Annotated in this window: 108 protein-coding genes, 1 tRNA gene, 3 pseudogenes and 1 riboswitch (1 of these 113 cut by a window edge); of the genes and pseudogenes, 24 read left to right on the plus strand and 88 right to left on the minus strand. The window is 57.6% G+C overall.

Features of this window, described 5'->3' with window-relative positions; translation table 11 throughout:
- Window positions 1–225, plus strand: partial view of a hypothetical protein gene (locus PM3016_RS36145; RefSeq protein WP_014372725.1) — the 3' portion only. It extends 75 nt beyond the left edge of the window; only the last 225 of its 300 coding nucleotides appear in the window; its start codon lies off the left edge, out of view; the stop codon is at window positions 223–225.
- A 16-nt stretch (window positions 226–241) separates the two neighbouring features.
- On the opposite strand, the gene PM3016_RS36150 is transcribed toward PM3016_RS36145, so the two are convergent.
- The 7 genes from PM3016_RS36150 to PM3016_RS36180 all read right to left on the minus strand — a co-directional run bounded on the left by PM3016_RS36150 (window position 242) and on the right by PM3016_RS36180 (window position 7,054).
- The gene (locus PM3016_RS36150; protein ID WP_014372726.1) at window positions 242–1,000 is read right to left on the minus strand and encodes a uracil-DNA glycosylase family protein; all 759 of its coding nucleotides are present in this window, start codon (window positions 998–1,000) and stop codon (window positions 242–244) included.
- Window positions 1,001–1,037: 37 nt separating this feature from the next.
- On the minus strand, window positions 1,038–2,018 hold the full coding sequence (locus PM3016_RS36155; protein WP_013921491.1) for an ABC transporter permease: 981 nt from the start codon (window positions 2,016–2,018) through the stop codon (window positions 1,038–1,040).
- Window positions 2,011–2,922, minus strand: a complete 912-nt coding sequence (locus PM3016_RS36160) for an ABC transporter ATP-binding protein (protein WP_014372727.1) — start codon at window positions 2,920–2,922, stop codon at window positions 2,011–2,013. The genes PM3016_RS36155 and PM3016_RS36160 overlap by 8 nt, the downstream gene beginning before the upstream one ends.
- Before the next feature lie 14 nt (window positions 2,923–2,936).
- Window positions 2,937–3,731, minus strand: coding sequence for an SGNH/GDSL hydrolase family protein (locus PM3016_RS36165; protein WP_014372728.1), 795 nt, complete (start codon window positions 3,729–3,731; stop codon window positions 2,937–2,939).
- Window positions 3,732–4,229: 498 nt separating this feature from the next.
- The gene (locus PM3016_RS36170; RefSeq protein WP_014372729.1) at window positions 4,230–4,862 is read right to left on the minus strand and encodes a hypothetical protein; all 633 of its coding nucleotides are present in this window, start codon (window positions 4,860–4,862) and stop codon (window positions 4,230–4,232) included.
- 276 nt (window positions 4,863–5,138) lie between these two features.
- A complete protein-coding gene (locus PM3016_RS36175) occupies window positions 5,139–6,119 on the minus strand; it encodes a DMT family transporter (RefSeq protein ID WP_014372730.1) in 981 nt (326 codons plus the stop codon).
- Window positions 6,120–6,244: 125 nt separating this feature from the next.
- Window positions 6,245–7,054, minus strand: coding sequence for an AraC family transcriptional regulator (locus PM3016_RS36180; RefSeq protein WP_014372731.1), 810 nt, complete (start codon window positions 7,052–7,054; stop codon window positions 6,245–6,247).
- A gap of 125 nt (window positions 7,055–7,179) precedes the next feature.
- Here PM3016_RS36180 and PM3016_RS36185 point away from each other — a divergent pair, with 125 nt between their 5' ends.
- The gene (locus tag PM3016_RS36185; RefSeq protein WP_014372732.1) at window positions 7,180–7,860 is read left to right on the plus strand and encodes a futalosine hydrolase; all 681 of its coding nucleotides are present in this window, start codon (window positions 7,180–7,182) and stop codon (window positions 7,858–7,860) included.
- A gap of 1 nt (window position 7,861) precedes the next feature.
- On the plus strand, window positions 7,862–8,704 hold the full coding sequence (locus PM3016_RS36190; RefSeq protein ID WP_013921498.1) for a 1,4-dihydroxy-6-naphtoate synthase: 843 nt from the start codon (window positions 7,862–7,864) through the stop codon (window positions 8,702–8,704).
- A 136-nt stretch (window positions 8,705–8,840) separates the two neighbouring features.
- On the opposite strand, the gene PM3016_RS36195 is transcribed toward PM3016_RS36190, so the two are convergent.
- From PM3016_RS36195 to PM3016_RS36230, 9 genes are all read right to left on the minus strand, one after another.
- Window positions 8,841–9,839, minus strand: a complete 999-nt coding sequence (locus tag PM3016_RS36195) for a glycosyltransferase (RefSeq protein ID WP_014372733.1) — start codon at window positions 9,837–9,839, stop codon at window positions 8,841–8,843.
- A gap of 42 nt (window positions 9,840–9,881) precedes the next feature.
- Window positions 9,882–10,826, minus strand: a complete 945-nt coding sequence (locus tag PM3016_RS36200) for a phosphotransferase family protein (protein WP_013921500.1) — start codon at window positions 10,824–10,826, stop codon at window positions 9,882–9,884.
- A gap of 258 nt (window positions 10,827–11,084) precedes the next feature.
- On the minus strand, window positions 11,085–12,527 hold the full coding sequence (locus PM3016_RS36205; protein WP_014372734.1) for an S-layer homology domain-containing protein: 1,443 nt from the start codon (window positions 12,525–12,527) through the stop codon (window positions 11,085–11,087).
- Window positions 12,528–12,666: 139 nt separating this feature from the next.
- A complete protein-coding gene (locus PM3016_RS36210; RefSeq protein WP_014372735.1) occupies window positions 12,667–13,011 on the minus strand; it encodes a FlxA-like family protein in 345 nt (114 codons plus the stop codon).
- A 165-nt stretch (window positions 13,012–13,176) separates the two neighbouring features.
- Entirely contained in the window at window positions 13,177–13,560 is a 384-nt protein-coding gene (locus tag PM3016_RS36215; protein WP_013921504.1) for an ArsR/SmtB family transcription factor, read from the minus strand.
- Between the two features lie 3 nt (window positions 13,561–13,563).
- Window positions 13,564–13,995 carry an SRPBCC family protein gene (locus PM3016_RS36220; RefSeq protein WP_014372736.1) on the minus strand — a complete coding sequence of 144 codons (432 nt, stop codon included), beginning with the start codon at window positions 13,993–13,995 and terminating at the stop codon, window positions 13,564–13,566.
- Window positions 13,996–14,024: 29 nt separating this feature from the next.
- Complete coding sequence (locus PM3016_RS36225; RefSeq protein ID WP_014372737.1) at window positions 14,025–14,399, minus strand: hypothetical protein; 375 nt, start codon at window positions 14,397–14,399, stop codon at window positions 14,025–14,027.
- A 311-nt stretch (window positions 14,400–14,710) separates the two neighbouring features.
- Window positions 14,711–14,878 carry a hypothetical protein gene (locus PM3016_RS39060; protein ID WP_013921507.1) on the minus strand — a complete coding sequence of 56 codons (168 nt, stop codon included), beginning with the start codon at window positions 14,876–14,878 and terminating at the stop codon, window positions 14,711–14,713.
- A gap of 210 nt (window positions 14,879–15,088) precedes the next feature.
- Window positions 15,089–15,535, minus strand: coding sequence for an RrF2 family transcriptional regulator (locus PM3016_RS36230; RefSeq protein ID WP_014372738.1), 447 nt, complete (start codon window positions 15,533–15,535; stop codon window positions 15,089–15,091).
- Between the two features lie 164 nt (window positions 15,536–15,699).
- On the opposite strand from PM3016_RS36230, the gene PM3016_RS36235 reads away from it, so the two are divergent.
- Window positions 15,700–17,940 carry an MMPL family transporter gene (locus tag PM3016_RS36235; protein ID WP_014372739.1) on the plus strand — a complete coding sequence of 747 codons (2,241 nt, stop codon included), beginning with the start codon at window positions 15,700–15,702 and terminating at the stop codon, window positions 17,938–17,940.
- Window positions 17,941–18,070: 130 nt separating this feature from the next.
- Here PM3016_RS36235 and PM3016_RS39065 read toward each other — a convergent pair whose 3' ends face one another.
- The 3 genes from PM3016_RS39065 to PM3016_RS36245 all read right to left on the minus strand — a co-directional run bounded on the left by PM3016_RS39065 (window position 18,071) and on the right by PM3016_RS36245 (window position 23,696).
- Window positions 18,071–18,211, minus strand: a complete 141-nt coding sequence (locus PM3016_RS39065) for a hypothetical protein (RefSeq protein ID WP_013921510.1) — start codon at window positions 18,209–18,211, stop codon at window positions 18,071–18,073.
- 141 nt (window positions 18,212–18,352) lie between these two features.
- Window positions 18,353–23,260 (minus strand): DUF4132 domain-containing protein, encoded by a 4,908-nt coding sequence (locus tag PM3016_RS36240; protein WP_014372740.1) that lies wholly within the window; start codon window positions 23,258–23,260, stop codon window positions 18,353–18,355.
- A gap of 16 nt (window positions 23,261–23,276) precedes the next feature.
- Window positions 23,277–23,696, minus strand: coding sequence for a hypothetical protein (locus PM3016_RS36245; protein ID WP_014372741.1), 420 nt, complete (start codon window positions 23,694–23,696; stop codon window positions 23,277–23,279).
- 181 nt (window positions 23,697–23,877) lie between these two features.
- Between PM3016_RS36245 and PM3016_RS36250 the strand changes: the two genes are divergently transcribed.
- The gene (locus tag PM3016_RS36250; protein WP_014372742.1) at window positions 23,878–24,636 is read left to right on the plus strand and encodes a hypothetical protein; all 759 of its coding nucleotides are present in this window, start codon (window positions 23,878–23,880) and stop codon (window positions 24,634–24,636) included.
- 93 nt (window positions 24,637–24,729) lie between these two features.
- Here the strand turns inward: PM3016_RS36250 and PM3016_RS36255 are convergent, their stop codons facing one another.
- The 5 genes from PM3016_RS36255 to PM3016_RS36275 all read right to left on the minus strand — a co-directional run bounded on the left by PM3016_RS36255 (window position 24,730) and on the right by PM3016_RS36275 (window position 28,724).
- Complete coding sequence (locus PM3016_RS36255; protein ID WP_014372743.1) at window positions 24,730–25,716, minus strand: Gfo/Idh/MocA family protein; 987 nt, start codon at window positions 25,714–25,716, stop codon at window positions 24,730–24,732.
- A 16-nt stretch (window positions 25,717–25,732) separates the two neighbouring features.
- On the minus strand, window positions 25,733–26,695 hold the full coding sequence (locus tag PM3016_RS36260; protein WP_014372744.1) for a Gfo/Idh/MocA family protein: 963 nt from the start codon (window positions 26,693–26,695) through the stop codon (window positions 25,733–25,735).
- A 254-nt stretch (window positions 26,696–26,949) separates the two neighbouring features.
- The gene (gene hxlB / locus PM3016_RS36265; protein ID WP_014372745.1) at window positions 26,950–27,519 is read right to left on the minus strand and encodes a 6-phospho-3-hexuloisomerase; all 570 of its coding nucleotides are present in this window, start codon (window positions 27,517–27,519) and stop codon (window positions 26,950–26,952) included.
- Between the two features lies 1 nt (window position 27,520).
- Complete coding sequence (gene hxlA, locus PM3016_RS36270) at window positions 27,521–28,153, minus strand: 3-hexulose-6-phosphate synthase (protein ID WP_014372746.1); 633 nt, start codon at window positions 28,151–28,153, stop codon at window positions 27,521–27,523.
- Between the two features lie 193 nt (window positions 28,154–28,346).
- Window positions 28,347–28,724, minus strand: coding sequence for a winged helix-turn-helix transcriptional regulator (locus tag PM3016_RS36275; RefSeq protein ID WP_014372747.1), 378 nt, complete (start codon window positions 28,722–28,724; stop codon window positions 28,347–28,349).
- A gap of 218 nt (window positions 28,725–28,942) precedes the next feature.
- On the opposite strand from PM3016_RS36275, the gene PM3016_RS36280 reads away from it, so the two are divergent.
- From PM3016_RS36280 to PM3016_RS36295, 4 genes and pseudogenes are all read left to right on the plus strand, one after another.
- Window positions 28,943–29,662 carry a 3-ketoacyl-ACP reductase gene (locus PM3016_RS36280; protein ID WP_013921519.1) on the plus strand — a complete coding sequence of 240 codons (720 nt, stop codon included), beginning with the start codon at window positions 28,943–28,945 and terminating at the stop codon, window positions 29,660–29,662.
- 236 nt (window positions 29,663–29,898) lie between these two features.
- Window positions 29,899–31,485 (plus strand): catalase, encoded by a 1,587-nt coding sequence (locus PM3016_RS36285; protein WP_014372748.1) that lies wholly within the window; start codon window positions 29,899–29,901, stop codon window positions 31,483–31,485.
- A 299-nt stretch (window positions 31,486–31,784) separates the two neighbouring features.
- Window positions 31,785–32,577, plus strand: a pseudogene (locus PM3016_RS36290) (Cof-type HAD-IIB family hydrolase).
- Window positions 32,578–32,788: 211 nt separating this feature from the next.
- A complete protein-coding gene (locus tag PM3016_RS36295) occupies window positions 32,789–33,556 on the plus strand; it encodes a class I SAM-dependent methyltransferase (protein ID WP_014372751.1) in 768 nt (255 codons plus the stop codon).
- A 74-nt stretch (window positions 33,557–33,630) separates the two neighbouring features.
- Here PM3016_RS36295 and PM3016_RS36300 read toward each other — a convergent pair whose 3' ends face one another.
- The 4 genes from PM3016_RS36300 to PM3016_RS36315 all read right to left on the minus strand — a co-directional run bounded on the left by PM3016_RS36300 (window position 33,631) and on the right by PM3016_RS36315 (window position 37,006).
- Window positions 33,631–34,545 carry a copper amine oxidase N-terminal domain-containing protein gene (locus PM3016_RS36300; RefSeq protein ID WP_014372752.1) on the minus strand — a complete coding sequence of 305 codons (915 nt, stop codon included), beginning with the start codon at window positions 34,543–34,545 and terminating at the stop codon, window positions 33,631–33,633.
- A gap of 225 nt (window positions 34,546–34,770) precedes the next feature.
- Window positions 34,771–35,505: an amino acid ABC transporter ATP-binding protein gene (locus PM3016_RS36305; protein ID WP_014372753.1), complete on the minus strand. Its 735-nt coding sequence runs from the start codon at window positions 35,503–35,505 to the stop codon at window positions 34,771–34,773.
- Complete coding sequence (locus PM3016_RS36310; protein ID WP_013921525.1) at window positions 35,502–36,158, minus strand: amino acid ABC transporter permease; 657 nt, start codon at window positions 36,156–36,158, stop codon at window positions 35,502–35,504. The genes PM3016_RS36305 and PM3016_RS36310 overlap by 4 nt, the downstream gene beginning before the upstream one ends.
- A gap of 44 nt (window positions 36,159–36,202) precedes the next feature.
- Complete coding sequence (locus PM3016_RS36315; protein ID WP_014372754.1) at window positions 36,203–37,006, minus strand: transporter substrate-binding domain-containing protein; 804 nt, start codon at window positions 37,004–37,006, stop codon at window positions 36,203–36,205.
- A 420-nt stretch (window positions 37,007–37,426) separates the two neighbouring features.
- Here PM3016_RS36315 and PM3016_RS36320 point away from each other — a divergent pair, with 420 nt between their 5' ends.
- Window positions 37,427–38,050, plus strand: a complete 624-nt coding sequence (locus PM3016_RS36320; RefSeq protein WP_014372755.1) for a TVP38/TMEM64 family protein — start codon at window positions 37,427–37,429, stop codon at window positions 38,048–38,050.
- A gap of 396 nt (window positions 38,051–38,446) precedes the next feature.
- Here the strand turns inward: PM3016_RS36320 and PM3016_RS36325 are convergent, their stop codons facing one another.
- The 4 genes from PM3016_RS36325 to PM3016_RS36340 all read right to left on the minus strand — a co-directional run bounded on the left by PM3016_RS36325 (window position 38,447) and on the right by PM3016_RS36340 (window position 41,749).
- Window positions 38,447–39,061 carry a TVP38/TMEM64 family protein gene (locus tag PM3016_RS36325; protein ID WP_014372756.1) on the minus strand — a complete coding sequence of 205 codons (615 nt, stop codon included), beginning with the start codon at window positions 39,059–39,061 and terminating at the stop codon, window positions 38,447–38,449.
- A gap of 18 nt (window positions 39,062–39,079) precedes the next feature.
- Window positions 39,080–39,511 carry a threonine/serine exporter family protein gene (locus tag PM3016_RS36330; RefSeq protein ID WP_013921530.1) on the minus strand — a complete coding sequence of 144 codons (432 nt, stop codon included), beginning with the start codon at window positions 39,509–39,511 and terminating at the stop codon, window positions 39,080–39,082.
- On the minus strand, window positions 39,511–40,290 hold the full coding sequence (locus PM3016_RS36335; RefSeq protein WP_014372757.1) for a threonine/serine exporter family protein: 780 nt from the start codon (window positions 40,288–40,290) through the stop codon (window positions 39,511–39,513). The genes PM3016_RS36330 and PM3016_RS36335 overlap by 1 nt, the downstream gene beginning before the upstream one ends.
- Before the next feature lie 115 nt (window positions 40,291–40,405).
- A complete protein-coding gene (locus PM3016_RS36340; RefSeq protein ID WP_014372758.1) occupies window positions 40,406–41,749 on the minus strand; it encodes an FAD-dependent oxidoreductase in 1,344 nt (447 codons plus the stop codon).
- A 266-nt stretch (window positions 41,750–42,015) separates the two neighbouring features.
- Between PM3016_RS36340 and PM3016_RS36345 the strand changes: the two genes are divergently transcribed.
- Window positions 42,016–43,578 carry a S1C family serine protease gene (locus PM3016_RS36345; protein WP_014372759.1) on the plus strand — a complete coding sequence of 521 codons (1,563 nt, stop codon included), beginning with the start codon at window positions 42,016–42,018 and terminating at the stop codon, window positions 43,576–43,578.
- A 156-nt stretch (window positions 43,579–43,734) separates the two neighbouring features.
- On the opposite strand, the gene PM3016_RS36350 is transcribed toward PM3016_RS36345, so the two are convergent.
- Complete coding sequence (locus PM3016_RS36350) at window positions 43,735–44,280, minus strand: AAA family ATPase (RefSeq protein ID WP_014372760.1); 546 nt, start codon at window positions 44,278–44,280, stop codon at window positions 43,735–43,737.
- Between the two features lie 79 nt (window positions 44,281–44,359).
- The gene (locus PM3016_RS36355) at window positions 44,360–44,707 is read right to left on the minus strand and encodes an MGMT family protein (RefSeq protein WP_187297992.1); all 348 of its coding nucleotides are present in this window, start codon (window positions 44,705–44,707) and stop codon (window positions 44,360–44,362) included.
- 275 nt (window positions 44,708–44,982) lie between these two features.
- Between PM3016_RS36355 and PM3016_RS37790 the strand changes: the two genes are divergently transcribed.
- Both PM3016_RS37790 and PM3016_RS36360 read left to right on the plus strand, forming a co-directional pair.
- Entirely contained in the window at window positions 44,983–45,156 is a 174-nt protein-coding gene (locus PM3016_RS37790) for a CsbD family protein (protein ID WP_014372762.1), read from the plus strand.
- 273 nt (window positions 45,157–45,429) lie between these two features.
- Complete coding sequence (locus tag PM3016_RS36360; protein WP_013921538.1) at window positions 45,430–46,491, plus strand: copper amine oxidase N-terminal domain-containing protein; 1,062 nt, start codon at window positions 45,430–45,432, stop codon at window positions 46,489–46,491.
- A gap of 235 nt (window positions 46,492–46,726) precedes the next feature.
- Here the strand turns inward: PM3016_RS36360 and PM3016_RS36365 are convergent, their stop codons facing one another.
- From PM3016_RS36365 to PM3016_RS36375, 3 genes and pseudogenes are all read right to left on the minus strand, one after another.
- On the minus strand, window positions 46,727–47,230 hold the full coding sequence (locus PM3016_RS36365) for a class I SAM-dependent methyltransferase (RefSeq protein WP_014372763.1): 504 nt from the start codon (window positions 47,228–47,230) through the stop codon (window positions 46,727–46,729).
- A 48-nt stretch (window positions 47,231–47,278) separates the two neighbouring features.
- Window positions 47,279–48,726, minus strand: a pseudogene (locus tag PM3016_RS36370) (DEAD/DEAH box helicase).
- Window positions 48,723–49,154: a winged helix-turn-helix transcriptional regulator gene (locus tag PM3016_RS36375; protein WP_013921541.1), complete on the minus strand. Its 432-nt coding sequence runs from the start codon at window positions 49,152–49,154 to the stop codon at window positions 48,723–48,725. Before PM3016_RS36375 ends, PM3016_RS36370 begins: the two are co-directional and overlap by 4 nt.
- A gap of 151 nt (window positions 49,155–49,305) precedes the next feature.
- Here PM3016_RS36375 and PM3016_RS36380 point away from each other — a divergent pair, with 151 nt between their 5' ends.
- A complete protein-coding gene (locus tag PM3016_RS36380) occupies window positions 49,306–50,529 on the plus strand; it encodes an MFS transporter (RefSeq protein WP_014372764.1) in 1,224 nt (407 codons plus the stop codon).
- Window positions 50,530–50,649: 120 nt separating this feature from the next.
- Window positions 50,650–51,491, plus strand: a pseudogene (locus PM3016_RS36385) (aldo/keto reductase).
- A 118-nt stretch (window positions 51,492–51,609) separates the two neighbouring features.
- On the opposite strand, the gene PM3016_RS36390 reads toward PM3016_RS36385, so the two are convergent.
- Window positions 51,610–52,923 carry a nucleobase:cation symporter-2 family protein gene (locus PM3016_RS36390; protein WP_013921544.1) on the minus strand — a complete coding sequence of 438 codons (1,314 nt, stop codon included), beginning with the start codon at window positions 52,921–52,923 and terminating at the stop codon, window positions 51,610–51,612.
- A gap of 12 nt (window positions 52,924–52,935) precedes the next feature.
- Window positions 52,936–53,532, minus strand: a complete 597-nt coding sequence (locus tag PM3016_RS36395) for a xanthine phosphoribosyltransferase (protein ID WP_013921545.1) — start codon at window positions 53,530–53,532, stop codon at window positions 52,936–52,938.
- 168 nt (window positions 53,533–53,700) lie between these two features.
- Window positions 53,701–53,804: riboswitch (purine riboswitch) on the minus strand.
- Window positions 53,805–54,029: 225 nt separating this feature from the next.
- On the opposite strand from PM3016_RS36395, the gene PM3016_RS36400 reads away from it, so the two are divergent.
- A complete protein-coding gene (locus PM3016_RS36400; RefSeq protein WP_013921547.1) occupies window positions 54,030–55,523 on the plus strand; it encodes a peptide MFS transporter in 1,494 nt (497 codons plus the stop codon).
- An 88-nt stretch (window positions 55,524–55,611) separates the two neighbouring features.
- Here PM3016_RS36400 and rlmN read toward each other — a convergent pair whose 3' ends face one another.
- On the minus strand, window positions 55,612–56,697 hold the full coding sequence (gene rlmN, locus PM3016_RS36405) for a dual-specificity RNA methyltransferase RlmN (RefSeq protein WP_013921548.1): 1,086 nt from the start codon (window positions 56,695–56,697) through the stop codon (window positions 55,612–55,614).
- A 245-nt stretch (window positions 56,698–56,942) separates the two neighbouring features.
- Here rlmN and PM3016_RS36410 point away from each other — a divergent pair, with 245 nt between their 5' ends.
- Window positions 56,943–58,136, plus strand: coding sequence for an MFS transporter (locus PM3016_RS36410; protein WP_014372767.1), 1,194 nt, complete (start codon window positions 56,943–56,945; stop codon window positions 58,134–58,136).
- Between the two features lie 83 nt (window positions 58,137–58,219).
- Here PM3016_RS36410 and PM3016_RS36415 read toward each other — a convergent pair whose 3' ends face one another.
- From PM3016_RS36415 to PM3016_RS36425, 3 genes are all read right to left on the minus strand, one after another.
- On the minus strand, window positions 58,220–58,585 hold the full coding sequence (locus PM3016_RS36415) for a nucleotide excision repair endonuclease (protein ID WP_014372768.1): 366 nt from the start codon (window positions 58,583–58,585) through the stop codon (window positions 58,220–58,222).
- Window positions 58,586–58,651: 66 nt separating this feature from the next.
- Complete coding sequence (locus PM3016_RS36420) at window positions 58,652–58,993, minus strand: zinc ribbon domain-containing protein YjdM (protein ID WP_013921551.1); 342 nt, start codon at window positions 58,991–58,993, stop codon at window positions 58,652–58,654.
- A 16-nt stretch (window positions 58,994–59,009) separates the two neighbouring features.
- Complete coding sequence (locus PM3016_RS36425) at window positions 59,010–59,621, minus strand: TetR/AcrR family transcriptional regulator (RefSeq protein ID WP_014372769.1); 612 nt, start codon at window positions 59,619–59,621, stop codon at window positions 59,010–59,012.
- Between the two features lie 248 nt (window positions 59,622–59,869).
- On the opposite strand from PM3016_RS36425, the gene PM3016_RS36430 reads away from it, so the two are divergent.
- Together PM3016_RS36430 and PM3016_RS36435 are read left to right on the plus strand one after the other, a co-directional pair.
- Window positions 59,870–60,628 carry an MBL fold metallo-hydrolase gene (locus tag PM3016_RS36430; protein WP_014372770.1) on the plus strand — a complete coding sequence of 253 codons (759 nt, stop codon included), beginning with the start codon at window positions 59,870–59,872 and terminating at the stop codon, window positions 60,626–60,628.
- 103 nt (window positions 60,629–60,731) lie between these two features.
- Window positions 60,732–61,472: a glycosyltransferase family 2 protein gene (locus PM3016_RS36435; protein ID WP_014372771.1), complete on the plus strand. Its 741-nt coding sequence runs from the start codon at window positions 60,732–60,734 to the stop codon at window positions 61,470–61,472.
- A 236-nt stretch (window positions 61,473–61,708) separates the two neighbouring features.
- On the opposite strand, the gene PM3016_RS41035 is transcribed toward PM3016_RS36435, so the two are convergent.
- The 12 genes from PM3016_RS41035 to PM3016_RS36490 form a co-directional block, all read right to left on the minus strand.
- Window positions 61,709–67,150 carry a pectinesterase family protein gene (locus PM3016_RS41035; RefSeq protein WP_014372772.1) on the minus strand — a complete coding sequence of 1,814 codons (5,442 nt, stop codon included), beginning with the start codon at window positions 67,148–67,150 and terminating at the stop codon, window positions 61,709–61,711.
- A gap of 239 nt (window positions 67,151–67,389) precedes the next feature.
- Window positions 67,390–67,872, minus strand: a complete 483-nt coding sequence (locus tag PM3016_RS36445; RefSeq protein WP_013921557.1) for a GyrI-like domain-containing protein — start codon at window positions 67,870–67,872, stop codon at window positions 67,390–67,392.
- A gap of 54 nt (window positions 67,873–67,926) precedes the next feature.
- Entirely contained in the window at window positions 67,927–68,874 is a 948-nt protein-coding gene (locus PM3016_RS36450) for a helix-turn-helix transcriptional regulator (protein WP_014372773.1), read from the minus strand.
- Window positions 68,875–68,928: 54 nt separating this feature from the next.
- A complete protein-coding gene (locus tag PM3016_RS36455) occupies window positions 68,929–69,393 on the minus strand; it encodes an EVE domain-containing protein (protein ID WP_014372774.1) in 465 nt (154 codons plus the stop codon).
- Between the two features lie 132 nt (window positions 69,394–69,525).
- Complete coding sequence (locus PM3016_RS36460) at window positions 69,526–70,794, minus strand: DEAD/DEAH box helicase (protein WP_014372775.1); 1,269 nt, start codon at window positions 70,792–70,794, stop codon at window positions 69,526–69,528.
- A 173-nt stretch (window positions 70,795–70,967) separates the two neighbouring features.
- A complete protein-coding gene (locus tag PM3016_RS36465; RefSeq protein WP_014372776.1) occupies window positions 70,968–71,414 on the minus strand; it encodes a Dps family protein in 447 nt (148 codons plus the stop codon).
- A 94-nt stretch (window positions 71,415–71,508) separates the two neighbouring features.
- Window positions 71,509–72,345 carry an alpha/beta fold hydrolase gene (locus PM3016_RS36470; protein WP_014372777.1) on the minus strand — a complete coding sequence of 279 codons (837 nt, stop codon included), beginning with the start codon at window positions 72,343–72,345 and terminating at the stop codon, window positions 71,509–71,511.
- 247 nt (window positions 72,346–72,592) lie between these two features.
- Window positions 72,593–73,882 (minus strand): sensor histidine kinase, encoded by a 1,290-nt coding sequence (locus PM3016_RS36475; RefSeq protein ID WP_014372778.1) that lies wholly within the window; start codon window positions 73,880–73,882, stop codon window positions 72,593–72,595.
- Between the two features lie 4 nt (window positions 73,883–73,886).
- Window positions 73,887–74,627, minus strand: a complete 741-nt coding sequence (locus PM3016_RS36480; protein WP_014372779.1) for a LytR/AlgR family response regulator transcription factor — start codon at window positions 74,625–74,627, stop codon at window positions 73,887–73,889.
- A gap of 396 nt (window positions 74,628–75,023) precedes the next feature.
- Window positions 75,024–75,503, minus strand: coding sequence for a 23S rRNA (pseudouridine(1915)-N(3))-methyltransferase RlmH (gene rlmH, locus PM3016_RS36485; protein WP_014372780.1), 480 nt, complete (start codon window positions 75,501–75,503; stop codon window positions 75,024–75,026).
- 96 nt (window positions 75,504–75,599) lie between these two features.
- The gene (locus tag PM3016_RS36955; protein WP_013921566.1) at window positions 75,600–75,767 is read right to left on the minus strand and encodes a CxxH/CxxC protein; all 168 of its coding nucleotides are present in this window, start codon (window positions 75,765–75,767) and stop codon (window positions 75,600–75,602) included.
- 193 nt (window positions 75,768–75,960) lie between these two features.
- The gene (locus PM3016_RS36490) at window positions 75,961–77,202 is read right to left on the minus strand and encodes a S1C family serine protease (protein ID WP_236628990.1); all 1,242 of its coding nucleotides are present in this window, start codon (window positions 77,200–77,202) and stop codon (window positions 75,961–75,963) included.
- A 191-nt stretch (window positions 77,203–77,393) separates the two neighbouring features.
- On the opposite strand from PM3016_RS36490, the gene PM3016_RS36495 reads away from it, so the two are divergent.
- Window positions 77,394–77,666, plus strand: a complete 273-nt coding sequence (locus PM3016_RS36495) for a hypothetical protein (protein WP_013921569.1) — start codon at window positions 77,394–77,396, stop codon at window positions 77,664–77,666.
- Between the two features lie 104 nt (window positions 77,667–77,770).
- On the opposite strand, the gene PM3016_RS36500 is transcribed toward PM3016_RS36495, so the two are convergent.
- The 6 genes from PM3016_RS36500 to PM3016_RS36525 all read right to left on the minus strand — a co-directional run bounded on the left by PM3016_RS36500 (window position 77,771) and on the right by PM3016_RS36525 (window position 85,039).
- Entirely contained in the window at window positions 77,771–78,574 is an 804-nt protein-coding gene (locus tag PM3016_RS36500) for an MBL fold metallo-hydrolase (protein ID WP_013921570.1), read from the minus strand.
- Between the two features lie 13 nt (window positions 78,575–78,587).
- Window positions 78,588–79,343, minus strand: coding sequence for a two-component system regulatory protein YycI (gene yycI / locus PM3016_RS36505; protein ID WP_013921571.1), 756 nt, complete (start codon window positions 79,341–79,343; stop codon window positions 78,588–78,590).
- 57 nt (window positions 79,344–79,400) lie between these two features.
- Window positions 79,401–80,687, minus strand: a complete 1,287-nt coding sequence (locus PM3016_RS36510; protein ID WP_014372781.1) for a YycH family regulatory protein — start codon at window positions 80,685–80,687, stop codon at window positions 79,401–79,403.
- Window positions 80,684–82,519: a cell wall metabolism sensor histidine kinase WalK gene (gene walK / locus PM3016_RS36515; protein ID WP_013921573.1), complete on the minus strand. Its 1,836-nt coding sequence runs from the start codon at window positions 82,517–82,519 to the stop codon at window positions 80,684–80,686. Before walK ends, PM3016_RS36510 begins: the two co-directional genes overlap by 4 nt.
- Window positions 82,520–82,541: 22 nt before the next feature.
- Window positions 82,542–83,270, minus strand: coding sequence for a response regulator YycF (gene yycF, locus PM3016_RS36520; RefSeq protein WP_013921574.1), 729 nt, complete (start codon window positions 83,268–83,270; stop codon window positions 82,542–82,544).
- A gap of 200 nt (window positions 83,271–83,470) precedes the next feature.
- Window positions 83,471–85,039, minus strand: coding sequence for a peptidoglycan DD-metalloendopeptidase family protein (locus tag PM3016_RS36525; RefSeq protein WP_014372782.1), 1,569 nt, complete (start codon window positions 85,037–85,039; stop codon window positions 83,471–83,473).
- 376 nt (window positions 85,040–85,415) lie between these two features.
- Here PM3016_RS36525 and PM3016_RS36530 point away from each other — a divergent pair, with 376 nt between their 5' ends.
- On the plus strand, window positions 85,416–85,673 hold the full coding sequence (locus PM3016_RS36530) for a hypothetical protein (RefSeq protein WP_013921577.1): 258 nt from the start codon (window positions 85,416–85,418) through the stop codon (window positions 85,671–85,673).
- 128 nt (window positions 85,674–85,801) lie between these two features.
- Here PM3016_RS36530 and PM3016_RS36535 read toward each other — a convergent pair whose 3' ends face one another.
- The 11 genes from PM3016_RS36535 to rpsF all read right to left on the minus strand — a co-directional run bounded on the left by PM3016_RS36535 (window position 85,802) and on the right by rpsF (window position 95,665).
- Window positions 85,802–86,521 carry a hypothetical protein gene (locus PM3016_RS36535; RefSeq protein WP_014372783.1) on the minus strand — a complete coding sequence of 240 codons (720 nt, stop codon included), beginning with the start codon at window positions 86,519–86,521 and terminating at the stop codon, window positions 85,802–85,804.
- A 173-nt stretch (window positions 86,522–86,694) separates the two neighbouring features.
- Complete coding sequence (locus tag PM3016_RS36540) at window positions 86,695–87,978, minus strand: adenylosuccinate synthase (protein WP_013921579.1); 1,284 nt, start codon at window positions 87,976–87,978, stop codon at window positions 86,695–86,697.
- Window positions 87,979–88,519: 541 nt separating this feature from the next.
- Window positions 88,520–89,887, minus strand: a complete 1,368-nt coding sequence (gene dnaB / locus PM3016_RS36545) for a replicative DNA helicase (protein WP_013921580.1) — start codon at window positions 89,885–89,887, stop codon at window positions 88,520–88,522.
- Window positions 89,888–90,123: 236 nt separating this feature from the next.
- Window positions 90,124–90,567, minus strand: coding sequence for a 50S ribosomal protein L9 (rplI, locus tag PM3016_RS36550; protein WP_013921581.1), 444 nt, complete (start codon window positions 90,565–90,567; stop codon window positions 90,124–90,126).
- Window positions 90,564–92,528, minus strand: a complete 1,965-nt coding sequence (locus tag PM3016_RS36555; RefSeq protein ID WP_013921582.1) for a DHH family phosphoesterase — start codon at window positions 92,526–92,528, stop codon at window positions 90,564–90,566. Before PM3016_RS36555 ends, rplI begins: the two co-directional genes overlap by 4 nt.
- Before the next feature lie 29 nt (window positions 92,529–92,557).
- Complete coding sequence (locus PM3016_RS36560) at window positions 92,558–93,493, minus strand: DUF2232 domain-containing protein (protein WP_013921583.1); 936 nt, start codon at window positions 93,491–93,493, stop codon at window positions 92,558–92,560.
- Between the two features lie 5 nt (window positions 93,494–93,498).
- Window positions 93,499–93,801 (minus strand): MazG-like family protein, encoded by a 303-nt coding sequence (locus PM3016_RS36565; protein WP_014372785.1) that lies wholly within the window; start codon window positions 93,799–93,801, stop codon window positions 93,499–93,501.
- Window positions 93,802–93,849: 48 nt separating this feature from the next.
- Window positions 93,850–94,275, minus strand: a complete 426-nt coding sequence (locus tag PM3016_RS36570; RefSeq protein ID WP_014372786.1) for a CBS domain-containing protein — start codon at window positions 94,273–94,275, stop codon at window positions 93,850–93,852.
- A 198-nt stretch (window positions 94,276–94,473) separates the two neighbouring features.
- Window positions 94,474–94,764 carry a 30S ribosomal protein S18 gene (gene rpsR / locus PM3016_RS36575; RefSeq protein ID WP_013921587.1) on the minus strand — a complete coding sequence of 97 codons (291 nt, stop codon included), beginning with the start codon at window positions 94,762–94,764 and terminating at the stop codon, window positions 94,474–94,476.
- Between the two features lie 43 nt (window positions 94,765–94,807).
- Window positions 94,808–95,293 (minus strand): single-stranded DNA-binding protein, encoded by a 486-nt coding sequence (gene ssb / locus PM3016_RS36580; RefSeq protein WP_013921588.1) that lies wholly within the window; start codon window positions 95,291–95,293, stop codon window positions 94,808–94,810.
- An 87-nt stretch (window positions 95,294–95,380) separates the two neighbouring features.
- On the minus strand, window positions 95,381–95,665 hold the full coding sequence (gene rpsF, locus PM3016_RS36585; RefSeq protein WP_013921589.1) for a 30S ribosomal protein S6: 285 nt from the start codon (window positions 95,663–95,665) through the stop codon (window positions 95,381–95,383).
- 242 nt (window positions 95,666–95,907) lie between these two features.
- Here rpsF and PM3016_RS36590 point away from each other — a divergent pair, with 242 nt between their 5' ends.
- Together PM3016_RS36590 and PM3016_RS36595 are read left to right on the plus strand one after the other, a co-directional pair.
- Window positions 95,908–96,093, plus strand: a complete 186-nt coding sequence (locus PM3016_RS36590) for a YjzC family protein (protein ID WP_013921590.1) — start codon at window positions 95,908–95,910, stop codon at window positions 96,091–96,093.
- Between the two features lie 85 nt (window positions 96,094–96,178).
- Window positions 96,179–96,430: a hypothetical protein gene (locus PM3016_RS36595; protein WP_013921591.1), complete on the plus strand. Its 252-nt coding sequence runs from the start codon at window positions 96,179–96,181 to the stop codon at window positions 96,428–96,430.
- 455 nt (window positions 96,431–96,885) lie between these two features.
- Here PM3016_RS36595 and PM3016_RS36600 read toward each other — a convergent pair.
- The 4 genes from PM3016_RS36600 to PM3016_RS36615 all read right to left on the minus strand — a co-directional run bounded on the left by PM3016_RS36600 (window position 96,886) and on the right by PM3016_RS36615 (window position 98,592).
- A tRNA-Ser gene (locus PM3016_RS36600) sits at window positions 96,886–96,976 on the minus strand.
- 165 nt (window positions 96,977–97,141) lie between these two features.
- Entirely contained in the window at window positions 97,142–97,375 is a 234-nt protein-coding gene (locus tag PM3016_RS36605; protein WP_013921592.1) for a DUF951 domain-containing protein, read from the minus strand.
- Window positions 97,375–98,307, minus strand: coding sequence for a mechanosensitive ion channel family protein (locus PM3016_RS36610; RefSeq protein ID WP_013921593.1), 933 nt, complete (start codon window positions 98,305–98,307; stop codon window positions 97,375–97,377). Before PM3016_RS36610 ends, PM3016_RS36605 begins: the two co-directional genes overlap by 1 nt.
- A gap of 42 nt (window positions 98,308–98,349) precedes the next feature.
- Entirely contained in the window at window positions 98,350–98,592 is a 243-nt protein-coding gene (locus PM3016_RS36615; protein WP_014372787.1) for a putative Se/S carrier protein, read from the minus strand.
- Window positions 98,593–98,726: 134 nt separating this feature from the next.
- Between PM3016_RS36615 and yyaC the strand changes: the two genes are divergently transcribed.
- The gene (gene yyaC, locus PM3016_RS36620) at window positions 98,727–99,341 is read left to right on the plus strand and encodes a spore protease YyaC (protein ID WP_014372788.1); all 615 of its coding nucleotides are present in this window, start codon (window positions 98,727–98,729) and stop codon (window positions 99,339–99,341) included.
- Here the strand turns inward: yyaC and PM3016_RS36625 are convergent.
- From PM3016_RS36625 to rpmH, 12 genes are all read right to left on the minus strand, one after another.
- Window positions 99,316–99,810 (minus strand): DUF4446 family protein, encoded by a 495-nt coding sequence (locus PM3016_RS36625; protein ID WP_014372789.1) that lies wholly within the window; start codon window positions 99,808–99,810, stop codon window positions 99,316–99,318. The two genes, yyaC and PM3016_RS36625, sit on opposite strands and share 26 nt — an antisense overlap.
- 15 nt (window positions 99,811–99,825) lie before the next feature.
- Complete coding sequence (locus PM3016_RS36630; RefSeq protein ID WP_014372790.1) at window positions 99,826–100,986, minus strand: aminotransferase class V-fold PLP-dependent enzyme; 1,161 nt, start codon at window positions 100,984–100,986, stop codon at window positions 99,826–99,828.
- A 103-nt stretch (window positions 100,987–101,089) separates the two neighbouring features.
- Window positions 101,090–101,950, minus strand: coding sequence for a ParB/RepB/Spo0J family partition protein (locus PM3016_RS36635; protein ID WP_013921598.1), 861 nt, complete (start codon window positions 101,948–101,950; stop codon window positions 101,090–101,092).
- Complete coding sequence (locus PM3016_RS36640; protein ID WP_013921599.1) at window positions 101,947–102,705, minus strand: ParA family protein; 759 nt, start codon at window positions 102,703–102,705, stop codon at window positions 101,947–101,949. The genes PM3016_RS36635 and PM3016_RS36640 overlap by 4 nt, the downstream gene beginning before the upstream one ends.
- A 275-nt stretch (window positions 102,706–102,980) precedes the next feature.
- On the minus strand, window positions 102,981–103,802 hold the full coding sequence (gene noc / locus PM3016_RS36645) for a nucleoid occlusion protein (protein ID WP_013921600.1): 822 nt from the start codon (window positions 103,800–103,802) through the stop codon (window positions 102,981–102,983).
- Between the two features lie 174 nt (window positions 103,803–103,976).
- Complete coding sequence (rsmG, locus tag PM3016_RS36650) at window positions 103,977–104,702, minus strand: 16S rRNA (guanine(527)-N(7))-methyltransferase RsmG (protein ID WP_014372791.1); 726 nt, start codon at window positions 104,700–104,702, stop codon at window positions 103,977–103,979.
- Window positions 104,703–104,705: 3 nt separating this feature from the next.
- A complete protein-coding gene (mnmG, locus tag PM3016_RS36655) occupies window positions 104,706–106,595 on the minus strand; it encodes a tRNA uridine-5-carboxymethylaminomethyl(34) synthesis enzyme MnmG (RefSeq protein ID WP_014372792.1) in 1,890 nt (629 codons plus the stop codon).
- Window positions 106,596–106,643: 48 nt separating this feature from the next.
- The gene (gene mnmE / locus PM3016_RS36660; protein ID WP_014372793.1) at window positions 106,644–108,020 is read right to left on the minus strand and encodes a tRNA uridine-5-carboxymethylaminomethyl(34) synthesis GTPase MnmE; all 1,377 of its coding nucleotides are present in this window, start codon (window positions 108,018–108,020) and stop codon (window positions 106,644–106,646) included.
- A gap of 78 nt (window positions 108,021–108,098) precedes the next feature.
- Window positions 108,099–108,719: an RNA-binding cell elongation regulator Jag/EloR gene (gene jag, locus PM3016_RS36665; RefSeq protein WP_014372794.1), complete on the minus strand. Its 621-nt coding sequence runs from the start codon at window positions 108,717–108,719 to the stop codon at window positions 108,099–108,101.
- 163 nt (window positions 108,720–108,882) lie between these two features.
- Complete coding sequence (yidC, locus tag PM3016_RS36670) at window positions 108,883–109,614, minus strand: membrane protein insertase YidC (protein ID WP_013921605.1); 732 nt, start codon at window positions 109,612–109,614, stop codon at window positions 108,883–108,885.
- A 66-nt stretch (window positions 109,615–109,680) separates the two neighbouring features.
- Window positions 109,681–110,046 (minus strand): ribonuclease P protein component, encoded by a 366-nt coding sequence (gene rnpA / locus PM3016_RS36675; RefSeq protein WP_014372795.1) that lies wholly within the window; start codon window positions 110,044–110,046, stop codon window positions 109,681–109,683.
- A 163-nt stretch (window positions 110,047–110,209) separates the two neighbouring features.
- On the minus strand, window positions 110,210–110,344 hold the full coding sequence (rpmH, locus tag PM3016_RS37795; protein WP_014372796.1) for a 50S ribosomal protein L34: 135 nt from the start codon (window positions 110,342–110,344) through the stop codon (window positions 110,210–110,212).
- Between the last annotated feature and the right edge of the window lie 520 nt (window positions 110,345–110,864).

Here is a 110,864-nt window from a genome sequence, read left to right on the forward strand (position 1 = left end):
CTGGTCCGGGCGATCGGCCGCTCGAGCGCCGACCTGGAGCCGCTGCGCAAGCGCTGCCTGATGTGGACCCAGATCGGCGCCGGCCTCACGCTTCTGCAGATCGTCCTTCGCGGCGACTGGCGCTTCGGCTCCGTGCTCCTGCTCATCACGCTGTTCACGGCAAGCCTATGGTATGCCGCCCGGCATTACGAGAACAAGCGGCGGCAGCAGCCCCCTTCGGAGTAAGCCTCCCCGGAGCGGGTCAGCCGCCGCCGAAGAAGACCTCGGCCGCTGCCTGCATCGGTTCCCGGTTCCCGGCGAACTGCGCATGCCGGTGGCCGTTGGCTCCCGACGGGTGGGGGAAGCCCCACAGCACCTGACCGCTGTCCAAGAAGCCGTCCTCCGCCATGTGCCGGAGGACGGCTTCTACGATTTTGCCGAGCGGCACGATCAGCGGACGCCGGAGCAGCGGCAGTTCATGGGCGAGCGAGGCCCGCGCCGCCTCCAGCAGGAACGGCGAGGCCGGCAGCGCCGGGTTGTGGCCCGTGTAGTTGCGGCCGCCGGCGAAGACCGGGTCACGCAGCATAGAGGTCGTGTGCAGCAGCGCCTCGCCTTCGCCACCACCGCCGCCGAACAAGGCTCCGGCATCCGGAACACCGAGCAGGCGCGGCAGCCCGAGCCCCTCCAGCATGTCTTCCAGGTTCCGCCGCATCCCCCCAGCGAACCGGGCTTCCCGCTTCACCAGCCGGGCCGTCTCCTCCAGGGGGACGCCTTCGCCAAGCAGCCGGCGGGCCGTGCGGAAGGCGAGCTCCATCTGGGTCCAGCCCGGCGTGATGCCGATGATGACAAGCCGGGCGGCAGGATTCACATACTCGCCGTGCGGCGCGTAATACACCTCCACCCGTCCCTCCCGGTGAAGCCGGAAGGTACCCGTCAGCAGCTCCTCCCGTGTCAGCGGGCGGTCCCCCGGAAGCGAGAGAATCGCCTCCCTGTATTGTTCCAGTCGGCTCGTCAGCAGCACGGCGCAAGCTCCTCTCTCGATCGGGCAGGCATCCGATCTAGTAAACGTCCCTGCGGGTGAAGGATACGAACGATACCAGCAGCCCCGCCGCTCCCCACGCCAGCAGCACAAGGAGCGAGAAACCGAGCGACATCCCCTCGATCGGCGGTGCCGCATCCTCCAGATAATCGATCAGCTCCAGATTGACCATGAAGAGATATTTGGCCGACTCCCAGGAGGCCACCATTTCCTTCAGGATGACGCCGGCAATCAGGCAGGCCAGCATGATGCCCATGCCGGCGGCGGTGCTGCGGATGAGCACCGACAGCATGAACGAGAGCGTCGCCACCACGAGCGACACGAACCAGGCCAGCCCCATCTCCATCGCGATGTACTGCCACTGCGGCAGCGAATGCACCCGGGAGGCATCGAGCTCTCCCCCGCTGGCGGAGAAGCCGGTCAGCACCGGCGCCCCCCAGCCCTGGAAGCCGAAGACGGCCCCGGAGATCAGCGCCGAGAGCAGCCCGAACATCAGGATGATGAAGGAGACGGCCAGGGTCAGCGCCAGATATTTGCTGAGGAGGATGCGCCAGCGCCTCACCGGACGGGTCAGCAGCACCTTCACGGTGCCCGCGCTGTGCTCCGAGGATACGATATCCGAGGCGATCACCATCATCATCAGCGGAAGCAGCAGCGTCGTCGCGTTCTCCACGAAGTTGCGGACGAACGTCGGGGCGCCCGGCAGTGCCGGATTCACATCGGCGTCGAGATAATACTGCTGCTGGGCGATGCGGATCTGCAGCTCCGCGCGGGAGGCTTCCGGCACCCGGCCGGAATTCAGCCGGTTTTCCCAGTTCGAGATCTGCTGCTGCACGGCCGTCCGCCAGTCCACATTGCCGAACCGCTTCAGGTTCTCCATCCCCTGCCGGTACTGCGCATAAGTGAAGAGGGAGATGAGCACCGCGATGATCAGCGTGACCACGAGCAGCTTCCGTTTGCCGGTGAGCTTCAGCATTTCGTTATAAACCAGATTAATCAATGCTCTGCCCTCCTGTCAGTTCCAGGAACAAGTCTTCGAGCGACGGCAGCTTCCGGTTCATCTCCAGGACGTCCACGCCCGCTTCCACCAGCGCCCGGTTCCACCGGCCGATCTCCCCTTCCTGATACGGGGTCACGACATACTCCTCCTGCCGCTCGACGTCCGGAGTCAGCCCTTCAAGCACCTGCCGGCCCTTCTCGGGCGAAGAGAGCTTCCACAGCACCCGCTCCTGCCGGGACAGCAGGGTGTGGACCGCATCCACCCGGACCACCTCGCCCTTCGAGATGATCGCCACCCGGTCGCACAGCTGCTGGATCTCGCCGAGCAGATGGCTTGAGACGAAGACGGTCAGTCCTTCCTTCTCGGCCAGGAAGCGGATGAACTCCCGCATCTCGCGGATGCCCGACGGATCAAGCCCGTTGGTCGGCTCATCCAGAATGAGCACCTTGGGACGACCCAGCAGCGCCTGTGCGATACCGACCCGCTGCCGCATGCCGAGCGAATACGTCTTCACCTTGTCGTGAATCCGGGCGCTGAGCCCCACGAGCTCGACCACCTCGCGGATTCGAGCCTCATCGACCCCATCCATCATCCGGGCAAAATACTGCAGGTTGCTCCACCCGCTAAGATAGCCGTAAAGCTCCGGATTCTCCACAATGCAGCCAAGGTTGCTCATGGCCTGCGGGAACTGCTTGTCCACATCATAGCCGCACACCTCGATCGTGCCGGCTGTGGGCCGGATCAGTCCAACGAGCATGCGGATGGTCGTCGTCTTGCCCGCCCCGTTCGGCCCGAGGAAGCCGAACACTTCGCCCCGCCGCAGCTCGAGGTCGATGCCGCGGATAATCTCCCGGCCGCCGATCACCTTGCGGAGGCCGCGCACCGCCAGCGTAATCTCACTCATCTCCTCCGCCCCCTTTACCAGGTCACCAGTGCCGCAGCCCGTTCGGCAATGAGCTTGTACCCCTGCACGTTCGGGTGGAACTGGTCCGTATACAGATAATCGCTGACTTTGAGCTGGAACAGGTCGAAGGTCGGCACGAGCACCGTCTTCGGATAGGCGGCCGCCGTCTCCGCCGCCTGATAATTCCAATCCCGTACGATCTTGCTCGTCACGTTCGCATCCTTCAGCTCGATGAACGGATTATAGAGTCCGATAAGGAACAGATTCGCCTGCGGGTTCAGCTCCCGCAGCCGGCCGAGGATCCCCTGCAGCTGCTTCGTGTACTCCTCCTGAATCTTCGCCACCGCCGCAAGATCCAGCGTCGCCAGCGTCTCGCCGCCCCGGAACAGGTCATTGCCGCCGATGCTGACCAGAATGATGTCGGCCGCCTTCACCTGGCCCTGTACAGCCGCCTGCCCGAGCATCTCCGCAAGCTGCGGCGAAGTCTGGCCGTTGACGCCCAGGTTCTCGAGGACCACCTCTTCCTTCGCCTTCCCTTTCAGGGCGTCCGCCAAATAGCCGGCGTACCCTTTGCCCTCCGGATCGCCGTACCCCCGGGTAAGGGAATCGCCCAGCGCAAGCACGCGGAACTTGCCGTCATCCTCCGCGGGAGCGGCCGGCACCTCCTGCACCGCTTCAGGGGGCTTCGTCAGCGTGACAGGGGGCACTTCACGGAAATAGTCATACAAGGTCCAGGCCAGGCCGGCCAGACAAGCGGCTGCCGCCAGCGCAGAGACCGCCATCAGCCATGGTAACGTCTTTTCTCTCAAGGGTGCTCCTCCTCCGGTGATCCGTGAACTCCTCTTTCTTTTAAATGTACAGCATAAGAGCACTCAACTCCAAATCCTGCGCAAAGCGCCGCTGTCTCCAAAGACCCCGCTGGGGTGGGCGGGGAAGGACGTTTCACCAAAATATAAAGTTTGTGGTATATGTAACTGAAATGCTGCCGGCCTTCGTGTAAGATACTGCTTAGAGAACACAACAGACAGGAAACCCTCCGCACCCGGCCCGCTCCCTCCCGGAACGCCCTTCCCCCAGGCCGGTGTCCCCCGCATGTCTCCTCTCCCCGAATCCCCGCATCGACTCCCCGGTCAGGCTCCACCTTCATGCCAAGAGCCGGTTCCGCTTCGTCTGAAGCCTGGAACCGGCTCTATTTCTGTTTTTCTCTAAGGCGTATTCTCGAGATAACAGGCGGGCTCGACTTTACCCTATAACAGCAAAAAAGAGCCTGGTGAGGGCTCCTTTTTGTATTCCTTTGGCAGCATCTTTTACTGTGTGCAGCCGATCGGCAGAGTTAAGCCATAGAGCTTGGTGTTTCTGCACACGGTATCATGCCAGTAAGCCAATTGGTCGTCGAGATCCTTAGCGGCATGCTGCTGGATAATTTCCATGGAGGCCGTTGCTCCCGCAACATCGGCGGGGAAATACGCGGACCAGTAGTCCGTGCGGTCATACCGGCCGATCCAAGTGCCGTCGACACCGAATTTCTTCTGCTCGGTAGCACCGATGACGGCCCCGTCGCTGTTCTTCAGCAGAATGAATACACCGCCGGTAAAGCCGGTCAGTTTCACGCTGTTCTTGGTGCGCGTTATAGCATCCAATTGACCCGCCAGCGGGCCGGAGCGCTGCAGGGTGGCGCGGGTATTCATGTAGCGTCCCCCGTTCGAGCTTTGCCAGGAAGCCTCCTGATATAAAGCAGGAATATCGCTTAGGGTCTGGGTTGTGGTCGTGGATGTTGTCCGCGGAGGAGTATATCCGCCACCTCCGCCTCCGCCGCCTCCTTCTACATCTTCATTGCGCTGGGCGAGCGCCGAAGAGCCGGGCGCGACGGCGAGCAGGGCTGCCCCCGCAACAGTTAAGGACAGTAATGCCGTTTTCCATTTCGATTTTACCTTGTTCATATATAAGTACCTCCCAAATTTGTTATTTCTTAGCGGCCGCATAATCAATATAACGCCTTCCTTTGTTTTTGATAATTATCCTAATGTATACATTTATTGTATGTATTTAGCATAGCCGTCCTAGCTATGGTGGTTATATTTTGAAAAAAAGGAGCCCTAGTGGACTCCTTCGTGTTGTTGAGAACGGATGAATAACTGAAAGACTGGAGATCGTCTGAACTGCTCCCGGACGCCGCTCCGTTATCGAAGCACCGGGAGACGGAAAGGGCGCTCCTGTTATCCCGTATGCGGTCGGCCCTGCCCGCTTCCCGCCTCTTCACCGGCCGCCGGCTCTCTCCCGCTGCGCTGCACGACCCCGATCGCAGCCAGAATCAGCACCCCGCCCGCCAGCTGGACGGGATGAACCGTCTCCCCCAGCGCCAGCCAGCCGCAGACCACTCCAACCACGGGCACCAGATTGAGGTACATGGTCGTTACCGTTACATCCAGCCGCTGCAGTGCGTACAGGTACAGGAAATAACAGCCTGCGGAACAGCATACCGCAAGGAAGGCCATGTTGACCCACGCACCGGCCGAAAACATCCCCCACTGCCGGTATTCGGCAAGGGCCGCCGGAAGCAGGAAGAGCGTGCCCCACCGGGTCTGGCTTGCTGTCATGAGCAGACCCGAGTACCGGGAGCCCAGTGCTTTGTTCACGAGCGTGTAGAACACCCATGCCGTCATGGCGCAGGCAATGAACAGGTTCCCGAGCAGATGTCCGGGAGCGGAAGCGAGCTGCCCGCCCGCCGTCAGCGCCAGGAAGGTCCCCGCGGCGGCAAGCAGCAGACCGGCGCTTCGGACCGGCGACAGCCTCGTGCGGTTGAGCGCCAGGTCGAGACCCGTCGCAAGTATGGGAATGATGGCTGTTATCAAGGCCGCGTTCGAGGCGGTTGTGAGCGTCATCCCTTTGTTCTCGCAGTAAAAATAGACCGTAATCCCCAGCAGTCCGGCGAGGGCCATCCGACGCCGGTCAGGGCGTTCCACCTTAGCGCCCGGTTCCATTCTGCGCAGCAGCACGCTCAGCAGCAGGGAAGCCATCAGGAACCGGATGGCAGCCATCGTGACCGGCGGCACCTCGCTCACCGTTACCTTGATCACGAGGAACGACACGCCCCACAAAGCCACCGCGGCGGCCATGGCGGCATGAGCGGCAGGCTGCCCTCCGCCCCATCGCCTGATCCATCCTGTTCCGCCCGGTCTATGTCTCATTTGCTGCATGCCCATCCCCCCGCATTCTTTACTCCTGACCCATTGTACAAGGCAGGCAGGCGCGGGGTATTGTAAAAACTTGCTGCAGGCCATTCAGAGGCGATGAGAGGGATTGACGAAACTGCTGCCGGACGTTACCGGAGTGCATCGGTATAGGCCAGCGGGGTAACACCCGTGTAGCTCTTGAAGCTTTTGGTAAAGTGGCTCTGGTCGTAGAAGCCCGCCTCGGCCGCCACCTCGGCAATGCTACGGCGCTTGGCGAGCTCCCGCTTGGCGTAGTGCAGGCGCAGCATCGTCTGGTAAGCATGGGGCGGAATCCGGAAGGCACCGGTAAACCGGTGTACGAGCCGGAACCGGCTGAGCCCCGATACGGCTTCCAGCCGCTCCAGCGTCACCCCTTCCAGAGCATGGGCGTGCAGATACTCCTGCACCCGCGCAAGCTTACGGCGCTCGCCGGCCGTACCCGCCGCATAGGCTTCGACCTCGGCGTTCGGGTTCAGCAGGCCGCCGGCCAGCTGCAGCAGCCGGGTCTCGGTCTCCAGCGGGGACCTCCGCCCGGCGAGACACTCGGCCACGCGGTTCATCAGCCCGCGGCTTCTCCGCGTGCTCTTCCGGTCCATGACGAGAGACGGGCCGCTGAGCCGCAGTTCTTCTCCCAGCCCCTCCATCCATTCTGCATGGATGAAGAGCATTTTGTACCGCCACCCGGACGCCTCCAAGGGGCTGCAGGCATGCGGCACATAGGGCGGGATCCAGATCAGTCTGCCCGCCTTCATGTCCAGCTCCCGGCCGTCGCACCAGACCCGGCTGGCTCCGTCCTCCACGATGCCGAGGGAATATTCTTCGTGAAAATGCTTTTTGGCCGGCATTTCGCCTGCAGCACAAACCTTGCATTCGAGTTGCGGCAGGGCCGGATCCCGGTAAAACCGGATATCGTGCGGCATGTGCATTCTCCTTTCTCTTCTGCTCCCCCTTCGCCTGCTCTCCGCTCCGGTTGACCCGTCCCGAAAAAGGGCGTATCCTTGACCTTGTCGCTACGTATTCCCTTCCTGCAAAGGAGCGCTTACATATGAATTCTTCAACCAGCGGCGTCCATTCTGCCGGGCAGGATGGGCGTGTGCTTATCATCACCGCCGTCGACGCCGAGCGGGAGGCCGTGCTCCGCGGTCTCGGCCGCTCCGCTCGCTTCGAGGTCATCGCCGCAGGGGTGGGCCCGGCCGCCGCTGCCGCCGGTACGGCCGCAGCCCTTGCGGCCGGGAACTACCGCCTCGTCGTCAGCGCCGGCATCGGCGGGGGCTTCCCCGGCCGGGCGGCCGTCGGCTCGATCGTCGCCGCCACGGCCATCGTGGCCGCCGACCTCGGCGCGGAGACACCGGAGGGCTTCCGCAGCGTGGACGAGCTCGGCTTCGGCAGCTCCCGGCTGGCGGTCGACAGCGCGAGGACGGCCCGCTTCGCGGAGGCGCTCGCCGCCGCCGGGCTGCCGGGCGCAAGCGGGCCGGTGCTCACCGTCTCGACGGTGACCGGCTCCGCCGCCACAGCCGAAGCGCTTGCCGTGCGGGTGCCCGGTGCTGCCGCCGAGGCCATGGAAGGCTTCGGCGTGGCCACCGCCGCCGCGCAGTACGGACTTCCCGTGATGGAGGTCCGCGCCATCTCCAATGCGGTCGGTCCGAGGGACCGTGCCGCCTGGCGCATTCCCGAAGCGCTGAAGGCGCTTGAAGCAGCAAGTACCCTTTTCCTGGAGGTCCTGTAAGATGCGGATTGCTTTTAGTCCCTGCCCCAATGATACGTTCGTGTTCCATGCCTGGGTGCACGGCCTCGTGCCGGGCGCTCCGGTCCCGGACGTCCTGTACGCCGATATTGACATCACCAACGCGCTTGCAGCCTCCGGAGACGGTCCGGACGTCATCAAGCTCTCCTACGCTGCGCTCCCATGGGTGCTGGACGAGTATGCCCTCCTGCCCTGCGGGGGTGCGCTCGGCCGCGGCTGCGGCCCGCTCGTGCTGACCGCCTCCCCGGAAGCGGGGGCGCTCGGGGCGGCAGCCCTCTCCGGCAGGCGGGTGGCCGTACCGAGCGAGCGCTCGACCGCCTACCTGCTGTTCCGGCTGTGGGCAGCCCAGAACGTGCCGGGCGGCGTAGGCGAGATCGTCGTCATGCCGTTCCACGAGATCATGCCCGCGGTCCGCGACGGCCGCATCGATGCCGGGCTCGTCATTCACGAGGCCCGCTTCACGTATCCGTCCTACGGCCTCACCCTGCTGACCGACCTCGGCAGCTGGTGGGAGCAGGATACGGGCCTGCCGATCCCCCTCGGGGCGATCATCGCGCGCCGTTCTATGGACCGGGAGGCTCTCGCCGGCTGGATCCGCGCGTCAGTCGAATATGCATGGGCCCATCCCGAGGTCTCCCGCGATTACGTGCTGAGCAAATCGCAGGAGCTCGACCCTAAGGTCGCCCAGGCGCATATCGACCTCTACGTGAACGAGTTCACGGCCGATCTCGGTGAGAGCGGCTATGCGGCCATTGAGGCGCTGCTCGGCCGGGCGGCGAAGGAAGGCCTCGTGCCCCAGTTCGATCTGGCGAAGCTGCGGTCCTGAAGCGAAGCCATGAACTAAGCCCCTTTCTGCGGATAGAAGCGGAAAGGGGCTCTTTGCTGTATTGGGTTTTCTCTTTTTTGTACAGCTAAGCACTGGCTTGTTCCGATACGATACCCGCTCTCCTTACTTCCCTGCGCTACTTCAGCCAAGCCGAGAAAAAGTCCCGGTAGCCTTCCTTCATCACCCGGCTCGAGAACCGGCTGAACGCATATTCCCGATTGTCCATCGAGGCCTTCATCGGGGAAGCCACGGCCATATTCACGAGCTCGAACCAGTTCTTCTCATTGCCGGCGAACGAATGGCGCGAAGAGATGTGGTCGTAGCACGGATGCTCCGGCTTCACGACAATCTTGCCCATGGCGAGCGCTTCGGTCAGCGGCATCGCGAAGGTATCGAACTTCGAGCAGCTCCAGTACACCTTCGCGGTGTTCATCAGGGCGAAGATCTCATCCTGGGTCAGGGCGAACTGCAGCTTCACATTGTTCGGGATGCTGTACCGCTTCATGCTCTCCTCGTACCGCCGGCCCCCGAAGACCATGAACACTTCCTTATCCGGGTTCTGCCTCGCATACTCGAGCACGAGATCCGGCCGCCGGTTCTCCTCGTCCCGCCCGATCCACAGCACCCGGTTCTCCACGATCTGCGACGGGTCGAAGTGCTTCTCCGCCAGCTCCTCGCTGAAGCCGATCGGAATGACGTTGACATCGGTCACGCCGAAATTCCGTGCAAGCTCCCGCTTCAGGAACTCCGTTGACACGACGGCTTTGTCCACGATGGAATAGAACGGCTTCATCATCTCATAGCCCGTCAGTGCGGGGTCCGGGAAGCTGTGCGGGAAGAGCACGCTGTTCTTCAGGAACATCTTGAGGAACGTGAAGCCCGATACCGTATAAATCACATGCTCGATGTTCTCCCGGTAAATCTGGTCAAGGACGATATCGTAGTTCACCAGATCGCCCTTCTCATGCTCGTACCCCGGCAGCCAGTCGTACCCGCTCACATGCCGCTCCGGCGAAATGAACACGATCTCCACGCCCAGTTCGCCGGCAAGCCTCTTGAGCCGCTCCGCGAAGACCCGGGGGCCCTGCGCTTCGGTAAACTGGATTTTTCTCATCACCAAGCCTACTTTGGTCATGCCTTACCTTCACTCCTGTCCCACCTGTATATATTCCATGCCCTAGGCGTTATGACGTGCGCATTGGATGAAACTCTCCAGCGTCTCCTCCCGCTGTTGCTCCAGCTCGGCCCGGCTCCAAGGGCCGCTCTCCCGCTGCAGATCGCCTGCGATCAGCCTCAGCATCCAGAGAGAAAATACCGCCGAGAACAAATAGTACTCCCTCTTGAAACCGGCCCGTTCCAGAGGCGGGGCACCGGTGCAGCCGAGATACGTCTCCAGCGCCTTCTCCCGCATCTCCTCCGTCACCTGCTTCGGAAACAGGGGATGGGACAAGTCCACCAGGTGGTACAGGTCCCAGTAGGGGATATTCAGATGCGCATGCTCCCAGTCGAGCACGATCAGCCTGCCGTTCATCAGCGCGTAGTTGCCGAGATGCAGATCCCCGTGGGAGAGCACCCGCTTCCGGCTCCACTCCCAGCTCTCCAGCCGGTCCAGAAGCCCTTGCAATAGCTCCGCCGCTGCAGGCTCTGCAGCCACCAGCGGAGGCAGTGCGCCCTGGCTGCGCAGCAGGTCGCCGGTCATCTCCTCGATCGAAGGCTTGTGTCCCTTCAGGGGCGCTTCGATCCACTTCTCGGCCGGCGAGGCATGCCAGCCCGCCATCTCCTCGGCCACCCGGAGCACAATGTCCTCGCGGAAGGTATGCTGCATGGGGCCCATGTCTTCGAAGATGAGCCAGCCGTCCTCCCCCGCTTCGTCTGCGGACCTGGCCAGCAGGCGGGGATAAATCGGAGGCAGGCTCTGCAGCACCTGATCGTACACCCAGCGCTCCCTGCCGCTCTGTCCGTTGTGGGTCAGCGGCTTGAAGACATAGCTCTCCGATGGAGACACATAGAAGCGTTCCACCTGCTTCCCGTTCATTCCCGTATAGAGAATTTCACGCCTGAGGATCCGGCTGTCGTCCAGAATCCCGCCGGACAATACCACATCGCCGATCGGCAGCCCCATTACACCATCCCACCCGTGTTTCCAAAGATATAGTAAACCCCATTATAAACTACTTTCCGCCTAATATTAATTTTTTTGAAGACGGGACGGCGGGATCGGAGCGATGGTGAACCCCAGGTTACGGACGATAACGGGCGGCGGTCTGCCGTCCCCCCGCTTCCTTCATGTCCAAAATAAATAAGCCGCGGCAATCAGCCGCCGCGGCTCCGGGTATTGCGGGTTCACCTTCACAGGAACACCGCATCTATTCCGTCCGTATTACTCGGTCTCTTCTTCCCCCAGCAGACGGTCGAGCAGCGCCGCCACTTCCGCGCGCGTAATCGTCTTCGAAGGCGCGAAGTTGCCTTCATCGTCGCCCTGGATCAGCTCCGACTTCACCGCAGTGGCGATGTACGGGCGCAGCTCCGCCGGAATGCTGTCCGCATCCTTGAACCGGCTCTTCAGCAGCTCATCGGCCTCGGTCTCGCTCAGCAGGTTCATCGAAGGGTTCTGCTTCAGGAGCACCTTCACCAGGGTGACGGCCACGTCCTCCCGCTTCGCGCCGGCACTTGGCTGGAAGCTCGCTTTGCCTGACGCATCACTCTTCAGGTCGAAGAATTCCCGGGAGGCTTCGATGTCCTTGTACGACCAGCGGTTCTGATCCACATCCGCATAGTCGCGGCTCTCGGCGGAGGCTTCTGCGCTCAGGTCGAAGCTGCGGGTCACCATCGTAGCCAGCTCTTCCCGGGTTACGGTGTTATCCGGGTTGAACCGCTGGTTGTCGTCTCCCTGCAGGATCCCCTTCTTCACCAGGTTCCGGATGCTGCCGACCGCCCAGTGGCTGCCGATATCCGTCAGCTCTACTTGACCCGCCTGGGCCGCCCCGTTCAGCTTAGCGGCACTGCCTTTGGCTTGTCCTGCCGCCGTACCGGGCTCCTGCACTTCCCCGGACGTGTCCGGACGTACGCCGCCCTGGCCCTCGATCTGCCGCTTCACGCGGTCGGACAAGGCGGACTTCTGCTCTTCAGCCTGCGCCTCAGTGAACGTACCGTCCGCCAGCTTCGCTTCAATCTCCGCTGTGAGCGCCGCAGTCACCGCCGCGCGGAAGTCCTCTGCGCTCATACCCTGTGCCTCGGCAAAAACCGCGAGCGTCCGGCCCTCCTTCATGGCGGCTGTAATCGTACTTTCCTCCACTCCCAATACCTCGGCGGCATATGCGGTCAGGTTGGCTCCCATGCCGATTCCCCGGCCGCCTTCTGCGGTCCCCGCCGCACCATCGAATTCGCCTGCCGCCTGGCGCTTCAACCGCTCCGGCAGCTGTGTCTTCATATTCTCCGCCTGTTCGTCCGTGAGGGTCCCAGCCGTATGTTCGGCGTTAATCTTCGCGGTCAGCGCGGCGGTCAGCCCTTTCAGATAATCTTGCTCACTGAATCCATAGGCCGCGGCGATCTCCACGAGCGTCTGCCCCTCCTGGAGAGCCGCCGTAATGACGCTCTCCTCCACGCCAAGCAGCACGGCGGTTTCGGCAGTCACATCACTGCCTGCGAAGCCGAAGCCGCCCTGCGGACCGCGCTGGCCGCTCTGCATCCCAGCCTTCACTCCGGCCTGCACGGAAGACGTGCTTGTGGCGGCGAACGCCTCGTTATGTAAGATCGGAGCGGAACCAAATACGACAGATGTCAAAAGGGTACCTGCGAGAATTTTGCGGTTGAGTGCTTTCATGGTTATGAATTCCACCTCTCGAATGGGAATGTTGTTACGAGAATCAGCATAAGGCCCCTGCCTGAAACTCTTCTGAGCGGCAGCTGAAGGCTTCATGAGTCTCCGCTGAGGATTCCCTGAAAGGTGGTGCTCATCGAGCCTAGATCCGGACGTCAAACGTACCGTTCGGATTCGTCGCGGAGCCGGTATTGACGCCATAGAGGCTTCGGAGCTCCGAAGCAGCCTCCGCATTCCCGTTCAGGGACGAAGAAGCCCCCTGCGCGGACTTCGACTCCGCTTTGCGCTCTGCGATCTGCCGTTCAATCTGCTCGATCTGCATCTGCAGCTGCGTGATTTTGAGCGTTTTGGTTTTCTCGTCTTCCTTGCTCTCCTGCCACTGCCTGATTTCGGCCTGCAGCCGGGACTTCTGCTTCTCCAGGTCGTTCGTGTCCACGGTACGGGCCGCAGCCGTATAGGAAATGCTTGACACGGAGGATGCGTTCATGTTTCCCTCTCCCTTGTTACCAGAATAGGTCCTGCGCCCCCATCATATCCCGCCAACCTGAAAGAACGCTGAAGGTCCGTTGAATGTTCGTTTAAAAGAACAAAAAAAGAACGTCCGCCGAGAGGCAAACGCTCTGTCTCTTTCACATCATTACACTTCCGGCCCCTAGGGCCGTTCTTCATCCGCAGCTCCTGGGATCCCGCGGGGACCGCCCAAGCTATCCCCCTCCGGCTCACCGGACTCCACATACCGCCGGAGCGCCTCGAGCTTGTTCTCCCAGAACCGCTCATAGAAGTCGAGCCACTTCTTCAGCTCAAGCAGCGGCTCCGCTTCCATCCGGTAGCGTGTCTCGCGCCCGATCCTCCGTTCCTTGACCAGGCCTGCTTCTGCAAGCACGCGCAGGTGCTTGGAGACGGCTGTCCGGCTGATCGGAAAGTGGCTGGAGATGGCCGTAACCGGGAGCTCCCGGCCGGCCAGCAGCTGCAGCAGTTGACGGCGGGTCGGATCAGCCACCGCCTGGAAGACATCATGCTTCGGCTGCGCGGACACGGCCTACGCTCCGCCCTCGACATAGCCGGCCAGCTTCTGTACGATGCCGACCCAGCCTTGGGACATCCGCTCGCGGACGACGCGGTGTGTCTCGCCGAACTCCGTAACCTTCTCCGGATCCCAGCCGGAGTGAATCAGCGTGAATTCCGTCTTGCCGCCAAGATCCTTGAGCTCGAAGCTCAGCGTCCAATCCTGGCCCCAGCGGAACGACAGCCCGGTCGGAGGGGTAACCGACGTCACCTTGCAGGGCGACTTGCCGAACGGCCCCGCCTCCAAGTGAAACTCATGGCCTTCCACCGGCTGAAAGTCATTCGGCATAAACCAGGCGGCAATGCCCTCGGCTGTCGCGACAGCACTCCATACTTTGTCGATCGGTGCGTTAAATACCTGGGTTTGGCGGATATCCGGAAGGTTGTTGTCTGTATTAGCTGTCATGCTCGTGTTACCTCCTATGTAGGGTTTTCTTATTTCTTCTTCACTTTATCCTGATGCCGGAAGCGGAGCGCGGACCACTGCTCGTCGACCGCCACATTGCTGACCGGACGGTAAAACGATATGCCTTCGACCAGCTTGAACAGGATGTCCCGGTTAATGTCCGTCTTGATCTTCGAGCTCATCTTCGGGAAGGTGATCCAGAACAGCGCGTCCTCCTTCAGGTAAGGAATCGTGCGCGGCACCCATTCGTGCACCTGCTCGCTGCTGCCCACGAAGAGCTGAACGAAGTCATACGTTCCCCCGGGTTCGCCGTTCTCCTCGATTCCAAGGCGGTACCCCTCCGGAGCATTGAGCACCAGAGCCCGTCCCTCTTTATACCGCAGCTTCTTCAGCAGTTCTTCCATCTCATCTTGTCCTTTCGCCGCAATATGAAACCAAATGGTTTCGCTTTATAATACGGCACCTTTTGGTTTCATGTCAATAGCCGAGTCCGCCCCTCTGTTCCCTTTAACAGTTTGCTCCCAAGTACAGCCGAATAACGACCGTGCGGGGTGAAAATAAGAAAAACCCCTGATCGGGGTCTTTTCGAAGAAGTACATCCATGGTTCATATGAAGTTTTTCTTGCGATATAAGAAAGCTTCGGCTTCGCTGAAATCTAATATCTAAAAAAAACGCCCGGGCCGCGGGGGCCGGGCGCTGCTGCAGATATCGGTATTATCTCAGGAAGTACCACCAGTAAGCCATCTCGAGGGTTTCTCCCATGCCGTTCGGAACGTAGCCGTAGTACATCGCATCCGCCTCACCTGCGCCGATGCCTCCTACACCCAGTGCCACTACGGCCACCATAGCCATTGCCATTGCTGCGATACGTACGTTTTTCATTGTTCATCTCTCCTTTGTGCTGTTCGCTTCTTATGAACCTATAGTACACGAAGGAGAGAACCATTTCTGTTAAGAACGACACCGATAAAACGTGTATTATTTCGCAGTCTGGAGAGGGTCTCCGTGCCAGGCGGCCGGCTGGTCAGCCGTTAAAGAAAGGTGCGCCGTCATCAGATCAAAGAAGCTCAGCTCCGTGGTGATGCTGCTTGTCTAGTCCTGATCCGGCTCCGTTTGCGGCTCCCGGGGATACAGACTGGAGATGGTCACAGCGGCCAGACTGTCCCTCATCGCCTGTTCGGAGCGGTGGAGCGCCAACGTGACATTCCGGCCCGCTTCCTGGGCGATAGGGCCTGTCAGATCCGAAGGGTATTCCATCCGGAACAGGGGGCGGTCCGCCTCAATGGCCGTGAACACATCGAGCAGCGTGATCTCATCCGGATGCTTCGCGAGCCGGACGCCGCCCTTCGAGCCTTCCTTGGTCTCCAGAATGCCTGCCCGGTTCAAGGTCTGAAGAATCTTGACCGTGGTCGGCAGGGGAATCGCCAGCATCTCGGAGATCTGGCGGGAGGGGACGTAGTCATAGATGCCCCGCTCCACCTTAACGGCAGTGAGAATGACAACGCCGATACCTTGATAATATGCCAATGAATAACTCATACGCTTACCCGCTCTTCCGCCTGAATTACCTACTACTATACCGGGTTCGTCCGGGATGTCAAACGCTCTCGGGGCAAAACCGGCGGAAGCGGGATTGACGTAATATATAAACTAAATATATATTATATCTAGTTTATATATTTATTCAAGGAGCTGATAAACTCATGACGGCCTCTCCTCCCGCTTCAGGGAAAGATCCTGTCCTCCCGCCCCCCTCTCTGCTCGCACGCCTTGGTTTCTTCCTGGCCCGGCGGCGCCGGACCGCCGTTCTCTCCGGACTGATCCTGCTGATCGTCTCGGTCCTCGCCGGGGCTGGCACACCCGCCAAGCTGACGCTGTCCCGCTATGAGGCTCCCGGTTCCGAATCCGTGCAGACCCGGGAGCTGCTTCATGAAGCATTCGGCGCCGGCAGCGCCAACCTCATTCTGGTCGTAACCGCCAAGTCGGGGAACGTCGATCACCCCGAGGTCCGGGAAGCCGGGCTGGCCCTGACCCGGAAGCTTGCCGCCGAGGAAGGCATCGCAGAGGCCTCTTCCTATTGGTCGCAAGGCGAATCCCCGGCCCTGCGCAGCCGGGATGGCAGCCAGGCTCTGGTCACCGCCCGGCTCTACGGCAGCGCCACTGAGGTACGCACGGCCCTCGCCGGGCTGTCCCCGCGCTACACGCTGGACCATGAGCTGCTGCGCGTGCAGGTCGGCGGACAGGAGGAAGTGTTCCGCCAGGTAGGCGAATTCGCCCGGCAGGACTTCCTCCGCGCCGAGCTGATCATCCTGCCCTCAGTCCTGCTGCTGCTCCTCCTGCTCTACCGCCGGTGGAGCGCCGCCCTCCTGACGGTCGGGGCAGGTCTCTTCTCGATGGTCCTCACCCTCGCGGCCCTTGGCGTTATCGTGCGCTTCACGGAAGTGTCCACCTTCGCCATGAACCTCACGCTCGTCATGGGTCTCGGCCTCGGCATCGACTACAGCCTCTTCATCATCTCCCGGTTCCGTGAGGAATGGGATGCAGAGCAGAGCATACCCCACGCCCTGGCCCGAACCCTGGATACGGCCGGACGCACGGTGATCTACAGCGGAGCCACGGTGGCGGTATCGCTGCTGGCGCTGCTGCTCTTCCCCTTCCCTTTCCTCCGCTCGCTCGGCTATGCCGGTGTCCTGGTCGTCCTCTCGGGGATGCTGGGCGCGGTCGTGTTCCTTCCCGCAGCTCTGGCCCTCCTTGGCGGCAGGGTCAGCCGGGGGCCGCAGCAAAAGCGCACCGCCGGCTCGGATACGCCGTCCGGCTTCTGGTACCGGACCGCCATGGCGACCATGCGCCGTCCCGGGGCCGCCGGAGGAGCCGCGCTGCTTGTGCTGCTGCTCCTCGCTTCTCCCGCTGCCGGACTGCACTTCGGGCTGCCCGACGACCGGATGCTGCCTGCCTCCGCCTCCTCCCGGGTCACCCAGGATGCCGTGCGGACCGGCTTCGAAGCCGAAGAAGCGGATGCCATTCAGGTGGCCGCCCTGGGGACCGGCCGCCCTGCCGGCCGGCTCGCGGACATCGAACGCTATGCCGCCGAGCTGTCGCGGGTGCCTGGCATCACTCAGGTCGACTCCTGGGCCGGCACCTATGCCGGGGGCGTGAGGATCATCGAACGAACTGCATCGCATGAGCGTTTCGCGAGCGAGCGCGGCACATGGTTCGCCGCGATTCCGTCGGTCGCCGCCCTCGAGCAGAATTCGGACGGCCTGCTTCAAGGTGTCCGTGCGGTGCCTGCGCCGTTCGAGGTGAGGATCGGCGGATTCCCGGCGGAGCTGGCCGACTACCGGGCCTCGCTGGTGGAGCGGCTTCCCCTGGTGCTCAGCCTCATCCTGGGCGCAACCTTCGTGATCCTCTTCCTGATGACCGGCTCCCTGCTCCTACCGCTGAAGGCGACCGTGCTGAACCTGCTCAGCCTCTCAGTCATGTTCGGCGGGCTCGTCTGGGTGTTCCAGGACGGCCATCTCTCCGGCCTGCTCCGCTTCACCTCCATCGGCACGATCGAGCCCAGCATCCCCATCCTGATGTTCTGCATCGCCTACGGCCTCTCGATGGATTACGAAGTGTTCATCCTCTCCCGCATCAAGGAAGAGTATGACCGCACGGGGGATAACACGCGGGCCGTAGCAGCGGGCATTCAGCGGAGCGCCCCGCTCGTGTCGGCTGCGGCGGGCATTCTCGCCCTCTCCTTTGCGGCCTATGCATCCGGCAGCGTGGTGCTGCTGAAGATGCTGGGCGTCGGCATGGCCCTTGCGGTGATTGTGGACGCCACGCTGATCCGCGCCATTCTCGTACCCGCGCTGATGCGGCTCGCAGGTGAGGCGAACTGGTGGGCTCCGCAGCCTCTGCGGCGGCTGTATGAGCGGTTCGGGCTTCATGAGGCGGGGGGATAAGCGAATAGGGCGCTGTGCTCTTCCACCCCACGCCCATTCCCTAACTGCACATCATATCAATACTGTCGGCATACCAAAAAAGGACTCCTCCCCGTCACTGGAGAGAAGTCCTTCCTGCTTACTGGCTGTTCTACAGCCGGGTGCGCTTATAGAAAGTGACGATGAGGCAAGCCGCCAGGAGCACGAGCAGCGCCACGCCCGAAGCGATCGCTTCGCTGAGGCTGCCCTGCGCCTGCATCTGCGATTCCGGTCCGCCTGGGCCGCCGCCCATGCCGCCTCCGCTGCCGGAGCTGTCGCCTGCGGAGCCCCCGCTGAGCTCATCCTTAGCGGAACCTGAACGTTAACTGAATGTTACTGCGCATGAAAAAAACACCTTCCTCCGCAAAAAAAGCGGAAGAAAGGTGCCTGGTTGCTAAGAGGTGAGCTGTGCGAGAATGCTCGGATCTTTCAGCTTGGTATCCTGTGCCAGCATGGTGATCTTGGACAGGATCTCGGCCGTCTTCGGATCCTCATCCATGAACGGAAGGAAGATCCGGCCCCGGTGCTGGGAATGTACCGGAATGATATACAGGGCTCCGGAGGCCATCTTGTATGCCATCCCGCTGCCAAGGTGAACGCTGTATTCCCCGAGGCTTCCGGCGATCAAGGCGAAGTTGCCCTCCAGCCGTACATTCGTAATCTTAAGCAGCCGCAGCGACTCGGCCACAATGGCTCTTCGCAGTTCGATGGTCGTCAGGCTCGCTTCCGGGTCAACTGCACCGGCGTGCGCCACACTGACCACCAGGTCGACATCCCGCATGACCTCCGAGAAGATCAGCGGAGGAATGGCGCCGATGTCCAGCGGTTCATAGGTCCGCCGGTGGAAGAACCCGACGGTCTCGAGCGTCGGGCTCTCCACCTCGGAAGGCGAGAACCAATCGGCCAGCGCGTAGACCCGGGCGATGATGTTCTCCTTGTAGTACACCTTCTGCAGGCCTTCTTCGTAGCTTGCCGTCCATGACCGGGACTTCAGGAGGGCGGCGGCTTTCCGCGGCTGGATCTGGTGCCCGGCATAGCGGCGGGAGAGCGTTCCTGCCGCCAGTTCATCCGGATTCGGCACATACAATTCCCGGAATACCTGCTTGAACGGCTGCCGGATCGCCCGGTCGAAGAGGTGCTTCTGATACGTGCCCCAGGACCCGCTCTCCAGCAGATGAACCGGGTGGGCGATCCGCAGCTCATCTTGTGCCGCGATCTCATACTTCACTCCCTGCGGATCCTCCAGCAGGCCCTCTGCGTAGAATCCGAGGCGGCCTCCCGCTTCGAACACCAGGGCCCGGAGCAGCGGGGCAATCACGGGGCTGGTCATGAGACCTGCGAGCTCGGCTCCCGTGAACGTGCTTCCGGCGGTCATCGAACGCTCCAGCTCCTCCTTCGCCCGCTTGTACTGGCTGCGGAGCTCGGCCGCTTTCTCCCTCAGCTCCAGGATCCGCTCATGCTTCTTATACTTCGCAGGGACCGATTTCAGCACCTTGCCTTTGCTGGTCACCTCGAGCTCGGCTGTCCCTTCATCGTCAATGGTTATGCGGACCGTCAGGTCGTCCAGCGGCTGGGGCTCCAGATCCTCCAGCATCTCCTGGATCTTCTTGGCCTCGAGATCCCAGGTCATCCGGATGACGTCCGGGTATCCCGCATTCCTCGCGAGATTGTCCAGCGCGATCCCGCCGGCCTTGGCCTCGCTTGCCCGTCGCTGCGCCCCGAACTTCTTGCTCTCCTTCAGGAAGCGATGGATGAACTCATACCGGCGCAGCAGTTCTCCCTCGCGCTCATGGGGCTCTCCCAGAGGGATCAGGCTGTAGCAGAGCAGGTGGTCCTTGTTGCGCTTGGACAACGCGGACCCGCTCATCTCGCCTGCATCCAGACGGCCCAGCACCGCATCGGCGAAGAGCTGCGACCTCCGGTGGTTAGCACCCGCCGAGATATACTTCGCGCAGTCGTACAGAATGCCGAAGCGCTCCTCGCCGAGCTCACCGTAAGCCTCTTTGAACCACTCCACATCGAACGCCCCGTCATTGAAATCCTGGGAGGCGATAGGGGAATAATGCGCCACCACCGTTTCTTTCTCTGCCGAGAACGTCTCGTTGATATGCGCATGGAAATACCAAGCGGCACTGCGCAGCCCCTCCCACTTCAGGTGCTTCGCTATGATATCGAGCCACTGCGGCGCATACATGGCGGCCTCCAGCAGCCGTTTCTCGGTGATTCCGCGGCCTTGGAGCTTCTCCCGGAGGTGCTGTTCGCCCTCCCCTTCCTTCGGGTGGCAGATGCGCAGCAGATAAGACAAGCTTTCCTTCCTGGTGGTCTTCTCCCCGCCGCCGTAGATGTACCCTCGGATGAAGGATTCCCGGTCCAGTCTCGAGAGAAGGGCCACAAAATCGTCCATACCCTCCATATACCGGATACTCAGCGCGAGCCTTGTCACCTCGGTCGCCAGGTCTCCCCGATTGAGCTCGATGTCCAGAATTCTCCGGATCATCCGCTCCTTCAGCGGGGCCAGCGACGGATAGCTCTGTACGATGTCCAGCTTCGAATCCGTCAGGTCCCCAATCCGCCGCCCGCTGCTCTTGCGGATCATGCACTCTTGGTATATCTCTTCCTCGCTGACCAGACCCAGCTCATAGGCCCGGGCGAGCTCTTCGGTATCCGGCTGGAAGGCATAGCAGCCCGAGAAGGTATACAGATTGAAGCCGTAGGCAAAGTATTCCGCAAAGGAGGCATCGCTGGAGGCCGTCTGGCGAAGCCAGCCAAGCCAAGGATAAGCGAACAGCTGGAGGGTGTATCCCTGATCCTCAGGAATACGGTCTGCTTCCTCCTCCAAGCGGCGGACGATCGGATTCAGCACTCTACCGGCCCAAGCGAACCGCGCCGCCGACTCGCTGTCCTCCACATAAGCCTCCAGCAGCTCAAGCACCTGGGGAGCGTACGCCAGCTTCTCCAGAAAAGCATGCATCTCAACCAGCGTATCAACCGGGTAGAGCTCGGCCATCAGGGGCTTGCCCCACGTATCGATATCCTTATAGCGCTCCTCTCTCCAATATTCCAGGCTGTCCGTATAGTACCGGTACAGGTCATCATGGTGCCGGCAGTAAAAAGCGGTCTGAAGGAGCTCTTCGGCCCCGAAGCCGCTCCCGGCCAAATAGCCGTTCCATACGTCGGCAAGGGGGTAGCCGTCCATCCGCTTCTCGCCCTCCCGCATGTCATGGAAATACCGCTTGTGGGTCAATCGGGTGCCGACGAGTACCGACTCCTTGTTCCCCGAATACCAAGATACCTCGTACTCGTGCTCCCTATGTTCATGTACAAGATCGGACAAGGCCCCGAGGAATGCCTTGATCCGCTCGGCGGACAGAGTGAAGAACGACCGGACGCCGGTGTCCGGGCAAGGGGGCATCCGCTTCGGCCCCCGGACGGCGGCCGGGTCGAATAACCCAAAGCCGTCGCGCAGCCCGTGCTCTTCCTGCTGGCTCAGCCTCCCCAGCAGCGTACGTTCCTTCTTCGTCGGCTGCTGCACCAGGGCGGTCAGAGCCCCCATGTCTCCGAATGAGGCCAGGCGCTCCTTGTCTTCCTTCACCTGGCAGAGCACTTCAAGCCCCCCGAGCCGCTGCAGCTCCTGGCCGCTGCCAAGAAGCCGTTCAAGGGATTCCCGCAGCTCATACGGCTCAAGCCCCAGCAGAATCGTGATTGCGCTCTGCCGGAGCGCTCCTGTCTTCAGCTTCAGAATTCCCTCCACGATCTCCACTTCGGAGGGGGCCAGCTTCATCTTCTTGAGTTTGGCCAACGCTGTTTCCCGGATGGTCATGCTCTTGTCGGCCAAGCACTCGAAGACGAACGCCCGCTGAACGGGCTGGGTAAAGTCCTTGACCAAGTGCTTCAATACATCATCGCGGACATCGGGGCTGACGTGATCTTGGAGTGCTATGAGCTCCTCGACAAATTCGGTCTCGAAGGCATAGGCGGCAAGATACATCATCTTCCTCGCGATGGCATCGGTGGAATGAACGACCCACAACCACTCGAACACGCGCGAAGGGAAGTTCATCTCCTTCTGCGGCATGGCGAGCAGCATCGACTTCAGCTGGCCGAACTGCCTCCTGCGCTCGCCCGCGTCTTCCAGGCTCGGGGTTCGCTCGAGCTCCATCGGATGTCCTTCTTCCCCCCAGAAACGGACCCGGAAGGCGTAATTGGTGATGAGCAGCGCTTGAAGCTCCGGATCGGTCTCATCCAGATGATGCCGGGCCACCTCATATTTCAATTCGTTGTTCTGGCTCTGGTCCAAGTAATACAAGGCGGCGGCCTTCTGGTACACTTCCCCGTGGTCCAAGATCGCGTGAATTCGCTCTGGAATCTTCGATTCGTCGCGCATCCCCGTGGCCCACAAGCTCAGATACAGCTTCAGGACGTCGCTGCTCCGGGACCACGCTTCGCACAGCTCTTCGTCGGCCAGGCACCGTTGAGCATATTCCAGGCAGAGCTTAAGCACCCGGCTCTGTGCCGTCCCGAGCCCGAGCCCGGTCCACACATTGAACGCCCTCTCCACAGAGCTGAACCGGCCAAAGTCGTTCTTCACGATGATGTCCAGCATGTACACCATCGCATCCAGCGTGCCCTCGTCCACCGTCTCCACGATGCTCTGTCTCAGGCCCTCCTGGAGCCTGGCGGCGATCAGCATGTCGCCCATCATTTGATAAGCCTCCGGGAGATGGCAGAGGAAGAGGCCTTTGATGATCCGCCGGTTGAGCAGCGCCGTGTTGTTATCCCCGTAGAGGATGCCTTTAACGGCCGCCAGCACTTGATCATTCCCGCGGTCCAGCTCGTAAGCGAGAATATCGCTGATGACATCATGGCGGTGCGGTTCCTCGGAGGGCGCCGTCAAATAATCCAGGATACGGAATCTCTTGTGATGCAGCTTCGCCAGGTCAACCAGCTTATGGATAGCGCCGTCCCTATGCATTCCGATCTCGGTGGTGCGCAGCGGTCTCCTGTAATACCCCACCGTGTAGGGATATTCCGTCTGGTGGGCCAGGATATAAGCCATCACGTCTCTTTCGTAGGAACCGAGCAGCTCCCCCGCCAGCTCTGCCAAGGGGTCAAGCAGCCGGCTGCCGTCCCCCTCCGCCAAAGCATGCAGCGCTTTGATCCCGTCGTCCAAATAAGTACGGCCCGTATAGCCTGTCCGCTTCAGCTCGGCGATGATCGCAAGCGCCAACTCCTGCTTCGGACCGGAGAGGGCCGCAGCCCGGCCTTCCAATGCTTCGAATGCGTTGATATGTTCCTCTGTCATCGTGCTTCTCCCCCAGTCACCACAATCGTCCTGCCAGCATGGTGAATTTGATCAGAGCGACATCTGCCCCGTCGTTCACATACAACGGATCGTCCAGCCTCTCCGCTTCATCTTCACCGATGAATACGCGGTATAATCCGTCTTCGAAGGCCAGAATCGCCGTATCGACAGCCTCCTGCTCCTTCACGGCCGCTTCATTGTATTTCGCGCCGAACCCGACCTTGCCCACACCGCGCTGCAGATCGATCTCGTCTGCCGTCAGATAGTGAACCAGCGGGGCCTCCGCGGCGGATGCGTTGAACCGCTTCACATTCTGCACCACCAGCGCGGTAAGCAGCTCTCTTAACGTGTGCGGCTCTTCTTCCAGCACAATCTCTCTCTTCTCCAGGTAGTTCTTCTTCTTAGCCAAGCTCTTCACGGTAACAAAAATTCGCATAGATCCTCCGTTCCCGCTTCCCTATCGAAGTGCTCTGTTCCTATAAATCAACCGGATAATCCATTATATTCCGGAATCCGCACCCCTGTATATATGCGGCACCTAACCCCAGCTCCACACCGTGGAGTGGGCATCCGCATAGGATGATGACAGGTTACCATCATAAAGGGAGGTCATGCGTATGGTCTGGCAATACCGAAGCTACCAACAGCCGCCATCCGGAAGTTCCCGTCCGGTCGTACTGGACGTCAAGCAGGAGGATGTCACCGGGGACGGCATACGGGATACCGTCTATTTGTACGGTACGAAGCCCCAAGAGCCATCCGGATTCGCAGACGGCATCACCCTCGTCATCCAAGACGGACGAACCCATTACAGAACAACGGTGAATCTCCGCAATAACGCAGGCTACGGTGCCCGGCTGTTCCTGGGGGACTTCACCGGGGACGGGACCGCGGATATCCTGGTTACGATTGATTCCGGAGGAAGCGGGGGATATGTCTACGCTTATCTGTACTCTTTCCGCAATCATAGGCTTCGGGAGCTATTCGACGCCGAGAAATACAGCCGATCTTCCAAGTTCAAAGTGAATTACGAGAACGGGTATAAGGTGAGCGTGGCGAGTCCCCAGCTGGATGTGCTCTTCACCTTGGATATCAGCCATAAGGGGGCCGAATACCTGTCGCCGTATTACCGGGAGGATGGCGAGCTGAAGCAGCCGGTCCAGGGCGAGGTTCTGGCTCTCGGTGCGCTGTATCCCATGGTTACGGACCCCGCGGGTATCCGCTACGATCTGATGTCTCTGCAGCGGATCATCGGTACCTATAATGCGGATACGCTGGGTTATGTCCAGAACCTTCTGACTTGGAAAGGAACCGCTTTCCATTCCTCCCGGCTGTCGGTGGCCATCCCTCCCGTTAAGCTGATCTCGCACTATTAGCCGCTTTCTCAACCGCTTGCCTCGCCTCCACGCAAAAAAAGCTTCGGAACCCCGTCCCAGCCGGTTTCCGAAGCTTTTGGGGATGCTGCCTGTCTAATACAGCACGAGCGGATCGCCCGCTTTGGCGTAAATCGCCGTGATGAGCTCGGTCGCCGTCTTCGCCGACTCCCCGTCAATGAACGGCGGCTTGTCCTCCCGGACCGCGCGGACAAAATCGGCGGCCAGCCGCTCGAACAGCACCGGGTTCGGCGAGTCCCCCGCCAGCTCCGGCTTCTCAAGACCCGGAACCTCCCACGTCACAATCTCGTGGTAATTGGCGGCAATGCTGCCCTTCGTCCCCGAGATCTCGAGGATCTCCTTCGTCATCCCCTTGCTCGCCGTGGAGGCCTCGATCATGCCCACCGCGCCGTTGGCGTAATGAATGACGGCATACCCGTGATCCTCCGTCTCGATCTCGTGGATGGCCTTGAACCGCTTCGCCTCCAGGACCTCCCGGTAGCCTCCGCACATCCACAGCGCCAGATCGATGATATGGCTGCCCTGCTGGATGAACGGCCCGCCGCCGTCATGCTCGTAGGTGCCGTGCCACGAGTTGTAGTAGGCCGCCTCGCGCCAGTGCTTGATCGTCACGTCGACGACGGTGATGCGGCCGAGGGCCCCCGAGTCGACAAGCTCCTTGATATAGCCCATGTGGCTGATGAACCGCCGCATGTAAGACACCCCGAGTTTAACGCCGTTGGCCCGGCAGCTCGCGATCATCTCCATCTGCTTCTCCGGCGAGATATGCAGCGGCTTCTCGCAGAGGCAGTGCAGTCCGAGCCGCGACGCCTCCATCACGTTCTCGTAATGCACGGCGTTCGGGGTGCAGATGACGACCGCCTCCGCTTCCGCGCGCCGGGCCACGTCCGCCAGCTCCGTGCCCGATACCGCAATGCCGTGCTCCGCCGCGAAGGCCGCCGCCTTCTCCGCATTGCGCCCGACCACGCCGGCGATCTCCGCCCCCGGCACCTTAGAGAACGCATCGAGGTACGAACGCGAGATACTGCCGTGGCCGATCAGAACGAACTTCATTGCCGCCATGGAGTCCGCCTCCTTCTTATTCGGATTTCATGCTGGCTAGCAGCATGTCCAGTACCTGCATATTCCGGCGCGTCTCCTCCAGGGAGAACAGCGGCGCACGCCCTTCCAGCACGGCGGCGGAGAAGTCCGCCACTTCCAGCGTGTAGCGGTCCGACTCGGCAACCTCGATCTCGCGGCGGCCGTCGTCCGTTACCACCGCGATTCGGCCCGCCGTACCGAGGAACGTATCCGGAATCTCGATCCGCCCCTTCGTGCCGACAATCTCCGAGTTCATCTGGCCGAACGCATTGAAGCCGCTGTTGATTGAAGCGACGATGCCGCTGGGATACTTCAGCACGGCCGAGAAGAGGACATCAACCCCATGTTCCTTGACGCTCTGCGACACGCAGGATTCCGGGATCTCCCCGGTGATCATGCCGATGAAGTTGACCGGATAGCAGCCCACGTCATACAGCGAGCCGCCGCCCAGCTCCGGCTGGACCTTGATCGTGTTCGGACGGTTCAGCAGGAAGCGGAAGGCCGAGTGGATGTAGCGGATCTCCCCGATTTCTCCGCTGTCCACCACCTCTCTCAGCTTGCGCACCCGGTCGGTGTAGCGGTACATGAACGCTTCCATCAGATACACGCCGTTTTTCTCTGACGCAGCGATCATCGCTTCGCATTCTTCGCTGTTCAGTGCGATAGGCTTCTCGCAGAGCACATGCTTGCCCCGGTTCACGGCCTCGATCGCCCACTCCTTGTGCATCGAGTTCGGCAGCGGAATATAGACCGCCTGCACCTCGGGATCGTCCAACAGCTGCCCGTAGCTCTCATACACCCTCGTTCCTTCATAGGTGTCGCGAACCTCTTGGCGCTTCTCTTCACTGCCCGAGGCAATGGCGTACAGCTGCGCATTGTCCGACTGCAGAATTCCCGGGATGACCGATGTTTTGGCGATTCTCGCATACCCGAGTACGCCCCATTTCACTTGGCTGCTCATGCGTTTTCCTCCTTGGCTGTCCGTGTCCCAGTGCACACGTTTACATTCATCTATGAATCTATTGTAGCAGAAGTTTCGGGCGGCAGCGACAAGAGGCTTGTGACGGTTGAAGGCCTGGTCTACAGGGCGGCCTATGGATAGGTCCGACTGCCGGACCGACTGCCGTCCGCGCCAAAAAAAGAGCCCGAAAGCACGGGATCGTCCAGTCCCGCGCTCTCAAAGGCTCCCAAGTCAATGATACGATCAAAACAAATCTACTCCAGATTGGCATGACGGCCGTACATCGCCTGCGAATCAAGTCCCTGCTTCTCCATCAGCCGAAGCACCAGAGCATCGAGGAACAGCAGGAGCGTCTGCTCGTACAAGGACCCCATCGGCTGCACCGTGACGTAAGCTTCCCCCGTCCGGTCCTTCGGCGCCCCGGGCAGCGTCACCACGTCTCCCGATAATTGACCTATGGTCGAATCGGGCGTGATCGTCACCGCTGCGAGGGCTGCCCCCAGGCTTTTGGCCTTGGCCGCCATCGATACCAGACTCTTCGTCTCTCCCGAGCCGGAACCGATGAGGAGCAGATCGTCCCGGGTCATGCCCGGTGTCACCGTCTCGCCTACGACATATGCCTGAAAGCCCATCTGCATGAGACGCATGGCGAAAGCGCGCATCATAAGGCCCGAACGGCCGGCGCCGGCCACGAAGATATGCCTCGACCGCAGAATCCGGTCAGCCAGCCGCTCCGTTTGCTCCCCGGATATGCGGCCGGCCGTCTGCTGCAGCTCCCCGATTATCCGGTCCAGGTGCGGTACTTGCAGCTCTGGGCCCGCCATCTCAGGCTCCCTTGATCAGCTGCTGCATCTGTGCTGCGGCCGCTTTCTTGTCTGCCTCGCCAGTGATGCCGCCGCCCACAATCACCAGGTCCGGCCCGGCCGCGACGACCTCCGGCAGCGAAGCCAGCTTGATCCCGCCGGCAACGGCCGTCTTCGCGTTCTTCACAACGCGCTTGATCGTCAGGAAATCCTCGAATGAGTTTTTGCCGGCCGCCTGCAGGTCATACCCGGTGTGGACGCAGATATAGTCCACGCCCATCGCGTCCACTTCCTTCGCCCGCTCCTCCAGATTCTTCACGGAGATCATGTCCACCAGGATCTTCTTGCCAAGCCTGCGGGCTTCCTCCACGCCGCCCCGGATCGTTGCGTCTTCCGCAGCGCCCAGGATCGTGACGATGTCCGCTCCCGCTTCGGAAGCCTTCATGACCTCGTAACCGGCCGCGTCCATCACCTTGAGATCGGCGAGCACCTGCAGGTGCGGGAACGCCTCTTTGATTTCTTTGACGGCGCGCAGCCCTTCGTTAATGACCACCGGTGTGCCGATCTCGACAATGTCGATGTACGCCTCGACTTCCTGTACCACTTTCTTCGCTTCCGGAATATCGACAAGATCCAATGCCAACTGCAGTTTCATAAGAATACCTCCCGAGGATGATGGTGATCTGCTTGGAATGTTTTCATTGTAGTAGCATGCATTCGATTGCGAAAGTACGCACTATTTTGTAACGTAGTACCCGTAAGGATACTACGATGAACATGCCGGCCTGCGGTCATACCGCAGTCACAGCAAAAAAAGCCCCCAAACCCTGAGGTTTGGAGGCCCTGCATCAGCCGCCCTCGGAAGGGGCATGCTCCGCTTCGTCCGAAGGAAACCGCTCCCGGTGCCGCTCTCCCCAAGCCGACATCACATCGAGCAGCTCTTTGACCGTTATGCCGTATTCGGTCAGGGAGTATTCGACTTTGGGCGGCACCTGATGATAGATTTGCCGGTGGATAATCCCGTCCTGCTCCAGCTCCCGCAGCTGCTGGGTCAGCATCTTCTGCGTGATGGACGGCATCTCGCGCTTCAGCTCCCCGAACCGCATGGTGCCATCGGTCAGATGACACAGAATCACCGGCTTCCACTTGCCGCCGATCACCTTCAGCGTCAGTTCAACCGACTGCTTGAACTTCAGATCTCCCAATTCCGCCCGCTCCTTTCGCATCCGGAGATACGATCCTTCCCTCCATTCCGCCTTGCATAGAATGGACCTAATATCGAATAATAACCTGGGCCCGGCTGGTTTTTCAATCCAAATCGCATGTCCGAACCAGATCCCTCCTATCCCATATGAAGCCCAGGGACCACGGGGAGGAAACTTCTTCCTGGGAATGGTAGAATGAGAGGGTTAGAGATAACTCATTGGAACAGGAGTGGTTGACCATGGAACTCAAGAACAAAACCGCCATCATCACGGGCGCCGGCAAGGGAATCGGTAAAGCCGCAGCCATCGCCTTGGCCAAAGAAGGCGTGCACCTCGGCCTGATCGCCCGCAGCACCGGTGATCTGGAAGCTCTGAAGAGCGAGCTTCAGGGCACTTACGGGATCAACGTCTTCTACGCATCGGCCGATATCTCGAACCGCTCTGAAGTCGAAGCCGCAGTCCAAGGGCTGATCGGACAGCTCGGTTCGCTCGACATTCTCATCAACAATGCGGGGATCGCCAGCTTCGGCAAGGTAGCCGAGATGGACCCCGAGCAGTGGGAGCAGATTATCCGCACGAACCTTCTGGGCACGTACTATGTGACGCGCGCGGCGCTGCCTACCCTGCTCGAGCAGCAGAGCGGCAGCATCATCAACGTCGCCTCCACGGCCGGGGAACGCGGCTTTGCCACCGGCTCCGCCTACTGTGCGTCGAAATTCGCGGTCATGGGCTTCACCGAGTCCCTCTTCCAGGAGGTGCGCAAGTCCAACATCCGCGTAACCGCGCTCACCCCGAGCACCGTGAATACGGAGCTCGCTTCGAACGCCGGCCTGCCGATCGGCGATGAAGACCGGATGATGCAGCCGGAGGACGTGGCCGACCTGATCCTGGCTGCCCTGAAGCTGCCGGCCCGCGTATTCGTCAAGGCCGCCGGCATCTGGACAACCAACCCGCAGTAAGGATCTGCCCTGGCCTAACGCGTCAACAGGATGCAGGTCTAACGGCAGCGCAGCGGCCGTACAGGCAGCATGGCTATCCAATCCTTTATCAGGGGCACCTTCGGGTGTCCCTTTTTCGCAGTCATCTTTTGTCCCCCTGGAGAATAGGTTGTTTCATGTAGGCTGAAAGCGGTTAATTGTTTAGGCTGTTCTCTTCTTATCCTACTCTTCCATATAGGGCGAAAGGTGGTTTACTTGTGACCGAAGCGAATGGAAACCCGAATCAATCCCGACCCGAATCAGCGGAGAATACGCTCACGAACCGTCAGGGCCACCCGATCACCGACAACCAGAACACGCGCACGGTGGGCAGCCGCGGACCGACCACCATGGAGAACTACCACCTGCTTGAGAAAATCAGCCACTTTGACCGGGAACGCATCCCCGAGCGTGTCGTGCATGCCCGCGGTGCCGGGGCCCATGGGGTCTTCGAAGCCTACGGCAAAGTCGGCGAGGAGCCGGTATCGAAGTATACCCGCGCCAAGCTGTTCCAGGAAGCCGGCAAGCAGACGCCGGTGTTCGTGCGTTTCTCGACGGTTATCCACGGCGGCCATTCGCCCGAAACCCTCCGTGACCCGCGCGGCTTCGCCACCAAGTTCTATACGGAAGACGGCAACTGGGATCTGGTGGGCAACAACCTCAAGATCTTTTTCATCCGCGATCCCCTGAAATTCCCCGATATGGTCCATGCCTTCAAGCCCGACCCGCTGACGAACGCGCAGAGCATGGAGCGCTTCTTCGACTTCGTCTCGCTGAGCCCGGAAGCGACCCACATGGTTACGTTCATCTTCTCCCCCTGGGGCATTCCGGCCAACTACCGTCAGATGCAGGGATCGGGTGTCAATACATACAAGTGGGTGAACGCGGAAGGCGACGCCGTGCTCGTCAAATACCACTGGGAGCCTCTCGGCCAGGGCATCAAGAACCTGCTCCAGAAGGAAGCCAGCGAGATTCAGGCGACCGAGTTCAATCATGCGACGCTGGACCTCTATCACGCGATCGAGCGCGGTGACTATCCGGAGTGGGAGCTCTGCGTGCAGATCATGAGCGACGACGAGCATCCGGAGCTGGATTTTGACCCGCTCGACCCGACGAAGCTGTGGCCCGTGGATCAATTCCCGTTCCTGCCCGTTGGCAAAATGACGCTGAACCGCAACCCCGAGGACTACTTCACGGAGGTGGAGCAGGCGGCATTCGGCACCGGCGTCCTCGTCGACGGCCTCGACTTCTCAGACGACAAGCTGCTGCAGGGCCGCACGTTCTCCTACTCGGATACGCAGCGCTACCGCGTCGGAAGCAACTACCTGCAGCTGCCGATCAACGCGCCGAAGTCCCGTGTGGCGACGAACCAGAGCGGCGGCCAGATGCAGTACAAGGTGGACCGCGCGCCGGGTCAGAACCCGCACGTGAACTACGAGCCGTCCTCTCTCGGCGGCCTGAAGGAAGCGCCGAAGAGCGGCAAGGAGCACGAGCCTCACTACGACGCGAAGCTCGTCCGCCAGAAGATCGAACGGACGAACGACTTCGGCCAGGCCGGCGAGACGTACCGCTCATTCGAGGACTGGGAGCGCGACGAGCTGATCTCGAACCTGGGCAGCGCGCTCGCCACCTGCCGCGCGGACATCCAGGAGCGGATGATCGGCTACTTCACGCAGGCGGATGCCGACTACGGCAGACGCGTCGCGGAAGCGATCCGCCAGGCCGGTGGGGATACCAAGCCGCAGGGAACCGGCGCCGACCCGTCCAAAGCCGACAGCAAGGGACACGAAGCCGGGCCTTATTGATCCGCCGCGCCCGGGTCCGTGTCCGGAGAGACGGAAGAAGGCCGCAAGCACACTGCTTGCGGCTTTTTTGGCGCTGAGTGGGAGAAGATAACAAACCGGCAGAGGAACAGGCATGTGCTATCCCCTAGGCGTCCGACGGTGTACGGCAGGATATGTCGGTATGGGGGCGACAATCACGCCCCGGGCCCCTTGCTCCCCCCTGCTTCCCGGTGTATGATGACCAAAGAACCATACTGCGGCAGTATCCATATACAGAGCAGCCTCCGGACAACCCGGGGCGCACACGGAAGGGTGGATTTATGTCTTACAAAATCGTGTTTTTCGATATCGACGGTACGCTGGTCAACGAAGAGAAGGTTGTGCCGCAGGACACCATTGATGCGGTCCGCGAGCTGAAGGCAAGCGGCGTGGAGCCGGTCATCGCGACGGGACGGGCCCCTTACTTCTTCCGCCCGCTGCTGGAACAGCTGGGACTGGAGTCGTTCGTCAGTCTCAACGGCGCCTATGTCGTGTACAAGGGCGAAGCGCTCTACTCCCGCGTGATTCCCAAGACAAGCCTGCAGCTGCTCGTCGAGCATGCGGCGAAGAACAATCATGCGCTGGTATTCCAAAGCCATGAGGCGTTCTTCACGAACAGCCAGGAGCACCAGCATGTCTTCGACTCGGTCGCATCGCTGAAGGTGAACCAGCCCGGCTACGATCCGGACTACTGGAAGACGGCGGATATTTACCAGGCATTCCTGCACTGCAGCGCCGAGGAACGAAGCCCTCTACAAGGATGTGCTGGCCGACCTGCAGCTGGTCCGCTGGCACCCGTCCGCGATGGACGTGCTTCCGGTGGGCGGCTCCAAGGCCCAAGGCATCCAGGCGCTCCTCGCGCATCTCGGCATCCCGCCGGAGGAAGCCGTGGCGTTCGGCGACGGCCTCAACGACAAGGAAATGCTTAAGTACGTAGGCCTCGGCATTGCCATGGGCAACTCCAATCCGGAGCTGCTGCCCTATGCGGACTTCGTGACCGCCCACGTCGACGAGAGCGGCATCCGCAAAGGCCTGGAGCATGCGGGCCTGCTACCTGCTGCGAGCCGCGCCTAAGCCCCCGATTCGACAAGCATAGAAGCCCTGCCCCGGGAGATCTTCTCCAGGGCAGGGCTCTTTGGCATGTAAAGCGGGCACCTGCGACGGCCGTTTCTTCCGGCGAATATCGTTAACAGCCGATCTTCCCCTACTGTCCCGGGAAGGGACAGCCATATCATAAGAGAGTATGGAATCCTATAGAATGATCATTCACGGAGGAATGCCTTATATGAGTCTCGGTGCTTACGGAACACTCTGCACGGAAGTTTATGATCTGACGAAGCCGGTTGGACAGTCGATCGGCGGGGACCTTGAGTATTACAAGGAACGGCTTCGCTCCTGCCGGGGACGCATTCTCGAAGCCATGTGCGGCTCCGGGCGCCTGCTGATCCCGCTGGCCGAGGCCGGCCTTGCCGTCGACGGTATCGACGAATCGCCTCAGATGCTCGCCTCCTGCCAGGGGCGCTGCGAGGAGAGGGGCCTGACCCCCCGCCTCTTCCAAGGGAAGCTCCAGGAGCTGTCCCTATCCTGCCTCTATGAGGCCATCATAGTGCCTGCGGGCTCCTTCCTGCTCATCGAGGACCGGGAGGAGTCGGTGGACGTGCTCCGCCGCTTCCACGACCATCTGATGCCGGGCGGCCGGCTGATCCTGGATCTCGAGATGCCGGACCTCCAGAGCCTGAAGACCGGCTCGACCGGCATGTCCACGTTCCCTCATCCCGACGGTACGGTGATTACGATGGAGAGCCGTACTGTGGAGGCCGATCTCTACCGTCAAGTGGTAGTGACCCACCTCCGGTACGAGAAATGGCGGCAGGGCTCCCTGGTCGCATCGGAGCTGCAGCGGCTCGCGCTGCGGTGGTTCGGGATCGAGGAGTTCCGGATGCTGCTGGAGAACACCGGCTTCTCGAAGGTCACCGTCTCCGCCGATTACGAGTACGGCAGGGCTCCGTCCCACCACCGGCAGATCTTCACCTACGAAGCCAACCGGAACTAGCGGTGCCGGGGAGGCCGCTCTCCTCTCCAGCCGACAGAGAAGCTCCCGAGCCCACGCTGTGCAACGGAAGGAAGCTACTCGGCCTCCTCCGCCGGAGCCGCCAGGGTGCCGAAGAAGGCCAGGTCGCTCAGCTTGTACGTCTGGCCCGACTTCACAAACTTGAATTCCACCGATACCAGGGTACCGGCCTCGTCACCCGTATGCACCTGGTAATGAAGCGTTACTCCTTCGGTCGCATCATAGCCTGACGTCCTGTCCGGGAAGTCCCTGCTGTTCAGCACGGCCAGTACCTCTTCCGTGCTCTCTTTGACCTCCTTCAAGGGCATTCGCCCGCGTGTCAGCTCCAGTCCGCTGCTCACCCGCCGGTACACATCCGCAGGACTTCCTGCCGCTTTCCCTTCCGGATAAACCTTGTACACGTACTCCCTCAGCTTCTCATCCGTATTCATCGTCCGCAGCGCATAGATATAGGTGTCCAGCCCTTCCCTGGCTGCGGTCTTGTACTCGTCGAAGATCTTCGACGGGGCGGTATCCGCCGGATACGTGACCGGAGGCTCGCCGGCGGATTTCTCTTCGGTTGTCTTCTCCACCTCATCTGCTCCATTGTCGCTTTGAGGAGACGGCCCCTTTTTCGGTGCTTTCACTTCGGAAGCCTCAGGCTCGTCCAGCTCTGCCGGGCCCGCCTCCTTGGCCGCGGAGGTAATGACCACCGTCTCCGTCGCCTCCTCCCAGCGCACCTTGGCGCCGAGCGCCTCGGCGAGCGGCTTGGCCGGCACATAGGAACGGCCTTGATAGACGATCGGCGCGAGCTCCTCTTTCCCGTCAGGGTCGGAGAGATCAACAGGAGCTCCATCCACCTCCAGCTTCATCTTCTGGTTCAGATGGGCTGAGATTTTCTTGATCGCATCGTCAGCATAGGCTCCGCTCACAAAGCCCAGCGTCAGGGTCAGAGCCAGCCCGCCTGTGATGACCATGTTCCGCTTGTTCACCTTACTCCTCCTCGTATATTACATTTTATGGAATTATACTTATTTAGTGTAAAATAATCCCTCGGACCAGGCAACCCTAAATTGAATGGATAGGTTCTCCTTCTGCCGATCCCCCAATCCTGAGCCATGCCGGAGATACGAAAAAAGCCCCTCTCCTCCCGGGCAGGGAAGAAAGGGGCTGCACTTCTGTCTTATCTTACGGCAAGGCCTTGGGAGGCGCATGTACTATACACTCGAGCTCAGAATCTTGCCGAGAAACGCCTGCGTCCGCTCGTGCTTCGGGGCATCGAACAGCTCGGAGGGAGGCCCCTCCTCGAGAATATAGCCGCCGTCCATGAAGATGACCCGGTCGGCCACTTCGCGGGCAAACCCCATCTCGTGCGTAACGACCACCATCGTCATTCCCTCGCGGGCGAGCTCTTTCATAACGAGCAGCACTTCGCCGACCATCTCGGGGTCGAGGGCCGAAGTCGGCTCGTCGAACAGCATCACCCCGGGGTTCATGGCCAGCGCCCGGGCGATCGCCACCCGCTGCTGCTGCCCGCCGGAGAGGCGGTCCGGATACTCATCGCGCTTCGACTCCAGGCCGACCTTGCGGAGAAGCTCCATCGCCTGTTTCTCATTCTCGGCTTTGTCCCGCTTCTTGACATACTTCGGCGCGAGCATGATATTCTCCAGTACCGTCAGATGGGGGAAGAGGTGAAAATGCTGGAACACCATGCCGACCTGCTCCCGCAGGGTATCGATATCCGTTTTCGGGGAGGTGACTTCCGTCTCTCCGATGCGGATCGTGCCCGAAGTCACTTCCTCGAGCAGGTTCAGGCACCGCAGGAAGGTGCTTTTGCCTGAACCCGAGGGCCCGATGACGCATACCACTTCCTTCTCCCGGATGGTGGTCGAGATATCCCGCAGCACCTCAAGCGAGCCGAAGCGCTTCTTCAAATTCTGCACCGTAATCATTTGACTGCGAACCTCCTCTCCAGCCTGCGGGCCAACCAGGACAGGGCGTAAATGATGATGAAGTAGAAGATCCCGACCACGCCCCATATCTCAAACGCGCGGAAATTCTCGGCGATGATGATCTCCCCGCTCTGGGTCAGCTCCCGGATCCCGATGACCGACAAGAGGGACGTGTCCTTGATGCTGACGATCACCTGGTTCACGAAAGCCGGCGTCATCCGGCGGATGGCCTGAGGCAGAATGACCAGCCGCATCGTCAGGTACCTGCTCATCCCAAGCGATCGGGCCGCCTCCATCTGGCCCCTGTGGATCGAGTTGATCCCGCCCCGGAAGATCTCCGAGATGTAGGCTCCCGCATTAAGCGAGATGGCGGCAATACCGGCGGCCTCCGCCGGAATCCGGATGTCGAGGAACACCGGCAGTCCGAGGTAGATGAAGAACACCTGCACGAGCAGCGGCGTCCCGCGGATCAGATCCACATAGAACAAAGCCGGCACACGCAGAAGCTTGTTGGATGAAGTGCTCATAAGTCCGGAGATCAGGCCGATCACAAAAGCGATGGCGAGTGAGATCGAAACAATTTTGAGGGTAATCAGCGAGCCTTCCAGCAGTACGGGGACTGCATCGAGAATCACCTGCCATGACGACGTCATCCGCTATCCAATCCCTTCTGTAATGAGATGCTGCCCATGGCTGTTTATTTGGATTCGGACTTCATGTACTTGTTGATGATTTCGTCGAGCTTGCCGCTGTCCTTCACTTTCTTCAGCCCGTCGTTGATTTTCTTCATGAGCTCGGTGTTATCCTTGCTTACAGCGATACCGTAGAAGTCGCCGTTCAGCCGGTCACCGACGATCTTGAGCTTGGATGCCGGATCGACCGCAATCTTGTAGGAGACCACCGGGTAGTCTTCGATCGTGACATCGGCGTTCTTGTTCACAACCTCCTGGAACATCGCCGGACTGTCATCGAAGTATTTGACCTGCGCGCCATGTTTCTTCGCCAGTTCGTCCGCCTGCTTGGCACCGGTCGTTCCCTTCTTGATCGCGATCACTTTGCCCTTCAGATCATCGGGCCCTTTGATCTCCGTGTTGTCTTCCCGTACGACGAGGGACAATCCGGCTTTGTAGTAAGGCTCCGACAGGGCGACGACCTGCTTGCGCTCTTCGGTGATGCTGATGCCGGCAATGGCTCCGTCGAGCTGCTTGGCCGTAATAGCGGGAATGATGCCCTTGAAGTCCATCGGCTTGAGCTCCACCTCAAAGCCTTCTTCTTTGGCGATGGCGTTGATCAGCTCGACGTCGATGCCCACGTACTTGCCGTCCTTCTCAAACTCGAACGGAGGATACGTGGCGTCCGTCCCGAACACATACTTCTTCGTCCCTTCACCGCTCTTCGCTGCATCCGGCGACGTTCCGGCTGTCTGGTCCGCCGTTGTGCCGCAGGCGCTGATCGACAAGGCGAGAAGTGCTGTTACCAATAGAGACCCGATTTTTTTCATCTAAATAATCCTCCTCTGTAATGACCGCAGGGAATCCCCCCCGGAAATGCTGGGATTGCAGCCTTCCTTGATTCCGTATGATAAAGGTTTACCATAACGGACCCGGCGCAAGCTGCCTACTTGTAATGTTACCTCACATGAATGTCCCTCATTCTAGTAGATAACTAACCAAGTGTCAATATTATTTACACAATAGCTAGGGTTGACCGCACATCTACCTCCCCATCTTTTCCATATGGTGGGTCCATACCATACAAGTGTAAAAGAAAGCGCTTCATCAAGCAACCCTTTCCTTTTCGCTATGTTATCTGCCCCCTGTCTCTTTCGTCACAGCCTCCCTCCGGCCTGTTATGTTATAATGCGGTCGACCTGGGGATAGTAGGACGGATATCCTCTATTCCGCTTTGGAGGCCTGATCCCATGAACCGCATTACAATCCTGCTGATCCTCGCCATCGCCATTTCGCTGTGGCTCCTGAACCACCATTATTTTCACTTCACTCCCCAAGGGGTCCGGAATGCCATTCTCGGCTTCGGTGTCTGGGCTCCCCTGGTCTATATCGCGGTCTATACGGTAAGGCCGCTCTTCTTCTTTCCGGCAACGGTCCTCTGTCTCGCCGGCGGACTCGCCTTCGGTCCCTTATGGGGAACGGTCTATACGATCCTCGGCTTCACCGGGGATTCCATCCTCGTGTTCCTGCTGGCCCGCCGCTATGGGACCCGGTTCCTCCGCGCTCCCGAGGGGAACATCCGGCAGTGGCAGGAGCGCCTCGCCAGACGGGGCTTTCTGACAGTCGCTTCTCTGCGGCTCATTCCCATCGTTCCGTTCGACGTCATTTCCTTTGCCGCCGGGCTCTCGCCGATCCGCTTCCTGCCCTATCTTGCCGGCACGGTGCTTGGGACCATCCCCGTCACGTTCGCCTACAGCTTCCTTGGCGACCGGCTGTCCCACGGCGTCAGTCCGGCCCTGCTTCCGGCCCTCCTGCTCGTGCTCGTGCTGGGCGTGATCCCGGTCTGGTGGGCACGCCGGCGGACGGCCAGGTAATACAGATACAAGGTTCCGCCTCCCGGCGGATGAACGCTCTTCTCAACACAGTCCACGGGCCGCCTGCAGCAGCGCCATGATCTTCTATGTACAAATTCAAGGGGCTCTGCAAAAGCCCCTTATTTTTTTACCCATCCCTTACCGAAGCGACCCACATCCAAAACTCCCATATTGTTGTTCCCCGGGGAACAATTTCCTGCAGGATCAAAGAATCCGCCGGCAGCCTAAGCCCGCCGATCCCGCTTCCTCCTGCCGCCCTGAGTACATGCAGCACAAAGAAGACTGCCCGATGCCGGTTAACGGCTTCAAGCAGCCTGAAGATCGAGAGCAGGTCTTACCGGAGAGGGAGTTTATCGTACACATTGCTCTCTGCCGGCTTCCCTTTTGCCCTGAACATTAGACCGTTCTGTGCTTCCACAGCTTGTATAGAGCAAGCACCATACCCAAGAAAATCACATACACGCCGAGCGTCACGAAAATCTGCTTCGGGTCACCGGCAAGATGGTCGCCCACCAGCGCGAACAGCAGCATGGCCGGCAGCTTGCCGAGCGCGGAAGCTGCGGCGTAGGCGGCGAAGGAGATCCGGCTTAAGCCCGAATATACATTGACGACGATAGACGGGACGAAGGGAATCATCCTTGCAAAAAGTACCGCCAGGAAAGCATTCTTCTCGAAGTATGCCGTCAGCCTGGCCAGCCCGCCCTGTCCCTGCAGCAGTCTTGACCCCCATTCGCGGTACCCGTAACGGACGAACAGGAACATGATCAGGGAGGCCAGCGTCGATCCCGCCCAGGTCACCGCCCCGCCCATCACAGGTCCGAAGGCGGCGCCGATCACACCCCCGACTACCGGATAGGGCAGAACCGGGAACAGCGCGATCAGGGCGGCCATACCGGTCACCAGCAGGGGATTGCTCTCCTGCTTCAGCCAGGCCAGGATACTGTCGCCATAGAAGTAGAACAGACCCGCCGCACCCAGGTAGATGAGGGCCAATCCCCACGTTTTGAACATTGGACGAGGCTCCCTTCCCTACCCGCGCCGGAACCGGCGGATGAGGTGATTGATGACTTCCGAGAACACGAGTCCGATCGCGATAGCCCCCGACATCATGAAAGCTTTGGCAGCAAGCGGCACCGCCAGATCGTAGTGGTTCTGCACGGCATTGCGCATCGCATCATAAGCCAGCCCGCCCGGGACGAGCGGAATGATGCCCGATACGCTGAAGACGATCACCGGCGTCTTGTAGATCTTCGCGAACACCTGCGAGATCACCGCCACGAAGCAGGACGCCAGCAGGGTGGCCACCACGGGGTCTACAGCCACTTCCAAGAAAGCAAGATAGAGCGCCCAGCCCAGCATCCCGACGAACCCGCCCTGGAGCAGGGTGCCTTTGGGCACGTTGAAGAGAATGGCGAAGGCGGCCGTCGCGATGAAGCTGGTAATCAGCTGTTCGATGAGCATCACAGGCCTCCCTCCCCCGCGAAGAAGGCGAAGACGAACGCAATCCCCGCGCCGATCGCAAAGGCGGTCAGGAATGCTTCCGCCCCCTTGGATAGGCCCGATACGAAGTGGCCGGCCATGAGATCCCGGACGGCATTGGTGATGAGCAGCCCGGGAACGAGCGGCATCACCGAGCCGATGATGATCTTGTCGAGATCCTGCCCGAGCCCCAGCCTCAGCATGAGGAAGGCCAGCGTCCCGATGAGCAGCGAGGACAGGAATTCCGCAAAAAACTTGATCGGCACGAGCCGGTGAAAGTAGAGCAGGAACGCAAGGCCCGCCCCGCCGGTCAAGAGGGCCGGGATGAAGTCATGCCACGATCCCCCGAACATGATCAGGAAGCAGGCGCTGGCAATCGCCGCCGCCGCAATCTTGACCCCGACGGGATATCTCGGCTGCGCCGCTTCGATCTCCTGGAGCTCGCGGTACGCTTCGGCCGGGGACATCTCGCCGCTGCTGATCCGCCGGGAGACGGCGTTGACGTCCGTCACCTTACGCAGGTCGGTCGAGCGTTCCGAGATCCGCACGAGCCGGGTCGTCTGGCCCGGCCCTTCGACCGAGAAGATGATCCCGGTCGGCGTCACGAAGCTGTGGGCGTTCGGCAGCCCGAAGGCATCGGCGATGCGGGTCATCGTATCCTCGACCCGGTACGTTTCCCCGCCGTTCTCCAGCATGATTTTGCCGGCCAGCAGACAAACCTGCACGACCTCGTAGGCGGGATTCGATTGTGATTGCTCCATGGGGTTCTCCTAGCTGCACCCGAAGCCTTGTTCGGCATCCGGGGGTTGTCCGTAGTTGGTTTCCAAAAAGTATAGTATAAGGGGGAGCGCCATTTCAAGGCCGCTCCCCCTTCCCTCACCTCAGCAGCCTGAGCAGCACCGAGGGATGAAAAAACACGCTCTGGGCATGCGTCAGATTCATGGCCTGCACCAGCCGCGTATACACGAGTTCATCCCTCGCCGACGTCCGGTAGATCCTCGTCGTCAGCCACTGCTTCAGCCGGAGGCCCGGCGGCCGGTCACCCGGGATCGCCGGGTGCCGGAACGCTTCCGTCAGCGCGGCCTCCCAAGGATAATCCGTCAACTTGACGAGCCCCCGGTAATAGATCCGGTGCAGCGTATCGAGCCCGCTGCCGTTCGCAAGAGCAGCGAGCTCCCGCTGCAGCAGCTCCGCTTCCATCGCCGCCACGGACATTCCCTGGCCGTAGATCGGATCAAACCGGCAGTAGGCGTCTCCGAGCATCACGAGCCGGCCGGGCAGGCCTGCGATGCGATCCGGACGCCGCCGCTGCTGTGCCGGAAACCGGTAGGTCCGGATCTCGCCGAGGGGCTCCGCCTCCCGGATATAGTCGTAGATATGCGGCTGGGGAAGGGACTGCGCCAGCTTCAGGAACGCTTCCTCGGTTGCAGCCGGTTCGCCGAGGTAGGTTCCCAGCGTTACACCGACCTTGCCGCCCTCAAAAGACAGGATCGCTCCGAAGCTCGGCAGCTCGGGAAGCTGGGCCGAGACCAGCAGGTTCTTCCACGAGCGTCCCTTATCCTCGGGCCTGCCCTCGTAATACCGGGTCGCATAGCTGAGACCGATCCGGACCGATTCGGTGGTATGAGGTGCTGGCTCCCTGCCGGTCAGCCACTGCAGGGTCTGCGATCCGGCTCCGCCGGCATCGACGAAGAAGTCGGCGGAGAGCTCCTCCGTCCCTCCCCGGCTTTCCCGCAGCTTTACGGCGCTGACGTGATGGCCTCCCGGGGACAAGACCAGTCCCTCGACGATGGTGCCGTACCTGACGGCCACGTTCCCGTACTCGCCAAGCCGCCTGCGGAGGTGCCACTCCAGGAAAGGCCGGGTCTGCTGCAGGTTTTTCAGGCCGCCGCGGAACCGCCGCTTCCACTCCCCGAAATGAAACCACTCCATATCTTCCGTAAAATCCGTCTCGACGCTGCCGTCCGCCACCAGCTCCCCGGTGAACCCGGGGAACAGCCGGTCGAGCACCTGCTGCCCGCTCATGAGCAGCAGATGCGAATGATGCCCCTGCGGCACCCGCTTGCGCGGCAGCTTGCCTTCCGGCCGCTGGTCCGCCTCCAGCACGATCACCTCGCCGAAGGTCTCCGAGAGCACCCTTGCCGCCAGCATGCCGGCTACACTTCCGCCAATGACGACCGCCCTGCGGCCCAGCTGCCTCGGCACAACCGATTGCTCCATCACGCACACTTCCTCCATCTCTCTCCGGTTACCCTGAATATGAATATATTACCAGCAAGTTCCTTGTGCTTCTACAATCTAAAGCACTTTTAAGGCTTGGCGGCTTGACCGTTCCTTTTATTAAATCTGGGTCATCCCGTTCTATTGCGGCAAAAGCCTAATACAATCGTGGGGTAATGGATATTTTGGCGTATAGGCCCGCCTGCCGGCGGATAACGGATGTGAAGGCCTCCGGCGGCGGCCTTCCTAAGGAGGAACATGAAGGAATGGTGGATCAACGCAGTATTGGGTTGACCCGGCAGCGGGTCTGTGTGCGGCTTCTGCTGGTCTTCCTCTTGACGGCAGTGCTGCTGCTTCCCGCGGGACGCTGGACGGTGCAGGCCGAGTCTGCAGCCGTGATGGACCCCAGAGTCCTGGCCGATACGAACAAGCCCGGCGTCGTGATGATCGCCACACTGTACAAAGCCAGCATCTCGGTACCCGAGGTCTATATGTCCCAGGAGGCCCTGCAGGGGCTTCAGAAGAAGCTTGCAGGGGATATCCTGAGCGGGGCGGTCGCGAACAACCCGAACGCGATCATCGATGCCCTGCTGCTCGAGCTGTTCAAGGACCCCCTGAAGTATCTCGTGCCTACCGATACGTTCACTTCCCGGGAAGTGCAGACGGGCTCGGTCGGCACCGGCTTCATCGTCACGCCCGACGGATATATCGTCACGAACGCCCACGTGGTCTACACCCCGGAGGAGACGCTGAAGGTGGCCCTGATCGAAACCGGGCTCAAGGAGCTCATCGACAAGGACGTAACGGATTTCCTGAATGACGTCAAAGCGAATAACTATAAGCCTTCGGAAGAAATCCTGAACGGCCTCCGCAAGGCCGCCGCCCAGTTCTACGTCAACTATGCCCAGCTGAGCCATGTGCAGACCCAGATCTATACGGAGATGGGCGTGGCCATTCCCGGCATCCAGGTGATGCAGAAGGGATTCCCCAGCGAGCTTAAGCGCCGGGGCGAGCCGACACCCGGCAAGGACGTGGCGATCCTCAAGATCGACAAGACGAACCTGCCAACGGTGACGATCGGCGACGACACCGGGCTTCGGACCGGAGACAAAATCTATGTTGTCGGCTACCCGGGAGCAGCGACCTTCAACCCGATGCTCGCTACGGAGAGCGTCGTGGAGTCCACCCTGACCTCGGGTCTGGTCAGCGCGCGCAAGACGATGCCCGGCGGCTGGGACATTCTGCAGGTGGATGCCGCCATGAGCGGAGGCAACAGCGGCGGACCTGTGTTTAATGAGAGCGGCGAGGTCATCGGTATCGCCACCTTCGGCAGCATCAATACCGGGAGCGGCACCGAGGTGCAGGGGATGAATTTTGCGATCCCGATCAGCATCGCGAAGCAGTTCCTGAACGAGAGCAACATTACGCCGTCGGAGAGCCAGCTGACCAAGATCTACAAGGAAGGACTGTCCCTCTACAACAGCCGCAAGTACAGCAAGGCGCTGGAGAAATTCAGGGAGGTCAATGAGCTGAACCCCGGCTATCCCTATATCCAGAATTTCATCTCGGAGTCTCGCCTGGCAATCAACAACAATCAGGATGAGTCGGGGCTGTCCCTGACCGTGATCCTCTGGATCGCCGGCGGGGTGGTGGTCCTTGCCCTGCTGATCATCCTGATCTTGTTCGTACGGCGCAAATACAGCTTTACCGTGGCCCGTAAGCCCGCGGACAGTCCCCCTCCCCCTTCGGCTGAGGGACAGCCGCCGGGCTCCGGACCCGAAGCCCCCGGGGAGCCGGAAGCTTCCCCCGGCAGCAGGCCGAAGGAGTAACCGGATCGCAGACGGCAGTCCCCCAAGAACCCTCTCCTTCCGGGAGAGAGTTCTTGGGGGCTTCCGGCCCGGTCTCCCGTTCCCCGGACAGACTACTGCACCGGATAACGCCAAAAAGCCTCTCCATCCCTATGGAGAGGCTGGGGTACCACCGTTTCACCCGATGCGTCCTTCGTCCCACACCCGCTTCAACAGCTCGTCAGCTGTCTCCTCCGGTGTCCAGGGGGAGGAATCGAGCCACAGCCCGATCCTCGGGGTTTCGTCCCGCAGTACGCCGTCGAGCGCCGCCGGCGTCCAGAGGCCGTAGCCCTTTTTGCTCCGGGCCGCCTCCCGCTGTTCCACAGCTTCCACACTCGGGCACAGCACGGCCAGGTAGAGCGGCCTGCTGCGGATATAGGACAAGAACTCGGGAAGCACCCGGCCCACAGCCACATCCTGCACGATGACGGTGAAGCCAGCTTCGAAGTAAGTATCCGCCGCCTGGGCGGCGAGCCGGTAGCGCAGACGCAGCTGCTCCAGCCCGTCTCCGGCGTCGTCCGGGCGGACCTCCCTGCGGTCCTGCACGATCATACGGCGGAATAGATCTCCCCGCAGGTGCACAGACCGGGTGAACCGCTCCGCAAGCAGCTGGGCTACGGTGGACTTGCCGCTGGCCATGATGCCCGTGACAAGCAGAATCCCGGGCCGATCGATAAGCTTCATTCTTCCCGCCTCCTCCCTCAAACTATAGATCTTCCTCCAGTTTAGCTACCCGTTTCCGTTCCCCATAGGGCGAAGATCCTTATAAGAAGAACTCGCCGGGATCATGCCGGTACCGTTCCAGGTCGATACGCCCGTCCGCCCCTGCTTCCACTCCTTCGCCCGCCAGGTACAGGATCTGCTTCTCCCGCGACTCCTCATCGCGGAGGGCAATCTCCCCGCTCGCATTGACGACCCTGTGCCAGGGGAGCTGATGAGTGCGGCTCATGGCATGCAGGATGCGCACAACCTGTCTGGCCCCCCGCGGACTTCCGGCGGCGGCCGCAATCTGGCCGTAGGTCATCACGGAGCCTTCCGGGATGCTCTTGATGATGCTGATCACCCGCTCAGTATAAGGTGTCACCGGTACTTCCCCCTTTTTCACCTTCATGCCGGTTTCTTGATATGCCGGTCTTGTCACTATATCTCCAGTGTAGCATACAGCTGGGACAGCAGCCCGGGAGACTGATCCTGACGGGAATTGCGTCACGGTCGGAGGGAACGGACTCCTGATCTTCTTCCTGCTGCACCTGCATCCCCCCAATGGAGAGGGTGGCCTGATCGAACGTATAACCTGCGGGTAACCGGCAGTTGACGGCCCTGTACGTTTGGGAGCTCCCTCCGCCGGGTAATAAGAAGTAACCTTACCCCAAGGAGATGATACCCATGAACAGCAGTCAAGGACTCAGCGACAAGATCAAAGGCGCAGTCTCCAAAGTGAAGGGCGAAGTCAAAGACCAGATCGGCAACGCGAAGAACGATGCCTCCCTTCAAGCGGAAGGCAAGATGGACAAGCTCAAGGGCGAAGTCCAGCAGGGCATCGGCAAGCTGAAAGAGTAGACGAATACGGTTAACGGCACCCCGGCCTTAGGCTGGGGTGTTTTATTGTATAGAGAGGCCGGCACATCCGCATACCGCTGAGGACATGGCCGGAGATCCTGGCGTTAGCTATTTCCCGCGCCTCCAGCATTACCCCGTTTCCCTCTGTATCCCCAGTTCCATATTCTGGACAGACATGTTCGTGTCGTTTCCTGCAACATAATGCCGAATCCGCCCGTCTAGGGAGGTGAAATACAGATCAGCATTTCCTATTACAGCATGAGAGGAAGAACGATGATGAACTCCAGAAAGAACGCATCGATGAAAAAAAGCCTGGCCCTTCTTACCCTGTCCACCGCCCTGATGGCGACGGGAGCCGCACACGCTTCGACCGGCAGCACGCCCCAGCCGACAGCCGCCGTGTCCGTTCCGGAAGCAGCTGCCGCCCCGTTCTTGATTAAGATCAACGGAGAGACGCTTGTCGAAACCGGCTACCAGGTGCCCGGTTCCTCCGAGCCGATGATTCCGCTGCGCAGCACGGCCGAGAAGCTCGGCTATGCGCTCGAGTGGAAGCAGGAGACCCTCTCGGTCGATCTGCAGAAGGGAAATCTTTTTACAACCGTAAAGACCGGTGAAGACCAATACGTCATCAACCGGATGTACACCACGCTTGGCGCGGCACCGGCTCTCGTCGACAACAAGCTGTATGTGCCTGCCTCCTTCGTAAGCAAGGTGCTCCATACGGAGGCGTCCGTGCAAGGCCAGGCGGTTGTCATCACTCCGGAGGCGGAAGCGCAGAAGAACGTGGTGACGACAGGCGTCGTTACGGCCGTGACTTACAAAGAAGATCACCGTTCCCTGCAAATTCAAGGGACAGGCACCAACGGCACGGTGCTCCATATCAGCGAGGAGACGGTACTCGAGAAGAAGGACGGCGCTAAGCTGGGCTTCTCCGATCTGCACATCGGCATGACCGTGGAAGTCGAGCACCCGAATCGGATGACGCTCAGCCTGCCGCCGCAGACCTCCGCCTACCGGATCACAGTGCTTGATGCCGAGAAAGGGACGGACCTGCTGGCTACAGCCGGTGAAATCCAGGAAGTGCGCAGCGGGGATTCTAAGGACGACTTCTCCGTAGTGCTCAAAGGTACCGGATTGACCGACCGCTCGCAGACGGAGATCGTGCTCCGGGTCGGCGCAGAAACACCGGTCGTGAACCTGAAGGGCGAGAAGGTTCCGGCAAGCACGCTGGTGAAAGGCACTAAGATCATCGGTGTCTACGGTCCGGTGATGACGAAGAGCCTGCCTCCGATCGGCACCGCATGGAAGATCGTCGTGGATGCTTCGGCCGAATAGTTTATCGCTTGATCCAAATGCACCGCCTCTGCTCCAAAACACGAAGAAGACCTTTCCTCCAACTGGGGGAGAGGTCTTCTTTACTTGCGCCGCCTGCGGGCATGGAAGGTGCCGGAGCCGCGTCTATTGTCATACCTTTGCCGCTGAACCGTACTCCTATGCACCCTCACGGTACCGCGTAGACATAAATCTTCGTGCGGTGCAGGTCCCCGCAGGTGACGACCCGCTCAGCCTGTCACCCCGGCAGGGCAAAGTAGATGCTGACAATGCGTGCCCCGGGCCGCATCCGGTTCCGGAATATGCCGCTGAGCCGCTGCATCGCGCCCGGGAACAGGTAGCAGACGACGAGGTCGGCCTCCTCATAAGGATACCGGTACAGGTCGCCGCGGAGGAAGGCGATGCGGCCTTGACCGGCTGCCCCATAAACTCCGGGCTGCAGCCGGCAGAGCAGGGCTCCCGCGGCCCGGGAGAACCCGTACGGGATCGGCGAATTCTCGATCCCGACGAGCTGCCGGACCGGGCACTCCCTCGCCAGCTGCAGCACGAGCTGGCCCCAGCCCGAGCCTGCTTCCACGATGCGGAGGTGCTCCGGGTACCGGCTCACTTCCCGTACCACCGCATCCCGGACCACGGCGGACGAAGGCATGGGCGTAATGCCGTTCCTCCAGCTCACCCAGACGATCGACAACGCAGCGAGCAGCACCGCGCCGACCAGCACCACCGACAAAGCATCCGTCACGCGGATCGTCCCCTCCCCGTTTCATCTACCTCTCCATGACGCTTCGCCCTACCTCTTTTTGACCGCTTCGTGCACCTTCAGCTGCTTTCCCTTGACCGTCATCGTCTTCATCGCCTCAATAACCATCGGCCCTTTGCCGTTGAGAATATCTACGTACGACACATTGTCGAGGATGTTGATGATCCCAATGTCGCCCGCCGTCATTCCATCAATCTTGGTCAGCGTGCCGACAAGATCGACGGTCCGGATTTTCTTCTTCTTGCCGCCGCTGAAATACAGCTGCATGATATCCCGGTCGACCAGGCCCTTCTTCTCCTGCTTGGGAGCGGGCTTCAACTTCATCTTGGCCTCGAAGGCGTCTCGGGAGGCCTCCACTTCCTCTGCCGAAGGAGCCTCCCTCCGGCGGATCTGCTGCCCGAGATATTCCTCAATCGTACGCAGAGCGTGCTCATCCTCCGGTGTCACGAACGATATCGCGATCCCTTCCCTGCCCGCCCGGCCCGTTCTTCCGGTCCGGTGCACATAGCTCTCTTTGTCCAGGGGCAGATCATAGTTGATCACGTGCGTAATGTTGTCGATATCAATGCCCCTGGCCGCCACATCGGTCGCTGCCAGGATGCGGAACTCCCCCCGCCGGAACGCATGCATTACCGCGAAGCGGTCGTCCTGTTCCATGCCCCCGTGAATCTTGCCGCAGGAATAGCCAAGACCGTCCAGCTGATCGAAGACGCCATCCACCCCTGCCTGCGTCCGGCAGAAGAGAATGCAGGCATCCGGGTTCTCCGTCACCAGGACGTCCTGCAGAAGCTTAGGTTTCTCTCCCTCCGCTGCGAGGAACAACGAATGGTCAATCCCCGCCGTCGTCCGTCCTGCCGATGCGATCTCGATATCTACCGGATTCACCATATACCGGTGACACAGCTCCTCCACGCCCTTCGGAAGCGTAGCTGAGAACAGCATCGTAACGCGGTCCTCCGGCAGTTCGCGCAGGATCGCCTCCACCTGCTCAATGAATCCCATGCTCAGCATTTCATCGGCCTCGTCCAGGACCAGCATACTCACCCGCTCGAGATTGAGAGTACTTTTTCGATATGATCCATCACACGCCCCGGTGTGCCTACGACGATATGAACCTTCTGCATGAGCTCGGTCTTCTGCTTGGCAAAAGGCTGCTTGCCATAGAGCGCCGTCACCCGAATCCGCTTGAAGCGGCCGATGTTCGTGAGATCCTCCTTCACCTGGTCGGCCAGCTCGCGTGTAGGCGTCAGCACCAGCGCCTGCGGCCGGTTCTCCTCCCAGCGGACGCGCTCGCAGATCGGAATGCCGTAGGCGGCCGTCTTGCCGCTTCCCGTACGGGACTTTACGGTGATGTCCTTCCCCTGCAGGGCAGCAGGGATGACCTCCCTCTGCACCTCCGTCGGCTCCTTATAGCCGAGCGTATCGAGCGCGCGGAGGATCTCTTCACTTAAGCCGTACTCCCTGAAATCCGCTGTCATCCTACCGGCTCCCTTTCTTCTGATGCAGGCGGCAGTACGCCTTCCATCGACTTGTGGTTCAGGATATTGTCTTCGAGCACCGTGAACTTGTCCCCGTATTCCCGGATGATATGCCTCTCGCCCCAGGCACAGAGGGAGTCCAGAATATGCCTCAGGCTCCACCCGTACTCGCTCAGCTCGTACTCGACCTTCGGCGGCACCTGATTGTAGCTGATCCGGTTGACAATGCCGTCGTCCTCCAGCTCCCGGAGCTGCTGGGTCAGCATCTTCTGCGTAATGCCGGGCATGAGACGCTTCAGATCGCTTGTCCGCTTCTTCCCGTGCGTCAGGTGGCAGAGGATCACGCATTTCCACTTGCCCCCGATGACTTCCAGGGTAGCCTCCACCGAGATATTGTACTTTTTGCCGCTCTTCTCTTGGGTTGTCATGCTCCATCCCTCCTGATCTATATGGGTACTTTTTAGTACCTATAGTACTTCGCAGTACCTATAGTACTTCAAGGTACGTACTGTTCATATCCGTCAGAGTACTTCATAATACCACTTACCGGCCGGTGATTACCATATAGGAGTGAGAAACATGTCCCTGGATTCCAAAAGAAGCACCCTCGCGCTGCTGGCGCTCGCCGTCAGCGCCTTTGCGATCGGAACAACCGAGTTTATCAGTGTGGGCCTGCTGCCCCTTATCGCTGAAGACCTGCACATATCCCTGACGACGGCGGGGCTGACCGTCACGCTGTATGCGCTCGGCGTCACGCTGGGCGCCCCCATCCTGACGTCACTGGCGTCCCGGGTCTCCCGCAAGACCCTGCTGATCTGGATCATGATCGTCTTCGTGGCGGGCAACAGCCTGGCCGCGATGGCCGGAGGGATCGCCCTCCTGCTGACCGCACGGGTCGTATCGGCCTTCGCCCACGGGGTCTTCATGTCGATCGGCTCCACGATCGCGGCGGATCTCGTGCCGGAGAACCGCCGGGCCAGCGCCATCTCGATCATGTTCTCCGGACTCACGATCGCCACGGTCACTGGCGTTCCCCTCGGTACGCTGATCGGTCAGCAGTGGGGCTGGCGGTCCGCCTTCATCGCCATTGCGGCCGTAGGCCTTCTCGCGCTCGTCGCCAACCTGCTGCTCGTTCCTTCCGCGCTGCGGCAGGGCAAGCCTACCCGGCTCTCGGATCAGCTTCCGTTGGTCCGAAACGGCCGTCTGCTGCTCGCCTTCGCGATGACCGCCCTCGGGTACGGCGGCACCTTCGTCGTGTTCACGTACCTGTCGCCGCTGCTGCACGAGATCACCGGCTTCCGGGAAAGCACGGTGGCCGCCATCCTGCTCCTCTACGGCATCGCGATCGCCATCGGCAACGTTGTGGGCGGGAAAGCGGCCAACCGGCAGCCCCTTACCGCCTTGTTCTACATGTTTGCCCTGCAGGCGGTAGTGCTCTTCGTCCTGTTCTTCACGGCGCCATTCCAGGCGGCCGGGCTGGTCACACTCTTCTGCCTCGGGCTGCTCGCTTTCATGAATGTCCCCGGCCTGCAGGTATATGTCGTCACCCTCGCCGAGCGCTTCGCCCCGCGGGCGGTCGATGTCGCTTCGGCCGTGAATATCGCCGCCTTCAATGCGGGCATCGCCATCGGGGCTTACCTGGGAGGCATCGTAGCCGACACGATCGGCCTGATTCATACGACCTGGGTCGGCGCCCTCATGGTGCTCGGTGCAGTACTGCTCACCGCCTGGAGCCGGTCGCTTGAGCGCCGGGATCACTCTGGGCAGGAACACGCTGAGGCGGGAAGCATTCCCGTCCGCTGACCCGGCCCTGAGCTTGCTCCGGCAGGGGCTTGTGCTTCATTCCGGCCCCAGCGGCCAACCGGCTTTTTGCACACCAACCCTTATTCTTCTATCATCCATTACTCAGGAGGTTTCCATTCCATGACTGCATTCATTCATCCCACCACTACCCTGAATAACGGGGTAACCATGCCGGTGCTTGGCCTCGGCGTCTTCCAGGTCGAGGAAGGCCAGGAGCTCGTACAGGCCGTCAAGACGGCCATCCGGCAGGGCTACCGGAGCATCGACACGGCGGCCATCTACGGCAACGAGGCCAGCGTCGGGCAGGGCATCCGCGAAGCCCTGCAGGAAGGCGGCCTCTCCCGGGAGGATCTCTTCGTTACCTCCAAGGTGTGGAATGCCGACCTCGGCTATGAATCCACCCTGGCCGCCTATGAGGCGAGCCTCGCCAAGCTCGGTCTGGAGTACCTCGACCTCTACCTCATCCACTGGCCTGTGGCCGGCAAATACAAAGAAGCGTGGAGGGCCCTCGAGACCCTCTACAAGGAAGGCCGGGTCCGGGCGATCGGCGTCAGCAACTTCCAGATTCACCACCTCGAGGACATCCTGCGGGATGCCGAAGTGAAGCCGATGGTGAACCAGGTCGAGTTCCATCCGCGGCTCACCCAACAGGAGCTGCTGAAGTTCTGCTGCGAGCAGGGCATCCAGCTTGAAGCCTGGTCCCCACTCATGCAGGGCGGGCTGCTGGAAGATCCGGTGCTGAAGGAGATCGCGGCGAAGCATGGCGTCTCCGTCGCTCAGGTGATCCTGCGCTGGGACCTGCAGCAGGGCGTCGTGACGATCCCGAAGTCGACCAAGGCGCACCGGATCGCCGAGAACGCCGATCTCTTCGGCTTCGAGCTGACCGCCGGAGAGATGGAGCGCATCAGCGGCCTGAACAAGAACCAGCGGATCGGCCCGACCCGGACAACTTCGACTTCTAATCCGCCCTGCTGATCAGAAATTGATCCGTAAACAAGAAAGAGACCTTCCATCAGCCCTATGGAAGGTCTCTTTCTTGTGTTATGGCGCGCTAGCCGGCTCCGCGGCGTCGCTGCTGCCCTACGCATGCTGCGCCGCGGAGCCGGCTTCCGCCTGTGACTCGGCGGCCGGGGCTTCCCCTGTTCCCGAGAGGAACAGGTTGAGCACGATCGCCGTCAGGGAGCCGGACACGATGCCGCTCTGCAGCAGCATCTTCGCGAAGCCCGGCAGCTGGTCGAACATCTGCGGCAGCGTAGCCGAACCGAGTCCGACCGCGATGCTGCAGGCCGCAATCAGCAGATTGCTGTCCTTGCGCAGGTCGACTGCCGACAGGATCGAGATCCCGGAAGCCGCGACCGAGCCGAACATGACGATCATCGCGCCGCCCAGCACGGCACTGGGAATCACCGTGGTCAGAGCCGCCAGCTTCGGCAGCAGACCCAGCACCACCATGATCCCGCCCGCGGCGAAGATCACATCCCGCGACTTCACGCGGGTCAGCGAGATGAGCCCGACGTTCTGGGAGAACGCCGTATACGGGAACGCGTTGAAGATCCCGCCTAGCATGATTGCCACGCCTTCGGAGCGCAGGCCGTTCACGATCTGGCCCTTCTCGACCTTCTGGTCCGTTGCCTTCCCCACCGCAAAATAAACGCCGGTGGATTCGACCATACTGACGATATTCACCAGTATCATCGTGATAACCGCCGTAATGCTGATCTGCGGCACGCCGAAGTAGAACGGCTGGGCGATGCTCACCCAGGAAGCCTGTCCGACCGACGCAAAATTCACGATGCCCATCGCGTAGCCCGCTGCCGTGCCTGCCGCCAAGCCGACGAGCACGGAGATCGAACGCAGGAACCCGGTTGCGAAGCGGTTCACGAGGAGGATGACAACCAGCGTGCCGAAGGCCAGCAGCAGATTGCGAGGTGCACCGAAGTCCGGAGCTCCCTGCCCGCCGGCGGCATTGTTCATCGCCACCGGAATCAGCGAGAGGCCGATGATCGTGACGACCGACCCGGTGACAACCGTCGGGAAGAACTTCAGCAGCTTGCCGTAGAGCGGCGCCGCCAGGACGACGAATAAGCCGGACAGGATGATGGCTCCATAGGCGGTTGCAAGATTCGAGGTCGAGGCAATCGCAATGATCGGCCCTACCGCCGTGAAGGTACATCCGAGGATGACCGGCAGCCGGCTGCCGAACCATTGGGTCCCCATGACCTGCAGAATGGTAGCCAGACCGCAGGTGAAGAGATCGGCCGCGATCAGATAAGCCATCTGTTCGCCGGTCAGCTTGAGGGCCCCGCCGACGATCAGAGGCACGACCACCGCACCCGCATACATCGCGAGCACGTGCTGGAAGCCGAGGGTGAACACTTTTTGTCTGCTTAACATGAGGTACGCTCCTTAGGATGGTTGATATACGGTCTCGTTCCCGATGAAGTGCACCTCGCCCGGCGCCATCGACGCGATCCGGGCCAGCGAGTGGATCTCCACGCCCTTGTTCTCCAGCAGGCTTCGTCCCTCCTGGAAACTCTTCTCGATGACGCAGCCCACACCGGCCAGCTTCGCGCCGGAAGCTCTGACGATGTCGACCAGGCCGACAAGCGCAGCGCCGGTCGCCAGGAAGTCGTCCACGATCAGGACGTGGTCCGCGGGGCCCAGGTATTTCTGCGAGACGCTGATTTGGTACGTTTCCTGCCGGGTAAACGAATGAACAGGTGCCGTATACACGCTCTCCGAGAGCGTAACGGCTTTCTTCTTCTTGGCATAGACGAACGGTACGCCGAGAGCAATGCCCGCCGCCATCGCGAACTGGATGCCGCTGGCTTCAATCGTCAGCACCTTGGTGATCCCCCTGCCGGCGAAGATACGGCCGAATTCCCTGCCGATCTCCAGGGCAAGCGCCGTATCGACTTGATGGTTCAGGAAGGAATCCACCTTGAGGACCGTATCGGACAGGATCAGGCCTTCTTGGCGTATGCGTTCTTCCAGTAATTTCATGGGGTAAGCTCTCCTTCTCTGTGCAAAATCAAAAAAGACAGATCTCCTTGAGCATGTTTCTCTCAAGTGAAATCTGTCCCGGGGCGCTAATAACCTCATGGTGCCGATACATATTCGTACGCATCGTTATGCGAACGTCATCCCTCATGGGGAGGGACGGACACGGCCACCGCTGCGACTTTCACTCATAGTCGGATGATTGCATTGGTCATCCGGTAGAAACTTATGGGCCATATCCCCAAAATTATACGAGTCTTATGAAGTTATTTGTTTATATTACACGGTCTGTCCATGGGTTTCAATAGCAATTTTGTAGAAAAATATTCCTTCCCCCCTCTGCCTATAATTAACCAATGGATAACTATGCGTTAGGGGAATACTGACAAAATAATAAGAATAGTAAGATAATTCAATAATGATTGACAACCATTTACATAACCTTTTTGACAATGGAAATGCCAAAGTCGTATGATATTAATAGAACAGGAGGGAACACCATGAAAGGTTCAGATAAACAAAGCATCATCGCAAGCGTGCCTCAGCAGGGGTTCTTCGGGCATCCCAAGGGTCTGTTCACGCTCTTCTTCACCGAATTCTGGGAGCGGTTCTCCTACTACGGCATGAGGGCGATCCTCGTGTTCTATATGTATTATGAGGTGTCCAAAGGCGGCCTTGGCATGGACGAGGGCACTGCTCTGGCGATTATGTCGATCTATGGCTCGCTTGTCTATATGTCAGGTATCATCGGCGGCTGGCTGGCCGACCGGATCTTCGGCACGTCCAAGGCCGTATTCTACGGCGGGATTCTGATCATGCTCGGGCACATTCTATTAGCAATACCTGGAAGCGCTGCCATTTTGTTCGTCTCAATGGCCCTGATCGTACTCGGGACAGGACTGCTTAAGCCCAACGTCTCCAGCATCGTCGGTGAGATCTACAGCGAAGGCGATCACCGCCGCGACGCCGGCTTCAGTATTTTTTATATGGGCATCAACCTCGGCGGCTTCCTCGCTCCGCTCATTGTAGGTACGCTCGGAATGAAGTATAACTTCCATCTGGGCTTCGGTCTCGCTGCCGTCGGGATGCTGCTCGGACTCACCGTCTTCATCCTGACCAAGAAGCGCAATCTCGGGCTGGCCGGCACATTCGTCGCGAACCCGCTCACTCCTGAGGAGAAGCGAAGCGCGTTCACCCGGCTGGGGCTTGGTGCGCTGATCGCTGCCATTCTCGTCGCGGTCGCCATTCCTTCGGGCCTGCTCACATTCCGCAGCTTCATTGCGCTTGTAGGGCTTCTCGGGATCCTCATCCCGACGCTCTATTTCATCGTGATGTACCGCAGTCCCAAAACGACCGCCGTGGAGCGCTCCCGCATTCTCGCTTACATTCCGCTCTTCATCGCCTCCGTCATGTTCTGGGCGATCCAGGAGCAGGGCTCGACGATTCTCGCGAACTATGCGGATAAGCGGACGCAGCTTGACTTCGCAGGACTGCACATCTCGCCGGCCTGGTTCCAGTCGCTGAACCCGCTGTTCATCATTCTCTTCGCCCCGGTCTTCGCTTGGCTGTGGGTAAAGCTGGGCGACCGCCAGCCGACGATCCCCCGGAAGTTCTCGCTGGGCCTGCTGTTCGCCGGCCTGTCGTTCCTGGTGATCCTGCTGCCGGCCTACTTCGGCGGAAGTGATGCGCTCGTGAACCCGCTGTGGCTCGTGCTGAGCTACTTCATCGTCGTTGTCGGGGAACTATGTCTCTCACCGGTCGGTCTCTCGGCTACCACCAAGCTGGCCCCTGCCGCGTTCTCCGCACAGACCATGAGCCTGTGGTTCCTCTCCAACGCCGCGGCGCAGGCCATCAACGCGCAGATCGTCAAGTTCTATACGCCGGAGACCGAGATGGTCTACTTCGGCGTCATCGGAGGAGCTTCCATCCTCCTCGGCATCCTGCTGTTCCTGCTCTCGGGCCGAATTCAAGGCTTCATGAAGGGTGTCAAATAAGCATTTGCCGCTGACACAGCAATCCCCCTGACCGGATAACCCGGCGGGGGGATTTTTGTTCTTATTAGCTATGCTGTTCCTGTGCCGTTCAGCTTAAGGCCGATTCAGCCGCCGGCCGATCTTCCTTGAGCTGCTTGCTCCGCAGCTGGCCGCAGGCGGCATCGATGTCCGTCCCGTGCTCGAGACGAACGCTGCAGCTCAGCCCCTGCTTTTTGAGCGTATCGTAGAACGCCCGCACGGATTCCTTCTCCGTCCGCTGGTACTGGCTGTGTTCGTCCACCGGGTTGTAAGGGATCAGGTTCACATTCACGCTCTGCTTGCGGTCCGCCAGCAGCTCCGCCAGCTCCAGCGCATGCTCCGTCCGGTCGTTCACGTCCTTCAGGAGAATATACTCGATGGTCACCCGCTGGTTCGTCTTCGCCCAGTAGTAATCCATCGCCTCCATGAGCTTCTCGATCGGCAGCGCCTTGTTGATCTTCATGATCCGCGAGCGCAGCTCGTTGTTCGGCGCATGCAGGGAGATCGCCAGGTTGACGCGCAGGTTCAGATCCGCGAATTCCTTGATCTTCTGCGTCAGGCCGCTGGTCGACACCGTGATATGCCGGGCGCCGATCGCCAGACCCTTGTGGTCGATGACCACGCCCAGGAAGTCGATCAGGTTCGTGAAGTTATCGAACGGCTCGCCGATGCCCATCACGACGATATGGCTCACCCGCTCGTCGTTCCCTGCCGCATCCAGGTGCAGCTGCACCTTCATGATCTGCTCCACGATCTCGCCGCTCGTCAGATCCCGGCTCTTCGCCAGCAGGCCGCTTGCACAGAAGCTGCAGCCGATGTTGCAGCCCACCTGAGTCGTCACGCAGACCGACAGGCCGAACTTGTGGCGCATGAGCACCGTCTCGATCAGGTTGCCGTCCTGCAGCTGGAACAGGAACTTCACCGTGCCGTCGGCCGACTCCTGCTTCGTATGCTCGTTCATCGTGCGGAAGACGAAGTGCTCCGCGAGCAGCGCGGTACACTCCGGGTGCACATCCGTCATCTCGGCGAAATCCGTCACCCGCCTGCGGTACAGCCAATCCCACACCTGAGCCGCGCGGGACTTCTTATGCCCCCGCTCAACGAGCCATGCGGTCAGCTGCTCCAATGTCAATCCATATATAGATGGTTTCATCATTCGTTGTCCTCTTTTCGGTACGTGGAAGTCTAGTCTACAGGGACCAAGATCGTTTGCACTCTCTCTCATTATTGTCCCAGATTGTTTTTAGTAAAACAAGGGGAAAAACGAGGAGGCTTCCTTGCCCGCATCTGCCGGAGGCCAACCGTGAAGAACCGATCCGGGGAAATCGTCCTTGCCCCGCTGCTTTATTTTCGGTAAACTACTTGATTATACATTCAGCCAGAAAGGTTGCCGCTGACATCATGGAGTTATCTGAACGTATTGCCCGCAAACAAACCGCCAAAGAACCGTTTCCCATCTCTATTCTCTCCCTTACCGCAGGTGCCTTCGCGATCGGCATGACCGAATTCGTCATCATGGGCCTTCTGCCCAATGTCGCCGAGGATCTGCAGGTCAGCATCTCCTCGGCCGGCCAGCTCATTACCATGTATGCCCTCGGTGTAGCCGTCGGGGCTCCCATTCTGACGATCCTCACTCAGCGGATTCCCCAGAAGAAGCTGCTGTGTCTGCTCATGCTTCTGTTCATTCTCGGCAACGGCATCTCGGTTGTCGCTCCCAATTATGCTGTCTTAATGATTGCCCGTATGATTACAGCCTTGACCCACGGAACCTTCTTCGGGGTCGGTGCGGTTATCGCCTCCAGCCTGGTACGACCGGATAAGCGCGCCGGGGCCGTCTCCATTATGATGGCGGGCCTCACCATTGCCAATATCATCGGTGTACCGCTCGGCACTTTCATCGGACAGCACCTGGGATGGCGCGCCTCGTTCGCTGCCATCGCCATCATGGGGATCGCCGCCTTGATCGGCATCCTGATGTTCATTCCGCAGCTGCGGCAGGACAAGCCGGCCAGTATCATGCAGCAGTTAACCGCACTGGGCAGCCCGAAGCTGCTGCTCTTCCTGCTCATCGGGGCGCTCGGCAATGCCGGTCTATTCGCCATATTTACGTATATTGCTCCGCTGCTCATCCAGGTCACCGGCTTCATGGAGCACAGCGTCACCTGGATCCTCATCCTCTTCGGCTTCGGGGTGACCTTCGGCAATATGGTGGGCGGGAAGCTGGCGGACTGGAAGCTCATGCCTTCCATCCTCGGGATTTATTGTGCGGTGTGCGTGATCCTCGCGCTCTTCACCTGGACTGTTCATAGTCCCGTCGCGGCCGTTATCACCATCTTCCTCTGGGGTGCCGGCTCCTTCGCCGTCATGCCGGGTCTGCAGGTACGGATCATGGGCCTGGCCCAAGCCGCGCCTGCCCTTGCTTCCACGTCCAGCCACTCGGCCGGCAACCTGGGCAATGCGGCCGGTGCGTTCATCGGGGGCTGGGTGATTACGCATCTGTCCCTGACCGCTCTGCCTTGGGTAGGCGCCTTACTGGTTGGCCTGGCTCTGCTTCTGGGCTTCGCGTGCTATGCCGCGGAACGCAGGGCCCGTTAAGGACAACACGCATTTATTTTTACAAAAAAGCAGCAAGCACCAGCCCCTCGGGGACGGTGCTTGCTGCTTTTATGTTTCCGCCGTTAATTGCCCGACACTTTGTCCGGATTGTACTTGGCATTGAGCTTGTTCGCGATATACGTTTCGTAGATTTCCCGCTCCACCGGATCTTCCACGATGTATACCTCGATTTTGGTCACTTCATTGCGGTGATTCTTGATCGGGGAGACGGTATCCTCGAAGTGCTTCTTGATCCGCTGGCGCAGCTTTCTGGCTTTGCCGACAAAGAGCAGCTCGTCCTTGTCGTTGTAGAACATGAAGAAGCCGCCCTTCTCCCGGGTAATCAGATGAAAATCAGTGAACCCGTAAATGTGGCTGAGCTGCGGATTCTCCTGCTTGGTAATCGTAACCTCCGGTGCCGGGATGGTTATGCTAATCGTCACGATCAATCACGTCCTTTGTCCATGTAAGACTCCATCGTATCACAGATTCCCCTGTAACACCATTTGCTTTCCTTATATCTTTTTCACAAACTCCGATTTTAATTTCATCGCGCCAAAGCCCTCGATCTTGCAGTCAATATCATGATCGCCGTCAATCAGACGAATATTCTTGACTTTGGTTCCGATCTTGACGACCAGAGAAGTTCCCTTCACCTTGAGATCCTTGATCACGGACACCGTGTCTCCGTCCGCAAGAATGTTCCCGTTGGCATCTTTTACGATCTTGTTCTCTTCGCCCGGCTCGCTCTCCGCCCCCGGATTCCACTCATGGGCACATTCCGGGCAGATCAGCAGAGTTCCGTCTTCGTACGTGTATTCGGAATTGCATTGGGGACAGTTCGGCAGGACCGCCATGGTATCACTTCTCCATTCATGACTTCGTTACGGGATTGCTCAGGACCTGGTCCTCGATAAATTGGGTGAGCTGACGGACACAGCTGCGGATATACTTGCTGTCGTCAAACAGCTTGCTCAGCATAAGGCCGCCCTCGATCACCGCGATCATATAGCTGCTTACTTCCTCCGGAGACAGTTCTTTGTTGAACTCTTCATTCTCCATGCCTTCGATAAGGATAGAGGACAGCTTCCGGATAAACACCGTCATGGCCTGCCGGGCCCGTTCTTTCAGCAGCGGATGCGCGTCATCGCTCTCCACGGCGGTATTCAGCAAGGGGCAGCCCCCCTCCAGGGAGCTGCGTTCGATCAGATCGATATACACTTGGCCTATCGCAAGCAGCTTCTCTTTGGAGGTCGCCGCGCTTCCCAGCGCTTCGGACAGCAGCCCCTGGATCTGCCCAAACGAATAATCGAAAGCGGCCAGAGCAATCTCGTCTTTATTCTCAAAATGATTGTAGATTCCGCCCTTGCGCATACCGCAGCGCTCCATAATATCGGATAAGGAAGCTCCGGTGTAGCCCTTGGTATTAAATAAAACCGCCGATTCGCGTATGATATGCTCTTTCGTCATTTGGCCTTTGCGCAAGATGGCCCCCCTCCCCCGTTGCCCAAGATAAACGGCTTCGCCGTCCTTTGATGACAGTGCGCAAATTGTTCAAAACAAACCGATTGGTCTTAACGTATCATACCACGGCTGCGCAAAACAAGCTTGGAAACCTCTGTCCACCGCTTGTAAAAAATAGGTTGCGGTCCGGCTGCCGATCTGTTACTTTTAAAAATGTACGACCGGTCGGTTTTTATTTGTTAGTTACATAAGCTGGGAGGATGCTGTTCATGCCGCTTACAATCCAACATATCCGTAACGCCACGTCGCTGATCACCCTGAACGGGAAAGTGATTCTTGTCGACCCTATGCTGAGTGCTGCCGGGGAGCTTCCCCCTGTTCCTTTTACAAGAAGCTTACGACGCAATCCCATCACGCCTCTTCCCGTCCCTTTATCCGCTTTTGAGAAGATTGATGCCATTCTTCTGACGCATGTCCACTTTGACCACTTCGATCAAACGGCCAAGAACGTGCTGCCCAAGGATATCCCCCTGTTCTGCCAGCCAGCCGACCGCAAACAAGCGGAGTCCTGCGGCTTCCGCAGCGTTCACCCTATTGAAGATGCTCAGGAGTGGTGCGGAATCAACTTCAAGCGGATCCGCGGCCAGCATGCGAAGGGGATCGTGTCCAAGCTGCTCGGCCCCGTATCCGGGTTCATCCTCAGCACACCGGGCGAAGGCTCCCTGTACATCGTGGGGGACTGCATCCTGACGGAGGAGATCCGCCGGACTGTCGAACAGTACCGGCCTGACGTTTGTCTCGTCAATGCCCCCCGGGCCCAGATGCTGCTCGGATCCATTATCACCATGACCCCGCAGGATATCGTGAAGATCCTGGAGCTGTCCCCGGCCTCCCGCATTGTAGCCGTCCATATGGAAGCCATAAGTCATTGCACGTTAACGAGAAAAGATTTGTCCCGGTACCTCGAAGCCCATCATGCAGCCGAATCGGTAATGATTCCCGAAGACGGCGAATTCCTGTATTTCTGACGGAGCTTCGCCGGTCTCTTTGTCAAGATGCCGTTCCCTTTAGCCCGCTGTTACATACCTTAGGGTATACAGATTACGTCAATCGGGTAAGGGGAGCCGTATCGTGAAAGCAAACCCTCGTTACTCTCGATCCGGGCAGGGCGTCTCCGTGATTACCTGCACGAATCGGGCAAGTTATATCGTGAACCTGTTCAGAAACTATCTGCGCCAGCGTCACCCGAAAAAGGAGCTTATCATCGTGGTCAATCACGATCGTATTCCTCTTTCGGCTTACCGGAAGCTGGCGGGCAGGCTGCGCAATATCCGGATCTACCGCGTGCCCCAGCACCGGTCTCTGGGTGCATGCCTCAACTACGCCGTGAAAAAAGCACAATACCGCTATATAGCCAAATTGGACGATGACGATTATTACGCCCCCTATTATTTGACGGACAGCCTCCGGGCCATGACTCGAACCAAGGCCGATATCGTCGGCAAACGGGCCCATTATATGTACCTGCGCGGGTCGAAGACACTCATTCTGCGGTTCGCCCAAGATGAACACCGACCCGTTACTCGGCTGCCAGGTGCCACGCTGTTCTTCAAACGGGACGTATGGAAAAGGGTGCCCTTTCCAAACCGAAGTATCGGCGAGGACGACCTGTTTTGTGTTAGAAGCAGGAAAAAAGGGTTCAAGGTGTATTCTGCCGGGAAATACAACTTTGTCGCCGTCCGCCGCAAAAACTCGGCCAACCACACATGGATCATCAGCGATAGAACACTGCTTACCCACCATAGAAGAGTGCCCCATGTCCGGAATTACAAACGGTTTGTACAGAGAAAGCCGAAGGCCTTCCGGCCATGATCACGGGCAGACGGAGCAGACAGGGCAGGGGTATCGGTCCTTACCTGCTCCTGCTGCTTGCCAGGCAGGCCCGCGCAATTCCGGTGCGGCGGTTCATCCGGCGGTTCCTCAGTCGGGGCTGGTCGGAAGTTGGTGTGCTTGTGTGATATGAAAAAAGCTGCCCAAAGGGAGGATTTATCCCCTTAGAGCAGCTTTTGGTCTTACATGGATGGCTTGTACTGCCGTCTCGTCATTCGTTACTCAGCAGATGCTTCGGACTGAAGCACACCCGCCCGTGCCTTGACGATCGCCGGTACTTTCTTCGTCTCGTCCACAGAGGTCACCAGCGTCGGCTTCCAGCTGACAGCCTGCAGTCCGCCGTAGCTCTTCGCAATCTCTACGGCCGTGCCGTTGAGCATCGATCCCACGTCCGTGAACTGGGTGCCCTTGCTGACCTGAATGAGCGCCGCAGGCTGGGTACCCGCATCATTGACGAAGTAGTTGTTCTCCGCATAGATCTGCGACTGGTAACCTACTCCGAGCGAATAGACATAAGGATTATTCGGATGCTGGAACGATCCTTCGTAGTAGTTGTTATATACGTGCACTTGGCCATAACGCACGCGCGGAACACGCTGTCCGGTATTTTGGAAATAGTTATGGTGAAGCGTCACTCTCAGCCTGCCGGCATCGCCGGCCGCTTCATCGCTTCCGCCGATCAGCGATGTTTTGTCATGATCGTGGAAGTGGTTGTACGATACCGTCACCAGGTCGGATGCGTTCGTGATATCCACCGTGCCGTCATGCTGCTGATACTTGCGTCCGAAATACGTATGGCTTGGATCATCCAGACCGCCGGCATCGCTGAAGACGTTGTGGTCGATCCAGACGTGCGTGGACCCTTTGACCGAGATGCTGTCATAAGCGGAGTTCCAGTTGCCGGACTCTCCATCCGTCGGGTCCCACTGCGGGAAGTGATCGAACGTATTCTCGAACTGGATGTTGCGGATGATGACGTTGTCCACTTTGTCCAGATTCAGGCTGCCCCCGAGAATCTTCGCGTTCGACCCCGGAAGACCCACAATTGTAGTGTTCGAGCCGACCGTGACCTTAATTCGGCTGCCTTGGTTCGCCTGCGATTTGGCGCGCGCGTCCTCAAGCGGACCGGTCGGGGTGTTCTTGCCCCATACGGCCGGGTCATACGTCTTCAGGTATGCTTCGAAATCATACGCCGGATCCTCATAGAACTCGCGGCCCACCGGATTGTTGTTATCATCCACATTCATATCGATCGTGCCTTGAACGTAAATGATCTTCGGCGTATTGCCCGCTGCCGCTTTGACAAGCTCGCTCCGATTGCTTACTACGAAGATATTGTCCGCATTGGCTGCAGATCCGCCGGTCGTGCCTGTTGTATAAGAGGCCCAGCCGTCATTGGCCGCCAGTACCTCCCGGCCGATCTCCGTGCTGCCCGTATTCACTACGCTGATTCGCAGCGGCACGGAGATGCCTTCATACTGGAAGGTGAGCACAGCCGTCCCTTCCGGAAGACCGGAGAGGTAAGACTTCCGGATGACATAGCCGCTGCCCGTCGCTTTATAAGCCGACTCATCGAGCACCGTCTCGCCGTTCTTCACACTCGTCAGGGTATACCCGCTGCCATTGCGTACGGTTACATAGAGATCGTTCGCTTTGCTCTTGTCGAAGCTGGCGTACGCTGCCGAGATGGCTGGTCCATACTGCACCTTCGGCATATAGACCGGTGTGGACGGATCCCAGCCGTCGAACATGGACGGAATCGTCACGCTTGCTTCCAGACCCGTAAGCTGTGTGGCCATGGTTCTTGCACTTGCATTCGCGCCCGGGCCGTAGCTGTTGTATTCGGAGAAGTAGCTCGTTTTGCAGGTGCCTGCGCACGCCGCAACCCATCCGCCCGGAAGGAACTTCTTCGAGTCGATGAGCGTATTGACGAAGCTGACCCTCGCATAGTCCTTCCATGGACGGCCGAGGTCATACGCACCCTGCGCCGATGCGTCGTCAATGACCTGCGAATGGAGGAACAGATACCCTTTGTCCGTTACATTCTTCTGGGCTCCCGCCGTAATATGGCCGCCGCCGCCCGTATGGCTGACAAGCACCATTTTGACATTATCCATCACGACCGCCGGGGCTTCACCAAAAATAAAGTCGACGTCGCCTTCAATGATGCTGTTGTGGAAATACTGTCGGCCCTGACCCTTGGCGTTCAGGCCGTTGTACAGCGTATCCTGGTAGCCCTTCAGTCTCACGGATTCAAAGACCGCCATATCGCTCTTCAGCGACAGGGCAACGGCCTGTGCCACCTGGGAGCGGGGACCGGAGCTGTTCTCGATGGTCAGGTTCGCCGCAGTGAAATAATCTGCATTGACTTCCACCGTCTGGCTCAGGAACGTGTTGCCGGTATGGCCCGGCTTGCCTGTGGTTGCGGAGGTGCCGGCATAATCGCCGTATACGATCGTCGTCACATCCATGCCCGCACCGACCAGGCTGACATAAGGCCGCGTGACCTTCAGCTTCTCGGTATAGGTTCCCGGCGCGATCGAGATGACCGTTCTCACGCTGTTATCGGCCGGAATGGCATCGACGGCGCTTTGAATGGTGTTGAATACGGTGGCTCCGTCAGCCGCCGCCTGCTTGTCCACGGTCAGTACCTTGGCCGGCAGCGCAGCAATCACGTCACTCTCCGGTCCTTCCCCCTTGGCCTTCGCCGCGGAGACCGTGTAATAATACGTCGTGCCGTTGGTTACTGCCTTATCCTGATAGGCTGCTGTGCTGGTGACAGCAATCGTCGTATAGGTTCCGTTCGGGCTGTCCGCCCTCTTCACGTTATATGTCTTGGCTCCGGCTACCGGATTCCAGCTCAGCGTCACTTCCCCATCATTGGCCGCGGCCCTCAGTCCGGCCGGCTTCGACGGTGCCCCTGAAATCAGGGCGGCATGCTTCACACGCAGCTGGTTGGAGATCCGGCTCTCCTGCAGATCATTGGCCGCAGTCACCACGTAGAAGTAAGTTCTGCCGGCTTCAGCCGTCGCATCGGTATAGCTTTTCTCAGTTACCGAGGCCAGCGTCGTATAAGGCCCGCCGTTCACTTCACTTCTCTGTACTTTGTAAGAAGCTGCCTTCGGGACGGACGACCAGGCGAGTTCAACCCCTTTACGGGCCGCTTCGGCACTGAGCAGCGTTGGAGCCTGCAGAGGAGCTGCCGGAGATACGCCTTCAAGCAGTACCGGCTGGCCCAATCCGCCGACATTACCTGCTGTCAGCTTATAGTAGTACTTCGTCTGGGCATTCAAGCCCATATCGAGGTAAGAAACAGCTGCGATCTTCGGCTTGCCGTTCACCAGCAGGGAGACGAACGGTCCCGCCGGGGTCGTGCTTCGCTCCAGTGTGTAGTAAGTGGCGCCCTCCACAGGGTTCCAGACCATGGTGAGCTGGCCGTCTCTTACGACGGCATGCAGTCCGGTCACCGGTGCGGATGGCGGCGGTACGTCGTTCGGGTAGGCTTCCGCCGTATTGGACGGATCGCTTTCTCCGCTGGTGTTGACGGCCGTCACTTTATAGTAAAAATACGAGTTGTTGATCAGGCCCCCAGTCGTATCCGAATAGCTGTTCGAAGGCACGCCCGCGGCCACCAAGGTATAAGGGCCCTCCTTCGATGTGCTGCGGTAGACGTTATACCCGTCTGCACCGCCCGCCGCATTCCAGTTCAGCTCGACCCGCAGATTCGCACCTTCGGCTGTCAGGCTTTGCGGCGTCGTCACTTCCTGCGTATAGGCGATCACATCGTCCACGTACGCATGGCCCGTAGAGGAGCCGGCCATCCGGAAGTTCACCGAGGCGATATCGGTTACCGGCGTCGAGAAGGCGACATTGCCGTAGTACTCGCCGTTCACGAAGAGATCCGCGGTATTCGCGCTGACATCGGCGACATACTTCACCGTATACCAGGTGTTATTGGAGATGGCAATGGGCGAAGAGTTAATGTTAAAGGAAACGGCGATCTTCTTATTGCTGTCGAGCAGCTCCAGCACGTAGGAATCCCCTACCCGTGCCGTTTGCATGAACCGCAGCTGCGCAGTGATGCCCTTCTTGCTGTCCGCGGTTACCGGAGCGAAGGCCTTGTTGAAGCCGCCTCTTCCCGCTCCGTCATTGATCCACAGCACATTCGTAGCGTTGTCTATCACGGCTGCTGAAGTGTTGCCGTAGCTGTTGGCCAGATGGCTGTTGTTGATGACGCTTGTATTGTTGGTGCTCGAGAAGGCGCTGATCACCCCGCTGCCATATGGCGTCGTGTATCCTGACGGAAGGGCTCCGAGCGGGCTGTTCTCGAACGAATCGTTGATGAGGAAGCTGCCCGGCTTGCCCGCGGTTTCCGCAGAATCCGGACCTGCCCCCGCAGCATTCACCGCGTGAACCACGTAGTAATAAGTCGTGCCGTTGGTCAGTCCCGTGTCCGTGTAGCTTGTGCCGGTCACACCTGAGGCGACGGACGAGTAAGGGCCGCCTGAGGTGGCGCTTCGCTTTACTTCATAAGCCGTCGCTCCCGGCACGCCGGTCCAGCTCAGTGTCACTTGGCCATCGCCAGGTGCTGACGTCACGTTCGCCGGTGCTGCCGGCAGGCCTTGTCCGAACGGAGCTGCCTGCACTTCCGCGGATGGACTGCTCTCGCCAGAAGCATTCCCTGCCGTTACGACATAATAGTATGTCGTGTTGTTGGTTACGCTGCTGTCGGTATAGCTCGCACTCGCGGCACCCGCATCTGATTGCAGCTGTGCAATCGTGCTGTATCCGCCGCCGGAGGTCTCGCTGCGCTTGACGCTGTAATACGTGGCGTCGGTCACAGTGCCCCAGGTCAGCTGCACCTGCGCGTTACCGCTCTCCGCCTTCAAGCCGCTTGGTGCGGCCGGAATGGCTGCACTTACAGGCAGTGCCGGCGTCAGGGCCGACACATCCGTTGTCGGCGAGTTCGTGTAAGCGTTAAGCAGCGTGACGCTGTCAAATTGAGCTGTGCTTCCCGCCTTGGCAGAGGCCAGTCCCACATACGTAGTCGCTTTGACATCGGTAATCGTCTTGCCGTTGATCTGCGTCCATGTGATGGTGGTTCCGGATACCGTCCCCAGGTCGAAATAAAACCCTCCGCCCTGCTTCCGGACTCTCATGTATTTGGGTGCGCTTTCAAAGTCATAAAGAACGTTGGTATTCGAGGCATCCTTATATCCCGAGTTGCTTGGTGCTTTAGCCGGATCGGAGGTTAATCTCGAGGAAACATAAGGCTGATATTGGCTTCCCGTACCGTAATAATTCCCGAAGAAAAAGGAGCTTCCCTTCTCCAGGCCGGTCCGTGCCATGATCCCTGCCATCGCTCCGGAGACATAGGGGTACGAAGTCAGCTTGGCCATCAGCGTAAAATCACCGGTGACCGGCGTATACGCGTATTGGAACTGCTCCTCCACCTGATTCGGAACCCCCGTTCCGGTCGAATCGGTTATGGTGAAAATCCCAGCCGAAGCATCATACGTGCTGGTTCCATTGGACCCGTTAAAGCCGATGCTGCTCCAGCCGGTTGGAAAACTGGCCGCTTCGGTCTGCCCTGTGCCCGCCCACGGTACGTAGGTCAACAGCAGGAGCAGACAAAGCAAAATGCGAGAGGTTTTTCTCATCTGGTCTCTGTCCTCCATTCATGTGCTTTCCCTGCTAATTATGTGGCCTGCCTGGCGTTACCGCTATAATCATCTCTTTTGATTCGACTCCAATTTGGATTATGGGACTATGGGGAGAAAAAGCACCGGAATTACAGTCGTATGCTGAAATCAACTTTAGAAGTCAAATTTTTAAAATAAACGTTTCAAAGACAAATAAAATAAAAAAAGACACCGGAAACCCGGCGCCTGGACTGGCTCTATTTAATGGCTATGTAAATCTGCACTTCCATATGATCGGGGTTCCCGTTTACGGAATCGTAAAGCTCATAATCTCCGGTATAGGCTCTTTGTTCCGGTGATTCTTTATAATAGGCCCAGATCTCCCCCCAAGCTTCGGGCACTACTTCAAACACGGGTCCCCTTCTCGACGTGAATACTCTGTACTTCCCTGCCGGAATAACCGCATACTCATAACTCGGACCAGCCTGAGCTGCTTCGCCTCCGGTTTCATGACCGATTAGAGTCGTGTACGCTCCATTCACATCGCTCTCATAATCCGTGTACAAGGCGTAGATCCGATGGGGGTTGGTGACGCCCGGATTAGATGCCATACCGCTCTTAAAAAAGGCTTCCCAAAGCCCCGGCAGACGTCCGTTCGGTCCTGCCTCCTCCGCATTGGTTGTTCGGGTGCTTACCCCAATCAATTGGATTTCCGGCTGTTCCGTCGTATATGTATTCATGGGTCATCCTCTTTTCCTGAATTTGAACCTATTATATCGGGGAAAAGTGGACACCTATATGTCCAGATTCGCGTACTGCTCCATAATGTTTTGGGCCCTCCGCTTGATCTCGACAGCCGCATACACGGGCTGCTCTACCTTGACCCCATCGCCATAGCTTAGAAGATTACCATAGAACCATTCATCCACTATGAGTTTGCCCTTTACCTGCACCCTGCCATCCTCCAGAATCGTGATGAAGTCCGGAGGATACGTATCTTCCACCCGGTAGCGCACCTTTGAATGGAAAATAAGGACCATCTCCTGCTCCTTGTCTTTGGACCACTCCGAATCCCACGCATATCGATCTACCGGTGGAGCCTCACGAAGTACGAAGGGTTCCGTCAATAACCGCAGCTCCTGGATCCGGGAAATCCGAAATACACGAAACTCCTTTTTGGACGTACAGAACGCCTGTACATACCATAAGTACCCTTTCAATATCAGATTGTACGGCTCAATGACCCTCTCGCTCTCCGACCCGTCTCTGTTGGCATACTGAATGCTTACCCGGAGGGAGTTCTCAATAGCCTGCCTTAGCTTATTAATTTTGTCCCGCGCGGCGGCACTCTGGCCCCAAGGGTTAAAATCAAAAACCATCCCCGTTCCTCTGGATGCTCCGTCTATTCGATCCGATTTGCGAAGCAGGGTCTTCACCTTCTCGAGCAGCTGCTCCAGCATTCCGTCATCTACCGCAGAGGTAACCCCCTTGACGGCAGCGATCAGAGCAGCGATCTCTTTCAGGGAGAGGAATTGGCGGTTGATCGTGTACTGCTCCATGATCTCAAACCCGCCCGATGTCCCCTGGTGTGCGGCAATGGGAATGCCCGACTGGCATAAGGTGTCGATATCCCGATAGATCGTCTTCGTTGAAACCTCAAAGCGATCCGCCAGCTCCTTAGCGCTGATTCGTTCGCGATTGAGCAATAGAACCGTTATCGCTAACAAGCGATCTATTTTCATGTGTTCTCTCCCGATTCTCTCTAGTGGACAGCGCTGGACTGCTATAGGAGTATTTTACATGACAAGCCGGTCTCCCGCATCGCCCAGCATCGCAGCCGCGATCTTCAGAAAGTCCTCCCGCCCGATCTCCACATGGCCAAAGCGGAAAGTATACCCCCAGTTTCGCTTCCCTTGGGTAAAGCTGAGTTCATCCAGCAGGCTGGAGATCTTGACTTCTCTGCATGGAAGATACCTTATATTCCGGCGAAACGGCACGAACGAGTCTGTCATACGATATTCGTAGACCCTATCGTCTGCAACCTGTCCAATCGCCGTGAAGGCCTGAAGGGATTCCCCCTTCGCCATATCCGTCCGTGGAGAGTAATAGATGAGCCAATCACCGGCACGCATCCGCCGCAAGGGCCCTGCCTTGCCGTGGCACAGCTGGGCGAAGCCCCCCTCTACCCCACGCCGCACATGGGAAGCCGATACAACTCCAATCCAATAGCGGCTTTGTCCGTTCATGGCTTCTGGTAGCATTGTTTAAGTCCCTTCCTTCTGGATATTCCGTTCTCTAACTGGAATATACAAAAAGACTCCTGACAGCCTTATGTCAGGAGCTTACTCTCTACACTATAAATTTAAAGCAAATAGGGCTCGTCTTTGTCCAGCTTACTTTCCAGCATGGGGTCGCCGTCTGCGGCGGCCGCCGCCGGATTTGCCGCTGTGTCCGCGAGCACCGTCCTTGGATGGTGCACCATTGGCTCTGTCCGCCCCCACCGTCGCCGGTACCGGCTCCGTCATCGTCATCGGGTAAGGATGATCTGTAACTACTGGGATTTTCTGCTTCGTCAGCTTCTCGATATCCTTCAGATAGGGAATCTCCTCGTTCTCGCAGAACGAAATCGCAATCCCGCTTAAGCCCGCACGTCCGGTACGGCCGATCCGATGGACATACGTCTCCGGAATATTCGGCAAATTATAGTTAATCACGTGCGACAGTTCTTCAATGTCGATGCCCCGTGCCGCGATGTCCGTCGCCACCAGCAAGCGGGTCGCACCGCTCTTGAAGTTATTCAGCGCTGCTTGGCGGGCATTCTGCGACTTGTCGCCATGAATGGCCTGCGCCGTAATCTTCGCCTTCGTCAAGCCGCGCACCACCCGGTCCGCGCCGTGCTTCGTACGGGTGAACACGAGCGCACTTGCGATCGACTTGTCCTGCAGCAGATCAATCAGCAGCAGCAGTTTATTCGGCTTGTCCACATAGTAGAGCATCTGCTTAATTCTCTCCGCCGTTGAGGAAACAGGGGTAATCTCTATTTTCACCGGATTCTTCAGCAAAGAGTTTACCAGGGACGTGATCTCGGGCGGCATCGTCGCAGAGAAGAATAACGTCTGCCGCTTGACCGGCAGCTTGGCAATGATCCGCTTCATATCATGAATGAACCCCATGTCGAGCATCCGATCGGCTTCGTCCAACACCAGAATCTGCACGTGACTCAGGTCGACGAACCCTTGATTCATCAGGTCGATCAGCCGACCCGGTGTCGCAATCAGAATGTCCATGCCCTGCTCCAGCAGCTGCTCCTGAGGCCTCTGCGAGACGCCGCCCACGATCACACCATAGCGCAGATTCGTGAAGCATCCGTAAGCTTTGGCGTTGTCGGAAATCTGAATAGCCAACTCACGCGTAGGCGTCAGGATCAGCGAACGAATGACGCGCTTGCCGTTCGGGCGCCCCTGCTGTGTGCTCAGCAGCTGAATGATCGGCAGCAGGAATGCTGCTGTCTTGCCGGTCCCCGTCTGGGCGCAGCCGAACAAGTCACGGCCCGCCAGCACCGGCGGGATTGCCTGCTCCTGAATAGGCGTAGGCTGCGTATAATTTTCCTTGGCCAGCGCTTTAATAATAGGGGGAATCAACTGTAATTGTTGGAATGTCATAAGATCTCCTTCTTCAAGTCGCCGTCAATGCGCGGCTTCCATACTAGTATTATACCCTAGAAGAGGAGTAGAGCCATACCCCCGCTCACATTCTGATTTATACGAATATATTGGCACACCAAAAACCACTTCGCTGTGACGGAAGTGGTTTTCCCTTCAAGATGTGAAAAACGCTACGCTAACGATTCATTGCCCAAAAAGGCGTTCATCATCCACACCTGCTTTTCTAGACTCGTGCGAATGGCCAACAGCAGATCCCCGGTTGTCTCGTCTCCCGCCGATGCTGCGATCTCCATTCCTTGTTTCAACCCCGTGATCATCCGCGTATAATCGCCTGCAACGGCCTGCACCATATCCGCCGTGGACTCGTTTCCCGCGGCTTCCCGAATGGAAGCCAACTCGAGATAACCGGTCATGGTAGAGACAGGTCTTCTTCCCAGAGCAAGCAATCGTTCCGCCAGTTCATCGACGTGAACGGCCGCTTCGCTATATAATTCCCCGAATTTCGTGTGCAGCGTGAAGAACTGCTTCCCTGTGACATTCCAATGGTAATGGCGCAGCTTCACGTATAAGACATTCCAATCCGCGATGTGTTTGTTGAGAAACGCTTCGATTGTCAACGGCTTTCCCTCCCTATTTCGACTTCCATTGGCCGTTACTCCCTTACGGTTTCGCGGAACCGCGCTCCTGCGTAACGCGGTTCCTTCAGTCCTGCTAGCCGTTCAAGAATTGCAGCAATGCACTGTTGAATTCCTCGGCATGCGTGGCATTGAACCCGTGCGGTCCGCCTTTAATAATGAAGAGCTGACTGCCGGCAATCCGCTCGTGCGCCCTCTGTCCGCTGATCTCTACCGGCACGATCGCATCGGCATCGCCATGCAGAATAAGTGTAGGCAACTTGAATTTCTCCAGATCCCCGCGGAAATCCGTATAGCTGAATGCCTTGATGCAATCGATCGTTCCTTTTGGCGATGCGAAGGCCGCAATATCGCGATTGTACAAGCGGAACGCTTCGCTAACCAAGTCGGTTCTATCCCCGGAGGCGAAGAAATTCGTCATGAACCCATCCATAAACGCAATCCGATCTGCCTTCACCCCGTCTAGGAACCCTCGGATTGTTGCATCGTCGAATCCGCCATCCGGGTTATCTGAAGCTTTATACAAGTACGGCGGAATGGCACCGGCCAGAACCGCTTTCGATACCCGCTCCGTGCCATAGGTGCCGATGTAGCGCGATACTTCCCCTCCGCCCATCGAGAACCCGACCAGCGTCACATCGCGAAGATCCAGATGCAGAATCAACTGGTGCAAGTCTGCTGCGAACGTATCGTAGTCGTAACCGTTCCATGGTTGGGAAGACTGGCCGAAGCCTCGTCGGTCGTATGTGATGACGCGGTACCCGGCACCTACCAGAGCAGGCACTTGCTTCTCCCAAGACCTCCCGCTGAGCGGCCAGCCGTGAATCAGCACAACCGGTTTGCCCGTTCCTGCGTCCTCGTAATGAAGCTCGATCGAATTTCCATTTTCCTGACCAACTGTAATCTTTGCCATTGGGCATTCCTCCATTTTTAGTTTTGTAAATATTATTTCGATCCCTGAGGCAGCTGAGGTATTCACGGGCGCACCGTTTACGTCGTAAACAGCGAAGCCGCCATGCCGCGGGAGATCCCCACCATCATCAGATACCTCTTGACTCCCTTCTTTCTGTTTGGAGTCTTTTTCAATCCACATTATACAGATGGAGGGCGAAGAAATCGGTAATGTGCCCCGAAACGAAAAAAAGAATCCCTGAACTGCATTACGCCGGGGATTCTTTGGCTTGAAAAGGTAGAAAGACCATATTATCAAACATATGCGAGCCGGTTTCAATCGTCATGTGTCCACCGTATTTCTCACAGATTCGCTCGATGTTAGTAAGCCCATAACCATGATGATCCGGGATCGCCTTTCGACTGCGTAAATCGGTTACTTCCCTGTCTACATAATTGCGAACGCGAATATAGAGTGCAGAGTCGCTTGAACGGATATAAATACGGATGTGCCGATCCTCGGTTATTTTCACTCTTTTTGAAGCCTCGATGGCATTATCCAGCATGTTTCCGAGTGCCACGCAAAGGTCATAGCGCTCAATAGCAGCTTCATGATCCAGCATATGAAGCTCCGTATCGATTCGGATTCCGTTAGCCTGACCGATGTTCAGTGCGTTTGTCACCAGAGCGTCGATCACCAGGTTGCCGGTGTTCACCCTGTGGTAGGCAGCTTCAATCTTGTTCATCGTAACGCGAATATGCTCGCTAGCTTCGGCCGTCCTCCCCCGTTCGATGCATTCCGTCACATACAGGAACTGCTGATTCGTGTCGTGGATAATGCTTTTGACTTTTTTGAAGCTGTGCACTGTTTTTTCGTAATTGGCATTCTGGTAATCCATCTGCTTCTGAAGCTGATTATTTTCATTCAATAGCTGGAATTTGGCGATGACTGTATCGAGAACATAGACGACAAGGATGTTTAAAACGATGAGACCGAAGATCGAAAGGAAGAAATGTAAGTTTTTCTCGCTATAGATAGACAGCACGTTTACCTGATAGGTGCTGATAACCGGTACGCTGATAAACAGCAGAAAATAACGGAGGTTCAACGTATATGTTCTGTGCTTGGCCAAAAAACGGATGATATAAACAACGGCAATCATGAGGATACAGCTCAATAGAATGACTAGCTGCCCGTTTCTTCTCAATGCAGTGCTGTTTTCCTCCAAAAACATCGAAGGGTCGATTAAGGATATGCATATGGAATTGATGAGCGTAAACAGCACCGTGTACAGCAAGGAGAACATGATTTGCAGTTTAAGTTCCGTTTCATAGCCAAGCGACAGGCAGAATATGAAGGCCAGTGCAATCAGCGAAGATAATATTTCTGAGAGGGACACCGTCAAATACAATACATCTAGAATAATGAACCCAATGATATACATCGATTTCGCCGGCTTGCTGCTTTCCTTGCCAAAGACAGAGTTGAAATAGAAATTCGCCTGCAAAGCCATCGCCACCGCCACACCCGCGTTTAGCATCAGCAGCGTAAAGTCCATCGCTTTATTCCGCCCTCATAATCATATATTTCGTGCAGGTATCCTTCACTTCCTTGATCTTGGATCGCCCGATTGGCAATTCCATCCCATTGGACATGACCACTTTGCTGCCGGTAAATTTATGAACGCGATGCAGATTAATCAGAATGGAGCGATGAATCTGCAGGAATTTGCTGTCCTTCAGTACCGATGCGTAACTTGAAATCAAGCCCTTGCTGTCATATACGGCATTTACTGTCGTGATTTTCAGCCTACTCTTCACCGTCAAGCTTTTAGCTGCCTCGATAGCGATGATATCCTCCTGCAGGAGTACAATTTCTTCATACGCAGATTTAATAATCAGAATTTCCTTTTCGCGTTCCTCTATGTATCGGCAGAGTTTCAACATCCTCGCCTCGAATACTTCGGTTTCGATCGGCTTTAACAAGTACTGAAAGGTAACGACATCGAAGCTTTCCAGCATATACTCGGCATAACTCGTCAGGAATACAATCTGCTCGTGATGCCGCTTCATTTCCCTCAGCTTCCGAGCCGTCTGAATCCCATTCCATCCATTCATTTCAATATCAAGGATAAGAATATGGAATGAAGCCTCCCATTCCACATAATGCGCTATTAATTGTTCGCCGGACTCAAACTCCTCAACTTCAAAATCGATCCCAGTCTTCACCGATAAAGCGAGCAGCATCTGCCTTACTCGTTTCCTCTGCTGCTCCTCGTCATCACAGATCGCAATTCGGTACATAGGTCGCTCCTTTCTTTACCGCTGCCGCAGCTTCACTTGTAAGACGGATCAGGTATTCATCTGCGGATTTCCGCTAAATATTATAAATACATACACAAAGAAGCCACTCCTGACAATGGAGTGGTTACTTAGATAGAACTCCCCGTATATTCCCTTTACTTACACATCCTGGCACAAGTGTAATCATGCACCATACCTGCCGTGCTTGGGGGATTTGTCCACGATTTCATTTTACTTCCTCATTGCTTAGCTGTAAACGCGTTTTATTTCATTGTTTACCCCTTGCTTTTTTCATTAAAAGCCCCTGTAACATACTGGGAAAACCGGCAAGTTAGACCCTATTTCGGTAGTATTCAATTCATGTTTTATAAAGCGGTTCTAATATTATAATCCGTTTCATTTATGATACGGTTCCCCCCGCATAATCCGAAACGCCCTATACACCTGCTCCACCAGCACGAGCCGCATAAGCTGGTGGGGCAGCGTCATGCGCCCGAACGAGAGCTTGAGGTCCGCGCGCGCGAGCACCTCGGGGGCGAGGCCGAGCGAGCCGCCGATAATGAACGCAACGGAGCTGCGCCCGTACGTGGCGAGGTCCTGCAGCTGCCGCGCGAGATCCTCGCTCGAGAGCGGCTTGCCGTCGATCGCGAGGGCGATGACGAAGGCGCCTTCGTTCACCTTCGCGAGGATGCGCTCGCCCTCGCGCTGCTTCACCTGCGCCTCTTCCGCGGCGCTGAGGGTCTCGGGCGTCTTCTCGTCGGGCACCTCGACGATGGAGATTTTGGCGTAAGGGCCAAGCCGCTTCGTGTATTCGGCAATTCCCTCGACGAGGTACTTTTCCTTGAGCTTGCCCACCGTAATCATCTGGATATTCATCCTCAGTCCACTCTCCTTGTCCACCTGCTGTATAAGCAAAAAGAAGGCCGCCCCAGGCCAGCCCTCTTCCATTGGTATGTGCTATATAGTTTTGTATCAGACCACCAGGAACCGTCCCGGACCGGCGCACCGCTCGCAGTGGGAGGGTGCCTCCCATGCCTTGAACTCCACTTCTTCCAGGTCCACGATATCCGGTGCATCCTCGTACTCATCAACGAACATATCGATTGCCAGTTCCAAATGCTCTTTACAAACCACGTGCATAACCGAAACCCCTTTTTCTCTCTTGTGCTGCGCATAGGCAGGCTGCAAACCTTATGTTCTTAGTGTACCCCAAAAGGGGATATCTAACAACCGCCAGATTGAGCCTACGCTCTCTTCATGCCATGTTTCAAACAGGGAGCAAAACGCTCGCATCCACAATCAGCAGTGCCCCCGCCGATCACCCCAAAAAAACTTACCGATCTTTAAGCTCCTCGAGCTGCAGCTGGACGGAGTTCTTTTTGGCGCCGCGGTAATAGGTTACCTGAATCTGCTCCCCGACCCGCTTCTGGCTGTAGATGTACTTGCGCAGCGCCAGGGTGCTGTCCACCGGCTTGCCGTCCAGCTCGACGATCACGTCGCTGCTCTTCAGCCCCGCATCCTTGGCAGGTCCAACTACATCGAGGACGAGCACGCCCTTTTTCACATCCGAAGGCAGCTCCAGACCCTCCGTGCCCTTATAGGCCTGCAGATCCTGCGTCACCACGCCCATGTAAGGCCGCGTCACCTTCTGGTCCTTGATCAGCGTGTCGATGACACCCTTGGCCTGGTTGATCGGGATGGCAAAACCAAGGCCCTCCACGCCCATGTCGGCCACCTTCATCGTGTTGATGCCGACGACCTTGCCCTCGAGGTTCACGAGCGCACCGCCGCTGTTCCCCTGGTTGATGGCCGCATCCGTCTGGATCACGTCCATCTCCCAGTCGAACTCCCCCTCCTGGCCAAGGGTCACGGGAATCGTCCGCTTCGGCCACGAGATGATGCCCTGGGTCACCGTCGGCGCGTAGCCGATGCCGAGCGGGTTGCCGACGGCAATCGCCGTCTCGCCCGGCTGCAGGGCATCCGAGTCGCCGAATTCGGCGAGCTGCTTAATCCCCGCGCCGTCCATCTCCAGAACCGCGAGGTCCGTGATCTGATCGCGTCCGAGCAGGGTCGCCGGACGTTTTTCGCCGGAGATCGACACGACGTCGAGCTTCGCAAAGCCTTCCACGACGTGGTTATTCGTCACGATCCGCACTTTGTCGCCGGAGCGGGCGAAGATGACGCCGGAGCCGAGTCCCATCGCCCCGCTCCTCGCCTCGTCCTCTCCGCCGCCGTCCAGGTTCGAGCCGACAATGCTGACCACCGTCGGCGCGACCTTGGCCGTGGCTCCCACTACCGTATCGCTGCGGCGGCGGTCTTCACTGACCCCATCCGTAACAGCCGGGGCCATGGCGCTCATCGCCTCAGTACCGTAGAACGCGTGATCCTCCGCTTCCTGAACGCTGCTGTACCCCAGGATCAGGGCAGTGAAGGCCACGGCAGCTCCTGCGGCCGGCAGTGCCCAGACAGGAAGGGGCCTCGGCAGCTTCCATCCGCGCCGGCGCTTCGGTCTCCGCCAAGCATCCCGAACCGGCGAAGATACCTTCGCCGTATAGAAATCGTCATCATCGAACAAACTCACTCCGCCGCCCCCTTAGGCCGTCTGTTCGCCGCTCCCACCGCGTCCATCCGGTTCCATACCTTGTATATTCATTGTACCGTAACCCTAGCAGTACAAACAATTAGAGAAAAGAGGAATGATTCTCCTCCTGCTAGACTAGACTAAGAACATGAAGAAGAATCCCCCGAGCGAAAGGAAGAGGACGCATGACCACGAGCAATAACCGTGTACACAGCCATCTCGACGAGATCGAGTGGATCGGCAAGATCGCCGATCTCAAGGAGGAACACTACCGCCAGACGCTGGTGCTCAGCGCACTGATCGAGCTGCTGGCCGACAAGGGCATTCTCTCCGTAGCGGAACTGGCCGCCAAAGCCCAGGGGCTCGAAGTCATCGATACGCCGGCCGAGCCGACCATCGCACGGGCCCAGCCTGACCTCGACTCGCTGGAGATCCCTCCAGCTGCAGCAGAAGCCTAAGGCCTAACGGACAGCTTACAATGACAGCATCAGCATTTTAAAAGCCAGCCTGCTCACCCGAATCCACATAGAAGGGGCTCCGGACTCCTCTTGCTCTTCCCGGCCTAGTCTTCACCCACCTGATCCCACTCCGTAGCCCGGTTGTGGTACGTCCCCATGAGCTTCGCCCGGTGATCGTCCGGCTGGAGACGGTCTTCTACCATGTTATTCACCGTCAGCTTGGCCAAGTCGAGCATGTTGTGATCCAGACTCAGGTGCGCGAGGTACACGCGCTTGGTCTTCGTCGTCATGACATCGACCAGTCCTTCGCCCGCCGCTTCGTTGGACAAGTGTCCCGTATCCCCGAGAATGCGGCGCTTGATATTCCAAGGGTAGCGCCCCATCCGCAGCATCTCGATATCGTGATTCGATTCCAGGATGAGCACATCGCTGTCCTGGATTTTTTCTTTGACCTTGGAGCTCATGTAGCCGAGGTCGGTGGCCAGACTGAGCTTCTCTTCCCCGTGATAAAAGCAGTACCCCACCGGCTCCGCCGCATCGTGGGAGATGCCGTAGGACTCCACCTGCAGGTCCCCGAACTCGCGCATCTCTCCCGTCTGCATCACACAGCGGTTGCCTTCGGCAATCTCGCCGATGCTGCGGTCAAGCTCCTCCCACGTCTTCTCGTTGGCGTAGACCGGCAGGTCATACTTGCGGGCGATCGCCCCGAGCCCCTTAATATGGTCGGAATGCTCGTGTGTGACAAGCACCGCATCCAGCTCGTCCATCGACATGCCCTTCTCTTTGAGCAGCCCCTCCACTTTCTTCGCGCTGAGGCCAGCGTCGATGAGCACCTTGCCCTGATCGGTTGTGACGACCATGGCATTTCCCGTCGATCCGCTGGCCAGCACCGTAAACCGTATACCCATGAATCATTTCCCCTTACTGCCTGCTTTTTGGATTCAGCGGCTCTTCCACCGCCCCGTTCAGCGCGTGGACGTAATACGTCAGTCCGTTGCCGAGCGATACCCGCCACGACGGCCACATGTTGCGGGTCTGCGAATTCGATACCTGCTCGTGATAGCCGAGCTGTACGCCGCGGATCACCGAACCGTTCGGCAAATAGTTCTCGATCAGCCGCCGCAGCGCAATATACGCCGTGATGACCTTCTGCTCCTTGAGCTCGTCCCCTTCGGCCTCCGGCTGCACCTCCACATAAGACTGCGTGTACGAGGTCACCATGCCGTTCTGCTCAAGCAGCTTCAGCTGCACATCGAACATCGGCAGCCGGCCGTACATCTGCTGGAACACATAGGTTCCGCCGGTGCTTCCTACCGGATCGTATTCGTACGCTCCGGTCTTCGGGATGCCCGTCTTCGCCAGGATGTCCCGGAACCCGCTGCGGTTGATCAGCGGATCGAACCGCAGCGGCTCCGCAACCGGCTTGGGCACCTCCACCGTCAGGCTCTCGTCGAACTTCACGACGATCTCCCGCAGCTTCGGCACGTCCTTCGGAATGTCCGCCGGCACCTGGATGTTTTTGAGCTTCACAAGCTTCTGCAGCTCTTCCGCCACCCCGCTGTTGTCCGCTTCGAACTCCAGCAGGTCCGCCCGGCTCGTCAGGAGCTGGAACGCCAGCAGAATATTCAAGATCAGAAACGATAGTATCAATATGGTCTTGGCCCGGCCCCAGTCCATCCGCCGAAGACCTCCCCTCTTGGGATTGCAGCTTATGTCCGGGGCTGACCGCAGCCCCTAGTCGATAAATTCATAGGATCCGTCGCGCAGCTCCGCCGTCCATCCCGGGATCAGTTCCAGGGTCCGCTCCGTTACCACGGGACGGTACGCCGGGAACACCGAGTACACCTGGGCGATCCGCCCGTACTGCTTCAGCTTGGCATCAAGGGCCTCGCCCCCGGGCAGGATCACGTCCCTGCGTACGGCACTGCGCACATCGGGCATCATGGTGGAACGTTCGTAGCTCGATACGATGCCTTTTTGCACGACAATCTTGACGAACCCGATATTCTCTCCGCGCTTGCCGATCACAGGATACCCGTCATAGTATTGGCGGAACACATAGGCCCCGCTGCTCGGCAGCAGCTGCTGGGGCACCTTCTGCAGGCCGTAGGTGCCGTTCCATCCCCCGTGCTGGTTGATGAACTGGACGGCCGAGCGCAGATTGCCCTTCAGATCCTCCTTGTTGTCCACCGAAGGAGCAACCGGATCCGAATACGTCAGCCACCGCTGTTCGCCTCGCATCTGCAGCCCCCGGGTGCCGTCCATATAAATATCCGAGCCGTCCCACTCGGTCAGGGAACGGGTCAGCGCCGGGTCGACGAAGAAGGTGCGCTTCAGCTGGTCTTCCGTCAGCTGGGTATAGTTCATCGTCGGACTGGAGACGGTAAGGTTTCCTTCCGGCAGATAATAATCCTGCGGCATATACCGGTATGGTGGGTAGCCTTCCTCCACCTTCACGAACTTCTCGACGTCCTTGACCGAGAAATTCGCCTCCGCCTCATACAGGGTGCTGGCCGTATCCGTGAACAGGATGGTCCGCACCTCATTGTTCTCCTGGACGAAGACCCAGATTCTTGTGATCAGGTCCCCTTCGGCCGGCAGCTCGCCTTTGATCTGCATGACCTCCTGCAGCACATCCAGCGGCAGGCCGTCCCGGAACCGGACCTCAAGGCCCGGGCGCTTGCTCCTCACTTCATCCCAATTGAGACCAAGCGCACCCAGCGTCGTTTTATGAAAATTCTGCATGTACCGCTGATTCACGATATTGATGATCTCCCGGTACTGCGGCTGCTCCAGGTTGGCATACAGCACCGTATGACGGTCATTGCTCAAATGCAGCACAAGCTGGTCCGGGAACAGCATATCCGGCAGCGGAATCTGCCTGCCGAGCGTATCGGTCTTGATGTATTCATCGGGTACGACCGGATCGTACTTTGGGTAGCTGTAAGCCAGCATATAGCTCAGGAGAATGCTCAGCAGCACGAGGAAGGTAAGCAGCCCGGTCTTCAGCTTCTCGATCATAGGGCCACCTCCTCCTCAGGAAGATACGGCAGGGTGAAGGTGACCCGGGTCCCTTGGCCCAGCTCGGACTCCAGTTGGATCGTCCCCCCGTGCGCTTTGACTATTTCCCGGGCAATCGAAAGTCCCAGTCCCGTGCCTCCCGCACTGCGGGAACGGGCCTTGTCCACCCGGTAGAACCGGTCGAAGATGCGGCTGAGGTCCTTCTTCGGAATCCCGATGCCGTTATCCTGTACGGAGATCTCCAGCACGGCCGCATCCGGTCTTCTCGCATGAATGCGGATGTGCCCGCCTTCCGGCGTATACTTGATGGCGTTGGAGATCAGATTGTCCAGCACCTGGTCGATCCGGTCCCGGTCGAGCGTGATCTCGTCCACCTCTGGGTCCACATCCACGGTGATGCCGATCATCCGCTGCTCGAGCTGGAACGAGAACCGGTCGGCCGTCTCCTCCAGCATCTCGGTCACATCGGCCGTATCCTTGGAGATGATCGCCTGCTTCGAATCAAGCCGTGAGAGCTGCAGCAGGTCCGTAACGAGGCGGATCATCCGCTCCGTCTCGCCCCTGGCCACGCTGACGAACTTGCCTGCCAGCTGCGGCTCCTCGAGCGCCCCGTCTTCGAGCGCCTCGAGATAGCTCTTGATCGTCGTCAGCGGCGTCCGCAGCTCATGCGAGACGTTCGCGACGAACTCGCGCCGGGACTGCTCGAGCTTCTCCTGCCCGGTCACGTCCTGCAGCACGGCGATCGTCCCGGCCGCGCCCTTGCCCTTGCTGTAGATATTCGTGTACGTCACCTTGACGTGCAGAGGCTCTTCTTCGCCTTCATGGAAGAACTCCATCATCGTCGACAGGTTCCCGCCGCCCTCAGTCCGGGTCATCGGCTCCTGCGAGCCCAGCAGCTCGCTGAGCGGCATGCCGAGCGTCGTGTCCTCGTTCACCTGCAGGATCTGCTTCGCCCGCCGGTTAATCACGATCACCCGGCCGTGATCGTCGGTGGCGACCAGCCCGTCATTCATGTTGGAGAGGATGGAAGCGAGCCGCTCCTTCTCCTCCTCGTTGAGCGAGAGAGCCTCCCGCAGCCGCTCCATCATGAAGTTGAACGTGTTGCCGAGCTGGCCGATCTCATCCTGCCCCATGATCTGCACCTTCTCGTCGAAGCGCCCCTCCGCCACTGCGGTTGCCTGGCGGGTCAGCGCCTTGATCGGGTTCGTGATCGTCGATGACAGCAGGACGCCCAGCAGCGCCGTCAGCGCCAGAGCGATCAGGGTGCCGGAGAAGAGGAACTGGTTGATCCGGTTGAGCGTGTTGTACACATCATCCATCGACGAGATGAGATACACGGCGCCGAGCACCTTCACCCCGGAGCCGATCGGCTTGGCGATGATCATCTTCCGCGTCCCGTCGAGGTCCGTGAACATCCGCTGGTTGTCCTTGATCCCCTGCAGGGCGCGCGTGACCTCCGTCTGCGTATTTTTGCTCCCGATGACTCCTTGGTTCGAGGCCAGCGAAGTTGTCAGCACCTCACCCGTCTCGCTGATGACCTGAATCTCACCCTTCGATATCGTAAAGAGGCTGTTGACGAACTTGTTGAGCCGATCGAGCGACTCTTTGTTATTCTCCGCATTATTATCGAGCGTCCCGATCATGTAGCTCTCGACCCACTGGGCGAGCAGCAGCGCCTGGTCGTCCCGGTTCTTCACGAAGTCGCTCTTCAGCGAGTCCTCCAGCGTCTTGATGAAGTACACGCCGATCATCTGCATAGCGATCAGGATCAGGAGCACGTAGATAATAATGAGCTTCATCTGGATCGATTGAAAAAAACGGACGCCCTTCATCTCCCGCTCACTCCGTCTCCGTTTAGAAGCTGCCAGCATTCATTTTCGGGTTGCGCATCATGTAGCCCAGTCCCCGCCTCGTAATGATGTATTCCGGCCGGCTCGGGTCATCCTCGAGCTTCTCGCGCAGCCTCCGGATCGTCACATCCACCGTCCGCACGTCACCGAAGTATTCGAATCCCCATACCGCCTGAAGCAGATGCTCCCGCGTCATGACCTTGCCGCTGTTCTTCGCCATGTACTGCACAAGCTCGAACTCCCGGTGGGTCAGGTCAAGCGGAGCGCCGTCCTTGTACACCACGTACATGTCCGTATCGATGAACAGGCTCAGGATACGGATACCCTGCCGCTGCTCTTCTTCGGCTTCCTGCGCAGGTGCGGCCTGTGACTTGCTCTGGCGCCGCAGATGCGCCTTCACCCGGGCCAGGAGCTCCCGTGTGCCGAAGGGCTTCGTAACATAATCGTCGGCGCCGAGCTCCAGGCCCAGCACCTTGTCGATCTCGTTGTCCTTGGCCGTAAGCATGATGATCGGCGTGTTAAGCTTCTGCCGCACCTCCCGGCAGACATCCATGCCGTCCTTCACCGGCAGCATGAGATCGAGAAGAATCAAATCCGGCTCCTCCGCATACGCGAGATCCACGGCGGTTCCGCCGTCATATGCGCAGATGACCTCGTGCCCCTCTTTTTCGAGGTTGAACTTCAATATATCGGCAATCGGTTGTTCGTCGTCCACTACCAGAATTTTGGCCACTGTTCCGTCGTCACCGCCTATTTCCCAAACTCGTCTTCCTGCCCTGGAATGCGGCAGGCTATTCTATTATTTTACCATACTCGGGCACAAAAAGAGACACGGAAGCCGCAGTCCCCTGCTTCTTCCATGTCTCTATAATAGGGCTTGTGCCGCCCTCCCGATCTACAAATGGATATCCGGCTAGTCAGGTGTCTGCCCTCTTACCGGTTCAGGAACTTCAGCGGATTCTGCGGGCTCTCGTTCACCTGAATCTCAAAGTGCAGATGCACGCCCGTCGAATGGCCGGTGGAGCCCATATAGCCGATCTTCTCGCCCTTCTCGACGATCTGGCCGACCTCCACGTTAATCTCGCTGAGATGGCCGTATAGCGTCCGGTAACCGTTCAGGTGGTCGAGGATGATGCATTTGCCGTAGCCGTCCTTCGTGCCCGCGAAGACCACTTTGGCATTATCCGCCGCCATGATGTTGCGGTTGCCGGTCAGGTCGATCCCCTTGTGGAGAGCGCCCCAGCGCGTACCGAAGGTGCTTGTGATGTTGGCCGAAGCCACCGGCCAGGCGAACTTGCCTGTACCTTCGCCCTTGACGACCTTCGTGCCTTTTCTCTGCACCTCTTTGACCGGCTGCTTCACGATCTCTTCGCTAAGAAGGGTCTCGTTCTCGAGCATACCGTTGACCTTGGTGAGCTCGAAGGTTACCTTCTTCATGCCGTTCTGGCCCGGAGAGATGACTTCCACCGTACCCAGACGCATGCTGTCATCCTGCTGATACTCGATCTCATGCTGGATCTCCTGGCTTTCAACCACCTTCTCCACCGTCCGTACGGACAAGGCAGGCTGAAGGACGGTCAGGTCGAGCACCTGGCCCACTTTGATCATATCATCCGTTATGCTGGGGTTATTCTGATAGATGACCTGCTTCGGGATGCCGAACTGCTTGGCAATGCAGCCGACGCAGTCCCCTTCCTGCACCGTATATTTGGTCGGGGCCATATTGCCTGTCTCGAGCTTCGTCTGCAGCTCCTCCGGCTTCATCAGATCCTTCGGATCGATCTTGACCTCCTGGAATTCCACCTGCTCCACGAAATCCGCCTTCTGCAGCTCCGTCGATACCGGAACCGAGGAAGGAGCGGAGAGCACGGTCACTTTGCCCGGCTCTTTCTTACCGGCAACGGAAGCTACAGCCTTCTGCTTGATGTGCTCCAGCACCTGCTTCGCCGTCGCCTCGTCTTTGACGACGCCGGCCGGTTTGCCGTTGACGATGAGCTGTACCCCTACCGGATAGCTGCTGAAGTAGCCTTCCAGCTCCTTCAATACGCCCGCTTCATCGCCCTTGGGCTTGAAAGCCTTTTCAGCCTTAAATTCGATCTTCGGCTCGACGACGACCATCTTGGCTTCGCTTGTCGCCTTCGAGAGCTCTTCGCGCTTCGACTGCTTGAATGCTTCGACCTGCGACGGGTCCACCACCCTGCCGATCTCATCCCCGTTGGCGTAGACACGATAGGTATCGGCCATACCGGCCTCCACGTAAGAATGCCCGCCCCACACGACCGCAACCATGAATGCTGCAGCCGATACCGTCCGGAATACCATTCCTTTATGTACTACAACCGTTTTTTCTGTATGTGAAAGCGGAGTTCCCGCTTCTTGTCCATCTTCGGAGCCTGCTGCTGCGACCTCATCTGCAAGTACCATGCTGTCGGAGCGCTTCTCGGATCCTCTAAGCTTGTTCATCAGGTCCTTGAACCGTTCCATGCCCTTGAAAACGTTCATCTTCTTCTCCTTTTAAGCCGTTTTTTGCCGCACTCGACAATCAGCCGCAGGCTCTTGGCTCATACGTGAACCCCTGCGCTGTCTTCCTGACCCCTTCGTACGAAACTGCCGCGGCGCTGTTCTTTGCAAAGAACAATCTACCGTTTGGATAGAAGCCGGGCTCCCCGCCCACTCCAATCAGCTGCGCACAACAAAGAATCCCCGGGCCTCCGGGTCTCAGGCTGCTTACGATTTGCACATAAAAACACCTAAAATTAGGGACGATAACCATAGTTCCAAACTTCTTTACATACTGTACCATAGGAAGTCTACCATTTTCAACAAAACGTGAATTACCACACAGTTTGATAGATTATGGCGAAAGGGGACAGCATCGATGGAAAACTTAACAGCCTCCTTCCGAAGCCCGGCCGACAGGGAACAGGCGGCGGAGGCACTCCGAAAGCAGGGTGTCGTGGATCTTCAGTTTGAATCCGGCACGGCGGAAAAAGCCTTCTCCCCCTCCGCTCTGGCCATGAGCCGCGGAGAGACGGACAGCGGTTCCCACGGGAGCTGGACTATGCAGATTCTCGTGGAATCCTCGCGGCGCCGGCAGGCCGAAGACACCGTCGTTCACTTCGGTGGACAATACTAGAAGATTCGCAGTGCAGCGGATTCCTATGAGGGTATGAGGGGGAGGAAACATTATCCACCAGGTACGCTGTCTTGGTGAGATCTACATTCTTATAGGTTCAAAAAAACGCCCTGCGGCTCAAATGAGCCTCAGGGCGTTTGCGTGGGCGCTTGCTTCTCGATGATCCCGAGCAGCAGCTGCTTGTATTCCTCTTCCTTCAGATGCCTCTGCAGCACCTGTTCCAGCTCCTTGATCTCGGCTGCGGTGATGCCGTCCTCCAGCAGCAGCGAGATCTTCTGCATCTCTTCCGGCGGCACCCGGTTATACAGCATCCCGAACACCTTCGTCTTGTCGCTTTCGGATAGGGCGTCCTTCAGCTTGTTGAATTCTTCGCCGGACACGACGACCTTCTTGTCCGCCTCCAGCGCTGCCTCCCCGCTTCCCTGCAGCTGTGAGGACGACTGCCGGCTCCAGACGGCTACCGCATCGTCCGGCTTCCGGTACGGGTCGGCCGTGCTCTTGTCGCCCGCGCCAGGAGCGGTCCCGCTTCCAGTGCCGCCGCTTCCTCCGCTGGTGGTGCCGGATTCCGCTGCCGGAGCTGTACTTGCCTGCGGCTGTGCCGCCACGGCCAGGTCCTTGCCGCTTGGCAGTGCCTGCTCCGAAGCTTCCGAACCCAGGCCCAGCTGGGCGCTGAACCGGCCGGCAAAGCCGCCCCAATCGATCTTCTGCCCGGCCGGCCGCTGGATATGATACTGGTCGAGGAGCATCTCGACATACGTATTCACGGCCAGAAACGTCAGCGCCACGCAGCATACCGAGGTCACTGCCGCCGTCAGCCCCAGCTTGATCAGGCTTTTCATCCACTTCATACTTCCTACGCTCCCTCCCGGATCAGTCCCTCTTCCCTATCAGTATGGACCTATTTGCGGGAACTCAACCGCGGGGAGCCCTAAGCAGACCAAAAACCCCGGAGGTCCGAAGGACCATCCGGGGTCTATATGCCGCTGCCTATGATGAAGGCGGCGGCAGGCGTATCGATCTCTTAGTAGATCGGCGCTACGAGATTCGTCTGCTCACGGTTGCGGCCGACGGAGAAGATCGCGATCGGAATCCCTGTCAGCTCGGAGACACGCTCCAGATACTTGCGGGCATTCTCCGGGAGATCCTCCATGCTGCGGACATTCGAGAGGTCCTCGGACCAGCCTGGAAGCTCTTCGTACACCGCTTCGCACTCTGCCAGCATCTTCAGGGATGCCGGGTAGTGCTCGATCACCTCACCGCGGAACTTGTAGGCGGTGCAGATCTTGACGGTCTCGAGACCGGCCAGCACGTCGAGGGAGTTCAGGGACAAACCCGTAATCCCGCTGACACGGCGCGCATGGCGCACGACGACGCTGTCGAACCAGCCGACGCGGCGCGGACGGCCGGTGACCGTACCGTACTCGTGGCCCTTCTCACGGATCCAGTCGCCGGTTTCGTTCGTCTGCTCGGTAGGGAACGGACCATCCCCTACGCGGGTCGTGTAGGACTTCGCCACACCGATGATCTGCTTGATCTTCGTCGGGCCTACGCCCGAGCCGATGCAGACCCCGCCGGCCGACGGGTTCGAAGAGGTAACGTACGGGTACGTCCCCTGGTCGATGTCGAGCATGACGCCCTGTGCGCCTTCGAAGAGCACCTTCTTGCCATCGTCGATCAGGTCGTTCAGCACAACGGAAGTATCCGTAACATAAGGACGGATCTGCTCGGCGTAGCCCAGGTATTCCTTGATGATCGTATCGGCATCCAGGCCCTCGGAGCCGTATACCTGACGGATCAGCACGTTCTTCTCGGCGACGAGGTGGCGCACTTTGCGCTCGAACTCTTCCGCGTCCAGCAGGTCGGCGATCCGGATGCCGTTGCGAGCAGCCTTGTCCATGTAGCATGGACCGATGCCCTTGCGCGTCGTGCCGATCTTGTTGTCGCCCTTGCGCTCTTCTTCAAGGCCGTCGAGCACGAGATGATACGGCATGATGACGTGAGCGCGGTCGCTGATGCGCAGGTTGTTGGTCGTGAAGCCATTGTCATGGATGTAGCGGATCTCCTCGAGCAGCGCGCCCGGATTGATGACCATGCCGTTGCCGATGACACAAACTTTATCTTCATAAAAAATGCCCGATGGAATCATCGTCAATTTATACTTTTTATCGTTGATAATGATGGTATGCCCTGCATTGTTTCCGCCCTGGTAACGAGCTACAACTTCTGCGGATTCCGCCAGAAAATCGGTAATCTTTCCTTTTCCTTCGTCTCCCCATTGGGTACCGACAACTACTACCGTTGACATGTTAACCTTTCCCCCTGAGAGGTGGAAACCACCTAAGTTTTGCCTTTAGGCATCCTGGACGGGCATCCGAACCTGAGACATCGGAGCCGCTGCCAAAGCACCATGATCAGTTTAGCAGTACACCGCGGTAAAGTCAACGAAAACGAACAATTTATAGACCCATTAGCACATCGTTCGGAAAATGTTCAAGGTCAGGCACAAGTTTCCCGCATCATCCTTCCTAATCCGTTTGCAGTCCGCATAATCACGCGGAAAAGGTCCCAAGCCGGCGATACAAGGGCAGCCCGATATCTATGTTCCAGCCATGGACTTCCTCCCGAACGGCCGTCCTTATTTCTATTGTTACCAACATCCGGTCATTCTTCCGTTGAGCAACGTGATTGCTTAGGCCTCCCCGCCCTTTTATGGCGTCCCCCTACTTTCTCGTCCAACAAAAAAAGAAAAACAGCCGGGCCTAAGCCCAGCTGTTCTCGTGGTGTGCTTTTGATGATTTGTTCCTCGTGCAACAAGCTGAATGCCATTAAACATCTGCCCTATGCCGCTATCTGGCCGCACCGGCCGGCTCCTGGTGCGTCCGGTCGAGCCCGACGAACTTGTTGTAGTTCTTCAGGAACGCCAGCTCTACCGTGCCTACCGGGCCGTTACGCTGCTTGGCAATGATGATCTCGATGATGTCCTTCTTCTCGGATTCCTTGTCGTAGTAATCGTCACGGTACAAGAACGCGACGATGTCGGCATCCTGCTCGATCGAACCGGATTCCCGGAGGTCGGACATCATCGGACGCTTGTCCTGCCGCTGCTCTACGCCACGGCTGAGCTGCGACAGGGCAATCACCGGCACGTTCAGCTCTCTGGCAATCTGCTTCAGCGTACGCGAGATCTCAGAGACCTCCTGCTGCCGGTTGTCGCCCTTCCCGCGGCCATGGATGAGCTGCAGGTAGTCGATCAGGATCATCCCGAGGCCCTTCTCCTTCTTGAGCCGCCGGCACTTCGCACGGATATCCGCCACCGTTACCGAAGGGGAGTCGTCGATGTAGATGTTCGCTTCGGACAGGGAACCGATCGCCATCGTCAGCTTCTCCCAGTCGTCGTTCTCGAGGAAACCGGTCCGCAGTCGTCCCGCATCCACGTTGGCCTCGGCACAGATCATACGGTTGACGAGCTGCGCCGCCCCCATCTCGAGCGAGAAGATGGCAACGGTCTCCTTCTCGCGTACGCCGATGTTCTGCGCGATATTGAGGGCGAAGGCCGTCTTACCTACGGAAGGACGGGCCGCCACGATAATGAGGTCCGACCGCTGAAAGCCCGAAGTCATCTTGTCGAGGTCGGCGAAGCCGGAGCGCACACCGGTCGTGCTGCCCTTCTGGTTGTAGAGCATCTCGACCTTGTCGAACACTTCCATGAGCACGTCCCGGATGGCATGGAAGCCCGAGCCGGACCGCGACTGCGAGATCTCCATGATGCGCGCTTCGGCATCGCTGAGCAGGCTGCCGACGGTGTCTTCTCCCGAGTATCCGTCGGTAACGATCTGCGTGGCCGTCCGGATCAGTCTCCGCAGCATCGCTTTTTCTTCGACGATCTGTGCGTAATAATCGACGTTCGCCGCCGTCGGAACCGCGTTAGCGAGCTCCGAGAGGTAGGTGATCCCCCCTACATCCTCGAGCTGCTTCTTGTTCTGCAGACGCGCGGTCAGCGTGATGAGGTCGACCGGCTCGTTCGCTTCGGCCGTCTCGATCATCGCCTCAAAGATGAGCTGGTGGGCGCCGCGGTAGAAATCTTCGCTCTTCACCCGTCCCATCGCTGTCGCAAGCGCATCACCGTCGAGCATGATAGCTCCGAGGACGGCCTGCTCCGCTTCCACATTCTGCGGAGGGATGCGATCCATAAACATTTTCTCGTTCACGTTCATCCGTCTTCCTCCCCTGATGTACACTGATGCCTGGTAACCCGGGATCCCCTAACGCCTCCCGCCGGTGCCAACAGCCGGTACTTCGAGGCGCAGGACGACGAAGAGCAGGCATCTGGTTCCCGCCCGCTCTTGCGCCGCCATCCTTATGACTTCCTACATGGTATATCGACTAATGGGAACCATTCCAACAGCGGATTCCCCATCCACTTGTTCCCTTCCTGTACTACCGGACCGTCTTACTCTTCCGTTACGTGCACCTTCAGCTTCGAAGTCACTTCCGGATGCAGCTTCACGACAACTTCGGTTACGCCGAGCGTACGGATCGGCTCATCCATGACAATCTTGCGCTTGTCGAGCTTCACGCCCAGCTTCTCGAGCGCTTCCGCCACCTGCTTGTTGGATACGGCGCCGAAGAGACGTCCGTCCGCACCCGACTTCGCTTTGACGCCTACCGTCATCTCGGCGATCTTGCGTCCGAGTTCCTCCGCTGCCGCTTTTTCTTCGGCTTTCTTGCGGTCTTCGGCTTTCTTCTGGTTATCGAGAACCTTCAGCGTCGAATTGCTTGCCGGCGCCGCCAGGTTTTGTTTGAACAGGAAGTTGGCTGCATAGCCTTCGGATACTTCTTTCACTTCACCTTTCTTGCCTTGGCCTTTCACGTCTTTCAGGAGGATAACTTTCATTCGAATAACCCCTCTTCCGCATGAATTTCACTTAAAATTTGTTTGAGCTGCTGGGTCGCCTGGGACAGCGTGCCTTCGATCTGGGTCGCTGCATTCGTCAGGTGGCCCCCGCCGCCCATCCGCTCCATTACGACCTGTACGTTCATCTGGCCGAGCGAGCGGGCACTGATGCCGATGCGGCCGTCCGGACGCTCCGAGATCACGAAGGAGGCCAGGATGCCGGTCATCGTAAGCAGCGTGTCGGCCACCTGGGCGATCAGCAGCTGGGAATACTTGCGTCCCGGCTCGTTCACCGCCAAGGCGATGTGATCGTAGATCACGACCGCATTCTTGATGATCTCGGCCTTCTGGATGTACTGCTCGAGGTCTTCCTTCAGCAGCCGCTGGATCAGCGACGAATCGGCGCCGTTGCGGCGCAGGAACGATGCCGCCTCGAAGGTCCGCGCCCCGGTCCGGAGCGAGAAGCTCTTCGTATCGACCACGATGCCGGCCAGCAGCACCGTCGACTCCAGGACGCCCATGGTGAGCCGCTCGTGAAAATACTGCAGCAGCTCCGTAACGAGCTCGCACGTCGAAGACGCATAAGGCTCCATGTAGACAAGCGTCGCGTCTTGAATAAAGTCCTCGCTGCGCCGGTGATGGTCCACGACCACCTTGCGCTGCGTCATCTGCAGCAGCCGCGGCTCCGGCGTCATGGACGCCTTGTGCGTATCCACGACGACCGCGAGCGTCCGGGCATTCGTAATCTGCATCGCCTGCTCCGGCGTAATGAACCACCGGTTGAGCTTCTCGTCCTCGTAGATCGTCTCCATCAGCTTCTGAATGGACGGATTCACGCCCTCAAGGACGATATAGCCTTCCTTCGTGCTGACATGGGCCATCTTCAATACGCCGATGGCCGCACCGATCGCATCCATGTCCGGATTGCGGTGGCCCATGATGATGACCTTGTCGCTGTCCTTGATGAGATCGCGCAGCGCATGCGAGATGACCCGGGCTCTCACGCGGGTCCGCTTCTCGATCGCATTGGTCCGCCCGCCGTAGAACGACAGACGCTCGCCGACCTTCACGGCTGCCTGGTCGCCGCCGCGGCCGAGTGCCATATCCAAGCTCGTCTGGGCCCAGTGACCGAGCTCCACGAGGTTCTCCGCCCCCGAGGCGATCCCGATGCTGAGCGTCATCGGCAGCTTGTTCTCGATGGTGATGTCGCGGACCTCATCGAGCAGCTCGAAGCGTGACTGCTCCAGCGCCTTGAGGCCCTTCTGGTCCATGAGCAGCATGTACCGGTCGGACGACGTCCGGCGCAGGTACACCTGATGCTTCTGGGCCCACTCGGTAATCTCGCCGGTGACCTTCGCCATCATGATGCTCCGCGTCTGGTCATCGAGCCCCTGCGTCGCTTCGTCCAGGTTATCCATCATGACGATGCCGATCGCCAGACGCTCTTCTTCATAGCGCATCTGCAGCGACTTCGCCGCCGTAATGTCGGTAAAGTACATCAGACGCTCATCCGGCTTGATCTGCACTTCGAAGATTTGGCCTTTGCCCGCCGTGATTTCCATACGAAGGTCTTTTTCCTTGCGGTTCTTGAGCTGAGGAAACTTCTCATAGAGCCCCTCGCCAATCAGCGAGTCTTCCCCGAGCATCTTGGCCACGAACGGATTGTGCCACTCGATCACCTTCTCCTCATTATAGAGCAGAATGCCAAGCGGCAGTTCATGAATCACCTCGCTGCCCGCCCGCTTCACGCGGTGGGACAAGGTCGATATATAATCCTGGAGCTCTGCACGGAACGCCCGCTCCGCTTTGAAGGTAAAATAAACAAGCAGACCGGACAGCAGCAGTGCAATCACGCCAACTTCCCACTGATACAGGAACATCAAGAAGATGAGCGCAGTCAGCAGGGCGAATATCCATACGATATGCATCCCCTGCCAACGCTTTAACAGGAACTTGGGCATTTCACTCGCTCCTACTCCCTTGGGTTATGTCACTTCCGGGCCGTCAACCGATCCCGGAGCGGAAACGCCACATCGAACACACCCAACAAGCTGAACAGAAAATAAGCCGGCACCGGGAACATCAGCAGAATAATAATCCCCGCGATGGGCAGCGTCTTGTTCCATCCTTTGATATGCGCCACATAAAAAAGGAAGGCAATCGCCTGCACCGAGAATGCCATCATCAGCAGCGGCAGCAGGTTCAGAATGACAGAGAACACGACCGAACGGGAATCCCGCACGAACATTTCGAGCAGCAGTCCGATGAGATACAGCCAGATGAAGGATCTTGGCAGCATCCAATCTTTGACCGCCCGGAATGCCGGCAGCGACTCTCCCATACGCACCAGCGCTTTGCGTGCCAGCCAGTGGGTTACGATGATATAAAAGAGCGAGAAGCCGATCATATACAGCGGAAGCAGCTGGACCATGATCTGGACCAGTTCATCCACATCAATCCCCATCAGCCCCTGCAGCTGCGGAGGCAGCGTCTCGACGCTCTCGATCATGAACTGCTTCATCCGGCCGACCGGATTGAGTCCCATCAGGTGAATGACGACGAAGCTGAGCAGCAGCTCGGCAAGCAGTGTAACCACACCGGCGGTCAGTACGGTTCGGGCCGTGGCCCGCTTCTTATATAAGTTCCCCATCTGGATGACCGGCGGCAGGAAAAATACCGAGAGCGCCACCAGGAATACACCCAGCCAGGGGGCCAGCCACAACGATGTAATGAGATACACCACAGCCAGCGAAATCGCGTAATGCGCAACGAACGGCTTGGTGCCCAGCCTCACGTACATGACCAGCACGGGGATCATCACCAAAGCGATCGTTAGCAGATTCACAAGGGGCAGCATGGTGGAGAGTAATATCAGGATATAGGCTATGCTCCAGCCGAGCATGCGGGGGATGCGCTTTCCTTCCAAACCGTTCACCTCTTACGCAAATGATCTTCCAAAACGGAGATGTCTCCGTACCATTCCTCGAGCTGATGCCCTTCTTCCCGGTGCTGCTTCATCTTGTCGAGGATTGCCTCGTCCAACTTGCGTGGAGAGATGCCGAGACGCCGGCCGAGGATATAGCAGGAGGCAATGAGGCTGGCGAGGCCGTCAACGATTTTGTGCTGGCTTCCTTCCCACATGCCCTTCAGCAGATGGGATAACTGATCGACAAGTTCGGTCTTCAGCCATTCGATGATTTTGGCCCGTTTGGCCAAATCCACATCTCTATCCATAGGTGACCCGCCGCACTCCCCTCTGCCCAGACACTTTTAACTATTATATCATACTTCGCTTACCTTTTGTTCGGACTGCCAGAGCTTGAAGCAGTAATCAATGATTTCTCTTCTGCGGATAATGCCGATGAAGACGCCGTTATCATCTATGACGGGTACGTAGTTCTGATTGGTGGCGAGCGTAATCAGGTCCTGCATCTGCTGGTCGATCCGAACCGGCTTGATGGCCATATGCTGCGGCACGTCCTTCAGCTGCACTTTATGCGCCCCTTCGAAGCCGATCTCCGGAGAGCGCTTCAACTTCCACAGCAGATCCCCTTCCGTGATCGTGCCCACGTATTTGCCGTGTTCGTCGATCAGCGGCACAGCGGAATACCGGTGATACTCCATCCGCTCGAGCGCCTGGCGCATCGTCGAATGGGGCGACAGGTAGATGACCTGATCCTTCGGCACGAGGAAAAAAGCAATATTCACAGTTCTCCCTACCTTTCTCTACTCCCGCGCTGCTGCGCGGGCGGCTTGCCTTCTCATCATATCATGATACGCACCCCAATGAAAAATAAGACGTACCTGGGGCACGCCTGCATATCGGAAGAGGGCCTGGGACAGCACCTTCGTAAAAAAAAGAAACAGCATCCCTGCGGGCAGGGTGCTGCTCTTCTCGGCCGAAGCCTATTCCGTTGTATAAGGCAGCAGGCAGATCTGACGGGATCGCTTGATTGCGATCGTCAGTGCACGCTGATATTTAGCGGAGGTACCAGTCACACGACGCGGAAGGATCTTACCGCGCTCAGAGATGAACTTCTTGAGCGTTTCGATGTCCTTGTAGTCGATGTGCTTGATTTTGTTAACGGTGAAGTAGCAAACTTTACGGCGCTTGCCGCCTTTTTTGCCACGACCGCTGAACTTTCTTTCGCCGCGCTCACCGCGGTCTTCGGAACGTTCTCTTTTCTCGAATGCCATTTGTCTCCATCCTTTCTACGTGGATTTGTTCCTGCCCTTCTAATTAGAACGGCAAATCATCATCGGAAATATCAATCGGTCTGCCGTCATCCTGGAAAGGATCCTGTTGCTCGCGTCCTCCGCCATAGCTGCCACGGTTACCGCCTCCACTGCTGCTTCCACCACCGCTGCTGCCTCCCATGCCGGAGCCGTCTTCACGGTTCCCGCTGTTCGGCGATTCCAAGAAACGCACATTGTCGGCAATGACTTCCGTCACGTATACGCGGCGGCCTTCATTGTTATCATAGTTACGCACTTGAATGCGGCCTTCCACTGCAGCGAGCCGGCCTTTGCGAAGGTAATTCGCACAGGTTTCCGCGAGCTGGCGCCAAGTCACGACCGGAATGAAATCCGCTTCGCGCTGTCCTTGGTTGCTCGAGAACGGCCTGTCTACCGCCAGAGTGAACTGGGTAACAGCCACGCCTGCAGGCGTATAGCGAAGCTCAGGGTCACGTGTCAGTCTTCCGATCAGAATCACACGATTCAACATCCGTATTCCCTCCCGGATCCGCTGATGCACTTCCAAAGCCCATAGGGCTTTGAAGTCAACAGCATGCTCAATTACGGCTTACAAGCCTTAGGCTACGTCGCGAACGATCATGTAACGAATGACTTCATCAGAAATCTTCATTACGCGGTCAAGTTCCGTGATAACTTCATTCGTTGCGTTGAAATGAACCAACACATAATGACCTTCACGAATCTTGTTGATCTCATACGCAAGACGGCGCTTGCCTTGCAGGTCTTGTTTCGTAACCTCGCCACCGTTGTTGATGATGTTTTGGAACTTCTCCACCGTAGCTTGAACAGCTTCCTGCTCGAGATCCGGACGGATAATGTACATCACTTCGTATTTGCGCATGTTGCCACCTCCTTTTGGACTAACGGCCCCTAGCTCGGCGATGCCGACAGGAGCAAGGAGCAAGAATGAATACTCAAACTCGCACCAAAGTAGTATACCAAATATAGAAGCCCAAAGCAAGCTTTGACTGGACTAGATTTATAGCAGTACGGCCTGCCATCCTTGGTAATTATTAAGCCTCATGCTTCCTGCAGCTCATGGAAAATCTAACATTACATCAACTGTGCAGGAGGTGAACTTTCATGGGAGAGTGGACACAGTTTCGCCCCGGCGATCACGCGCCGAATGACGGCGAATATATGGAGATCGGCGAAGACGCCTTTCATATGGGCATTAACAACCCAAAGATGATTACTCTGAAGAAGGGCGACAAATTCCCGGAGACAAGCAATCATAACCGCAAGTGGAAAAAAGTATTCCGCGGCTGATCCTGCCGGCCTCATCCGTTCGGCGGACTCCGGTCGCCGGACGGTTTTGCTTCATCAGCGGCGACGACGAAAGGAGGCGCCCCAAGTGCGCTACAGATATACGCTGCTCATGACCCTGATCGGTGCAGTCCTCAGTTTGGTTCACTACATCGGGCATGAGAATGATGCGATTTACCTTCTCTTCTATTCGTTTAGTGTACCGGCTTGGTTCTACCCCATCTTCCAATACACCGACGTGAACCCCCTGATCCTCTACCTGCTCACCATCGCATCTTGGACGGTGATTGGATATGCGATCGACCGCTTTGCCGTATACCGCCGGACACGCAGCCGGTAATCCACCAGCCCTCCTGACCAGACAAGGAGGGTTTATTTGTTTGAATTGTGGACAATGTAAAGATATCCAGTTATCCACAACCCCATTTGTGAATTATGTGAATTGTCAGTCTCTTTAAAGTATCCCCATGTTGATAAGTTGGCGTTATACATGGGATTATGCTTGGTTTTTACATAGCCCAGTTATCCACAGCTCCATTCTGGTCCTGGCTTTGACTGCTGTCATTTGGACTGCTTGAAGTCATGCCTTGCCCAATTCATTCAAAATCCCGGTGACCACCAGGATGACCGGTTTCACTGGTCATGTTATGTTCCCCGGGCCGGAACACTTTCTTTGGAGCTCGAGTCGGTGCGGCCGGGCTTTTTCCTTTTGTTTGGCAATGAAAAAAGGCCCTCTGCATCAAAGATACAGAAGGCCTTCTTATTAAACCGCTAAACAGCGTTTCCATTCGATGGTGGCGGAAAGAGTGGGATTCGAACCCACGCACGGCTTGCGCCGCCTAGCTGATTTCGAGTCAGCCCCCTTGGGCCTCTTGGGTACCTTTCCGCATTTCAAATATCCAAAGGGACAAGTAGTATAATATCATAGAACCTATCCGCTTTGCAAGTCCCCGCTCAAACTTTTTTTTGAAACCAGATCCTTTGCTCCGGAGTTTCGTATGCAAACCGTGCACCGTCCCATTCAGCGGGAGGCTTCCTTGAAAGTGCCCCTCTAACTTTCGTTTTGCGACGGGCTGCCGCCGGCTTCTTCAGGGGCTGCGGAGCGAAGCACTTTCTTCAGCTTGCTTTCGAACTTCGGCCGCGGAACAAGGACACTGTGCTTGCACCCTACGCATTTGATCCGGATGTCCATGCCCATACGGATAATTTCCATTTCATTGGTGCCGCAGGGATGCGGCTTTTTCATCTGCACAATATCGCCGAGTCCGTACTGCTTCTTTTCCATTACAACTCCGCCTTTTCGTTTCGATGATACGTTACTACTCTGGGATAAGGTATCTGGATGCCGCTGGATTCGAACGCCTTCTTGATCAGGGAGTACAGGTCACGGGACACGCCGAACTGCGCGTTCGGTTTGCACTCTGCGGTCAGCCGCAGCGTAATCTCGGATACACCCATCGTCTGGACTCCGAGCACCTGGGGTTCTTTTACAATATCCATGCTCTTCTCGTAATAAGCATCCGCCGTTTCCCTCAGAATCTGAATCGCCTGATCGATGTCCGTTTCATATGTGACATTCACGTCGATCACAGCGAGCGAGTTATTGACCGAGAAGTTCGTTACCTGATTGATCGTGCCGTTCGGGAGAATATGGATTTCGCCTGTCCAGCTCTTGATTCTCGTTACCCGGAGCCCGATCTCTTCCACGGTCCCTTTGTACGTACCAACCTGAATCACATCGCCTACGGCGAACTGATCTTCGAAAATAATGAAAAAGCCGGTGATCACATCTTTAACAAGACTCTGTGCACCGAAACCGATGGCAAGCCCCAATACCCCGGCCCCTGCCAGAACCGGACCCAGGTTCACGTTGAACTGGCTTAGGATCATCAGAATGAGAATAAAGTTCACCACATAGGTAACGATGTTGCGAACGAGTTTGCCGATCGTCTCCGTTCTGCGCCGGCTGAAGTGGATGGGCCCCTTCTCGCGCGCCTCCAGCATGCCGTCGATGATTTTATCGGCAAGCTTGATAATCAGTCTTCCCACGATGAGGAGAATCAGAATTTTGACCACCGTGAACAGAATGGCCATCCACATGCCCGGGTCCGAGACATAATCGACCGTTTTGTTCTGGAACCTGAGCCATGTTTCCTTCCAGCCCTCCGCATCCAGTACGTCAACGCTTGCTGTTTTTCCCAATAACGGTATTCTCATTGCCTCTCCACCTTATTTCACTATCCTTGGTTTTCTCTATTCCTATGATTCTATCGTAACATACGCGCCTTCTTTCTTACAAAAGATCCCGCGGATATCTACTTTCTCATCCTCTATGATCTGCAGCACTTGTCCCAGCGCCTCTTCCGGAAACTCCAGCGACAGGGCGCAGCCCGCCGTAATCTCCTTGGGTGTCGGGCACATATCGTTCTCTATGTCGGCATACTCCAGCAGCATCTCTGCTCTTAACGCCTGCTGTGTCGAGTCGAAAGCCATGAGCAGCAAATCGGTCCACCTCGGCTCTGTTTTTTGGCGATCTACGTATAAATCTTCCCTATCAACCGTATACTAGTAACACCTAATTTCGAAGAAGGGCAGAGCCGTTCTTCACCCAATTCCTCTACGCGGGAGGCCTTTATATGAAACTGCCATTTCATAGAGATTCACACAAAGAGAAAGAACCGGATACCCTCAAGATCATGCACTCGGAGAACAACTGTGTGGAACTGCTCTCTGAACGCCTAATCGCCTCCCTGCAGCATGTGCCTCCCCACCAGCCTATCGTATTGGTCTGTGTTGGCACAGACCGATCGACCGGTGACGCACTCGGTCCTCTCGTCGGGTCCCAGCTTCGCAGACTCAATGTCGACGGGCTTCATTTATACGGTACGCTAGATCACCCCGTTCATGCCATGAATCTCAGCGAGACCTTGAACACGATCCATCAGCATTACAACAATCCGTTCATTATCGCTATCGATGCCTGCCTCGGTCAGTTGACCAGTGTCGGCTGCATCCAAATCGGCCAAGGTCCGGTGAAGCCAGGTGCCGGTGTGAATAAGGAACTGCCCCCGGTCGGCCATATGCATGTCACGGGAATTGTGAATGTGGGCGGATTTATGGAGTATTTTGTACTGCAGAACACCAGATTGTCCCTGGTCATGAATATGGCCGAGATCATCGCCAAATCGTTCTACAGTGCTCTTGCCGGCAAACAGCGATGGTCGACTACCCCTTTAGCAAGGATCGAGTAATCGCCTCTTTCTCCTCCGGTGTCAGTACATATTTGGAGGTGCCGCTATCGATGGGTTTGGCATACAGATAGGTGTTATCCCGGCTGTGAATTCCGCTCAGGACCACACCGCTCCGGCTATCATCCAGGATGGCTACCGAGAAGCTCAGATCACTCCCGGTTTCCGCAAAAGCATTATATCGGTAAACTCCGACATTGGACTTCATGCTTGTCATGCGCTGGCGGATCCGTTGCAGTTCCTGCTCCATCGCATGCGACCGTTCAGCCTGTCCTTCCCACTGATCCTGAAGACGGGCGACAATGGTTTCCATATCCATATCGCCCATACCGCCCATCATCCGGGTGTACTTTTTACGCAGCTTATTCAATTTTACCCATAATGCAATCAGGGCAACCAAAAATACAACGATGACAAGGGAAGCCATCAGCAGTATGACTTCTGTCGGTATGTCCAGCACTCGCTCTCCCACTTTCCATCCTCCTGCTTACTTTGAACCGATATGCTGTGCAATCTCGCCCACAGCCTGAACCAAACGATCGACCTCAGCCTCGGTCGTAAAGCAGCCGACACTGGCTCGCACAGCGCCCCGCTCGGTTGTACCGGCGCTCTCATGGGCCAGCGGCGTACAGTGAAATCCGGCCCTGACGGCAATCCCGAACGATTGATCCAGGATAAAAGCGACTTCCGAGGAATCCGCATTCGCCATGGTGAACGACACAAGCCCGGTTCTCTGTTCCCCGGCGGCCGGGCCAAGCAGCTGGATCCCCTGGATCTCATTCAACCCTTGCATCATCCGCTGGGTCAAACTCCATTCGGCTGCGTAGATCGCTTCGACGGTTTTTTCTTCGATGTATTTCAATCCTTCTATTAATCCGGCGATTCCCACCGTATTTTGTGTGCCTGCTTCATACCGGTCCGGCCGCACATTCGGCTGCTCTATGGCTTCCGATTGACTTCCTGTTCCTCCGTGAAGCAGCGGTTCGAGGACAAGATCCGGATGCAGATACAATCCGCCGGTTCCTTGCGGACCAAGCAGACTTTTGTGGCCCGGGAAGGCCAGCATATGTATACCCATGCGTCCGACATCAATCGGCAGAACCCCGGCCGATTGAGCCGCATCGACGAGCAGTTTGATGCCCTTGTCTTCGCACAGCTGCCCAAGGCTTGCAATAGGAAGAATGCTGCCCAGCAGGTTCGAACTGTGGCTGCAGACGATCAGCTTCGTCTGGCTGCGGACTTCCTCTTTGACCCGGTCCATATTCAAATTCCCCGCAGCATCCGTTTCCACATAGGTAACCTGAACCCCATGTCTTCGTTTCAAATATTCCAGGGGCCGCCGAACCGAATTATGCTCCACGGAGGTACAAATGACATGATCACCTTCCGAGAGAAACCCTAGAATGGCTTGATTTAATGCCATGGTCGTATTTAGTGCATACGAAATATCATTCGGGTTACGGACACCGAACAGCTTGGCCAGCCGTTTGCGGCCTTCGAATAAGGTCCGGCTTGCTTTTACCGCCATACTGTGGCTTCCCCTGCCCGGATTGGCAGCATAGTGCTCCATACAATCCTGCATGGCCTTCCATACTTGAAGAGGTTTGGGCCAAGAAGAAGCCGCATGGTCCAGGTATATCGTCTCCATCCTACTCACCTCAATCATCTTTTATCCAATCCAAAAAGATAGCACCCCTAGTGTGCCTGAGTGCTTCAGGCGCTATCCCGGGTATGCTATCCGTGGGCGGTTTCTAGGACGTTTTACCTTGCAGCAGTTCCAGCAGTCGATCCAAGTCATCTTTGGAATAGTAGAGCAGCTCGATCTTGCCTTTATTGCTGCTGCCATGTCTGATCTTTACGGTCGTTCGGTACGTCTCACGCAGCGTTTCTTCCAGCTCGTTGATATACGGATCCTTGCGCTTTGCCTTTTGCTTCGCTTTTTTGGAGTCCGATTTTTCTTCGAGCTTTTTCACTTCCTCTTCAAGCTCCCGGACACTCCATTGTTCCTTAATGGCCGTATCGGCTAATGCCTTCATGAGCTTTTTATCCTTCAACCCGGCAATCGCCTTCGCATGTCCCATGGATAGTGTTCCACGTGAAACATAGTTTTTGACTTCTTCCGGCAGCTGAAGCAGTCTCAGAAAGTTCGCGATATGGGAACGGCTCTTCCCCACTTTAACAGACAGTTCCTCTTGGGTAAGGGAGAACTGATCGATCAAAGCCTGGTATGCAATCGCAATTTCCATGGCGTTTAAATCTTCACGCTGTACATTTTCAATCAAGGCAATTTCCATCACCTGCTGATCGGTGAACTTTTTAATTACAGCAGGCACGGTTGCCATTCCGCATTTTTGGGAAGCACGGAAGCGACGTTCGCCGGCAATAATCTCATATCCTTTAAGAACGCTGCGCACGATAATCGGCTGAATCACGCCGTGTTCTTTGATCGAGTCCGCCAGTTCCTGGATTGTCTCGTCGTTAAAATTACGACGCGGCTGATATGGATTCGCTCGAAGCTGCGCGAGTGGAATCTCAACAACCTTATCATCTTCGTTAATACTGAGGGCAGGCAATAGTGCATCCAATCCTTTTCCAAGAGGTCTTTTACTCACAGTGCGATCACTTCCTTTGCAAGCTCCATATACACTTCTGCCCCTTTGGAACGCGGATCATAAGTAATAATGGATTGACCATGGCTTGGTGCTTCGCTCAAACGGACATTGCGCGGAATAATGGTTTGATACACTTTTTGCTGAAAATATTTTTTCACTTCTTCAATGACCTGCATTCCCAGATTCGTTCTCGCATCGAACATGGTAAGCAGTACGCCTTCAATCTGAAGGTGGGTGTTCAGATGCTTCTGCACCAAGCGTACCGTATTCAACAGCTGGCTTAAGCCTTCAAGGGCGTAGTACTCGCATTGAATCGGGATAATGACGGAATCCGCCGCTGTAAGTGAATTAACGGTCAGAATACCGAGTGAAGGAGGACAGTCGATGAGAATATAATCGAACATCGGCTTAACGAGCTGGAGTGCTTTCTTGAGGCGAACTTCACGGGAGATGGTCGGTACCAATTCAATCTCCGCCCCGGCCAGTTGAATCGTAGCCGGTATGATCTTGAGATTCTCAATGGCCGTATTACACATGGCATCCTTCGGATGGATATCATTGATGAGAACATCATAGATGCAGTAAGCCACGTCCGCCTTGTTGACTCCGATGCCGCTCGTCGTATTTCCCTGAGGATCGATGTCCACGAGGAGCACTTTTTTCCCCAACGATGCTAAGGATGCGCCGAGATTGACCGAAGTGGTTGTTTTTCCCACTCCGCCTTTTTGATTCGTTATGGCAATTATTTTGGACAACTAAATTCACCTCAAATAAACAAACTGGGTAGAATCCTCACGGAGTGTATGACAACCAAGTAAACTGAAAGCGTATCACCGGCAAATTGTCGACAAAAAGAAAAATCATCAGAGAGTTCGAATCGTGCTCTCCAATGACCGTTAAACACAAGGAGACACAGATATCCTTCATCTAATGTGTCTCTTGGAATACTCAGCGTTCCATCTCTATATCTCTACAAGATCGGAGGCCGGTATTCCTTATCTTCTATTCTATGCAAACGGGTACTTCTATTCTATCGTTTTGGTATTCGAATTACAATCTCGTAATGATCCTCATGATCCTGTTCCGTCGTATTAATTGGAAGACCGGAAGAGGTGACCATATCTACCGATTGGCGGATCGTATTGAGCGCCAGTCGGACATCCTTCGAATATGAAACTCTCTTTGATTTATTTTTAACCTTGGCTGCTTCTTTGAAGAAGGCTATGCGGGCTTCCGTCTGCTTGACATTCAATTCCTTGGTGATGATATCTTCAAGAACTTTTAATTGAAGCTCCTCTTGATCCAAGGAGAGCAGCGCACGGGCATGACGCTCCGTGATTTTGCGGTCCATCAAGGCTTGTTTTACTGGGTCGCTCAGCTGAAGAAGACGAATTTTATTGGCAATCGTGGATTGGCTTTTTCCCAGCCGCTGGGCCAAACTCTCCTGCGTAAGGCTGTGCATATCAATCAACTGCTGATAAGCGATAGCTTCTTCGATCGCCGTCAAGCCTTCACGCTGCAGATTCTCGATCAAGGCGATGGAGGCTGCCTGAGAATCATTGAAGTCACGAATAATAGCAGGGATCGTCTCGTAACCGAGTTTCTTCCCCGCTCTCCATCTTCGTTCGCCAGCAATCAGTTCATATTTATTATTTCGAATGCGAACAACAATAGGCTGAATGAAGCCATGCGTTTTAATCGTTTGGCACAGTTCGTCAATCCGCTCATCGTCAAAGATCGTTCGAGGCTGATAGGGACTAGGAACGATGTCATTGACAGGAACATGTTTTACTTCGTCCGCAGACGATGCTTTTTCAACAAATCCAAACAGCTTTGAAATGTGTTCCTTCATTACGTTAACCACCCGATCTTTTTCACCGATAAGTATCCTGCTACTAAGTAATTCTCCAAATCCAACCTGAATTCCTGCTTGCCGTATGTACAAGTTTGTTGTAGGTTTCTACAATTTGGTGACAGACGGCTGTCTTCTGCTGCTCTGTTCCACGTGAAACACAAAAAACCGCTGCTAGGACAGCAGCGGTTCTTTCATAGGAAGTCCGGCTTTGCGGGGATACTTGGCAGGAGTAGAGTCAATCTTCTTGGTTATAACCAAGTGCCTGACCGATTCTTCAATAGGAAGAATAAATCGGTGTGTCTCTACTACTTTAGCGTGCAGTTCTTGAAGGCTGCGTCCGGCTTCCTTCAGTTCATCTCCAATGTCCTGGCCTTTCATGGCAACAAAGAGTCCGTCAACGGAGGTGAACGGGAGGCAGAATTCATTAAGAACGGCTAGACGTGCCACAGCTCTTGCGGTGACAAGATCATAGCTGTCCCGGTGAGCTGCTCCCCGAGCCACATCCTCCGCCCGGCCGTGAACACATGTAACATTCGACAAACCAAGCGCCATCGTCAAATGGTTCAAGAACTGGATCCGCTTGTTCAGTGAATCTACAATCGTAACCTGCAGGTGCGGGAATGCGATTATCAGAGGAATGCTTGGGAAGCCTGCCCCGGAGCCGATATCCGCCAAGGCGGCATGATCATCCACCGGCACATAAAAAGCCAGAGAGAGCGAGTCGAAGAAATGCTTCAAATAAACCTGATCTCTCTCGGTAATTCCGGTGAGATTCATCCGCTCGTTCCAATCGACAAGCTCTTTGTAGTATATCTCGAACTGGCTAAGCTGGTGTTCATTCAATGCAATGCCGTGCGGTTCCAGCATCTCTACGAATTGTTGCTGTACAGCGTCCATTAGTTACCCTCTCGCGGCAATGACTTTATTGTAATGCTCCAGATGGACGAGCAGAATGGAGATGTCCGCCGGAGTGACGCCCGAGATCCGGGAAGCCTGCCCAATGGAGATCGGTCTGATCTTACTCAGCTTCTGCTTTGCTTCCATAGCAATTCCGTTGATGTCATCGTAAATGATATCATCCGGGATGCGCTTCTTCTCCATCTTCTTCAGACGCTCGACCTGAATCAGCTGCTTCTCGATATATCCGCTGTACTTAACTTGGATCTCCACCTGCTCTTTCATATCTTCCGTCAACTCGTAGGATGATGGGGAGAGCGAGTGGATATGCTCATACGATACTTCCGGACGGCGGAGCAGCGAGAGCAGGTCAACGGAGTTATTGATCTCCGCAGTGCCCACGGAAGCGAGCAGGTTCTGCACTTCGGCAGTCGGCTTAACCTTCGTCGTCTTCAGACGCTCAAGCTCCTCTTCCACCCGCTTCACCTTCTCCTGGAACTGGGCATAGCGCTCCGGCGAGATCAAGCCGATGTCGTATCCTGTCTGTGTCAGACGCAGGTCCGCATTGTCATGACGGAGCAGCAGACGGTACTCGGCACGGGACGTCAGAAGACGGTACGGCTCACTGGTCCCCTTCGTCACGAGATCATCGATGAGCACGCCGATATAAGCTTCCGAACGATCCAGGATAACAGGGTCTTTCTGCTGCACCTTGCGTGCCGCGTTGATACCGGCCATAATGCCTTGGCCTGCCGCTTCTTCATAACCCGACGTACCGTTGATTTGGCCGGCCGTGAACAATCCCTCGATCACCTTCGTTTCGAGGGAAGGCTTCAGCTGCGTAGGCACAACGGCATCATACTCGATCGCATAGCCGGTACGCATCATCTCGACCTTCTCCAGTCCCGGGATGGAACGGAGTATCTGCAGCTGTACATCCTCCGGCATGGAAGTCGACAGTCCCTGCACATAGTATTCCTTCGTGTTGCGGCCTTCCGGCTCAAGGAAAATCTGGTGCTTCGGCTTGTCGCTGAACCGGACGATCTTATCTTCGATCGACGGACAGTAGCGCGGTCCCGTACCCTCAATCGCACCGGAGAACATGGGCGCCCGGTGAAGATTGTCATTAATGATCTGATGGGTCTGTTCCGATGTATACGTTAACCAGCAAGGAAGCTGATCCGGGACCTCTTGAGTCGTTTCATAAGAGAAGAACTTCGGCTTGTCGTCTCCCGGCTGGATAGAGGTTTGGGAGAAATCAATCGTATCCCCGTGCACACGCGGCGGAGTTCCCGTCTTGAAGCGGACCAGTTCCAGACCGTGCTTGCGCAGGTCTTCGGCCAGCTTTACGGAAGGCTGCTGGTTATTCGGGCCGCTTTCGTACATGAGCTCGCCCATAATAATTTTGCCCCGCAGATACGTCCCCGTAGTCAGCACGATCGCTTTTCCGTAGTACGTTGCTCCCGTCTTTGTAATGACACCGCGGCATACGCCGTCTTCCACTATCAGTTCTTCCACCATGCCTTGACGAAGAGTCAAGCCATCGGTCTTCTCAATGGTTTCCTTCATCGTTTGCTGGTACAGGAATTTGTCCGCCTGGGCGCGAAGCGCATGGACGGCAGGTCCTTTACCCGTGTTCAGCATCCGCATTTGGATGTAAGTCTTGTCGATGTTGCGGCCCATTTCGCCGCCAAGCGCATCGATCTCGCGAACCACATGCCCTTTCGCCGGTCCGCCGACCGACGGGTTGCATGGCATGAAAGCGACCATATCCAGGTTAATGGTCAGCAGCAGCGTCTCACATCCCATACGTGCGGATGCCAAGGCTGCCTCAACGCCGGCATGGCCGGCTCCAATGACAATTACGTCGTAATTGCCTGCTGTGTAGCTCATGGATGTACCTCCTCTAAAAACCTCTTTTATATATGAACAAACCGCTTATTATTTTCCGAGACAAAATTGGGAAAAAATCTGATCAATCAACGATTCGCTGACGGCATCCCCGATAATCTCTCCAAGGTGCTCCCACGCGTTGCGAATATCGATCTGGATCATATCGATCGGCACGAAGCTCTCGGCCGCCTGATGAGCTTCCGTCAGTGCTGTACGTGCCTGCTTGAGCAAGCCGATATGCCGTGCATTGCTGACATACGTCAGGTCACTTGATTCTACCTGACCGCTGAAGAAAAGGCCAGCAATAGCTTTTTCCAAGTCAGCAATGCCCTGCTGGGCCAGAATCGACATCGGAACCACGTGCTCGCTGCCGAAGGACTCCCTCAGAAATTCGATTTCAATCTGCTGCGGCAGATCCTGCTTGTTAATAATAGCGATCACCTGACGCCCGCGAAGCTGCTCGATGAGAGAAAGCTCATCAGGCTGCAGCGGCTCCGCTCCGTTGAACACGAGCAGAATCAGGTCGGCATCACTTAGAGCCTGCCGGGATTTTTCGACACCGATCTGTTCGACCAGATCCGAGGTTTCCCGGATGCCGGCCGTATCCAGCAGCTTCAGCGGAATCCCGTTAACATGAACATATTCCTCCACCACATCCCGGGTCGTGCCGGCAATCTCGGTCACGATCGCACGTTCTTCCTGGGCGAGTGTATTCATAAGCGATGATTTACCGACATTCGGTCTGCCTATAATGGCGGTAACCAACCCTTCACGGAGAATTTTACCCTGCTGGGCCGTCTGCAGCAGATGCTCAATATCCGCCAGAGCAGCCGAGCACTTGTCCTTAATGAACAAGTTGGTGAGCTCTTCCACGTCATGCTCCGGATAATCGATATTCACTTCGATATGGGCCATAAGCTCGACCAGCCGGTGGCGGAGCTCCTTGATCCGCTTCGAGAGCGTGCCCTCGGACTGCTTCAAGGCAATACGGAATGCCCGATCGGACTTGGCGCGGATCAGGTCGATGACCGCTTCCGCCTGAGACAAATCGATCCGCCCGTTGAGATAAGCCCGTTTCGTGAATTCGCCCGGCTCGGCCAGACGCGCTCCGCTCTCAAGCAGGAGGTCCAATACTTTGCGGACCGAGACGAATCCCCCGTGACAGGAGATTTCGACAACGTCCTCTTTCGTGAACGAACGCGGGGCCCGCATGACGGTGACCAGCACTTCTTCGGTGCGCACACCTGTGTCCGGTTCGCGGATATACCCGTAGTTCACGGTGTGCGTATCCACCTCAGCCAGTTTCTTCTTGCCGGCGAAGATCTTGTCGCTGACCGCGACCGCCTCGTCCCCGCTTACCCGAATCACCGCGATCCCGCCTTCGCCCGAAGGGGTGGCAATCGCTGCAATGGTGTCCTGATTCATGATGATGTCCTCCAAATTCCTCCGATTCTAAAGAAAAAGCAATGAAGTCATACAGCGATGACGACATTGCAACGGGATCTAACGTAATACGATAACTACCCGGCGGTTCGGTTCGTCTCCCCGGGAGAAGGTGCGTACCTTGGCGTGCTGCTGAAGTTGGGAATGAATCACCTTGCGTTCCTGCGGTGACATCGGCTCAAGGACCACTTCCTTCTTCGTGCGGATTACGCGCTCAGCAAGGCGGTCCGCAAGTCCCCGAAGCGTCTCTTTGCGCCGTTCGCGGAACTGCTCCGCATCGAGCACGATGCGTAAGTGATGGTCGGCGTACCGGTTCGCTACAATATTCACCAGATACTGAAGGGCATCGAGCGTCTGGCCCCGGCGACCGATCAGCATGCCGAGCTCGCCGCCGAAGAGATGGAGCTCCGTCCCTTCCCTGCTCTGTTTCTTCTCTATCCTTATATCACGAAGCTGCATGGCTTCCATCACCTCTTGAAGAAAGGCCTCGGCTTCTTCAAGCGGATCGGGAAGCAACTCCAGCTCCACCTTGGCATCCTTGGCGCCGATGAGTCCGAACAATCCTCTGGCCGGATGCTCCAGAATCGTACTCTTTACACGCGCTTCCGGAACCCCGAGCTGCCTCAGACCGCTTGCGATCGCATCCTGGGCGGTCTTCCCCGTCACCACGATTTTCTTCATCTGGCCACCTCTTCTGAAATTAGATCTTTAATTTCAGTCATCTCCGCACGAAGCGGAGATCATCCCGGATTACCTGATATGTTAAGCGAAGCAGCGGAGATCCAAGATTCGCGGTCGCGAGAACGGCGGCCTCCCTCATCTTACCGTCAAGAAGCCTTCTGCCTTACTTCTTAACCGAACCGTCTTTCGGCTGGCGGTACAGGAAGTAGGATTGCACGATCGTAAAGATGTTGCTGTAAACCCAGTACAGCGGCAGTGCGGAAGCAAAGTTCATCGCCATCACGAAGATCAGGATCGGGAAGATGAACATCAGACTCTGCATCTGCGGATTCATCTGCGAAGACATAACCTTCTGCTGCAGATACGTGGTTAAAGCGGCGAGAAGCGGAAGAATATAATAAGGATCCTTCGTTCCAAGCTGCATCCACAGGAACGAGTGGGTTCCGATTTCGGTATTACGCATAATGGCATTATACAGGGCGATCAGAATCGGCATTTGAACGAGCACGGGCAGACAGCCGGCCAGCGGGTTGACGCCTTCCTTCTGGAACAGCTTCATGGTCTCTTCCTGCTGTTTCTTCGGATCGTCCTTATACTTGTCCTTGATTTTCTTCATCTCCGGCTGCAGATCCTGCATCCGCTTCGAGCTGCGGTACTGCTTCAGGGTCAGAGGGAGGATAATGAAGCGGATAATAATCGTAACGACGAGGATCGACAGTCCGTACGAACCCCACATCAGATCCGCGAACCAATCCAGTGCACTCGATAAAGGGCCTACTGCGAACCGGTCCCACATGCTGTTGGCTGGATCGATAGGCGCGTTGGCGGGAGAACAGCCCGCAAGCAGCAGAAATACCGCAAAAAACGGTATGTATTGAAGTGATCGGCGCGTCAAAAGAACATCCTCCCAGTTTCATCTTTTCCAATAATACACTATATCATATCTCCGTCAGCAAAGAAACTAATCCCTGCGCGGCGCTTCCTCTTTCTTTTGCAGCAAAGACGCCCGTTTGAGCACGTGGAACACGCTCTTCTCCATCTCGTGATACGTCATTTGGGCAGCCGGCTTGCGTGCAATGAGAATCAGATCGTAGCCGCGCGGCATCCGTGCCGCATTCAGGCGGATGATTTCTTTAAGCACCCGGCGGATCCGGTTGCGCACGACGGCATTCCCCAGTTTCTTGCTCACCGATACGCCGAGGCGGAAGGAAGTCAGCTGCGGCTGGAACTTATAATATAGAACGAACTGATGATTCGCGGCCGACTTTCCGTGCCGGTACACCTTGTCAAAGTACTCTCTCTTGGTCAGACGATTCTTTTTCTCCACGTCTTATCGCACTCCCAATGCCCACCCGTTATTGCACCACAACTTCTCTATCCTTAACGGAAGTGAGCGGTTTTAAACCTGGTTCTCCCATCAGAGGAAGACCCTTGTCTCTCTATTTATAAGTAACAATAAAAAAAGACCACCTGTACAGTGGTCTTTCGTCTTATGCGCTGAGTACTTTTCTGCCCTTCAGTCGACGAGCGGCCAGTACTTTGCGACCATTCTTCGTGCTCATTCTTTTGCGGAAGCCGTGAACTTTGCTGCGCTTTCTGACATTCGGTTTAAATGTCGGTCTCATTGATCGTGCACCTCCTTACTTCAGGAAACTCGTTCCCTTTGAAAATACCTTTCAACATTAAACCACTTCCGAGCCCAAAAGTCAATCCTGGTGTACTAGTAAAAAGTTATTCACAAACCTCGCGAGCCGCAGCCGCAAAACACGCCAAAAACAGCCTGTGTATAATTTCGCCGCGGATCTCCACAGGTTTTGTCGAATTGCAAACAGAATATTAACAATATCTAGTGCTGTTGATAAGTATTTCACACTAGGTGTAGGTAATGTGGATAAAACCAAAAGTTCCGTTGCGCAGCGGGGTCATTTTTGATATCATGAGTATGTTTTCCGTTGTGGATATAACTTTTTGTCAACAATGTTATCAACAGCCTGTGGATATCTTTGTGAACAATTTTCAGGCCCTCTGAATAATTTTGTTTCCGCCGCCCTGCATAATGTGGATAGTTCCGACAACATTCCGTTTTTTTCTACAGGATCACGGCTTACGCCACACCGGTTATTTTTTTGAAGGAGTGAATACATT

This window comes from Paenibacillus mucilaginosus 3016, from assembly GCF_000250655.1.
GTDB classification, from domain to species: Bacteria; Bacillota; Bacilli; order Paenibacillales; family NBRC-103111; genus Paenibacillus_G; species Paenibacillus_G mucilaginosus.

What these genes read in the sequence shown, in the direction of transcription:
- PM3016_RS36160 (WP_014372727.1), bottom strand. Translation starts at nt 2,922, where the DNA reads ATGAGTGAGATTACGCTGGCGGTGCGCGGCCTCCGCAAGGTGATCGGC.
- PM3016_RS36170 (WP_014372729.1), bottom strand. Translation starts at nt 4,862, where the DNA reads ATGAACAAGGTAAAATCGAAATGGAAAACGGCATTACTGTCCTTAACT.
- PM3016_RS36175 (WP_014372730.1), bottom strand. Translation starts at nt 6,119, where the DNA reads ATGCAGCAAATGAGACATAGACCGGGCGGAACAGGATGGATCAGGCGA.
- PM3016_RS36180 (WP_014372731.1), bottom strand. Translation starts at nt 7,054, where the DNA reads ATGCCGCACGATATCCGGTTTTACCGGGATCCGGCCCTGCCGCAACTC.
- PM3016_RS36185 (WP_014372732.1), top strand. Translation starts at nt 7,180, where the DNA reads ATGAATTCTTCAACCAGCGGCGTCCATTCTGCCGGGCAGGATGGGCGT.
- PM3016_RS36190 (WP_013921498.1), top strand. Translation starts at nt 7,862, where the DNA reads ATGCGGATTGCTTTTAGTCCCTGCCCCAATGATACGTTCGTGTTCCAT.
- PM3016_RS36195 (WP_014372733.1), bottom strand. Translation starts at nt 9,839, where the DNA reads ATGACCAAAGTAGGCTTGGTGATGAGAAAAATCCAGTTTACCGAAGCG.
- PM3016_RS36200 (WP_013921500.1), bottom strand. Translation starts at nt 10,826, where the DNA reads ATGGGGCTGCCGATCGGCGATGTGGTATTGTCCGGCGGGATTCTGGAC.
- PM3016_RS36205 (WP_014372734.1), bottom strand. Translation starts at nt 12,527, where the DNA reads ATGAAAGCACTCAACCGCAAAATTCTCGCAGGTACCCTTTTGACATCT.
- PM3016_RS36210 (WP_014372735.1), bottom strand. Translation starts at nt 13,011, where the DNA reads ATGAACGCATCCTCCGTGTCAAGCATTTCCTATACGGCTGCGGCCCGT.
- PM3016_RS36220 (WP_014372736.1), bottom strand. Translation starts at nt 13,995, where the DNA reads ATGACAGCTAATACAGACAACAACCTTCCGGATATCCGCCAAACCCAG.
- PM3016_RS36225 (WP_014372737.1), bottom strand. Translation starts at nt 14,399, where the DNA reads ATGGAAGAACTGCTGAAGAAGCTGCGGTATAAAGAGGGACGGGCTCTG.
- PM3016_RS39060 (WP_013921507.1), bottom strand. Translation starts at nt 14,878, where the DNA reads ATGAAAAACGTACGTATCGCAGCAATGGCAATGGCTATGGTGGCCGTA.
- PM3016_RS36230 (WP_014372738.1), bottom strand. Translation starts at nt 15,535, where the DNA reads ATGAGTTATTCATTGGCATATTATCAAGGTATCGGCGTTGTCATTCTC.
- PM3016_RS36235 (WP_014372739.1), top strand. Translation starts at nt 15,700, where the DNA reads ATGACGGCCTCTCCTCCCGCTTCAGGGAAAGATCCTGTCCTCCCGCCC.
- PM3016_RS39065 (WP_013921510.1), bottom strand. Translation starts at nt 18,211, where the DNA reads ATGGGCGGCGGCCCAGGCGGACCGGAATCGCAGATGCAGGCGCAGGGC.
- PM3016_RS36240 (WP_014372740.1), bottom strand. Translation starts at nt 23,260, where the DNA reads ATGACAGAGGAACATATCAACGCATTCGAAGCATTGGAAGGCCGGGCT.
- PM3016_RS36245 (WP_014372741.1), bottom strand. Translation starts at nt 23,696, where the DNA reads ATGCGAATTTTTGTTACCGTGAAGAGCTTGGCTAAGAAGAAGAACTAC.
- PM3016_RS36250 (WP_014372742.1), top strand. Translation starts at nt 23,878, where the DNA reads ATGGTCTGGCAATACCGAAGCTACCAACAGCCGCCATCCGGAAGTTCC.
- PM3016_RS36255 (WP_014372743.1), bottom strand. Translation starts at nt 25,716, where the DNA reads ATGGCGGCAATGAAGTTCGTTCTGATCGGCCACGGCAGTATCTCGCGT.
- PM3016_RS36260 (WP_014372744.1), bottom strand. Translation starts at nt 26,695, where the DNA reads ATGAGCAGCCAAGTGAAATGGGGCGTACTCGGGTATGCGAGAATCGCC.
- hxlB (WP_014372745.1), bottom strand. Translation starts at nt 27,519, where the DNA reads ATGGCGGGCCCAGAGCTGCAAGTACCGCACCTGGACCGGATAATCGGG.
- hxlA (WP_014372746.1), bottom strand. Translation starts at nt 28,153, where the DNA reads ATGAAACTGCAGTTGGCATTGGATCTTGTCGATATTCCGGAAGCGAAG.
- PM3016_RS36275 (WP_014372747.1), bottom strand. Translation starts at nt 28,724, where the DNA reads ATGCGAAAGGAGCGGGCGGAATTGGGAGATCTGAAGTTCAAGCAGTCG.
- PM3016_RS36280 (WP_013921519.1), top strand. Translation starts at nt 28,943, where the DNA reads ATGGAACTCAAGAACAAAACCGCCATCATCACGGGCGCCGGCAAGGGA.
- PM3016_RS36295 (WP_014372751.1), top strand. Translation starts at nt 32,789, where the DNA reads ATGAGTCTCGGTGCTTACGGAACACTCTGCACGGAAGTTTATGATCTG.
- PM3016_RS36305 (WP_014372753.1), bottom strand. Translation starts at nt 35,505, where the DNA reads ATGATTACGGTGCAGAATTTGAAGAAGCGCTTCGGCTCGCTTGAGGTG.
- PM3016_RS36310 (WP_013921525.1), bottom strand. Translation starts at nt 36,158, where the DNA reads ATGACGTCGTCATGGCAGGTGATTCTCGATGCAGTCCCCGTACTGCTG.
- PM3016_RS36315 (WP_014372754.1), bottom strand. Translation starts at nt 37,006, where the DNA reads ATGAAAAAAATCGGGTCTCTATTGGTAACAGCACTTCTCGCCTTGTCG.
- PM3016_RS36320 (WP_014372755.1), top strand. Translation starts at nt 37,427, where the DNA reads ATGAACCGCATTACAATCCTGCTGATCCTCGCCATCGCCATTTCGCTG.
- PM3016_RS36325 (WP_014372756.1), bottom strand. Translation starts at nt 39,061, where the DNA reads ATGTTCAAAACGTGGGGATTGGCCCTCATCTACCTGGGTGCGGCGGGT.
- PM3016_RS36330 (WP_013921530.1), bottom strand. Translation starts at nt 39,511, where the DNA reads ATGCTCATCGAACAGCTGATTACCAGCTTCATCGCGACGGCCGCCTTC.
- PM3016_RS36335 (WP_014372757.1), bottom strand. Translation starts at nt 40,290, where the DNA reads ATGGAGCAATCACAATCGAATCCCGCCTACGAGGTCGTGCAGGTTTGT.
- PM3016_RS36340 (WP_014372758.1), bottom strand. Translation starts at nt 41,749, where the DNA reads ATGGAGCAATCGGTTGTGCCGAGGCAGCTGGGCCGCAGGGCGGTCGTC.
- PM3016_RS36345 (WP_014372759.1), top strand. Translation starts at nt 42,016, where the DNA reads ATGGTGGATCAACGCAGTATTGGGTTGACCCGGCAGCGGGTCTGTGTG.
- PM3016_RS36350 (WP_014372760.1), bottom strand. Translation starts at nt 44,280, where the DNA reads ATGAAGCTTATCGATCGGCCCGGGATTCTGCTTGTCACGGGCATCATG.
- PM3016_RS36355 (WP_187297992.1), bottom strand. Translation starts at nt 44,707, where the DNA reads ATGAAGGTGAAAAAGGGGGAAGTACCGGTGACACCTTATACTGAGCGG.
- PM3016_RS37790 (WP_014372762.1), top strand. Translation starts at nt 44,983, where the DNA reads ATGAACAGCAGTCAAGGACTCAGCGACAAGATCAAAGGCGCAGTCTCC.
- PM3016_RS36360 (WP_013921538.1), top strand. Translation starts at nt 45,430, where the DNA reads ATGATGAACTCCAGAAAGAACGCATCGATGAAAAAAAGCCTGGCCCTT.
- PM3016_RS36375 (WP_013921541.1), bottom strand. Translation starts at nt 49,154, where the DNA reads ATGACAACCCAAGAGAAGAGCGGCAAAAAGTACAATATCTCGGTGGAG.
- PM3016_RS36380 (WP_014372764.1), top strand. Translation starts at nt 49,306, where the DNA reads ATGTCCCTGGATTCCAAAAGAAGCACCCTCGCGCTGCTGGCGCTCGCC.
- PM3016_RS36390 (WP_013921544.1), bottom strand. Translation starts at nt 52,923, where the DNA reads ATGTTAAGCAGACAAAAAGTGTTCACCCTCGGCTTCCAGCACGTGCTC.
- PM3016_RS36395 (WP_013921545.1), bottom strand. Translation starts at nt 53,532, where the DNA reads ATGAAATTACTGGAAGAACGCATACGCCAAGAAGGCCTGATCCTGTCC.
- PM3016_RS36400 (WP_013921547.1), top strand. Translation starts at nt 54,030, where the DNA reads ATGAAAGGTTCAGATAAACAAAGCATCATCGCAAGCGTGCCTCAGCAG.
- rlmN (WP_013921548.1), bottom strand. Translation starts at nt 56,697, where the DNA reads ATGATGAAACCATCTATATATGGATTGACATTGGAGCAGCTGACCGCA.
- PM3016_RS36410 (WP_014372767.1), top strand. Translation starts at nt 56,943, where the DNA reads ATGGAGTTATCTGAACGTATTGCCCGCAAACAAACCGCCAAAGAACCG.
- PM3016_RS36420 (WP_013921551.1), bottom strand. Translation starts at nt 58,993, where the DNA reads ATGGCGGTCCTGCCGAACTGTCCCCAATGCAATTCCGAATACACGTAC.
- PM3016_RS36430 (WP_014372770.1), top strand. Translation starts at nt 59,870, where the DNA reads ATGCCGCTTACAATCCAACATATCCGTAACGCCACGTCGCTGATCACC.
- PM3016_RS41035 (WP_014372772.1), bottom strand. Translation starts at nt 67,150, where the DNA reads ATGAGAAAAACCTCTCGCATTTTGCTTTGTCTGCTCCTGCTGTTGACC.
- PM3016_RS36445 (WP_013921557.1), bottom strand. Translation starts at nt 67,872, where the DNA reads ATGAATACATATACGACGGAACAGCCGGAAATCCAATTGATTGGGGTA.
- PM3016_RS36450 (WP_014372773.1), bottom strand. Translation starts at nt 68,874, where the DNA reads ATGAAAATAGATCGCTTGTTAGCGATAACGGTTCTATTGCTCAATCGC.
- PM3016_RS36455 (WP_014372774.1), bottom strand. Translation starts at nt 69,393, where the DNA reads ATGCTACCAGAAGCCATGAACGGACAAAGCCGCTATTGGATTGGAGTT.
- PM3016_RS36460 (WP_014372775.1), bottom strand. Translation starts at nt 70,794, where the DNA reads ATGACATTCCAACAATTACAGTTGATTCCCCCTATTATTAAAGCGCTG.
- PM3016_RS36470 (WP_014372777.1), bottom strand. Translation starts at nt 72,345, where the DNA reads ATGGCAAAGATTACAGTTGGTCAGGAAAATGGAAATTCGATCGAGCTT.
- PM3016_RS36475 (WP_014372778.1), bottom strand. Translation starts at nt 73,882, where the DNA reads ATGGACTTTACGCTGCTGATGCTAAACGCGGGTGTGGCGGTGGCGATG.
- PM3016_RS36480 (WP_014372779.1), bottom strand. Translation starts at nt 74,627, where the DNA reads ATGTACCGAATTGCGATCTGTGATGACGAGGAGCAGCAGAGGAAACGA.
- rlmH (WP_014372780.1), bottom strand. Translation starts at nt 75,503, where the DNA reads ATGAATATCCAGATGATTACGGTGGGCAAGCTCAAGGAAAAGTACCTC.
- PM3016_RS36955 (WP_013921566.1), bottom strand. Translation starts at nt 75,767, where the DNA reads ATGCACGTGGTTTGTAAAGAGCATTTGGAACTGGCAATCGATATGTTC.
- PM3016_RS36495 (WP_013921569.1), top strand. Translation starts at nt 77,394, where the DNA reads ATGACCACGAGCAATAACCGTGTACACAGCCATCTCGACGAGATCGAG.
- PM3016_RS36500 (WP_013921570.1), bottom strand. Translation starts at nt 78,574, where the DNA reads ATGGGTATACGGTTTACGGTGCTGGCCAGCGGATCGACGGGAAATGCC.
- yycI (WP_013921571.1), bottom strand. Translation starts at nt 79,343, where the DNA reads ATGGACTGGGGCCGGGCCAAGACCATATTGATACTATCGTTTCTGATC.
- PM3016_RS36510 (WP_014372781.1), bottom strand. Translation starts at nt 80,687, where the DNA reads ATGATCGAGAAGCTGAAGACCGGGCTGCTTACCTTCCTCGTGCTGCTG.
- walK (WP_013921573.1), bottom strand. Translation starts at nt 82,519, where the DNA reads ATGAAGGGCGTCCGTTTTTTTCAATCGATCCAGATGAAGCTCATTATT.
- PM3016_RS36525 (WP_014372782.1), bottom strand. Translation starts at nt 85,039, where the DNA reads ATGAACGTTTTCAAGGGCATGGAACGGTTCAAGGACCTGATGAACAAG.
- PM3016_RS36530 (WP_013921577.1), top strand. Translation starts at nt 85,416, where the DNA reads ATGGAAAACTTAACAGCCTCCTTCCGAAGCCCGGCCGACAGGGAACAG.
- PM3016_RS36535 (WP_014372783.1), bottom strand. Translation starts at nt 86,521, where the DNA reads ATGAAGTGGATGAAAAGCCTGATCAAGCTGGGGCTGACGGCGGCAGTG.
- PM3016_RS36540 (WP_013921579.1), bottom strand. Translation starts at nt 87,978, where the DNA reads ATGTCAACGGTAGTAGTTGTCGGTACCCAATGGGGAGACGAAGGAAAA.
- dnaB (WP_013921580.1), bottom strand. Translation starts at nt 89,887, where the DNA reads ATGAACGTGAACGAGAAAATGTTTATGGATCGCATCCCTCCGCAGAAT.
- rplI (WP_013921581.1), bottom strand. Translation starts at nt 90,567, where the DNA reads ATGAAAGTTATCCTCCTGAAAGACGTGAAAGGCCAAGGCAAGAAAGGT.
- PM3016_RS36555 (WP_013921582.1), bottom strand. Translation starts at nt 92,528, where the DNA reads ATGCCCAAGTTCCTGTTAAAGCGTTGGCAGGGGATGCATATCGTATGG.
- PM3016_RS36565 (WP_014372785.1), bottom strand. Translation starts at nt 93,801, where the DNA reads ATGGATAGAGATGTGGATTTGGCCAAACGGGCCAAAATCATCGAATGG.
- rpsR (WP_013921587.1), bottom strand. Translation starts at nt 94,764, where the DNA reads ATGGCATTCGAGAAAAGAGAACGTTCCGAAGACCGCGGTGAGCGCGGC.
- ssb (WP_013921588.1), bottom strand. Translation starts at nt 95,293, where the DNA reads ATGTTGAATCGTGTGATTCTGATCGGAAGACTGACACGTGACCCTGAG.
- rpsF (WP_013921589.1), bottom strand. Translation starts at nt 95,665, where the DNA reads ATGCGCAAATACGAAGTGATGTACATTATCCGTCCGGATCTCGAGCAG.
- PM3016_RS36590 (WP_013921590.1), top strand. Translation starts at nt 95,908, where the DNA reads ATGGGAGAGTGGACACAGTTTCGCCCCGGCGATCACGCGCCGAATGAC.
- PM3016_RS36605 (WP_013921592.1), bottom strand. Translation starts at nt 97,375, where the DNA reads ATGGAAAAGAAGCAGTACGGACTCGGCGATATTGTGCAGATGAAAAAG.
- PM3016_RS36610 (WP_013921593.1), bottom strand. Translation starts at nt 98,307, where the DNA reads ATGAGAATACCGTTATTGGGAAAAACAGCAAGCGTTGACGTACTGGAT.
- yyaC (WP_014372788.1), top strand. Translation starts at nt 98,727, where the DNA reads ATGAAACTGCCATTTCATAGAGATTCACACAAAGAGAAAGAACCGGAT.
- PM3016_RS36630 (WP_014372790.1), bottom strand. Translation starts at nt 100,986, where the DNA reads ATGGAGACGATATACCTGGACCATGCGGCTTCTTCTTGGCCCAAACCT.
- noc (WP_013921600.1), bottom strand. Translation starts at nt 103,802, where the DNA reads ATGAAGGAACACATTTCAAAGCTGTTTGGATTTGTTGAAAAAGCATCG.
- rsmG (WP_014372791.1), bottom strand. Translation starts at nt 104,702, where the DNA reads ATGGACGCTGTACAGCAACAATTCGTAGAGATGCTGGAACCGCACGGC.
- mnmG (WP_014372792.1), bottom strand. Translation starts at nt 106,595, where the DNA reads ATGAGCTACACAGCAGGCAATTACGACGTAATTGTCATTGGAGCCGGC.
- mnmE (WP_014372793.1), bottom strand. Translation starts at nt 108,020, where the DNA reads ATGAATCAGGACACCATTGCAGCGATTGCCACCCCTTCGGGCGAAGGC.
- jag (WP_014372794.1), bottom strand. Translation starts at nt 108,719, where the DNA reads ATGAAGAAAATCGTGGTGACGGGGAAGACCGCCCAGGATGCGATCGCA.
- rpmH (WP_014372796.1), bottom strand. Translation starts at nt 110,344, where the DNA reads ATGAGACCGACATTTAAACCGAATGTCAGAAAGCGCAGCAAAGTTCAC.